The sequence below is a fragment of the Halomicrobium sp. HArcht3-1 genome (assembly GCF_058933345.1).
Genome location: NZ_JBZYDM010000011.1, coordinates 1 through 113015 on the forward strand (window position 1 = coordinate 1; position 113015 = coordinate 113015).

The 113015-nt window shown below is 65.0% G+C and carries 103 protein-coding genes and 2 pseudogenes (1 of these 105 running past the window's edge); 58 read left to right on the forward strand and 47 right to left on the reverse strand.

What is annotated here, in order from left to right:
- A pseudogene (locus AC5FRW_RS16245) lies at positions 1–74 on the reverse strand (IS6 family transposase); the annotation flags it as partial.
- 223 nt (positions 75–297) lie between these two features.
- Here AC5FRW_RS16245 and AC5FRW_RS16250 point away from each other — a divergent pair.
- From AC5FRW_RS16250 to AC5FRW_RS16260, 3 genes are all read left to right on the forward strand, one after another.
- Positions 298–1539 (forward strand): hypothetical protein, encoded by a 1242-nt coding sequence (locus tag AC5FRW_RS16250; RefSeq protein WP_493569512.1) that lies wholly within the window; start codon positions 298–300, stop codon positions 1537–1539.
- Between the two features lie 80 nt (positions 1540–1619).
- Positions 1620–1979, forward strand: a complete 360-nt coding sequence (locus AC5FRW_RS16255) for a helix-turn-helix domain-containing protein (RefSeq protein WP_493569513.1) — start codon at positions 1620–1622, stop codon at positions 1977–1979.
- 1 nt (position 1980) lies between these two features.
- The gene (locus AC5FRW_RS16260; protein ID WP_493569514.1) at positions 1981–2307 is read left to right on the forward strand and encodes a DUF7521 family protein; all 327 of its coding nucleotides are present in this window, start codon (positions 1981–1983) and stop codon (positions 2305–2307) included.
- A gap of 102 nt (positions 2308–2409) precedes the next feature.
- Here AC5FRW_RS16260 and ileS read toward each other — a convergent pair whose 3' ends face one another.
- Positions 2410–5733, reverse strand: a complete 3324-nt coding sequence (ileS, locus tag AC5FRW_RS16265; protein WP_493569515.1) for an isoleucine--tRNA ligase — start codon at positions 5731–5733, stop codon at positions 2410–2412.
- A 106-nt stretch (positions 5734–5839) separates the two neighbouring features.
- On the opposite strand from ileS, the pseudogene AC5FRW_RS16270 reads away from it, so the two are divergent.
- The 3 genes and pseudogenes from AC5FRW_RS16270 to AC5FRW_RS16280 form a co-directional block, all read left to right on the forward strand.
- Positions 5840–6068: pseudogene (locus tag AC5FRW_RS16270) on the forward strand (uracil-DNA glycosylase); the annotation flags it as partial.
- Positions 6069–6188: 120 nt separating this feature from the next.
- The gene (locus tag AC5FRW_RS16275) at positions 6189–8507 is read left to right on the forward strand and encodes a bacterio-opsin activator domain-containing protein (protein ID WP_493569516.1); all 2319 of its coding nucleotides are present in this window, start codon (positions 6189–6191) and stop codon (positions 8505–8507) included.
- 76 nt (positions 8508–8583) lie between these two features.
- Positions 8584–8937: a DUF7344 domain-containing protein gene (locus AC5FRW_RS16280; protein ID WP_493569517.1), complete on the forward strand. Its 354-nt coding sequence runs from the start codon at positions 8584–8586 to the stop codon at positions 8935–8937.
- A 162-nt stretch (positions 8938–9099) separates the two neighbouring features.
- Here the strand turns inward: AC5FRW_RS16280 and AC5FRW_RS16285 are convergent, their stop codons facing one another.
- Complete coding sequence (locus AC5FRW_RS16285) at positions 9100–13002, reverse strand: PAS domain-containing protein (RefSeq protein WP_493569518.1); 3903 nt, start codon at positions 13000–13002, stop codon at positions 9100–9102.
- A 276-nt stretch (positions 13003–13278) separates the two neighbouring features.
- On the opposite strand from AC5FRW_RS16285, the gene AC5FRW_RS16290 reads away from it, so the two are divergent.
- Together AC5FRW_RS16290 and AC5FRW_RS16295 are read left to right on the forward strand one after the other, a co-directional pair.
- Positions 13279–14799 carry a sulfatase gene (locus AC5FRW_RS16290; RefSeq protein ID WP_493569519.1) on the forward strand — a complete coding sequence of 507 codons (1521 nt, stop codon included), beginning with the start codon at positions 13279–13281 and terminating at the stop codon, positions 14797–14799.
- Between the two features lie 2 nt (positions 14800–14801).
- Positions 14802–15833, forward strand: a complete 1032-nt coding sequence (locus AC5FRW_RS16295; protein WP_493569520.1) for a lysylphosphatidylglycerol synthase transmembrane domain-containing protein — start codon at positions 14802–14804, stop codon at positions 15831–15833.
- A 181-nt stretch (positions 15834–16014) separates the two neighbouring features.
- On the opposite strand, the gene AC5FRW_RS16300 is transcribed toward AC5FRW_RS16295, so the two are convergent.
- The gene (locus tag AC5FRW_RS16300) at positions 16015–16899 is read right to left on the reverse strand and encodes a ketopantoate reductase family protein (RefSeq protein WP_493569521.1); all 885 of its coding nucleotides are present in this window, start codon (positions 16897–16899) and stop codon (positions 16015–16017) included.
- Between the two features lie 81 nt (positions 16900–16980).
- On the opposite strand from AC5FRW_RS16300, the gene AC5FRW_RS16305 reads away from it, so the two are divergent.
- Both AC5FRW_RS16305 and AC5FRW_RS16310 read left to right on the forward strand, forming a co-directional pair.
- Positions 16981–17520 (forward strand): hypothetical protein, encoded by a 540-nt coding sequence (locus tag AC5FRW_RS16305; protein WP_493569522.1) that lies wholly within the window; start codon positions 16981–16983, stop codon positions 17518–17520.
- A 140-nt stretch (positions 17521–17660) separates the two neighbouring features.
- Entirely contained in the window at positions 17661–17891 is a 231-nt protein-coding gene (locus tag AC5FRW_RS16310) for a hypothetical protein (protein ID WP_493569523.1), read from the forward strand.
- Positions 17892–18062: 171 nt separating this feature from the next.
- On the opposite strand, the gene AC5FRW_RS16315 is transcribed toward AC5FRW_RS16310, so the two are convergent.
- Entirely contained in the window at positions 18063–18365 is a 303-nt protein-coding gene (locus AC5FRW_RS16315) for a DUF7130 family rubredoxin-like protein (RefSeq protein WP_493569524.1), read from the reverse strand.
- 151 nt (positions 18366–18516) lie between these two features.
- Here AC5FRW_RS16315 and AC5FRW_RS16320 point away from each other — a divergent pair, with 151 nt between their 5' ends.
- A complete protein-coding gene (locus AC5FRW_RS16320; RefSeq protein WP_493569525.1) occupies positions 18517–18753 on the forward strand; it encodes a hypothetical protein in 237 nt (78 codons plus the stop codon).
- Between the two features lie 12 nt (positions 18754–18765).
- Here the strand turns inward: AC5FRW_RS16320 and metX are convergent, their stop codons facing one another.
- The 10 genes from metX to AC5FRW_RS16370 all read right to left on the reverse strand — a co-directional run bounded on the left by metX (position 18766) and on the right by AC5FRW_RS16370 (position 34345).
- A complete protein-coding gene (gene metX, locus AC5FRW_RS16325) occupies positions 18766–19992 on the reverse strand; it encodes a homoserine O-acetyltransferase MetX (protein WP_493569526.1) in 1227 nt (408 codons plus the stop codon).
- 3 nt (positions 19993–19995) lie between these two features.
- Entirely contained in the window at positions 19996–21288 is a 1293-nt protein-coding gene (locus AC5FRW_RS16330; protein ID WP_493569527.1) for an O-acetylhomoserine aminocarboxypropyltransferase/cysteine synthase family protein, read from the reverse strand.
- A 247-nt stretch (positions 21289–21535) separates the two neighbouring features.
- Positions 21536–22273 carry a hypothetical protein gene (locus AC5FRW_RS16335; RefSeq protein WP_493569528.1) on the reverse strand — a complete coding sequence of 246 codons (738 nt, stop codon included), beginning with the start codon at positions 22271–22273 and terminating at the stop codon, positions 21536–21538.
- Positions 22274–22286: 13 nt separating this feature from the next.
- Positions 22287–23774 carry a hypothetical protein gene (locus tag AC5FRW_RS16340; protein WP_493569529.1) on the reverse strand — a complete coding sequence of 496 codons (1488 nt, stop codon included), beginning with the start codon at positions 23772–23774 and terminating at the stop codon, positions 22287–22289.
- A gap of 45 nt (positions 23775–23819) precedes the next feature.
- Positions 23820–24200 carry a hypothetical protein gene (locus AC5FRW_RS16345; RefSeq protein ID WP_493569530.1) on the reverse strand — a complete coding sequence of 127 codons (381 nt, stop codon included), beginning with the start codon at positions 24198–24200 and terminating at the stop codon, positions 23820–23822.
- A 317-nt stretch (positions 24201–24517) separates the two neighbouring features.
- Positions 24518–25045, reverse strand: a complete 528-nt coding sequence (locus AC5FRW_RS16350; protein WP_493569531.1) for a hypothetical protein — start codon at positions 25043–25045, stop codon at positions 24518–24520.
- Entirely contained in the window at positions 25042–25980 is a 939-nt protein-coding gene (locus tag AC5FRW_RS16355) for a hypothetical protein (protein WP_493569532.1), read from the reverse strand. Before AC5FRW_RS16355 ends, AC5FRW_RS16350 begins: the two co-directional genes overlap by 4 nt.
- A gap of 192 nt (positions 25981–26172) precedes the next feature.
- Entirely contained in the window at positions 26173–26820 is a 648-nt protein-coding gene (locus tag AC5FRW_RS16360) for a hypothetical protein (protein ID WP_493569533.1), read from the reverse strand.
- A 44-nt stretch (positions 26821–26864) separates the two neighbouring features.
- A complete protein-coding gene (locus AC5FRW_RS16365) occupies positions 26865–27395 on the reverse strand; it encodes a hypothetical protein (RefSeq protein ID WP_493569534.1) in 531 nt (176 codons plus the stop codon).
- Between the two features lie 17 nt (positions 27396–27412).
- Positions 27413–34345: a hypothetical protein gene (locus tag AC5FRW_RS16370; RefSeq protein ID WP_493569535.1), complete on the reverse strand. Its 6933-nt coding sequence runs from the start codon at positions 34343–34345 to the stop codon at positions 27413–27415.
- Positions 34346–34634: 289 nt separating this feature from the next.
- Here AC5FRW_RS16370 and AC5FRW_RS16375 point away from each other — a divergent pair, with 289 nt between their 5' ends.
- From AC5FRW_RS16375 to AC5FRW_RS16400, 6 genes are all read left to right on the forward strand, one after another.
- Complete coding sequence (locus AC5FRW_RS16375) at positions 34635–37355, forward strand: transglutaminase TgpA family protein (protein ID WP_493569536.1); 2721 nt, start codon at positions 34635–34637, stop codon at positions 37353–37355.
- Complete coding sequence (locus AC5FRW_RS16380) at positions 37355–37981, forward strand: DUF7269 family protein (protein WP_493569537.1); 627 nt, start codon at positions 37355–37357, stop codon at positions 37979–37981. Before AC5FRW_RS16375 ends, AC5FRW_RS16380 begins: the two co-directional genes overlap by 1 nt.
- A gap of 64 nt (positions 37982–38045) precedes the next feature.
- Positions 38046–39410 carry a DUF58 domain-containing protein gene (locus AC5FRW_RS16385; RefSeq protein WP_493569538.1) on the forward strand — a complete coding sequence of 455 codons (1365 nt, stop codon included), beginning with the start codon at positions 38046–38048 and terminating at the stop codon, positions 39408–39410.
- Positions 39407–41029 carry a DUF7519 family protein gene (locus AC5FRW_RS16390; RefSeq protein ID WP_493569539.1) on the forward strand — a complete coding sequence of 541 codons (1623 nt, stop codon included), beginning with the start codon at positions 39407–39409 and terminating at the stop codon, positions 41027–41029. The genes AC5FRW_RS16385 and AC5FRW_RS16390 overlap by 4 nt, the downstream gene beginning before the upstream one ends.
- Before the next feature lie 45 nt (positions 41030–41074).
- A complete protein-coding gene (locus AC5FRW_RS16395; RefSeq protein ID WP_493569540.1) occupies positions 41075–41533 on the forward strand; it encodes a pyridoxamine 5'-phosphate oxidase family protein in 459 nt (152 codons plus the stop codon).
- 91 nt (positions 41534–41624) lie between these two features.
- Positions 41625–41777 (forward strand): hypothetical protein, encoded by a 153-nt coding sequence (locus AC5FRW_RS16400; protein ID WP_493569541.1) that lies wholly within the window; start codon positions 41625–41627, stop codon positions 41775–41777.
- Positions 41778–41820: 43 nt separating this feature from the next.
- On the opposite strand, the gene AC5FRW_RS16405 is transcribed toward AC5FRW_RS16400, so the two are convergent.
- Both AC5FRW_RS16405 and AC5FRW_RS16410 read right to left on the reverse strand, forming a co-directional pair.
- The gene (locus AC5FRW_RS16405; RefSeq protein WP_493569542.1) at positions 41821–42777 is read right to left on the reverse strand and encodes an AAA family ATPase; all 957 of its coding nucleotides are present in this window, start codon (positions 42775–42777) and stop codon (positions 41821–41823) included.
- 178 nt (positions 42778–42955) lie between these two features.
- The gene (locus tag AC5FRW_RS16410; protein WP_493569543.1) at positions 42956–44230 is read right to left on the reverse strand and encodes a DUF4397 domain-containing protein; all 1275 of its coding nucleotides are present in this window, start codon (positions 44228–44230) and stop codon (positions 42956–42958) included.
- 404 nt (positions 44231–44634) lie between these two features.
- Here AC5FRW_RS16410 and AC5FRW_RS16415 point away from each other — a divergent pair, with 404 nt between their 5' ends.
- From AC5FRW_RS16415 to ligA, 6 genes are all read left to right on the forward strand, one after another.
- Entirely contained in the window at positions 44635–45747 is a 1113-nt protein-coding gene (locus AC5FRW_RS16415) for a pyridoxal-phosphate-dependent aminotransferase family protein (protein ID WP_493569544.1), read from the forward strand.
- Between the two features lie 131 nt (positions 45748–45878).
- Positions 45879–47471 carry a methyl-accepting chemotaxis protein gene (locus AC5FRW_RS16420; protein ID WP_493569545.1) on the forward strand — a complete coding sequence of 531 codons (1593 nt, stop codon included), beginning with the start codon at positions 45879–45881 and terminating at the stop codon, positions 47469–47471.
- Positions 47458–48267, forward strand: coding sequence for a G protein-coupled receptor family protein (locus tag AC5FRW_RS16425; RefSeq protein WP_493569546.1), 810 nt, complete (start codon positions 47458–47460; stop codon positions 48265–48267). The genes AC5FRW_RS16420 and AC5FRW_RS16425 overlap by 14 nt, the downstream gene beginning before the upstream one ends.
- Positions 48260–48979 carry a rhodopsin gene (locus AC5FRW_RS16430; RefSeq protein WP_493569547.1) on the forward strand — a complete coding sequence of 240 codons (720 nt, stop codon included), beginning with the start codon at positions 48260–48262 and terminating at the stop codon, positions 48977–48979. The genes AC5FRW_RS16425 and AC5FRW_RS16430 overlap by 8 nt, the downstream gene beginning before the upstream one ends.
- Before the next feature lie 264 nt (positions 48980–49243).
- Positions 49244–50431, forward strand: a complete 1188-nt coding sequence (locus AC5FRW_RS16435) for a hypothetical protein (protein WP_493569548.1) — start codon at positions 49244–49246, stop codon at positions 50429–50431.
- A gap of 106 nt (positions 50432–50537) precedes the next feature.
- Entirely contained in the window at positions 50538–52637 is a 2100-nt protein-coding gene (gene ligA / locus AC5FRW_RS16440) for an NAD-dependent DNA ligase LigA (RefSeq protein ID WP_493569549.1), read from the forward strand.
- A 5-nt stretch (positions 52638–52642) separates the two neighbouring features.
- On the opposite strand, the gene AC5FRW_RS16445 is transcribed toward ligA, so the two are convergent.
- The 3 genes from AC5FRW_RS16445 to AC5FRW_RS16455 form a co-directional block, all read right to left on the reverse strand.
- On the reverse strand, positions 52643–53689 hold the full coding sequence (locus tag AC5FRW_RS16445; protein WP_493569550.1) for an ABC transporter permease subunit: 1047 nt from the start codon (positions 53687–53689) through the stop codon (positions 52643–52645).
- Entirely contained in the window at positions 53686–54624 is a 939-nt protein-coding gene (locus AC5FRW_RS16450; RefSeq protein ID WP_493569551.1) for an ABC transporter ATP-binding protein, read from the reverse strand. The genes AC5FRW_RS16445 and AC5FRW_RS16450 overlap by 4 nt, the downstream gene beginning before the upstream one ends.
- A 61-nt stretch (positions 54625–54685) precedes the next feature.
- Entirely contained in the window at positions 54686–54955 is a 270-nt protein-coding gene (locus tag AC5FRW_RS16455; RefSeq protein WP_493569552.1) for a DUF7967 family protein, read from the reverse strand.
- 196 nt (positions 54956–55151) lie between these two features.
- Between AC5FRW_RS16455 and AC5FRW_RS16460 the strand changes: the two genes are divergently transcribed.
- From AC5FRW_RS16460 to AC5FRW_RS16470, 3 genes are all read left to right on the forward strand, one after another.
- Positions 55152–55724 (forward strand): hypothetical protein, encoded by a 573-nt coding sequence (locus AC5FRW_RS16460; RefSeq protein WP_493569553.1) that lies wholly within the window; start codon positions 55152–55154, stop codon positions 55722–55724.
- A gap of 157 nt (positions 55725–55881) precedes the next feature.
- Positions 55882–56088 carry a cold-shock protein gene (locus AC5FRW_RS16465; RefSeq protein ID WP_493569554.1) on the forward strand — a complete coding sequence of 69 codons (207 nt, stop codon included), beginning with the start codon at positions 55882–55884 and terminating at the stop codon, positions 56086–56088.
- Positions 56089–56418: 330 nt separating this feature from the next.
- Complete coding sequence (locus AC5FRW_RS16470) at positions 56419–58152, forward strand: excinuclease ABC subunit C (protein WP_493569555.1); 1734 nt, start codon at positions 56419–56421, stop codon at positions 58150–58152.
- On the opposite strand, the gene AC5FRW_RS16475 is transcribed toward AC5FRW_RS16470, so the two are convergent.
- Positions 58149–58802 carry a DUF7504 family protein gene (locus AC5FRW_RS16475; protein WP_493569556.1) on the reverse strand — a complete coding sequence of 218 codons (654 nt, stop codon included), beginning with the start codon at positions 58800–58802 and terminating at the stop codon, positions 58149–58151. The two genes, AC5FRW_RS16470 and AC5FRW_RS16475, sit on opposite strands and share 4 nt — an antisense overlap.
- Entirely contained in the window at positions 58799–59695 is an 897-nt protein-coding gene (locus tag AC5FRW_RS16480) for a GAF domain-containing protein (protein ID WP_493569557.1), read from the reverse strand. Before AC5FRW_RS16480 ends, AC5FRW_RS16475 begins: the two co-directional genes overlap by 4 nt.
- Before the next feature lie 166 nt (positions 59696–59861).
- Between AC5FRW_RS16480 and AC5FRW_RS16485 the strand changes: the two genes are divergently transcribed.
- Together AC5FRW_RS16485 and AC5FRW_RS16490 are read left to right on the forward strand one after the other, a co-directional pair.
- Positions 59862–60788 (forward strand): M48 family metallopeptidase, encoded by a 927-nt coding sequence (locus AC5FRW_RS16485; protein WP_493569558.1) that lies wholly within the window; start codon positions 59862–59864, stop codon positions 60786–60788.
- A 100-nt stretch (positions 60789–60888) separates the two neighbouring features.
- Positions 60889–61587, forward strand: a complete 699-nt coding sequence (locus tag AC5FRW_RS16490; protein ID WP_493569559.1) for a metallophosphoesterase family protein — start codon at positions 60889–60891, stop codon at positions 61585–61587.
- A gap of 6 nt (positions 61588–61593) precedes the next feature.
- On the opposite strand, the gene AC5FRW_RS16495 is transcribed toward AC5FRW_RS16490, so the two are convergent.
- The gene (locus AC5FRW_RS16495) at positions 61594–62388 is read right to left on the reverse strand and encodes a hypothetical protein (RefSeq protein WP_493569560.1); all 795 of its coding nucleotides are present in this window, start codon (positions 62386–62388) and stop codon (positions 61594–61596) included.
- Positions 62389–62500: 112 nt separating this feature from the next.
- Positions 62501–63235, reverse strand: a complete 735-nt coding sequence (locus AC5FRW_RS16500; protein ID WP_493569561.1) for an ATP-grasp domain-containing protein — start codon at positions 63233–63235, stop codon at positions 62501–62503.
- Positions 63236–63365: 130 nt separating this feature from the next.
- Between AC5FRW_RS16500 and AC5FRW_RS16505 the strand changes: the two genes are divergently transcribed.
- Entirely contained in the window at positions 63366–64142 is a 777-nt protein-coding gene (locus AC5FRW_RS16505) for a 2-phosphosulfolactate phosphatase (RefSeq protein ID WP_493569562.1), read from the forward strand.
- A gap of 75 nt (positions 64143–64217) precedes the next feature.
- Positions 64218–64982 (forward strand): sugar phosphate isomerase/epimerase family protein, encoded by a 765-nt coding sequence (locus tag AC5FRW_RS16510; protein WP_493569563.1) that lies wholly within the window; start codon positions 64218–64220, stop codon positions 64980–64982.
- Between the two features lie 129 nt (positions 64983–65111).
- Here the strand turns inward: AC5FRW_RS16510 and AC5FRW_RS16515 are convergent, their stop codons facing one another.
- The 5 genes from AC5FRW_RS16515 to uvrB all read right to left on the reverse strand — a co-directional run bounded on the left by AC5FRW_RS16515 (position 65112) and on the right by uvrB (position 73735).
- The gene (locus AC5FRW_RS16515) at positions 65112–65957 is read right to left on the reverse strand and encodes an alpha/beta fold hydrolase (RefSeq protein ID WP_493569564.1); all 846 of its coding nucleotides are present in this window, start codon (positions 65955–65957) and stop codon (positions 65112–65114) included.
- 260 nt (positions 65958–66217) lie between these two features.
- Positions 66218–67087 (reverse strand): universal stress protein, encoded by an 870-nt coding sequence (locus AC5FRW_RS16520; RefSeq protein ID WP_493569565.1) that lies wholly within the window; start codon positions 67085–67087, stop codon positions 66218–66220.
- Between the two features lie 166 nt (positions 67088–67253).
- Positions 67254–68639 (reverse strand): hemolysin family protein, encoded by a 1386-nt coding sequence (locus tag AC5FRW_RS16525; RefSeq protein ID WP_493569566.1) that lies wholly within the window; start codon positions 68637–68639, stop codon positions 67254–67256.
- Positions 68640–68764: 125 nt separating this feature from the next.
- The gene (locus tag AC5FRW_RS16530) at positions 68765–71338 is read right to left on the reverse strand and encodes a heavy metal translocating P-type ATPase (protein WP_493569567.1); all 2574 of its coding nucleotides are present in this window, start codon (positions 71336–71338) and stop codon (positions 68765–68767) included.
- Between the two features lie 339 nt (positions 71339–71677).
- Positions 71678–73735 carry an excinuclease ABC subunit UvrB gene (gene uvrB / locus AC5FRW_RS16535; RefSeq protein ID WP_493569568.1) on the reverse strand — a complete coding sequence of 686 codons (2058 nt, stop codon included), beginning with the start codon at positions 73733–73735 and terminating at the stop codon, positions 71678–71680.
- Between the two features lie 333 nt (positions 73736–74068).
- On the opposite strand from uvrB, the gene AC5FRW_RS16540 reads away from it, so the two are divergent.
- From AC5FRW_RS16540 to AC5FRW_RS16555, 4 genes are all read left to right on the forward strand, one after another.
- Positions 74069–75283 carry an ABC transporter substrate-binding protein gene (locus AC5FRW_RS16540; RefSeq protein WP_493569569.1) on the forward strand — a complete coding sequence of 405 codons (1215 nt, stop codon included), beginning with the start codon at positions 74069–74071 and terminating at the stop codon, positions 75281–75283.
- Positions 75284–75458: 175 nt separating this feature from the next.
- A complete protein-coding gene (locus AC5FRW_RS16545; protein ID WP_493569570.1) occupies positions 75459–75812 on the forward strand; it encodes a hypothetical protein in 354 nt (117 codons plus the stop codon).
- A 343-nt stretch (positions 75813–76155) separates the two neighbouring features.
- The gene (locus AC5FRW_RS16550) at positions 76156–77550 is read left to right on the forward strand and encodes an APC family permease (RefSeq protein WP_493569641.1); all 1395 of its coding nucleotides are present in this window, start codon (positions 76156–76158) and stop codon (positions 77548–77550) included.
- Positions 77547–78200: a potassium channel family protein gene (locus AC5FRW_RS16555; protein ID WP_493569571.1), complete on the forward strand. Its 654-nt coding sequence runs from the start codon at positions 77547–77549 to the stop codon at positions 78198–78200. The genes AC5FRW_RS16550 and AC5FRW_RS16555 overlap by 4 nt, the downstream gene beginning before the upstream one ends.
- A 39-nt stretch (positions 78201–78239) precedes the next feature.
- On the opposite strand, the gene AC5FRW_RS16560 is transcribed toward AC5FRW_RS16555, so the two are convergent.
- Positions 78240–79124, reverse strand: a complete 885-nt coding sequence (locus AC5FRW_RS16560) for a DUF106 domain-containing protein (protein WP_493569572.1) — start codon at positions 79122–79124, stop codon at positions 78240–78242.
- 74 nt (positions 79125–79198) lie between these two features.
- Positions 79199–79792 carry a rubrerythrin family protein gene (locus AC5FRW_RS16565; protein WP_493569573.1) on the reverse strand — a complete coding sequence of 198 codons (594 nt, stop codon included), beginning with the start codon at positions 79790–79792 and terminating at the stop codon, positions 79199–79201.
- A gap of 83 nt (positions 79793–79875) precedes the next feature.
- Between AC5FRW_RS16565 and AC5FRW_RS16570 the strand changes: the two genes are divergently transcribed.
- The 4 genes from AC5FRW_RS16570 (at position 79876) to AC5FRW_RS16585 (ending at position 83833) form a co-directional block, all read left to right on the forward strand.
- Positions 79876–80427 carry an NADPH-dependent FMN reductase gene (locus tag AC5FRW_RS16570; protein ID WP_493569574.1) on the forward strand — a complete coding sequence of 184 codons (552 nt, stop codon included), beginning with the start codon at positions 79876–79878 and terminating at the stop codon, positions 80425–80427.
- A 184-nt stretch (positions 80428–80611) separates the two neighbouring features.
- A complete protein-coding gene (locus AC5FRW_RS16575; RefSeq protein WP_493569575.1) occupies positions 80612–82399 on the forward strand; it encodes a HAMP domain-containing protein in 1788 nt (595 codons plus the stop codon).
- Between the two features lie 118 nt (positions 82400–82517).
- Entirely contained in the window at positions 82518–82994 is a 477-nt protein-coding gene (locus tag AC5FRW_RS16580; RefSeq protein WP_493569576.1) for a hypothetical protein, read from the forward strand.
- 53 nt (positions 82995–83047) lie between these two features.
- Entirely contained in the window at positions 83048–83833 is a 786-nt protein-coding gene (locus tag AC5FRW_RS16585; protein WP_493569577.1) for a hypothetical protein, read from the forward strand.
- A gap of 245 nt (positions 83834–84078) precedes the next feature.
- Here AC5FRW_RS16585 and AC5FRW_RS16590 read toward each other — a convergent pair whose 3' ends face one another.
- Positions 84079–84933: a sulfurtransferase gene (locus tag AC5FRW_RS16590; protein ID WP_493569578.1), complete on the reverse strand. Its 855-nt coding sequence runs from the start codon at positions 84931–84933 to the stop codon at positions 84079–84081.
- A 255-nt stretch (positions 84934–85188) separates the two neighbouring features.
- On the opposite strand from AC5FRW_RS16590, the gene AC5FRW_RS16595 reads away from it, so the two are divergent.
- Both AC5FRW_RS16595 and AC5FRW_RS16600 read left to right on the forward strand, forming a co-directional pair.
- The gene (locus AC5FRW_RS16595; protein ID WP_493569579.1) at positions 85189–86013 is read left to right on the forward strand and encodes a sulfurtransferase; all 825 of its coding nucleotides are present in this window, start codon (positions 85189–85191) and stop codon (positions 86011–86013) included.
- A 75-nt stretch (positions 86014–86088) separates the two neighbouring features.
- The gene (locus AC5FRW_RS16600; RefSeq protein ID WP_493569580.1) at positions 86089–86307 is read left to right on the forward strand and encodes a hypothetical protein; all 219 of its coding nucleotides are present in this window, start codon (positions 86089–86091) and stop codon (positions 86305–86307) included.
- A gap of 3 nt (positions 86308–86310) precedes the next feature.
- Here the strand turns inward: AC5FRW_RS16600 and AC5FRW_RS16605 are convergent, their stop codons facing one another.
- Complete coding sequence (locus tag AC5FRW_RS16605) at positions 86311–87354, reverse strand: AI-2E family transporter (protein WP_493569581.1); 1044 nt, start codon at positions 87352–87354, stop codon at positions 86311–86313.
- A gap of 129 nt (positions 87355–87483) precedes the next feature.
- Here AC5FRW_RS16605 and AC5FRW_RS16610 point away from each other — a divergent pair, with 129 nt between their 5' ends.
- Genes AC5FRW_RS16610 through AC5FRW_RS16630 form a run of 5 tightly spaced genes read left to right on the forward strand, consistent with a single transcriptional unit; the run spans position 87484 to position 90314 of the window.
- Positions 87484–88551 carry a bactofilin family protein gene (locus tag AC5FRW_RS16610; protein WP_493569582.1) on the forward strand — a complete coding sequence of 356 codons (1068 nt, stop codon included), beginning with the start codon at positions 87484–87486 and terminating at the stop codon, positions 88549–88551.
- Positions 88552–88591: 40 nt separating this feature from the next.
- Positions 88592–88792, forward strand: coding sequence for a ubiquitin-like small modifier protein SAMP2 (gene samp2 / locus AC5FRW_RS16615; RefSeq protein WP_493569583.1), 201 nt, complete (start codon positions 88592–88594; stop codon positions 88790–88792).
- A gap of 37 nt (positions 88793–88829) precedes the next feature.
- Positions 88830–89312: a peroxiredoxin family protein gene (locus AC5FRW_RS16620; RefSeq protein WP_493569584.1), complete on the forward strand. Its 483-nt coding sequence runs from the start codon at positions 88830–88832 to the stop codon at positions 89310–89312.
- A complete protein-coding gene (locus AC5FRW_RS16625) occupies positions 89312–89683 on the forward strand; it encodes a GNAT family N-acetyltransferase (RefSeq protein ID WP_493569585.1) in 372 nt (123 codons plus the stop codon). Before AC5FRW_RS16620 ends, AC5FRW_RS16625 begins: the two co-directional genes overlap by 1 nt.
- A 25-nt stretch (positions 89684–89708) precedes the next feature.
- On the forward strand, positions 89709–90314 hold the full coding sequence (locus AC5FRW_RS16630) for an RDD family protein (RefSeq protein ID WP_493569586.1): 606 nt from the start codon (positions 89709–89711) through the stop codon (positions 90312–90314).
- Between the two features lie 29 nt (positions 90315–90343).
- On the opposite strand, the gene AC5FRW_RS16635 is transcribed toward AC5FRW_RS16630, so the two are convergent.
- A complete protein-coding gene (locus AC5FRW_RS16635; protein WP_493569587.1) occupies positions 90344–91750 on the reverse strand; it encodes a phosphoglucomutase/phosphomannomutase family protein in 1407 nt (468 codons plus the stop codon).
- Between the two features lie 130 nt (positions 91751–91880).
- Here AC5FRW_RS16635 and AC5FRW_RS16640 point away from each other — a divergent pair, with 130 nt between their 5' ends.
- Together AC5FRW_RS16640 and AC5FRW_RS16645 are read left to right on the forward strand one after the other, a co-directional pair.
- On the forward strand, positions 91881–92081 hold the full coding sequence (locus tag AC5FRW_RS16640) for a hypothetical protein (RefSeq protein WP_493569588.1): 201 nt from the start codon (positions 91881–91883) through the stop codon (positions 92079–92081).
- A 13-nt stretch (positions 92082–92094) separates the two neighbouring features.
- Positions 92095–93492: a deoxyguanosinetriphosphate triphosphohydrolase family protein gene (locus tag AC5FRW_RS16645; protein ID WP_493569589.1), complete on the forward strand. Its 1398-nt coding sequence runs from the start codon at positions 92095–92097 to the stop codon at positions 93490–93492.
- Positions 93493–93500: 8 nt separating this feature from the next.
- Here the strand turns inward: AC5FRW_RS16645 and AC5FRW_RS16650 are convergent, their stop codons facing one another.
- From AC5FRW_RS16650 to larB, 3 genes are all read right to left on the reverse strand, one after another.
- On the reverse strand, positions 93501–93746 hold the full coding sequence (locus AC5FRW_RS16650) for a GIY-YIG nuclease family protein (RefSeq protein ID WP_493569590.1): 246 nt from the start codon (positions 93744–93746) through the stop codon (positions 93501–93503).
- 66 nt (positions 93747–93812) lie between these two features.
- On the reverse strand, positions 93813–93962 hold the full coding sequence (locus tag AC5FRW_RS16655; protein WP_493569591.1) for a DUF7563 family protein: 150 nt from the start codon (positions 93960–93962) through the stop codon (positions 93813–93815).
- An 83-nt stretch (positions 93963–94045) separates the two neighbouring features.
- Positions 94046–94813 (reverse strand): nickel pincer cofactor biosynthesis protein LarB, encoded by a 768-nt coding sequence (gene larB, locus AC5FRW_RS16660; protein ID WP_493569592.1) that lies wholly within the window; start codon positions 94811–94813, stop codon positions 94046–94048.
- 307 nt (positions 94814–95120) lie between these two features.
- Here larB and AC5FRW_RS16665 point away from each other — a divergent pair, with 307 nt between their 5' ends.
- Positions 95121–95288, forward strand: coding sequence for a DUF1931 domain-containing protein (locus AC5FRW_RS16665; RefSeq protein WP_493569593.1), 168 nt, complete (start codon positions 95121–95123; stop codon positions 95286–95288).
- Positions 95289–95364: 76 nt separating this feature from the next.
- Here the strand turns inward: AC5FRW_RS16665 and rpiA are convergent, their stop codons facing one another.
- Positions 95365–96045, reverse strand: coding sequence for a ribose-5-phosphate isomerase RpiA (gene rpiA / locus AC5FRW_RS16670; protein WP_493569594.1), 681 nt, complete (start codon positions 96043–96045; stop codon positions 95365–95367).
- Positions 96046–96132: 87 nt separating this feature from the next.
- Between rpiA and AC5FRW_RS16675 the strand changes: the two genes are divergently transcribed.
- Both AC5FRW_RS16675 and glmM read left to right on the forward strand, forming a co-directional pair.
- Positions 96133–96576 (forward strand): DCC1-like thiol-disulfide oxidoreductase family protein, encoded by a 444-nt coding sequence (locus AC5FRW_RS16675; RefSeq protein ID WP_493569595.1) that lies wholly within the window; start codon positions 96133–96135, stop codon positions 96574–96576.
- Between the two features lie 87 nt (positions 96577–96663).
- Positions 96664–97986, forward strand: a complete 1323-nt coding sequence (gene glmM, locus AC5FRW_RS16680; RefSeq protein WP_493569596.1) for a phosphoglucosamine mutase — start codon at positions 96664–96666, stop codon at positions 97984–97986.
- 66 nt (positions 97987–98052) lie between these two features.
- Here the strand turns inward: glmM and AC5FRW_RS16685 are convergent, their stop codons facing one another.
- The 4 genes from AC5FRW_RS16685 to AC5FRW_RS16700 form a co-directional block, all read right to left on the reverse strand.
- Positions 98053–98211 (reverse strand): DUF7563 family protein, encoded by a 159-nt coding sequence (locus AC5FRW_RS16685; protein ID WP_493569597.1) that lies wholly within the window; start codon positions 98209–98211, stop codon positions 98053–98055.
- Positions 98212–98297: 86 nt separating this feature from the next.
- A complete protein-coding gene (locus AC5FRW_RS16690) occupies positions 98298–98876 on the reverse strand; it encodes a DUF7090 family protein (protein WP_493569598.1) in 579 nt (192 codons plus the stop codon).
- Positions 98877–99200: 324 nt separating this feature from the next.
- Complete coding sequence (locus tag AC5FRW_RS16695) at positions 99201–99641, reverse strand: DUF2391 family protein (RefSeq protein WP_493569599.1); 441 nt, start codon at positions 99639–99641, stop codon at positions 99201–99203.
- Between the two features lie 60 nt (positions 99642–99701).
- Positions 99702–100118, reverse strand: coding sequence for a DUF7534 family protein (locus AC5FRW_RS16700; RefSeq protein ID WP_493569600.1), 417 nt, complete (start codon positions 100116–100118; stop codon positions 99702–99704).
- 61 nt (positions 100119–100179) lie between these two features.
- Here AC5FRW_RS16700 and AC5FRW_RS16705 point away from each other — a divergent pair, with 61 nt between their 5' ends.
- The 3 genes from AC5FRW_RS16705 (at position 100180) to AC5FRW_RS16715 (ending at position 103347) form a co-directional block, all read left to right on the forward strand.
- Complete coding sequence (locus AC5FRW_RS16705) at positions 100180–100863, forward strand: class I SAM-dependent methyltransferase (RefSeq protein ID WP_493569601.1); 684 nt, start codon at positions 100180–100182, stop codon at positions 100861–100863.
- Positions 100864–100932: 69 nt separating this feature from the next.
- On the forward strand, positions 100933–101901 hold the full coding sequence (locus tag AC5FRW_RS16710; RefSeq protein ID WP_493569602.1) for a replication factor C small subunit: 969 nt from the start codon (positions 100933–100935) through the stop codon (positions 101899–101901).
- A gap of 63 nt (positions 101902–101964) precedes the next feature.
- Positions 101965–103347: an outer membrane protein assembly factor BamB family protein gene (locus AC5FRW_RS16715; protein ID WP_493569603.1), complete on the forward strand. Its 1383-nt coding sequence runs from the start codon at positions 101965–101967 to the stop codon at positions 103345–103347.
- 54 nt (positions 103348–103401) lie between these two features.
- Here the strand turns inward: AC5FRW_RS16715 and AC5FRW_RS16720 are convergent, their stop codons facing one another.
- The 3 genes from AC5FRW_RS16720 to AC5FRW_RS16730 all read right to left on the reverse strand — a co-directional run bounded on the left by AC5FRW_RS16720 (position 103402) and on the right by AC5FRW_RS16730 (position 104670).
- Entirely contained in the window at positions 103402–103809 is a 408-nt protein-coding gene (locus AC5FRW_RS16720; protein WP_493569604.1) for a type II toxin-antitoxin system VapC family toxin, read from the reverse strand.
- Entirely contained in the window at positions 103806–104057 is a 252-nt protein-coding gene (locus tag AC5FRW_RS16725) for an AbrB/MazE/SpoVT family DNA-binding domain-containing protein (RefSeq protein ID WP_493569605.1), read from the reverse strand. Before AC5FRW_RS16725 ends, AC5FRW_RS16720 begins: the two co-directional genes overlap by 4 nt.
- Before the next feature lie 139 nt (positions 104058–104196).
- Entirely contained in the window at positions 104197–104670 is a 474-nt protein-coding gene (locus AC5FRW_RS16730) for a DUF6789 family protein (RefSeq protein WP_493569606.1), read from the reverse strand.
- Between the two features lie 175 nt (positions 104671–104845).
- Between AC5FRW_RS16730 and alaS the strand changes: the two genes are divergently transcribed.
- The 4 genes from alaS (at position 104846) to AC5FRW_RS16750 (ending at position 110228) form a co-directional block, all read left to right on the forward strand.
- Positions 104846–107620 (forward strand): alanine--tRNA ligase, encoded by a 2775-nt coding sequence (gene alaS, locus AC5FRW_RS16735; RefSeq protein ID WP_493569607.1) that lies wholly within the window; start codon positions 104846–104848, stop codon positions 107618–107620.
- A 58-nt stretch (positions 107621–107678) separates the two neighbouring features.
- Positions 107679–108572 (forward strand): DUF4013 domain-containing protein, encoded by an 894-nt coding sequence (locus tag AC5FRW_RS16740; protein ID WP_493569608.1) that lies wholly within the window; start codon positions 107679–107681, stop codon positions 108570–108572.
- A gap of 53 nt (positions 108573–108625) precedes the next feature.
- Complete coding sequence (locus AC5FRW_RS16745) at positions 108626–109405, forward strand: alpha/beta fold hydrolase (protein WP_493569609.1); 780 nt, start codon at positions 108626–108628, stop codon at positions 109403–109405.
- Positions 109406–109511: 106 nt separating this feature from the next.
- A complete protein-coding gene (locus tag AC5FRW_RS16750) occupies positions 109512–110228 on the forward strand; it encodes a type 1 glutamine amidotransferase (protein WP_493569610.1) in 717 nt (238 codons plus the stop codon).
- An 11-nt stretch (positions 110229–110239) separates the two neighbouring features.
- Here AC5FRW_RS16750 and AC5FRW_RS16755 read toward each other — a convergent pair whose 3' ends face one another.
- The gene (locus AC5FRW_RS16755) at positions 110240–110788 is read right to left on the reverse strand and encodes an HPP family protein (RefSeq protein WP_493569611.1); all 549 of its coding nucleotides are present in this window, start codon (positions 110786–110788) and stop codon (positions 110240–110242) included.
- A 72-nt stretch (positions 110789–110860) separates the two neighbouring features.
- Positions 110861–111754 (reverse strand): NAD-dependent epimerase/dehydratase family protein, encoded by an 894-nt coding sequence (locus tag AC5FRW_RS16760; protein WP_493569612.1) that lies wholly within the window; start codon positions 111752–111754, stop codon positions 110861–110863.
- 95 nt (positions 111755–111849) lie between these two features.
- On the opposite strand from AC5FRW_RS16760, the gene AC5FRW_RS16765 reads away from it, so the two are divergent.
- Positions 111850–113015 carry the 5' portion of an acyl-CoA dehydrogenase family protein gene (locus tag AC5FRW_RS16765; protein WP_493569613.1) on the forward strand. Its footprint extends 10 nt past the window's final position, so 1166 of the gene's 1176 nt are visible here — the first part of the coding sequence; the start codon lies at positions 111850–111852; the stop codon falls past the right edge of the window.

A 113015-nucleotide genomic window follows, 5' to 3' on the forward strand; every position in this document is an offset into this window, starting at 1 on the left:
GGTGTCGCTTCTCGTTCAACAAACTCTAAGTCGATCTCGTCTAAATTCCCGATGAGGCGGCCGTTTTCGGGCATGAATCACTTTGAAAACGGACCGCCTCACTCTTCATCCTTATCTGAACACGACCCTCTCTGGCTCACCGACGTGATCGGGACGAGAAACTCGGACCCGACAGTGTACCAATGGATACGCTACGTCTGGACCACGGGCAGTATATAAACCCTTCGCCGATGTTTGCCAGTGCGCGACCGACTGCCCGGTATAAAGATCGCCGACAGTCATCGATTACATGCCACGATGGTTCCACCAGACGACTCCTCCCGGCCGACGCGTCGCTCGTTGCTCAGAGACGGTGCATCGGCCGTAGCGATCGGATTGACGACGACCCTCAGTGGCTGCACTGACAGTCTGCCGCCACTCGGGAGCAAACCCCAGTACGGGCGTGTGGATATTCCCGATGCCGGTCCGCCGGAGTACCGTCGGTGGCTGCCTGCAGACTGGGCCAGCAGGACCGACGGCGACACCGGCTGGATCATCTCGGCTGCCAGACCCGGCCCGTTCGAAAGTTCGGTCCCAGAGGAGTTCGCCGGCCGTCGAATACACCAGCGTATCGAAATCGATCATTTCGGCATCGGCTACGAGAACTACGACAGTCTCACCGAGACCAAACTCGCCACGGTCATCGAGGGGTCCTTTTCGGCCGACGATGTCGAAGCGGCACTCGCCAAGACCGCATACGAGCCGACTGACTCCTACCACGACTACGATCTGTACGCTCGCTCGGACGTGCCACGCAGAGCGGCCGTCCGAGACGGCGTGATCGTCTGGACGAGCGTCAGGAAGCACGACGCGCCAGCGCTGGAAGCCACTATCGACGCCGGAGCGGGCCGCATCCAGCGGTATCACGAGCGCAACGACGCCTTCGAAGCGGTCACCAGTGCGGCGGGCGCGAGCAGACTGCTGTACGTCGGTACCGACCACCCCGGCCTCAATTGGGGGGACGAACTCGGTGCAGACGTGTTTCGGATCGACGGCACCACTGCCTACCAGCATCTGATTCAACGGTACCCGTCCGAGACGAAACGACCGGCCGAACTGATGAAACAGGAACTCGAACGACAGCGTCACGAACTGACGAAGGAGGCCGAAACGGTCGACATCGGCGTCGACGGACAGTTCGCCACGGCGACGGCTCGAATCCCGTTCGGCGAGCACCGAAAAGACGGTCGGCGTGAGCCGCCACAGGCCACCTGGGGCGGTGACTTCGACGCAGCGACACAGCAGGTGACGCTTCGCCACGAGGCCGGCGAGTCGGTCGAGACGGATCTGGTGTGGTACGACATCGAACCGACCGACGGCGTGAACGAGGTCCAGAAGGAACCGCTCTGGCCCGATCAGGACACTGTCGGCCCGGGCGACGAGACGACGGTCGACCTGAGTGACCGGTCCGACGCGGCTGGCATCAACGTGGTGTATGGCCCCGGATCCGAGGTCGATTTCCACATCCTCTTCAACTATTCACTGGAGGGCAACGGATGAGCGTGACCACTCCCCGCTGTCCGTCGAGACCAGCCACGACCGGCCCCCAGACGGTCGAGAACAAATCACTTCCCCTACGCATGACAGATGATGCTGTGAGTGAGGCGTCCGATCTGGCCGCTGTCGTCGCGCTGCTCGACGACGAGCACGTTCGGTCCATCCTCGTCGCGACGAGCGCGGAACCACTGTCGGCCAAAGAGCTGAGCGACCGCTGTGACCTCTCGGTCTCCTCGATCTATCGCCGCGTGGACGAACTGCGCGAGCGTGACCTCCTCGTCGAGCGGACGCGACCGCGCCGCGACGGCCACCACGAGACGGTGTACGTCTCCGTGCTGGATCGGTTCGAACTGACGATCGACGACGGCGAACTGGACTGGGCAGTCGACCGGACCAGCAGCGACCCGGCCGACGAACTCTCGCGCATGTGGGGGAACTTCTGAGATGATCGGGTCCGCTACTATCGGCCTCGCGGCCGGTGTCGCGGCGACCGGCTCTGCTATCGTCGGGCTTTACATCGGCGGCCACGCGTATCGCGGCCTCCGGCGCAACGACGACCCGTCGATGCGGTACCTCTCCTTTGGCATGATCGTCCTGTTCGGCGTGACGTACGTCGTGGCCCTCGTCGGTCAGGCCCTGCTCACGCGCCACATCGTTCCGATCCGCTACCAGAACGTGTTCCGCCTCGTGGTTCGCTTGCTCCAGTTCGGCGGTCTCCTGCTGATTGCCTACTCCCTGCGTATCGCGACGGAATCCAGAACGGCACCCTGACATCCGCCCCCTCCGCTGTCGCTCCCCTCCACGCCGCCCCCTCCGCTGACGTCCCCTCCACGCCACCAGTTCCGCCGGCGTTCCCGTCGGTCGTGGTCTGGCTTAGTCGTCTGCTTCGGCAGTCTCGACGGCCGAAACGGCGATCTCCATTTCGACGCCTTCCACGTCCCAGGTCTTTCGGTGGCCGTCCTCGACATCGTCGAACGCGTCGGCGCGGACTTCCTCGGCAATGAGAGTCTCGTGTTCGCGAACGAGATCGGCGACGCGGTCGTCGCTCACGTCCAGATCGAGCCGAATCCGCGCTTCCAGATCCAGCTCCATCTCCTTGCGCATCTCTTGGACCCGGCGGATGACCTCGCGGGCGTAGCCCTCGCTCTCGATGTCCTCGGTGAGCTGCGTGTCGACGTAGACGACGCCGGTACCGTCCAGCGCTTCGAACTCGGTGCTGGCGACGCCCTCGGGCGTCTCACGACGGAACGAGACCATCTCGTCGGTCAGATCTACGTCCTCGCCGATGGCGTCGGACACCGCCGCTTCGAGTGCGTCGAGCGTCGGATCGGTGACGCGGGCGTCGTTGAGCGCGTTCATCACGCGGCCGGCATCGTCGCCGAAGGCCGGGCCGAGCTTGCTCATGTCGGCCTCGGCGGAGTAGGCGAGTTCGCCCCACCCCTCGCCGCTGCCGACGACCTCGACCTCGCGGGCGTTGAGTCGGTCTTCGACGAGGTCGGTGTGAGCGGTCACGGCGTCGGCGATGGCGTCGCTGTCGGTGTCGATCACGACACGTGTGACGGGCCAGCGAAGCTTGCGCTCGGCCTGCTGGCGAGCGTTCGAGCCGGCCTCCTCGACGGCGCGAGCGACGGTGACCTCGTTTTCGAGTGTGGGATCGCGTCGGTCCGCGTCGGTCTCGGGCCAGTCGCACATGTGGACCGTCGGGTGGCCGCTCTCGCCGGTGAGTGTGCCGTAGATTTCCTCGGCGATGAACGGTGTAAAGGGCGCGAGCAGGGCGACCACTTCTCGGAGGACCTGATACAGCGTTGCATAGGCGGCCTGTTTCGAGGCGCTGTCTTCCTCCTCCCACATGCGTTCCCGGACCAGCTGGACGTAGTACCGGGACACGTCTTCGACGACGAAGTTCAGCACGGCGTCGAGGGCGTCGCCCTGCCGGAACTCCTCCATGGCCTCGGTCGCCTCGACCTCGACGCTCTGGAGTCGCGAGAGCACCCACTCGTCGGCCAGATCGAGGTCGGCGTTCTCGACGGTCGTCTCGTCGGGATCGAACCCGTCCATGCGCATGTACGGCAGCGGGAAGCGAAACACGTTCCAGAGGATGTTGAGGCGCCGTTGCATCTCCTGGGTCTCGTCGTACGAGAAGTTCATGTCGTCCCCGCGGGCGCGAAGCGAGAGCAGGAACGCGCGCATCGGGTCCGCGCCGTACTCGTCGATGACGGAACCGGGATCGACGCGGATGTCCTTCGATTTCGACATCGCGCGGCCGTCGGGCATCAGCGCGTGGCCGTGCATGACGACACGCTTGTACGGACTCTCGCCGACGGCGGCGGTGCCCATGCCCAGTTGCGACCAGAACCACCCGCGGGTCTGGTCGTGGGCCTCGATGATGAGGTCGGCGGGCCACAGTTCCTCGAAGGCCTCGGTCTCGCTGGGGTAGTCGATAGTCCCCCACGTCGCCACCGAGGAGTCGAGCCACACGTCGAACACGTCCGGCACGCGCTCGTAGGTGACGCCGTCGTCGGTGATCGTCAGGTCGTCGACCGTGTCCTTGTGGAGGTCCACGCTGTCGGCGTCGATGTCCTGATCGACGCGTTCGGCCAGTTCCTCGCGGTCGCCGATCACGATGGCGTCGGCCATGTCGCCGGACCACTCGACGGCGTTACCCTCGGCGTCCTCGCTCGGTAGCCAGATCGGGATCGGAATCCCCCAGTAGCGCTGCCGGGAGACGTTCCAGTCGGGGGCGTCCTCGACGAAGTCCCGGAAGCGGTTCTCTCTGGCCCAGTCGGGGTACCACTCCGAGTCGCCGATGTTGTCGAGCAGGTCGTCTTTGATGTCCGTGATCGTGATGAACCACTGGTCGGTGACGATCTGGATGATCCCCGTATCACAGCGCCAGCAGTGGCCGTAGCTGTGAGTGGTCGTCCCCGACGCGAGCAGATTGCCGTTGGCATCGAGATCGGCGATGACCGCCTCGTCGGCGTCCTTGACGAACTGGCCCTCGTACTTCCCGGCGGCATCCCCGTAGACGCCATCGGTGCCGACCGGACAGAAGATTTCGAGACCGAGTTCTCGGCCGCGCTCGAAGTCTTCCTCACCGTGGCCGGGCGCGGAGTGGACCAGCCCGGTCCCCTCGCCCTCGGTGTCGACGTAGTCGCCCTCGTACACCTGTAGTGTGCCCTCGCCGCTCGGGGCTTCGGGCACTTCCTCGCGGAGCGGATGTTCGTAGGTCCAGCCCACGAGGTCCGAACCCTGTAGTTCCTCGACGACCTCGTAGTCGTCGTAGCGCCCCTCGCGCAGGACTTCCTCGACCTTCGGCTTGGCGACGTAGAGGCGTTCGGTCTCGCCGTCGGATTCTGCTTCGACGGCCACGTACTCGCCCTCGCCGTCGACGGCGACGAAGGTGTTTGCTGGGATCGTCCAGGGCGTCGTCGTCCAGACGACGAGTTTGCCGTCTCGGCTCGCGGGTCCGTCGTCCCCGCTCGCTCGTTCCGAGGACTCGCTTCGCTCGTCCTCGCGCAGATCAAATTTCACGTAGATCGACGGATCGGACACGTCTTCGTACTCGACTTCGTTGTTGGCGATGGCGGTCTCACACCGGGGACACTGGGTGATCGAGCGCTGGCCCTGCTCGACGAGGCCTCGGTCGTGGGCGCTGTCGAAGCCCCACCACGCCGCTTCCATGTACTCCGGCGCGACCGTCTTGTAGGGATCGTCCCAGTCCATCCAGACGCCGAAGGACTTGAAGTCCTCCTGCAGGCCCTGGAGGCTGTCCTCGGCGAAGTCCCGGCAGGCGTCGATGAAGTTCTCGACGCCGTAGGCCTCGATGTCCTTCTTGTTCTCGAAGTCCATCTCCTCCTCGACTTTGGTCTCGATGGGCAGGCCGTGCATGTCGTAGCCCGGCCGGTCGGTCACGTCGAAGCCCTGCATTCGCTTGTAGCGGATGTACACGTCCTTCAGGCTCTTGTTCCAGGCGTGACCCATGTGGGCCGACCCGGAGGTGTACGGCGGGCCATCCACGAAGAAGTAGTCCTCACCGTCCTCGCGATGTTGCTTTGCCTTTTCGTAGGCGTCGACCTCGTCCCAGTACTCGAAGATCCGGGCCTCGACGGCGTCGGGGTCGTACTGGTCGTCGACAGCCCCGAACCGTGTTCGGGGACTCGATGAGGTCTCCTCATCGGTGGCGTCGGAACGTTCCATACCCGAGTACATCGCCGCCGGGACTAAAGGACAATCGGTTGTGTGCTGGGGCGTGGCGAAGGATTTGGGCTGGCTGCCATCGAAGCCGCGCCCGTGCGACCCTTTCCCCGTGGCCGTCGTTCCCACTGGAAAGCACGCCACTCGCAGCGGTTTCGCGATCGACGACATCGAACTCGACGGCTTTCTCGACAGCGTGCTCGACCCGAAACGATGCCCTTCACTGGGGGCGGTCGTCGTCCCGTTCTTGCACCCGAGCTATCTGGAGGTGTGGCTGTCGCGACTGGGTCTCCCGCGAGTCGTACATCGAGGCGATTCGGTCGACGATTGGCGAGTAACCGGGAACACGGTGGCGAGAAACGCACTTAGCCACCGGTCGTCTCTCTGTACGTATTCGCTGGGGCGGCCGCGTGACTCGTCACGATGTCGCGGGGCCGACCCCCGCCGACACCCTTCGTATGCCGCCGAACGAACTCGCATCCGCCCGAACTGACGCACCCGATGTCGTCCTGATCGCCGGACCCAGCGGGACGGTCGTCTGGGCGTCGCCGACCGTCGAGACCGTCCTCGGTCACGCGCCCGCCACAATCGTGGACACGGAGACGATCGAGTCGCTGCTGGGATCGGCCGTCGCTTCGGCAGCTCCCGGTGACCGGCCACAGTCGACCGTCGTTTCCCACCCCGACGATACCTGTCTCGATCTCACTGTCACCGTCGACGACCTCTCAGACGACGTGCCGATGCGCGTCTACACCTGTCGTCCCGGCCACGCCGACCGCGACACCACCACGACTGTCACCGCCCGCCTCGCCTCGCTCGAACGCGAGCGCGACCTCACCGAACAGCTACTGCGTGCCAGTCCGGTCGGCGTCTGTGTACTCGATCTCGACGGGCGATTCGTACGGGTCAACGAACGCGCCGAAGCTATTCTGGGCGTCGCGCGTGACCACTTGCTCGACGAATCCTACCGCAACCCCGACTGGCAGGTCCAGCGCCCCGACGGCACGTCGCTTCCCGAATCGGAGTTTCCCTTCGCCATCGCACTGCGGACGGGTGAACCGACCCTCGATCACGAACAGACGCTCCAGCGGCCCGACGGCAGCCGAATCTGGGTGTCGGTCAGTGCGGCCCCTGTCTCGTGTTCCGAGGGAGCGGTCGACCGCGTCGTCGTCACCTTCGCGGACATCACCGAGCAGAAAGCACAGCGGGAACGACTCGAAGCCGACGAGGCGAAGTATCGAGCGGTGTTCGAGGGCACCCTCGACGCCCTGATCCTCACCGACGAGGAAGGATACTACGTGGAGGCAAACCCCGCCGCCTGTGAGCTGTACGGGCTGGCCCACGACGAACTCGTGGGTCGCCACGCCGCCGAGTTCGCGCCCGATTCCTTCGACTTCACGGCGGCGTGGCAGGCCATCGAGGACGGCACGAGCCTTCAGGGTGAGTTCCCGCTGGAGCGTGACGACGGGACCGTCCGCATTGCGGCGTTCAGTGCGACACTGAGCGTCTTCGACGGGCATCACTTCTTCGCCCTGCGCGACGTGACCGAGCGCCACGAGAACGAGCAGACCCTGCGCGCCCAGCGCCGTGACCTCGCACGGTCGAATCACGTCAACACGCTGTTGCGCGAGGTTATCCGTACGGTCGTCGGTGCGGACACACGGGCCGACATCGAGACCGCCGTCACGGAGGCGTTGGTCGACACGGACCGGTACTCGCTGGCGATGACGAGTTCGGTCACGAGCGACGGCGCGGTCGACGTTGGCTCGCTCGCCGGCGTGGGGGACGACGAACGCGAGGCACTCTTGGACCCACTGCAGCGGCTCTTCGCCGACGACGTTCGTGCCGTCGCCGCGTCGGGCGACCCCCTCGTCACCGACCGGCCGACCGGCGACGAGACCGACGACCGGAACACCATCCTGACCGCGTTCGGCGTCACCTCGGTCGGACACTTCCCGCTGGTCTACGAAGATACCCTCTTCGGTGTCCTCACGCTCTGTGGCACCGACGACGACGTGTTCACCCACAGTGAGCCTGCGCTGTTTGCCGACTTCGGTCACCTCCTCGGCAAGGCCGTTACCGCGATTCAGACGGAGAAACTGCTCCACGGCGAGGTCGTGCTCGAACTCGAATTTGCCCTCCCGACGGCGTCGTCGCTCGTCGCACGACTCAGCGACCGCGGTGACTGTGACTGTCGGCTCTCGGGGGTCGTCCCGGCCGGTGACGATGCGCTGTACTACCTCTCCGTTCCCGACGCCGACAGCGACGCGATCCGTTCGCTGGCCGCCGCGATGCCCGGTGTCGCCGCCGCCCGCGTCATCGACCGGTCCGGCGGCTCACTCGTCGAACTCCGTGTCAGCGAGGACCCTGCCGTTCAGGCGCTGATCGCCGGCGGTGGCTGGCTTCGCTCGGGGACGTTCGATCACGGCGAGGGGCGTCTGACCGTCGAAGTACCGGCGGACACGGACGTGCGTTCGTTCGTCGAGGCGGCGGCCGAACGAGTCCCCGGACTCACCTTGCTCGCGAAACACGAACGCGAGCAGTCGCTGCCGGCCACCGGGACGCTCCACCAGCAACTGCAGGCGCTCCTGACGGACCGACAGCGAGCGATCCTCGAAGCAGCCTATCGGGCGGGCTACTTCGAGTGGCCCACGCGGGGCACCACCGGTGACGACCTCGCCGACGCGTTCGATATCTCGCGGTCGACGCTCCACCAGCACCTCCGGGTCGCCGTCTCGAAACTACTCGAACACTATCTGGCCCAGAGTGGGAGGTAAACGTGTCGTCACCGACGCCCCTCACCCGACTGGTCCGGTAACAGTCTCATAGCCGTCGCTTGCATCTGGCAGGACGATGAGCCACGCACCACAGATCGCTCGCGACGAACACATAGACGACGTGCTCCGGGCACTCGCTGACTGGCGACGACGGCTGGTACTGACGACGCTCCCCGAGGAGTCGTCGATGCCGCTCCGCCGACTCGCGACCGGCGTCGCCGCCGCCATCGAAGACACCTCGCCCGGCGCCGTCGACGAGGCGACCCGGTCCGAGACGGCGGCGACGTTGCACCATCATCACCTGCCGGAACTGGCGGCCGCAGATCTGATCGCGTACGACCGGCACACACAGACTGTCGAACGAACGTCGGATTCGGTCCCGACGGAACTGCAACCGCTGTTTGAGCACTTCGTCGCCGACGGCACCTGAGATTGGCGAGCGCGCTCCGCCACGCACACCGTCGTCTCGGATGGTCGCGTGTGCTCGCTCTCGACTGACACCGACGGTTGTAGCGATGTACCGGTGAGCGTCGCAACGGGGTAGACGCTCACCGGTACGCAACGACAACTTTCCGTATGACAGCCCCTCTCGTCACTCGCTTACGGTAAACTCGAACCGTGCGCCACCGTCGGTTCCGCCCGTCACGCGCACGGTCCAGCCGTGGGCCTTCGCGATGTCGGCGACGATCGCGAGTCCGAAGCCGCTGCCGTTCTCGTTGGAGGTGACACCGTGTTCGAACACCGAGTCCCGCTTTTCGGGTGGAATGCCACCGCCGTCGTCTTCGACGTAGAACCCGTCCGCGTCCGGCAGCTGTCCGACGGTGACCGTGGCATCCGTCCGACCGTGTTCGACCGCGTTCCGAAAGAGGTTCTCGAAGAGCTGTATCAAGCGCCCGCTGTCGCCCGCGACCGTCCGGGTCGCCGCTATCGCCAGACTCGCCTCGCTCGTGTCGACGTATCCCCACGCCTCCGTCGCGATGGTCTCGATATCAACCGTTTCACGGTCTGTGACAGTCGTCTCGCCGCGTGCCAGCGTGAGCAGGTCCTCGACGAGGCGCTCGATGCGGTCGTGGGCGTTCTCGATCTTCTCGAAGTGCGCTGGTTCGTGTGTCTGCTGGACGATATCGGTAAATCCTATGGCGATGCCAAGGGGATTCCGGAGGTCGTGGGCGACGACGCTGGCAAACTCGTCGAGCCGTTCGTTCTGTTGCTGGAGTTGTGCTTCGCGACTCGCACGCGCGAACGCCGCCTCGACCGTCGAGCCGAGGATCCGGAACAGGTCCTCGTCCGTCTCGGAGAACCGCTGTTCGGCGGTGGTCCCGACACCGAGCAGCCCGAACTCACCCAGTGGCACGAACAGGCCACTCCCCAGTTCGGTGTTCGACTCGTCGAGTGCCACGTTGTCCCGTAGATCGTCGTAGATGCGAAGCTCCGACGCCTCGAACGCCGCCCAGACGGGGCTTTCACCCGGCTCGACCCGCGACAAGTCGCCAAGCAACGCGTTCGTCGCCTCACTCGTCGCCAGCGGGACGAGCGCGTCGGCGTCGTCGGCAGCCGCCCAGACCCCAGTGAGTTCGAACCCGAGAATGTCGACCGCAGCCTCGATCGCTAGCTCCCCGATCTCGACGCTCGACTGTGCCCCACTGAGTCGCTGGGCCGTCTCCTGTAGTGACCTGAGCTTCGCTTCGAGCTGTTTCTGCTCGGTGATGTCTTCGAGCACGGCGAGGATGCTCGTTACCTCGCCGGTACCGTCGGCGATCGGCGCGACCGACAGGAGCAGATCAAGCTCCTCGCCGCCTTTCGTCGTCCGTCGTATCTCTTTGCCGCGGATCCGCTCGCCTCGCATGGCCCGTTCCCGATATGTCGTGAACTCGGCTCGCTGCTCTTCGGGAACCATCGGATTCGGCTCGCCGAGGACTTCCTCTCGGGACCAGCCGAACATGGCTTCGGCCTCGTCGTTCCAGCGCGTGACGGTGCCGTCGGTGTCGATCTCCATGACCGTGAGTGGCGTGGCCTCGATGAGCGACTCCAGTCGCTGGTTCGTCGTTTCGAGGGCCTGCTCTCGCTCGACCTGTTCGGTCACGTTCCGCGCGATGCCCACGATCCGAACGATCTCGCCGTCGACGATCACGGGCGCGAGGCTCGTCTCCCAGAATCGGGCGTCGTCTGCGATGTCTAACTCTTCGCGATACGAGACCGGCGCACGCTCGTCGGTACAGCGCGTGTAATTCGCTTCGAGTTCGGCCCCTCGCTCGTCGCCGAAGATCGCCCGCGGGGTCTTCCCTCGCACGCCTTCGGTCGTGAGTCCGGTCTGTGTCTCGTAGCCGGCGCTGAGGCGGGCGAACTCGAACGCGGGACTCGCGCCCGTCGTCTCGACATCGAGCAGGAAGATCGCGTCCCCGGACGTCTCCAGCAACGCCTCGTACTCTTCGGCGAGTTCCCGATACTCGCGTTGCTGGGTCTTGCGCTCCGTGATGTCCTGTAGCACGCCCCGGAGCACGGGATCGTCGTGCTGTGTGCTGTCGACGCGCTCTCCCCACGCCCGAACGTCGCGTACGTCACCCGTCTCTCGCACGATTCGGAGATCGAAGTCGTAGCGTTCTCCCTCCTCGATCGCCCGGTCGAGGGCGGCCGAAATCGTCTCTCGATCGTCGGGATGATAGAAATCGATCGCGTCGTCGACCGACGGCTCGTAGTCCTCGTCGACACCGTGAATCCGACGGACGCCGTCGGACCAGTCGAGGTCGTCCGTCGACGGGAAGTACTCCCAGACGCCGATCTCCGCGATGTCCTGCACGCGTTCGAACAGGAACTCCTGGCGTTCGAGTTCCGCTCTGTCCCGACTGCGCGCTATCTCGGCACTCACGAGCTCCGCCAACAGTTCGACGAACGTCTGTTCGAGTGCCCCGAACGGGGCGACCCGTGTCGCCGGACTGGAAAAATTGACCGTTCCGTAGCGGTCGCCGTCGACGACGAGTGGCGCGCCGATGTACGATGCTAGCTCGAACTCACGGTAGGCAGGATGACTCTCCTTCCCGTCGGCGACGGCGTCCGCGAACGAACAGATCGCGTCTTGCTCGACGACCCCCTCGCAGTACGTCGACGCCAGCTCGAACTGGTCGCCGGCCTCGATGTCGTCTCCCGGCGCGTGGACGGCGTCGACGGTGTAGTCGCTGCCCCGAATCCGCGAGACGATACCGATCTCAAGCCCCAGCGTTCGACACCCCACCGCCAGCAGCTCCTGTAGACGGGTCTCTGTCGAGACATCGCTCTTTGCCATGATGGTCTGGAGTTCCCGGAGTGCGTCCCGCTCCCGTTCGAGCTGTCGGTTGGCGTCGCTCTGTTCGGTCACGTCTCGGGCGACGACGAGCGCTTGCGGGTTCGCTCCCCGTTCGAACGGCGTGACGCGAACATCGAACGTCCGCTCGTCGCCCCCGGCCGCGATGTCGAGTTGCAGGTCCGCATCGTACAACCCAGTGAGGCCGCCATCTCCCGCTGCCCCGTCGAGGGTCGATTCGACGACCGTCGAAATCCGCTCCATATCGGCCTCGCTCACGCGGTCACCGACCACCGTTTCCAGTTGTCGCCCCGAGAGATGTGTCGACTGGTCGCCCGCGATCAGTCGCTTTGCCGCCCCGTTCGCGAACTCGACCGTCCCCGTCTCGTCGAGGACGAACACGATGTCGTGGATCGTTTCGAGGATCCGTTCGCTCCGTTCGATCGCCACTTCGCGCTCTCGCCGTGCCGTAACTTCCTGTGAGAAGACGGTCAAGCCGTCGTCATCTGGAAACGCCCGCACTTCGACCCAGTAGTCGAACGGCTCCCCGAGATACTGTTCGAACGACACCGGCTCACCGGTCTCCATCGCGGTCCGGTATCTGTCTTCGAGCTCCGTCCCGACGATCGACGGGAACTCCTCCCAGATCGTTTCTCCGACGAGCGCGTCCGGGTCACGGTCGATGCGATCGCCCATCTTCTCGTTCATGTACTCGATGCGCCACTCGCTGTCGACGGCGTAGATCGCGTCAGTCGCGCGTTCGAGCGTCCGCTGGAACCGGTCGGACAGTCGCTCGGCGGCCGCCTCCTTCCGAGCCGCGTCGACGAGCGTCCGAACCCGGCGTGCGAGCAGTTCGAAGCTGTTCTCACCCGGGCGCATCGGGATGTAATCGGACACGTCCGCCTGCGTCGCTTCACTGGCGATTCGTTCGCTCCCCCGTCCGGTAAACAGGATCGTCGGCAACGCCTCGTCGTCGGTCCGGAGCCGCTCCAGTAGATCGATGCCCGTCCCGTCGGGCAGTGAATAGGAGGTGACGACGCAGTCGATGCCAGCGGTGTCGAGTCGGTCGAGCGCGGCTGCCGCGGTACCAGCGGTCGTGACCTCGATGGCCGGATCGATGGTCCGTAGTTTCGCCCGTGCCAGTTCGGCGAAGTCGGTGTCGTCGTTGACATACAGAAGCTGAATTGCTTCGGCCGTCTCGCCCTCTGTACGATCCATTATCACTGATACGGACTACGGTTTTATTAATCGAATGCGCCAATTCTTGTCGCTGATACCGGGAAACGTCGACCGGTTTTTCACTCCGAGGTGGCACCCACCTGCTCCCATTTTCTATCGTGCATTGTGGTTTATTTCCCGTTCCCAGCCCACCGACCCGATTGACCGCCTATCACCGCTCACCGACCTCAAAAGCGCCCCGATCGGCGATCTATGGCGTTCCGATCACTGGCCGGAAACGCGGTCTTTAAACTGGTGGACGGTCGGGTACACAGTATGACTGCTGCGGACGGGACGAACGTCCTCTTCGTCGTGCTCGATACGGTCCGCAAGGACCACCTCTCGGTCTATGGGTACGACGAGCCGACGACCCCGACGCTCGAACGGTTCGCCGAGGAAGCCGCAGTGTTCGAACACGCCGTCGCACCGGCCCCGTGGACGCTGCCGGTCCACGCCTCGCTCTTTACTGGCCTGTATCCCTCCGAACACGAGGCGACACAGGAAGATCCCTACCTCGACGGGGCGACGACGCTCGCCCAGTCCCTGTCGCGGGCCGGCTACGACACCGCCTGTTACTCCTCGAACGCCTGGATCACGTCCTATACGAACCTCACGGCGGGCTTCGACGATCACGACAACTTCTTCCAGATCATGCCAAGCGAGTTCCTTTCGGGCCCGCTGGCGCGGATCTGGCAGACGATGAACGACAACGACACGCTCCGTGGTCTCGCCGACCGCCTCGTCCAGATGGGCAACAAGGTCCACGAGTACTTCGCCTCAGAGGGCGGCGGCGACACGAAGACGCCCGCCGTCATCGACAAGACGATGGATTTTATCGACGACTCCGAGAACTTCTTCACGTTCATCAATCTGATGGACGCCCACCTCCCCTACCACCCGCCCGATGAGTACGCCGAGCAGTTCGCGCCCGGCGTCGACTCCACCGAGGTGTGCCAGAACTCCAAGGAGTACAACTCCGGCGCTCGCGACATCGACGCCGAGGAGTGGGACGCCATCGAGGGACTGTACGACGCCGAGATTCGCCACATCGACGACCAACTGGATCGCCTCTTCACCCATCTCAAGGAGACCGGCCAGTGGGAGGATACCATGGTCGTGGTGTGTGCCGACCACGGCGAACTCCACGGCGAGCACGATCTGTACGGCCACGAGTTTTGCATCTACGACCCGCTCGTCAACGTCCCGTGCATGGTCAAGCATCCCGACATCGAGGCCGACCACGACGACGAGACGGTCGTCGAACTCGTTGACCTCTACCATTCGGTACTCGATGCCACGGGCGTCTCCGGCGACGGCGTCGCGCTGGACCGGACCCGGTCGTTGCTGTCGGCCGACTACCGCGACTTTGCGGGCGAGATCGGCACCGGCGACGGCGCACACGGTCCCCGCGGCGACGTGGGCTTCGTCGAGTACCACCAGCCGGTCGTCGAACTCCGCCAGCTAGAGGGGAAAGCAAACGCCGCCGGCATCGCACTCGATACCGACTCGCGCTTTTACTCCCGGATGGGTGCGGCCCGCTCGACCGCCGGCAAGTACATCCACTGCACGCGCATCCCCGACGAGGCCTACCGCATCGACACCGACCCCGGTGAGACCGAGGACCTCTCGGGCGGCGACGACGAGGAACTCGATGCGCTCGAAGAGCAACTCAACGACTTCGTCGACCGCGTCGACGCCGACTGGCCCGCGGAGGCAGACGGCACCGACGGCGAGGTGCTGGACTCGATGGATGACGACGCGAAGGATCGACTGAAAGATCTGGGTTACATCGACTGACCGTGACCGACGACGGCCACGCGCTCCTGGAACTGTTCGACCGCCGGACGATCGCTCAGATCGTTCTGGGCTTTGCCATCGCCGGGCTGGTCCTCTTCTTGCTGGTCGATTTCGTCGGCACGAAAGACGTACTCGACCGCCTCGCCGGCACGGAACTGCGCTGGCTGGCGATGGGCTGTCTCTCGACGCTCCTCTGTCTCACCGCGTGGGGGAAAGCGTGGCAGATCGTCCTCGACGTGGCCGGCGTCCGCGAGTCGTTTCGTCGGCTCGTGGTCACCTACTACGCCGCGACCTTCGCCAACTACGTCACCCCGCTGGGACAGGCCGGCGGCGAGCCGTTTATCGCCTACGTCCTCTCGCGGGACACTGACGCCAGCTACGAGGACGCGCTGGCGTCGGTCGTGACGGCGGACCTGCTGAATCTGCTGCCCTTCGTCACGTTCTCCGGCGTCGGGTTCGCCGCGTTGCTGTATCAGGCCCAGCTACCGGACGTACTGGAACCCTTTGCCGCCGCGCTGTTTGGCGTCGCGCTCGGTGTTCCGATCCTCGCCGCCATTGGCTGGCGCTATCGGCTTCGGCTGGGTCGCTTGCTCATCCGTCTCACTGCCCCGATCGTCCGCCGGACGCCACGGTTCTCCGTCGATTCGCTACGCGGGCGACTGCGCGAACTCAACGACGCGTTCCAGCGCATCGCGACGGACCGCTCGGCGCTGGTCCGCGCGGTCGCCTTCTCCTACGTCGGCTGGATCTTCTTCGCGCTGCCGCTGTACTTCTCGGGGCTGGCGGTGAGCGATGCGACGATCCCACTGTTGCTCGTCTTTTTCATCGTCCCAGCGAGCACGCTCGCGGGACTGGTCCCCTCCCCCGGTGGCTCCGGCGCGGTCGAGGCTGCCCTCGTCATCCTCGTCGTCGCACTGACGCCCGTCGCCGACGACGGCGCGACTGCCATCTCGATCCTCTACCGGGTCGCGAGCTACTTCTTCGCGCTCGGGATCGGTGGGCTGGCCGCGGTGTACGTCATCCAGCGGAACTAGCTCGCCCTTCTCCGACCTGCTCGACTATCGATCGTCTTCCCACGCCTGCACCAGCGCCGTCAGCGTCTCAGTACCACCTTTTTGCTGCGGGGGTATCCTCACTTCGTTGCGGGTACCCCACTTGCAAAAACGTGGGCGAAAAAGCCGCTCGCTCCGCTCGCGACCGGTTTGATCGAGACTCTCACTGGCCGTCCCGCTCCCAGGCGCGCACCAGCGCAGACAGTGTTTCGTTGACCGGCACAGCCACGCCCGCCGCGTTCGCCACGACGTAGCCGTTGATCGCGTCGATCTCCGTCCCTCGGCCGCGCTCTACGTCCTGACGCATCGACGAGGTGTTCGCGGCGGTGTCCTCGGCTACGCCAAGCGCTGCCGCGACCGCGTCGTCGTCCGACAGATCGACGCCCTGATCGCGGGCGACGGCCGCCGTTTCCCGTGCAGCGCGCTCGGCCACGGTCCGGGCGGGACCGTCGACGAGCGCACCGTTTGGCACCCGAGCGAGTGCGGTCGTGGCGTTGATCGCGGCGTTGACGGCCAGTTTCTCCCAGAGACGGGCAGGCATGTCGTCGGCGACGGTCATCTCGATCCCGCTGGTCTCGAACGCCTGACCGATGCGGTCGGCGACTGCGGAGTCCCCACCTTCGCGTGCCCCCAGTACCACCTCACCGACGCCGGTACATTCGACGACGCCGGGACTGTCGAGACGCGCGCCGTAGGTACAGGTCCCCGCGAGCACCGGGCACGCCAGCGCGCCGGCCAGTCTCGCCTCGTTGCCCATCCCGTTTTGCACCGAGAGGCAGGCATCGAGATCGCAGTCGGCCAGTGCCTCGGCCGCCTCCTCTGTGTCGCCGGCCTTGACCGCGACGACCACGAGGTCGGCGCTCGCCGGTGGGTCGGTCCGGGCGGTGGGCGTGACCGTCGCCTCGATCTCGCCACGGACTCGGAGGCCAGCGCGCTCGACCGCGCTCACGTGTGGCTCGCGCCCGACGAGTGTCACGTCGTGTGCGCTCGCGAGCAGGCCACCGAGCAGGCTCCCGAGGCTGCCCGCACCGAAGACGACGATTTCCATACGACCTCTGGGCGGTGGGCGGGCAAAAGCCCGACGGCCAGCGATCAGCACGCACTTGTCGGGCGGTCGCCAACGGCGGGTATGACCGACGAACGTGCGGACGTGCTCCGGGACGCCATCGATATCGGGCGACTGAGCGACGCCGTCGTCGACGCGTGGCTGGCGGCCGGCGACGTGCCGGCGGACGACCTGTGGGCGGACGGCGAGCGCGTCCGTCTCAGAGTCCCGGCGACCGATGACGCGGCCCCGCTGGACGTGTTGGCGGCCGTCCTCGATGCCTGTCCACGCCGACCCGACTCGGTCGTGGTCCACGTCGACGCCGGCCGCCGTGACGGCCGAGAGCGCGTCCGCTCGGCACTGGCAGACCTCGCGGCCCATCCCCGTGTGACTGTCGGGACCGACGAGACGACCGGCTCGCTGCCACTGACCGACGACACCTTCGCCGCGCTGGCTGCTCTCTCGCCGTCGATCCGACACCTTCTCGTCCGGGACACTGAGGGCCACCTCGTCCTCGCACGGACCGGGGAACGATTCACCTTCGCGCTCCCCGCAGCGGCACTCGATACGGTGCGGTCGGTGCTGTCCGAGGATCTGGCTGCGCGACTCGAACCGGTCGAGTGACCGGGGTCGCCAGTCGACGGAGTGACACGGCCATGCGCCGGTCGTGTGGCGCTCCGCCCCGCCTTATATATCTTTCTGCCACTTTCTCGGCTGGAACAACTTCGAACGGTATTACGGTGTTCCCGATCGAACACGAGTGTATGCCGATCGACAGCGACCTCTCACACTCGCTCCAGGCGTTGCGTGAGGAGCACGTCCACTTCGGGCTGGCAGTGCTGATGTTCGGACTGCTGATGCTCTGTCTCGGCTACGTCGCCGGCGCGCTCTTGGCCGGGACACCCCTCGATGACCTCCTCTCACTGCTGGTCGCCGGTGTCTGTCTCCCGATCACGATGCTTTTCGTCCTCATCGCGGACGCGCGATCCGCGTGACCGAAACCGCTGTCACGCCGGTCTGTTCGGCGGTGCTCGTTGCGCTCGCTCCGAGTCTTCTAATCCTCACTCGGATTGATTCGCTGCTCGCGCACGAGGCGCTCGCTGAGCAAATCAGTCCTCACTCGGACTGAACTGCTGGGACGGCGATGAACTGCCGTCCCGTGCATTTCAGTCCTCCTGCCAATAGTAAATATCCGTCTTCGGTGCGCCACAGTCGGGGCACTCCTCGGGAATGTCCTCGATCTTGCCCATCGCGCCACACGCCCAGCAGCGCCACATCAGTTCGGCCTCCCCGGCCTCTCCGGCGTGGATGTGCTCGACCGACATCGCTTCGATGCCGTCGTCCAGCGTCACGTAGAAGCCGTGTTCGTCGAAGCCGCGGATCGTACCGAGGGCCTGCCCGTCCTCGTCGTAGACGGTTTCACCGAAGCCGAGACCGAGATCGGTCGCCGCGTCTGGCATGTCTGGCATGGTGTGGGCACGTTCACATTGGTGAGACATAAAGTTCATTGAATCAACTAAAACTTCGGACACCGTCGGGTCCACGTCACAGACAACACGCGGAGGATTTGATTCGGAATTCGATAGATTTTATATTATAATGATATATGGCGGTCGTATAGTGTTCAGAAACGACCTTTCGGAATCCTTCGATCATCTCTGTCGGGACGAAGAGCGACGGGGCGCTGCCCTCGTGTTGTTCTTGATCGCGGCGTTCGCGCTCGGGTACGCCCTCAAGTCCGTCATCACTGGCGAACCGTTCACTGACTATCTCCCGCTCCTGGTCGCGTCCGTCCTCTGCCCGATCACGATCATCTTCAGCCTGCTCTCGCAGGCGGGTGGCGACGAGGAGAGCTGAGGACGGCCCTCCTCACGAGAAGAGGCTCGTGTGGACCGGCGCGTGGTCGGGGCCGTCGTCGTCATCGTCTTCGACGGTGTTCGAGACGGCGTTACCGGCGACGCCCACGTCGAGGAAGTCCGAAAGCGGCGGGCCGACGCGGTCGGGTTCGACGAGGAAGGCGTCGTGGCCGTACTCGGAGTCGACGACGTGGTGGGCGGTCGTGGTGTCGGTCGCGCGGAACGCCTCGGCCAGTTGCTCGGACTGTGCGGTGGTGAAGTGCCAGTCGCCGGTAAAGGACATGACGAGGGCCTCGCCATCGAAGGCAGCGACGGCGTCGGCGTCGGACTCGAACCCCGAGGACAGATCGTAGTTGTCCATCGCCCGCGTCAGGTAGAGGTAGCTGTTGGCGTCGAAGCGCTCGACGAACTTCGTGGCGTTGTGATCCAGATACGACTCCACGTCCCGATACGGGAAAAAGCGCCCCGCGGGGTCGGTCGGGAAGGCCCGCTCGTACTCACGCGTGGCCGCGCGGCGGCCGAACCGCTGTTCCATCGTCTCTTTCGAGAGGTACATCACGTGGCCGAGCTCGCGGGCCAGCGCCAGCCCTTCGTCGGGATCGGGCTGGTCCTCGCCGTAGTAGTCGCCGCCTGCCCAGGCGTCGTCGGTCGTGATCGACCGGCGAGCGATACCATCGAGTGCGAGACACTGCGGATCGAGGCGGGCCGCGGCAGCGACCGAGACGACGCGTTCGACGTGATCCGGGTGGCGCTTGACCCAGTCCAGTGCGTTCATCCCGCCGACGCTGCCCCCGACGACGGCGTGGAGGTGAGGGACGCCGAGTTCGTCCAGCACGGCCCGCTGGGCCTCCGTCCAGTCCCGGATAGTCACCGGCGGGAATTCGGTGCCGTATGGCTCGCCGGTTTCGGGGTTCGTCGAGGACGGTCCCGACGTACCGTAACAGGAGCCGGGGACGTTGACACAGATCACGTAGTACTCCGTCGTGTCGATGGCCTTGCCCGCGCCGACGATGTTGTCCCACCAGGCGAAGGCCTGATCGGTGTCGTCGAAGCGCCCGCGGCCGGCGACGTGGGCGCTGCCGGTCAGGGCGTGACAGACGAGGACGGCGTTGTCGCCGTCGAACTCGCCGTAGGTCTCGTAGGCAACTTCGAGGTCGGGGATCGTCTCACCGCAGGCGAACTCGAACTCGCCCAGCGAGACGGTCTGGTGGTCGATCGAGAGATACCCGTCCTCAGTCATCGGTCACTGTGCCCCCTCGATGGCCCGCTCCAGATCCGCAATGATATCTTCGGTGTCTTCGATACCGACCGAACACCGCACGAGGTCGGGCGTCACACCGCTGGCGCGCTGTTCGTCCTCGCTCAATTGAGCGTGGGTCGTGCTCGCGGGGTGGATCACGAGCGTCTTGGCGTCGCCGATGTTGGCGAGGAACTGCGCCAGCCCGGTCTGCTCACACACTGCTCGGCCAGCATCGTAGCCGCCGTCCAGCCCGAACGTGACCATGCCGCCGTAGCCGTGATCGAGGTACTTGTCGGCCAGACCGTGGGTCTCGTGGCTCTCCAGTCCAGGATAGGTCACCCACGCCACGTCGGGGTGGTCGTCGAGGAACTGGGCGACGGCCATGGCCGATTCGCAGTGCTGTTCCATCCGTAGCTTCAGGGTCTCACACCCCTGTAGCGTCGCCCACGCGTCGAAGGGCTTCTGGCCGTCACCCAGCGAACGGACGGCCCGCTGGCGGGCAGCCCACGCGAAGGCCTGCTCGCCGAAGCGCTCGGCGAAGGTGACACCGTCGAAGCCGGGACTTGGACCACCGAGTTCCGGGAACTTTTCGGGATACTCTGCCCAGGGGAACGACCCGCCGTCGATCAGCACGCCCCCCACCGTCGTCCCGGAGCCGTGGATCCACTTCGTCGTCGACTCCCAGACGATGTCCGCGCCGTGGTCCAGCGGATTGCACAGGTACGGCGTCCCGAACGTGTTGTCGACGAAGACGGGGACACCGCGCTCGTGGGCGACCTCGGCGATTTCCTCCATCGGCGGGACGACCAGTGAGGGGTTGCCGATCGTCTCGAAGTGGACGTACGCCGTCTTCTCGTCGATGGCGTCGGCGTAGGCCTGCGGGTCCAGCGTGTCGACGAACCGGGTCTCGATCCCTCGACGGCTCCCCATGTTGGCGAGATACGAGTGGGTCCCGCCGTAGATCGACGACGCCGTGACGACGTTGTCCCCCGCACTCGCGAGGATCGACGTGCCGGCGTCGAGCGCCGCCATGCCCGACCCCGTGGCGACCGCCGCGGTCCCGTTCTCCAGCGACGCCAGCCGTTCTTCCAGCATCGACACCGTCGGATTGTCGAATCGAGAGTAGACGTTGCCGGTGTCGTCCAGCGCGTACCGATCCGCCGCGGTGTCGGCATCTTCGAACACGTACGATGTCGTCTGGTAGATCGGCGGGGCACGCGCCCCTGTCGCCGGATCTGGCTCCTCCTGCCCGGCGTGGACACAGCGCGTCCCGAACCCCTGGGTGTCGTCAGTCATGTACAACACTCATATTCCTCTAGACTTCTATAACTACGAGTTACGGCAAAAATCGCAGGTGTGTGGATCGGTCGGACCGGGCAAGGAAGTCACTGCGGTCGGTGAACTGCTCGAACTGGTCGGTGACCCGGTTGCGCTGGGTGTCGGTCATCCGACTGAGGCGCTTGGTCAGGCGCGCACCCTGAATGTCGGCGTCGGGGATGCGGTCGGCCAGCCGTCCGGCGCGGGCCAGCGAGAAGAAGCCCAGTTAATGATACCGCTCAGTCTTGCCGAGCGCAATTCCGAGGTGATCTGCCACGTCGAGACAGGCGTCGACGGCTGGCGAGCACTGTTGAGGTGGTTCGCGAACGGCAAGAAACACACCGCCAGAGTCTAATTCCTCAACGTACCATGCAGGGGCAGAGAGAACCCTATCCCGCCCAATCTCCTCCACTGTTTCTGGGCGAAAGACATTGTATTCATATAGTGGCGGCAGCGTTGACGATGCGAGCTCTTCGATCGAATCGTCCTCACCGATTGCGAGACCACCTCGACGGCCGAAGCCCCACTGTGGGTCGAGTACGTTAGCCGCCTGTGCGTGAATCTCGACAAACTCGCGACGGTTTTGTTTGACTATTTCGATGGCTCCCTCATCGCCCGGGTCTTTTAATCCATAGATCCATGTCGTAAACCGAATAAAGGGGGTTGATTCGTATGATGGGAACCCTGTGCCATTTTTATTGAACCCGATGGAGATGGTTTCCCATGCTGTCTCAAGATTTATTTTAACTGTTGGGTGTTCGTTTGTGATCTTTGCCATCTCTCTGTAGCCCTCCCGAATTTCTTTCCTATTGTCGCCTTGATCTCCGTATACGACTTCGATCTCATTGGAGGAAGACGGACTATCTGTGCCAGCAGAGAGATTTCTAAACAGCGCCTCGTATGTTTCAATCGACGGCTCCTGATCAAATATATATGCGGTCTGTATCCAATCATAATCTTCCATATTTATATTTCGATCACCCCGTTAATACCGTGTTTGTGCTCTCGTCAACGACCTCAATGTTAATATCTGCATTGTTCCATTCTGACGACTGTGAAACCCTATTTTCCCACTCTGTTATCTTTGAGCCAACCATGTCTTGGTCGTTCACTCTACTCGCACGGACTTCCAAAGTGTTGCCATCAAATTCCACGTCTGGATGATCTCGCATAGTCCTCAGTTTCTTCATAAACTGGGCATCCACTTCATCCGGGTCATACCCGAATGAGGACTTTGATTCGATTATTTTCCCTGATCTCAGCTGTATGTCAAGCTCACCCCTGATTTGATTTCCATCTCTGAGCTCAAGACTCATCCGGCGAATGTTTTCTGACCCGATTTCGTCGGCACGCCGAACTTCACGGAGTGCGCCGGCAATATTACCTGGGTCTCTGGCACGAACGAAGTCCTCAACAGGGCCGCGATTCAGACCGTCGACACCTTCAAGATTGTTTGCGTATCTTGCAAAACTGTCAATCTCATCCACGTCTGTGAGACCTGCATCATACTTTTCGGCTGCAGCCGCACGGAAATCATCAGCACTGTCAAACTCTACCTCAAGGAACCGACGAAGTTCGCTGCCCTCAAATTCATCGAACAACCGAATCCCCGAGCCGCCGGTTTCCTCAATGACTTCACGAGCAACTGCCGGATCATCTAAATCCTCAATGGTGCCAACGACACGATCAATCTGGTCGTATGAATTGACCTTATCACCGTCGGCGGCCCGGAAGATCGCTTCTCTGAACTCATCACCACAATTTCCACCACCGCTGACGAGCAGAGTAGTGCCGCCATCGACCCTGAACTGACGGTCTGTCCCTGACAGACCACCGGCACCGAATGTCGGCAGCGCGCGACCACAGCCAACGGACATTACATCGTCGAAGGTTTCGCGGTCGACTTTTCCGGCGAAGCGTGCTGCTCCAGTCCCCATCGAGTCCATCAAGTCGGTGAACGCTTCCTTGCGATCACTGTCGAGGTCGTCGTACCGTCGCAGACTCGTCGCGAGTTCGTCACTGTCCACCTCACCGTTATCGAGCGCTTTGGCGAAGCGGCGCTGGACGTCGCCGTCGTCGAGTTTGAGCAGGATGTCGGCGGCGTCAGAGTCGGTGTCACTGAGCGCTTCGAGCGCTTCCTTGCCGGCGTCGTCGCTGGTCTTGAACAGTTTGGCGGCTTTGGCCGATGGCGCATCCACGTCGAGGCGGTCGAAGACATCGCCGTCGAGATCCTCCAGTCGCTCGGTGACGCGGTTGCGCTGGCCGTCGGACATCTTCTGAAGCTGCTTGGTGAGCCGGCCGGTGCGGATGTCGGTGTCGGGGAAGCGATCTGCAATGCGGCCGGCGCGGGCCAGTGACCGCGGTCCGGCACCGAGACCACCGGGGACGCGATCCGGGACGGCCTTGTCGATGGCCTTGAGGACGCGCTGTGCCTTGCGAGATTGGCTGAGGACGGTGCCAGCCACCGAGGACCCGCCACTCAGCGCGGCGGGGAGGGTGATGCTGTGATATCAGTTGCCACTCTGAGATTGGTACACGTCACGCAACTGGTCAATATCCTCTCTCAGACCCTGATATGCCCTTGATTCCTTCGCCAGCGTGGGATTGGTATTGGACACAAACCGTTCAAATTCTGTCGCGTCGTCGATGACAGCTCCAACGATGGCATCTGTCGTTACAGTCGCAATAGGCTCAAACGGTTCCCGAGCGTTCGGGTTCTCAATCCCCTCTCTTGAGTAGCAGAGTGTAAATCTAACCTCGTCGTCATTGGCTGGCTCGGCGACGACATAGACCGGCCCATTCGCTGCGGTAAACCAGCCACGTTCATCATGCAGACAATCGACTAATGCCTGAATTAGCCCCCCAAACCAACTCGTCAGGTACTCTTTCATTCCCTTGTCATCGTTTCCCCCTACAAGGAGTTCCCCTTCGGCTTTGATCTCATCGATCCAACCCAGTGGATCGTCAGCACCTTCTTCTATTTGTTTTCGCAGTTCGTCATCATATCGTATGGATGTCTCGAATGCTATTATTTTAGATGGATTTCAATGTCAGTCGCTTCTTATATTGTCAAGCTAGTCGTTCTCGTCACGGATCCACACCCCAACATCTGGACCCTGTTCAAGGACTACCGTCTGGTCCGACAATCACTTTTACCCGAGCGGTTTGGCGACAGTCTCGCTTTCGTACATAACTATCGGTGCTGATCTCAGTAATCTCCTGCCTGTTGCTTCTGCACCGCTTCGGTTCTCCCTTCAATCTGTTTTATAATCTCACAATCTTTGAGACCAGCGTCGATCTCTACCACTCTCTCGATAAACGTGTTTGCCGCTCTGAGGACTCCGCAGGTCCAGTCTTGCACTGATGTTTTTCCAGAGCGGTCTGCACTCGTCCGTTCTGTTGGGTCACGTGCTCTCTTTTGTGTTATGGATCTGACAATCTCTATCTGGTCACCACTACTCGGTTCGACGGCCATCCACGATGGGCCATATTCGAACTCAACGACATATGTGTCACCAGTAGCAACTGCTTCCACTGACTCTAACAGTTGTAGTACAACGCTACCTGCAAACCCAGTCACGTGATTATGTTCACCACCGTACAGTGAGGTATTGTCGACTGTAATCCCACAGCTAATCCAGCTGTCTGGATCACAGTTTTCTGAGACCGCCTCTCTGTATTCACCGTCGAATTCAAATTCGATCTGAACGTCACAGTTCTCAGTGTTCTCTTTCATGATGTCTCAACAAATCCTCCGTTCCCGTTATTTAGATCCGGGACCCAGCGAAGGACATCCGGGCCGCTGAGCGGATATGCAGTATCGATTCCATTGTCGGGTCTCACGAAGACTCGCATACTGTCAATGCCACTATTCGGATAACCGTTCTCTACTGGTTCAAGATAATATCGCGTTTTCTGACCTTGCTGAGTTGGTTGTCCCTCATCGATAGCGGTGTAAATCATCGACAGCACTTCGTCTTCAGTAACCCTTTCCGGCAATTCCGTACCCTTGACGGTCTCTCCAGTCGGGAAAAGACTGGTTCCATCTTCTGTATTGATGCTATACTGTCCATCTATGTGTCTTGCCGTGATATGCTCAAATCCACTTTCGGTATCTTCGTTCTGTATCCTGATCACTTCACCATCACGTTTGACCACACCACTGACTTCAGTCAAATGATCTTCCTCTGCGACATCAAGAAGTTCTCCTGTGGAAAGGTCGGAATCAACGAGGGAGTTCGGATTTTCTTTCGTCTCAAGCATGCCGAGCAGTCGCTGGTAGTCCGCTCGATCCATCTCACCAGCGTCCAGCAGGTCGTTCGCACGGCGGATGTCGTCGGCGTCCAATCGCCCAGCAGTGTGCTGGCGGACGGTCCGGGTTGCCGTGGGACCGTCGACACGATTCAGCAGTGCCATCCCTTCCGAGCCAGTGTCGTCGACGAAGCGATCGAAGTCGATGTCGTCGTTCGAGGCACTCCGAACGACATCGTCGGGCACGCCAGTGCCGCCGTCAGGGACGACCCCGCTGTCGGGAGTGCTATCGCGGAACAGCAGGTCGAAGGAGTCGTCGCTGAGTGACTGGCTGAACTCGACGCCCTGGTCGCCGTTCCTGCGCAGCATACTGCGGTAGGTCGAGTGACCGACCGCCCCCAGAGAGTTGTAGCGGGCCATCTCTTGGGCGATGTCTGCGGTCCCGACATCGGGGTTCTCGGTGTAAGCACGTGCGAGCCGGCGCTATACTTAAAACCTGCATCGGGGATATTGGGCTGCTTGAGTCCACCTCAACGACTCTAAAGATACACTACAAGGAAAATCTCAGAACAGGCTTTGCGTGGTTGGTCGGCTCTTTTATCCTGACACCTCCTAATTATATTCGATGTCTAATAGATGATTGTCGACCTCGTGATCTGGCTGTCTACCATCCCAAGGCACCTCCGTTTTTACAATTAGAATGTGCCCTGTGGGGAGTTCCTTAACCTTCCACGCTGGCACTTTTAATACATTCTCCCGACCACCAAAAGCCGAAATCAGTGCTGGTGAATATACGCCAAGCCATGGGATTCGGTCCAATGAAATCGGAACCTGTTGTGGCAAGACATCCACAGGCCTAATGTCTGATTCCGTATGAGTGGTGCTGACCGTGGCGACATATTCTGGTTCAAGACTGGTGGTTAGCTGTGATATTAAATCAATCAATATGTGTGCCAGTCTATTTTCGTCGTTTGCCTTGGTGGAGTTAGTCAGATTCTCCATATCTGTCGATATCTCTAGATACGAATTCGGGATTTTACGGCCGTCCGATTTGACTGCCGATAGGGTAATTGTTGCATCTTTGGTCCGAACAATAATACGGACATCACGATCTAGATCATCAATTGAGGTTTCTTCAATATCGTTTACGAGTACCTGTAGATCGTTATCGTGGATTATCCGCGAGATCGCTTCGGCGACTGTCGTTACGGCTGGAGGATCACGCTCAAAGAAGCTGACCGTTACGACGCCATCATTCATACTATCCATCTACCTCCTCATACGATTTGAAATTTGATTCGACTCTAATCGACGATACCAAACCCCAGCAGATCTGTTCTGCTAGCTGTGAAATGTATATTCTCTCCCTCACAGATTTGCGACGGGACATCATGAGTATCAACCACAATTGTTCCCTCCTCTATATCGACGAGTGCTAACCGCTCATCTTCGAATGCACTCTGTTTCAACCGCACCCCAGCATCCAAATCAGTTGTCTCATCATAGAGGAAGATATCTCCAAGAAGTTCTCCCGCCTCTTCTACAATCTTGACAATCTTCCCTTTGAAGGTGTGCCCAACCCAGTCATTCGGTTTTTTATCATTCGGAATTATTCCGCAGCTCTCAAATTCCGTTTCATTGATTCTTATTTCCATCGTCGGCCTCAGCACTGCGTTAAGCCGCTGCCCACTGAGCCACTCGGACGCCGCAGTCCGAAGTGTATTGTCGGTTCCTTCTTTATAGCCGTCGAACACTCCGAAATGATTGTTCTTCGACCTGAGTATTACTGTCCGCTGCCCATTTTTTTCGCTTACAGCATCGATCCGCGTCTTCATTCCTATTTCTATCATTTCTACCTCGCTATTGACTGTGGATACGCTGATTGGACGAATCCATTCGAGCCAACGTACACTGTCAGTGGTCTCTTCCCCTCTTCAACTGTGTAGACGAAGACTGGTTTTCCATCGGATGTAACCAACGTTCTATCCGGGTTCTGTATCGCCTCTTGTACAACTGCTTCGACATCGCTGCTCGTCTCGACTGAGTCATACTGATTAACCATATCGCTCGTGTGCTTATCATCAATATGCCGCCAACCGGTACCGTCATTACCTGGAATGCCTCTCTCCAGCCAAATGACTTGGTCTTCAAGCCCTTCCACATCTTGACCCTTCTTAATGATCCATCGAGTCTCACTCGTGTCTCCATTGTTGTCTACGACTTCGAATATATCTGCGGAAGTAATGTCTTGGTCGATAAGCGGGTCAGTATCCTTCGTCTCAAGCATGCCGAGCAGTCGCTGGTAGTCCGCTTGATCCATGTCACCAGCATCCAGCAGGTCGTTCGCACGGCGGATGTCGTCGGCGTCCAATCGCCCAGCAGTGTGCTGACGGACGGTCCGGGTCGCCGTGGGACCGTCGACACGATTCAGCAGTGCCATCCCTTCCGGGCCAGTATCGTCGACGAACCGATCGAAGTCGATGTCGTCGTTCGAGGCACTCCGAACGACATCGTCGGGCACGCCAGTGCCGCCGTCAGGGACGACCCCGCTGTCGGGAGTGCTATCACGGAACAGCAGGTCGAAGGAGTCATCGCCGAGTGACTGGCTGAACTCGACGCCCTGGTCGCCGTTCCTGCGCAGCATACTGCGGTAGGTCGAGCGACCGACCGCCCCCAGAGAGTTGTAGCGGGCCATCTCTTGGGCGATGTCTCTGGTCCCGACATCGGGGTTCTCGGTGTAGGCCCGTGCGAGGCGGCGCTGCATGGCGGCCTGACCGCGCAGGGAGAAGTACAGCCGCAGTGCGCCAGCCCGCCCCTGGCGGGCGAGACTCGACACCAGAGAGAGTCCGCGAGCGCCGGATTGCCTGACGACGCTCCCGACCGCGTACCCGGGACCACGAATGGGCGTCGTGATCGGATCGAAGCCGTCGGGTTCCTCGGTCGCTCGCTGGATGGTCTGCCAGCTGTCGTCACCGAGCTGACGGAGTCTGGTGGCGACGCGTGGCTGGTCGGGGACTGGCGTCCGCTGGAGGGCTGCCCGGACCGTCTTGGCATCGACAGGGATCGTGTCGGCCGTCTTGAGAGCGAGTTTCGCCGCGACACGGAACGTGGTTCCCTTGACAGCGATACTGGCTCCCTGATAGAGCCGGGTATAGCCCCTGAGATAGCGTGATTTGGCAACGGTACCGAGTCCTTTGGAGAGTAGCGCTTCGGCAGCGACTGTTCCCAGTACGAAGCCGGTGAGCCACGTGGCACCGAAGCGGAAGTAGTAGGGTGACTCGATGTCGAACGGATTGTGTTTGTCTTGGAAGTCCGTGACAAGCCGTGGCACTTGTTCGAGTAGCGCTGGTCTGAGCTGCGTCAATGCCGTGACGCTCTCGACGATCAATCCTGGATTGAGCGCCAGCTCGGCGAGTCCGACGACGGTCTCTCTCGCTCCCCACGCAGCCCCGTCAGCGAGTGCGATGTACTGGATGACGGCGGCTTTGACGGGATCGACCTCGCCGTCAGCGAAGGCAGCGGGTATCATCACTGGACTGATGTTCGGTAAGTCAGCAATGCGCTCGGCAATACGGGGGATCGCAGAGGTGCCGACGTACTGCCGGCTGTTGTTGTTGCCGTGGCTGTCGACGGCATTGATCCGAACTCTCGACAGAGTTATGAACGAAGTCAGACCAGTGACGATCTGGCCGCCTTCGCTACGGTTGTACTCGAACTCGACGACGTGGCGATCGATCTCGTCGCCGTTCAGATACTCTGTTTCCAAGAGTTCGCCGTTCTTTATGAATTCGAGACGGTCGACCCCGCTGGGATCAGTGACCTGTAACGTGACTTCATACTCGGTTCGTTGTAGGCCATTCGTGTCGACCGAATCCACGATGACGTTCGGTGCCCGCTGATCGTAGAGCACTGGGCTTTCTCCTTCGTTCTGCTCCTCATCGTCGTCGATCCCGTCGCCATCAGTGTCTTCCGACCGGGGATCTGTGTTCAGCCCTGCTTCGATAGCATCGCTGAGTCCGTCACCATCAGTGTCCACTTTCATTGGGTCGGAGTCGTACTCTTGGGGCGTCAGATACTCTGCTTCGAGCGCCTCGGCATCTGGCTCTTCGGCGCTCTGAAGCGCATCGAGATACGCCTTCGATGTCTCGTTGTCCTTGGAGACGTACCCTTCCCACCCCTGCCGTTCTTCGAGGTCGGTCAGGCCGTCACCGTCGCCGTCGACCTTGTCGGGTCGCGAGTGGACGGTCTGAATCTCCCATTCGTCGCCGTCCAGCGTGAATTCGACTTCCTCGTCGTCGGTGAGGGTGTCGCCGTCGGTGTCGACGTCGTCGTAGTCGGTGGTGATCGGATTGCCCGAGACGCCTTCGTACCAGGTCTCGTCTTCGAGGTGGTCCCAGAGTCCGTCGCCGTCGGTGTCGGTCTTGAATTCGGGCGAGCGGACTTCCAGCGTGGTGCCGTACACTTCCGACGCGAGCGTGACGGTCTCGCCGTCGAACTCGCTGACGTCGATGGTCGTCTGTCTGAACGCGCCGTCGGTCTCTCGGATGATCGATCGGCGTTCGTCGCCGTTCTCGCCGTAGACCGTGAGGTCGGCGTCGCTGTGGTAACCGTAGCTCTCGGTGCTGTATTCGACGGTCAGGAAGGCCGTCTCGACCCCGTCGGGGACCGTGACCGTGAGCAGGTCGCCCTCGCCTTCGACCGGACAGCCGTTCGGGCGCGCGCCCGGCGTCGTGGCACAGTCGTCCTCGCCGTCTTCGACGTCGTCGTCGTCCGTGTCGGGATCGGTCGCGTCCGTGTCCCGGTTGCTTTCGGTCAGGTCGTCCAGCCCGTCGCTGTCGGTGTCGTCGTCGGTCGGGTCGGTGTCGCCGTTGACCTCGGTCAGGTCGTCGAGTCCGTCGTCGTCCGTGTCGTCGTCGGTCGGGTCGGTCTCGCCGTTGACCTCGGTCTGGTCGTCCAGACCGTCACCGTCGGTGTCCGGGTCCGTGGCGTTCGTCCCAAGGTCCGCTTCGCGAGTGTCGCTGAGCCCGTCGTTGTCGTCGTCGGGGTCACAGGCGTCACCGTCACCGTCGCCGTCAGTGTCGATCTGTTCTGGGTTCGCCTCTGCCCGACAGTTGTCCTCGCTGTTGACGATTCCGTCCCGGTCTTCGTCGGGTACGTCCGGGTTCTGCGGTTCCGGATCGTCGTCGTTCGGGACTTCGTCGCCGTCGATGTCGTCGTCACAGGCGTCGCCGACCCCGTCGTTGTCCAGATCCGCCTGATCCGGGTTCGTCGTCTCGTCGCAGTTGTCCTCGTCGTTTCGGATGTCGTCACCGTCGGCGTTCGGGATCGTCGGATCGGTGTCGGCAGGGTCCTCGTCGTCCGGATACCCGTCATTGTCGTCGTCGAGGTCACACGCGTTTCCGTCTTCGTCGCCGTCGGCGTTCTTCTGATCGGGGTTGTACGTGTTCGGACAGTTGTCATTGATTTTCTGGACGTTGTCGTTATCCCTGTCACTGAAGCGATCACGACTGTCTGACCCGTCGTCGGAATCTCCGCTGTCGTCGTCCGAGTCGCCACTGTCGTTATCGCTGTCGTCGTCCGAGTCGCCACTGTCGTTATCGCTGTCGTCGTCCGAGCCGCCACTGTCGTTATCGCTGTCGTCGTCCGAGCCGCCACTGTCGTTATCGCTGTCGTCGTCCGAACCATCCTCCTCGTCAGAGTCTTTCGGACAACCGTCGTTGGACTCGGGTCCGTCGACTCTTTCACAATCATCGTCCGGGTCTGGAACGCCGTCCCCGTCTTTGTCTCTCGGACAGCCGTTTGACTTCAATCCTCTCTCGTTCTCACAGTCGTCTTCGTTGTCCGGAATGCCGTCCCCGTCCGAGTCTGGACAGCCGTCGTTGGACTTGGATCCCTTCTCGTTCTCACAGTCGTCTTTCTTGTCCGGAACGCCGTCACCGTCGGAGTCTTTTGGCTCTGAATCGTCGTCCCCGCCTGTCGGACACGGCGTTTTGTCCTCCCCGTTTGGCGTCCCATCGCCGTCCCAATCTTCACGTGGACTATCGTATGGATTGCCGCTGTTACACGGGTTCCCCGAAGAAATGCTGTATTCGATCGTGCGACTGCTGATGACTCCAAGGCGCTGTGTCGTGTTCGTCGCGTTGGTTGCTGTCGTGGTCGTGTTACGCTCGGAACTGTTGGTGTCTGAAGATATCGTCCCGACGACGATGGAGTCGCCCTCGATCGCACACCCACTCTCACACGTCGGATCGAGATCCGTGATGTTCTGTTCCGTACTCGGTGCCGTCCGGCCCTCGTGCCAGGCGGTCCGATTGAGTACCGTGACGTACCCCTCCACGCTGGCGTTGGTCGTCGCGGTCCCGGTCGTTTCGTTGACCGTCGTGTTCACTTCGACCCACTCGCGCTCGGTCTTGTTCCGGACGAAAATCGAGAGGTTCTCGCTGTGTGAGTCGTTGACCGTCACCGGCACCGACACCGTCGCGTTCGCCCGCTCGTCGACACCCTCGACTTCCACCGTCGGCCCGGCGCTTGCGGCCGTGCCGTTGTGGAAGGTCGGCTTGGCCTCGACCGAGACGTTCGCCGCGAGGTTCCCCTCGCCCGAGACGTTGATCGAAACGCCAGTATCCTCGTCGCTCGCCCGTGTCTCGAACGTCTCGTTGCCGTCAAGGACCCCATCACCGTCAGTGTCGGCCACCAGCGGGTCGGTCCCGAGTGCGATCTCTTCGCCGTCGTCGAGTCCGTCGCCGTCGGTGTCGGCAAGCGTCGCGTTCGTGCCGTACTCGATGACCTCCGCGCCATCGGAAAGCGAGTCCCCGTCCGTGTCGTTGTTGCCCGGGATCGTTCCCAGTTCGAGTTCGCGCTGGACCGACAGCGAGTCGTTGTCGCGGTCTTCCTGGCCGTCGACGGTCCCGTCGCCGTCGGTGTCGGCGCGCGTCGCGTTCGCCCACATCCGCCGCTGTTCGAACCCGTCGTTCAGCCCGTCCCCGTCCGTGTCGGCCACGAACGGGTCCGTGCCCAGTCGGTATTCGGCGGCCGTCGACAGCGTGTCCAGGTCGAAGTCCTCCATCCCGTCGATGATCCCGTTGTCACTGTCGTCGGTGTCGGTCGGTCCGGCATCGCTGTCGTTGTCGAGCGGGTCCGTCCCCGTGACGTTCCGTTCGTACGCCGAGGGCAGCCCGTCGTTGTCGGGATCGTTGTCCAGATACGCCGGCACCGTGTCGTTGTCCGGGTCGGCCAGCCCCTCGACGCCGTCGGGGGTGCCGTCGCCGTCGGCGTCGGTGTCCAGCCAGTTGACCGTCCCGTCGAAGTCCATGTCGTGGAGCAGTCGCGTACCGTTCTCGACTTCGATGGCTGTCTCGATCCCGTCGCCGTCGTCGTCCCGGTCGCGGTAGTCCCGGAGCAGATCCTGGTCCGTGTCTTTGGTCTGCTCGCGAACGTCGACGACGCCGTCACCGTCGCTGTCGGGGTCCAGCGCGTCGATAGTGCCGTCACCGTCCGAATCGATGGCGCTCCCGCCCAGCGTCTCCCGGCCGTCGGGGATGCCGTCGCCGTCGGTGTCGTTGTTCGAGGCGTTGAGCAGCAACTGTCGCTCGCGGGCGTCGCTGATGCCGTCGCCGTCGGTGTCGTTCCCGAAGACGAACGGCTCGAAGGCGGTCGTCTCGTTGCCGAGGCGGTGTGATTCGTTGCTGCGGGCCAGCGCCGCGCCGTCGTGGACGCCGTCGTCGGCCTGCTCGCCGTCCAGAATCTCGATTGCGCTGTCGGGATCGAGCGGGTCCGATCCGATCTCTCGTTCGAGGTCGGCGGGGAGTCCGTCGCCGTCGAGTTGGAGCAGCGTGGTGCTGTGCTCGCCGGTCTCGACGTCGCGTGCGGTGAGCGTGACGTTGGCGACTCGCTGGGTGCGGTTCAGGACGACGGTGAAGGTGTCGCGAGCCGTCGTTGTCGTTTCGTTTGCATCCAGTGGCACCGTTCGGGTGACGTTGCCGTACTGGACGGTGACGTTGTCAGGTGCAGTGCCCACGTCAGCGTAGGTGCCAGTCAGGTAGTACTGGCCGGGGGAGCCGTCGCGCCAGACGGGGTCGACGGTGGGCGCGAGTTCGACGCGGGGGGCCGCAGCGCGGTCGATGGTGTCCTGTGCCATCCGGGCCTGTCGCCAGGCCGACCCGAAGAACACGTGGGCCTGACGCTGTGTGCTGAGCCGACGCGCCCCCTCCATGTCGGCGGCGCGTTCGAGAAGCCTGACGCCGCGCTCGTAGTGGCGTCGAGCGTTGGTCAGTCTCACTTCGGCCTGCCGTGTCGTGTGGGCAGACAGGGCGTCCGACCGAACCGAGAGTGCGTTGGTCGCGCCGTCGATCCTGGTCTTGACGGTGCGGTTGTTCGCCGTCGAGAGCAGCGTCCCCGCCCGGACGGCCGCCTGATTGTCACGCTGGGCGAGGATCCGAAGGTGGGTAAACGCCTGCTGGTCGTTGCGGAAGATCTGTGCGCTGTGTTGGCGCAGCGGGCGCTCGAAGTCAGCCCGCACGCTCGTGAGCACCAGATCCACCGAGCGATTGACTGCCCGACTCTCTCGTTGGGTGTCGGTCTCGATAGCGGAGAGTTCACCCACTGCGTGGTATTTCAGCTCTTCTGGCGTGGCGTCGTCCGGGATGGGCTGATTGCCGACCGGGATCGAGGTGTTGCCACTCGCACCCAATCCCAGCCCGCTGGCGTTGATCGGCACGACGACGGCAGAAAGCACAATGAGAACGGAAAAGACGACCGCGACGAGCGGACGAGAGTGACGTGTCATTGTCGGAAATGTTCATAGCAAGATGTATTAATATCTTCTTATTTTATAGTGTACTCAACTACTGGGGGGCTGGATAAATCTCCCGGCTGATGCTCTCCTCGGCCGATCAATGGTAGCTATTGCACAGCCTCCGCCCGAAATTATATTGTATTGATACTTGTCGTCCCCTGTTGGGACGCTCCGCCGCCCGGTCGCCGTCGAGTGGTGACCAAGACTTATGACACCGCGCCTCCGACATGCGAGCAACTTGAGTACGTTCTGGACACGTGACTCGTGTTGTCTGTGAGCTATGGGAGCAGACGAGTCGCCTTCCGACGACCTCGACGGCCGGCGCGATTACCCGCGGGTGTTGCTCGTCGTCGTCGCGTTGCTGGCGGTGGTGCTGGCGACGACGGCGCTGCCGGCGCTCGCGCCGGCGGGGACCGGCGCACCGGCTGCGGACCTCGTTCCGATTCCCGAACAACTGCGTTCACAGGGCGGCCAGAGCGGTGGCGGCAGTGACGCGGGCAGTTTCGGTGGACTGGGCGCGCTGAGTCCCGGTGACCAGACGACTGTTGGCGGGTCGCTGGGTGGCGAGTCGGCGCTCCGTTCCACGAGTGACGAGGTCCACTTCCGCGTCGAGAGCACGCGACCGAGCTACTGGCGAACGGGTGCCTACGGCGAGTACACCGGTGCGGGCTGGGAACGGCGCAGCGACACGACGCCGGTCGACGGCGAGATTCCCGTCTCGGGCCAGCGAGGCACGGAGATTGCCTACGAGGTGACCCTCGCGAAGGGCGCGTCGTCGCTCCCGACCGTCTGGCAGCCCGCACGGCTCTCGCGGGGCGGCGTGGCGCTGTCGGCAAACGGGGCGATCCAGTCGGACCGCACCGTCGCAGCGGGGACCAGCTACACCGGCGTCAGCTACCGCCCACCGGATGATCCGGCCCTCCTCCGTCAGGCCGGTCGGGACTATCCCGACGCGATCACGCAGCGGTACACGCAGCTACCGGCCGACCAGCGCGACCGACTCGGCCGCTTCACCGACGAACTGACGGCGAACGCCTCGACGGCCTACGGGGAGGCCCGCGCCATCGAGCGGTGGCTCGAAGCCGACAAGGCGTACTCGCTCAACGCCAGCCACGATCAGGCCAGCGACGTGGGCATCGCGACCCAGTTCGTCTTCGACATGGACAAGGGATACTGCGAGTACTTCGCCACGTCGATGGTCGCGATGTTGCGCACGCAGGACATCCCGGCGCGCTACGTCGTCGGCTACTCGACGGGTGAGGCAGTGGGCGAAGACACCTACGAGGTCCGGGGGATGAACGCCCACGCGTGGGTCGAAGTGTACTTCCCCGAGGTCGGCTGGGTCCGCTTCGATCCGACGCCCGGTGACGAGCGCCGACAGGCCGAGACCGAGGCGCTCGGTGAGGAGACCCCGACGGCGACGCCGACACCCACGCCCACGCCGACGCCCACCACGACAGCGACCTCCGGCCGGAACGAGACGAGCACCGAGACTGCACCCACGACGGACACTGCGACGCCGACGCGAACCGACACCACCGACGGCGGCTACGACGTGGCGCTCAATCGGACGGCTGCGCCCGGTCGAATGGTGACGGTGACCGTGACCGACGGGACGACGCCGGTCCCTGCTCTGACGGTGCTGTTCAACGGCGAGGTCGTCGGTGAGACCGACGCAAACGGCAACGTCACCGCCCGCGTCCCCTACGCCGAGTCGCTGAACGTCACCGTCGAGACCGACGGTCGACAGCGCCGTTTCGACGGCACTGGCGCCAGTTCGAGCGACGAACTGCTGCGTCCCCCGCGGCCGTCGCTGGTCGGCTTCGAGTCTTTCGACACGGAGACCTACGAGCTAAACACGACGGCGCGACTGCTCGTCACCGGCAGCGTCCACACCGGGAGCGAGGTGCGAGTGACGGCGCTGGTCGACGGGGAACCCGTCCGGCAGGCCGCGGTGCTCGTCGACGGGGCCGAGGTCACGACCACCGACCGGCGCGGGCGGGCGACGGTCACGCTTCCTGCCAGTCCCGGCGAGACCACGGTCGCCGTCGAACGCGGTCCGGTGAGCGGCAACCGGACGCTGACGCTGTCGTCGCTGAACGTCTCGGTCGAGCCGACCGCCCCGCTCGTGCTCCCAGGGACCGACGTGGTGGTCAACGCCACTCTCGGGGGCGAACCGGCGGCCGGCGCGACGGTGACACTCGACGGCGAGACCGTCGGGACGGTCGGCGTCGACGGCACGGCCCGGGTGACGTTGCCACTCGGGGACGCGGCGACCGTGGGTGTCGCACGCTACGGCCAGTCCGACGGCCGGACGTTCTCGGGGCTGTACACCAACGCCGGTCTCGTCGGCGGCGCTGGCCTGCTGGCGCTGCTCGCCGTGCTCGCCCTCGCACGCCGCGCGGCCGTCACGCCGCGTCGGATCGCGGGCTGGCTGGTCCTGGCTGGACGAACGGTAGTCGCCACTCTCGTCGCCGTCGGCACGCTGCTCGACCGTGCCATCGCGCGACTGTCGCGCCGGCTTCGCCTGACTGTCGATCACCTCCGTAATCTACTCGCCGGCCGGACCTCGCCGGCCGCACTGTTGGCGGCGTTCCGCGCGTGGTTCGACGCACGGTCGAGCGCCGTCGAGGCGTCGCTGTCGGCGGGCGTGAGCGCCGTCTCGACGGTCGCGGGGTCCGACGACGAGGGACCGGCCGACGCCCACACGACGATCCGCGAGGGGTGGGCGGGCTTTCTCGATCACGTCTCGCTCGCTCGGCCCGGCCGCCGGACGCCCGAAGCTATCGCGGCCCACGCCATCGAGGTCGACGACCTGCCTCCCGACGCGGTGTGGACGCTGATCGAGGCGTTCCGGGCCGTCGAGTACGGCCAGCGCGACCCCGGTGAGCGCGTGCCGGCGGTCGACGAGGCACTCGACGCTATCGAGCGAGCGGTCGCCCGCGCCGAGGACGCAGACGCCCCAGACCGGAGCGACGGTGAACCGGGGGTGGCGGACTGATGCGCCTGCGCGTGGTCGTGTTTGGTCTGCTCGGGGCGCTCGCGACGGCCGTCGCCGCCCTGTTGCTGTTCGCTCCCTCGCTCCTGTTGTCACTGCCGAGCGTCGAGGCGGTCGCCTCGCTCGTCGAGACCGTCAACGTCCGGCAGGTCTTGCTGGCCGGCAGCCTCCTCGTGGGGCTGTACCTGACCATCGCCGCACGGTCGGCGACGCGGTCGGTCAGGGAGGGCCAGTCTGGCGACGCCTTCGACGAGGCGACCACGAACCCGCCCGAGGCGGTGACGACGGCCCGCCAGCGCCGAACTGCCGAGGACCTCGACGACGCCATCGCGACCGCCATCGAGGGCGACGACGACGCCTTCGAGGCGGTCCGCACACGCCTGCGCGAGACGGTGACGGCGGCCTACGCCCGGACGACCGGCTGTTCGGACGAGGTAGCGAGACAGGCCATCGCCAGCGGGGACTGGACCGACGACCGGACCGCAGCGGCCGTCCTCGCCGACGAGACCGGCCCAAGCCACTCGCTGTGGTCCCGACTCTCGCTGTGGCTCGACCCCGAGAGCGAACGCCGACGACGACTGACACACGCGGTTCGTGCCGCGCGGGGTTTGATGGAGGGGTGGCGGTGACCGAGCGCGTCCGCCGTCGTGGGGTCGCGTCAAGCGGAGCCGCCACACTCACGGAGGGGTGGCGGTGACCGAGCGCGTCCGTCGCTGGGGCATCGCCCTCGCTGGGACGGTGACGTTGGTCAGCGTCGGCCTGCTGGCCGCGGAGCCGGCGCTGTTTGCCGGCGCAGCGATCCCGCTCGCCTACGTCCTCTTCGGCGCGCTCGCTCGGGTGCCAGCGGCCGACCTCGCGGCCGAGCGAACCGTCGCCGCCGCGGCCCCGACGCCGGGCGATCCGGTCGCGGTGACCCTGACCGTCGAGAACACCGGCGACAGTTCGCTCACTGACGTGCGCGTCGTCGACGGCGTCCCCTCGGAGTTGCGCGTCGTCGACGGGTCGCCACGCGGGTGTGGCTCCCTGCGCCCCGGCGAGTCGATGACCGTCGAGTACGCCGTTCGCTCGAAGCGCGGGACCTACGCCTTCGACGATCCGGTCGTGCGCATCCGCCCGCTGGCGGCGACGGAAGTCGCGACGACGACCGTCGAACCCGACGGCGACACCGCGCTGACGTGTGCCAACGTCGTCGCGGAGGTGCCACTGGCAGACGCCACCTTGCCCCGTGCCGGCACGCTGCCGACCGACAGCGGCGGGAGCGGACTGGAGTTCCACGCCACGCGGGACTACCAGCCCGGTGATCCCGTCTCCCGGATCGACTGGCGGCGCTTCGCGAAGACGAACGAACTCACGACCGTCGAGTACCGCGAAGAGCAGGCCGTCCGCACCGTCCTCGTGGTCGACGCCCGGCCGATCACGCGGGTCACGCCCGAGGCGGGCTATCCGACCGGGGCGGAACTGTCGGCCTACGCCGCCGAGCGCCTGCTCGACGCACTCGCACAGTCGGGTGTCGTCGCCAGTCTCACCGCCGTCGGTCTCGCCGAGGAGGACGTGGTCGGTGGCCTCTCACCCGACGGACTCGCGTGGGTCGACCCCGACGGCGGCGCGGCGAGTCCACAAGCGAGTCGCCTGTTCGACGGCGTCCAGTCGGCGGCCGCCCGGGACAGTGTCGCTGCCAGCGAGGCCGCGCCCGCCGCCGAGCGTGTCGCTGCCGACGGAAGCGGCGCGAGCGCGTCCGACGACGCACGACAGGACCCGGCCGTCCAGCGGCTGCTCGCACGCCTGCCCCCGACCGCGCAGGTCGTCGTCTTCTCGCCCGTCCTCGACGCGTGGCCGGTCGAACTGGCGACGAGCCTGCGCGCCCGCCACTACCCGACGACGGTCGTCAGCCCCGACGTGACCCGCGGTGACGACCTCGCCCAGTCCGTCGCCACGCTGGAACGACAGCTACGGCTCGAATCGATCGAACTGGTCGGCACGACACTGATCGACTGGAATCTGGTCGACCCCATCGACATCGCCATGCGCGCATCCCTCGCGGAGTTGTTCTCACGATGACCGACGACACGATCACCGACGGACCGATCACCGACCGACCCACCACGACGAGCACGGCACTGGTCGTCTGCACCACGCTACTGACGGCGACGGTGCTGGTCCGTGCGATCGGCGTCTCGTTGCCCGCGATGCTGGGTGGGGTCGGCGCAGTGACACTCGGGATCGCCATCTGGACGGCCGGCTGGGAGCGCTACCGGGCTGTCGGGGTGGCGCTCGCCAGCCTCCTCGCCCTGCCCGTCGGCGTCGGTCTCGTCGCCGCGACCATCGGGACCGTCATCGTCCTCGCCGGAGTCCTGTTCCCGGTGCCGTCGCTGTCACAGCTACCGGCGACGGTTATCGATCTGACCGCGCGGGCGATGGTCGTCGTCGGTGCGGTCGGCGCGATCTTCGGCGGGACCGTCGCGGTCGGCAACGTCCTCGATCGCGAGACGGCAAAGCGAGCGACGACGGCCTCCCTCAAGACCACGCTCCTGCCGCTGGCGCTCGGGTTGGTGCTGGTCGTCGGGAAGATTCTGAACTATCTCGAATCCAACACCGACGTGCTCGGCGTCGGCGCGGTCGTCGGCGACGTGTTGCGCGCGACGACGACGGTGCTCTTTGCGCCGCCGCCGACCCGCCCCAACGTGACTTCCTTCCTGCTGTTCGTCGTGCTGGCGCTGCTGGTCACGCGCCGCGTACTGGCCGCGCTCCCCGTCTCCGAACTCGCGACCGGAACGACCGCAGAGGACGCCATCGAGACCGTCCACCGCAGTCTGTTCTGGCTCGCGACGGTGGCGACGCTCGGAATCCCGGTCGGCATTCTCGCCGACTTCCTCGTCCCGGTCACGCGGCTGCGTCGCTTGCTCTCCCCGCCGCTGTTCGACACGCTCACGGCGCTGACGACTGCCACAGGCCCACGGGAACTGCTGTGGTGGACCATCGTCGTCGGCGTCGCGATCCTCCTCGTCGTCTGGCTGTTGCAGCGACTGGTCCAGACGTCCGCCGACCGGATCGGCGCGACGCTGGCTCCCTTCGCCGCGGGGACGCTCGTCCTCGTCGCCACGACGGTCGTCGCCGAGCCAGTGCTGTCGGCGCTGCTCGACTGGGTCGCCGACACCCTGCCCGGCGCGTTCGGCCCACGGTTCCGGGAGATGTCGGGACTGGTCGTGGAGTTCTACGGCTCGCTCGCCATCGTGATGACTGCCGTCGGCGTGGTGTTGTTGCTCGCGACGCTGGCCCTGACCGTCCTGTGGCTCACGCTGCTGACGAAGTATCTGGCGGACCGCACTGCCGGCGTCGGCATCGCCAGCGTGGCCCTGTTCCAGACCGCCGCCTTCGCGGGCGTCGTCGGCGTCTCGACGACGGTGCTGTTCGGGAGCCTGATCGCCGCCGTCCTCGTCTGGGATGTCGGCGAGTTCGGGACGACACTCGGCCGCGAGATCGGCCGCAGTAGCGGGACCCGCCGGACCGAACTGGTCCACGCCACGGGAATGCTCGCGGTCGGCGGCGTCGGCGCGACCGCCGCGCTGGCACTCGGGACCTACACCACCGGCGTCATCTCCGTCGCCAGTGGGACCGTCGTCCTCGGTCTCGTCGCGGTGCTCGCCGGCCTGCTGGCGCTGCTCGTCGCGTTGCGTTAGTGAGGCAGGCTGCAAGCTTACTTGTCGACGGGACGACGCTACCCCATGGAGATCGTCGAAAACACGCTGGACGTCCCCCTCGACGAGGTACTCGCCCGCCCGCTGTTTTGCTTTCTCGCGACCACGTCACCCGCGGGACAGCCTCGTGTCTCGCCGCTCTGGTTCCTGTGGGAGGACGGCCACGTCTGGATCCTCGGTGATACCGTCGGCAAGTCCTACACGGCGCGAATCGAGGCCTGCCCGGACACTGCCCTCGCGGTCGTCGACGCCGACCCGACGACCGGCCGGGTCCACCACGTCGGGATGCGCGGGCGGGCGGCGCTGGTCCCGCTGGAAGCGGACCGCTCAGAGCGATTGCTCCGAAAGTATCTCGGCGACGACCCCTCCCAGTGGGACCCGCGCTTTCGCGATCTGGACCCCGACCGCTGGTCGTTCGTCCGGTTCACGCCAGCAACGGTGGTGGCGCGCGACCAGTCGTTCGCGCCGAGTCTCGACGCCGAGTGAGGGGTCGAGTAGACTGCCCTGTCGCCCCGCCGTTTTCACATTGTGGGAACGTTCGCCTGCGTCTTAGTACTCGCCGGCCGACACGTTTCACATGGAATTCCACGTGAACAGACTGGGTGCGCTCGGCATCCTCGGCGTCTTCGGTGTCGTGACGAACGAACCGGCGCTGTACGCGCTATTTGCACTGTTCGCACTGTTTCCCGTCGACCGGACGATCACTATCGGCGAGCCAGCACACGACTGACCACGTCGGGTTCGGATGTGTCGTCCCGGTTCCTCACTGACGACTACGTCGGCGACACTGCTGGCACCTCGATCCGTTCGAGTACGTCCGCCACGACTGTGGCGGGATCGGTGTCCCGGACGCTGGCGTCGGCGGTCAGGACGAGGCGGTGAGCGAACACGTCGCCGACGACGGTCTGGATGTCCTGTGGGACGACGTAGTCCCGACCCTCGACTACGGCGCGGGCGCGTGCGGCCTCGAACAGGCGCTGGAGACCCCGCGGTGAGACGCCCACGTCGACGCGGTCGTCCTCGCGGGTCGCCCGGCCGAGCGCGACGACGTAGTCCCTGAGCTTCTCGTCGACGGTGACGCCCTCGGCGACCCGCTGGAGGTCCGGGATGCGCTCGGAATCGACGATGGCGGTGACACTCGGGGCCTTTGCGGTTCGGTCGGCCCGCCGGTCGATCAGCTCCCGTTCGCCCGCGAAGTCGGGGTAGCCCATCGCCGTTTTGACGATAAAGCGGTCGCGCTGGGCTTCGGGCAGGCCGAAGGTCCCCTCCTGCTCGACGGGGTTCTGGGTGGCGATGACGAAGAAGGGATCGGGCAGGTCGTGGGTCTCGCCGTCGACGGTGACCTGTCCCTCCCCCATCGCTTCCAGCAGCGCGGCCTGTGTCTTCGGCGGTGCGCGGTTGATCTCGTCGGCCAGCACGACGTTGGCGAAGATCGGTCCCGGCGCGAACTCGAAGCGCCCGGTCCCCTCGTTGTAGACGTTCGACCCCGTGATGTCGGCGGGCAGGAGGTCCGGGGTGAACTGGATGCGATGGAAGGTGAGGTCGAGCGCGTTGGCGAAACTCCGAGCGGTCAGGGTCTTGCCGGTACCGGGCACGTCTTCGAGCAGCACGTGGCCCTGCGCGAGGATACCGGTCAACACCGTTTCGAGGAAGGCATCGTCGGCGATCACTGCACTCCCGACGGCGTCGAGAATCTCGCCACACGCGCGACCGGCGGTCTCGTGATCCATACACGACCGCTGGGCGAGCGGTCAGTTAAGTCTGACCGAGCGAGCCACCCCGACGGCGGAACCACTCGGTGACTGTCGATGGCTGCCCAGTTCACTTGCTCGGCACGCGCCCCACCAGCGATGGGGACCCGGTGCTATCGACACACGTGGGAATCGAAAGAAAGAGCGTTCGCTCGCGCTACGTCGCCGCTTCGGTCTCGGTTTCCGTTTCCTCGGCGGCGGTCTCGGTCTCCTCGGCAGCGGTTTCCGTTTCCTCGGCGGCGGTCTCGGTCTCCTCTGCGGCGGTTTCGGTTTCCTCGGCAGCAGTTTCGGTCTCAGTTTCCTCGGCGGCGGTTTCGGTTTCCTCGGCAGCAGTTTCGGTCTCTTCGGCGGCAGTCTCGGTCTCCTCGGCAGCGGTCTCGGTTTCCGTCTCCTCGGCGGCGGTCTCAGTCTCCTCAGCAGCAGTTTCGGTTTCGTTCTCTTCAGCGGCGGTCTCGGTTTCAGTCTCCTCGGTGACGTTCTCCCCGGGCGTCTCGGTCTCGTTTGCCGGCGCTGGCGTGCCGGGCGTTCCTGCCGGGAACTGGAGGTTCGTGCTGGCGTCGGCGGTCGTCAGGACGCGGAAGGTCGGCGGGACCTCCGTGCCGTTCTCGGCGGGGACGTTGCCGATCGCCCAGCCCGAGTACGCCGTCCCGCCTTCCAGTGTGGCGTCGACAGTGGCGACGACCGCACCGTCGTTGTCTTCTTGTGCGACTCTGACTTCGACCGTGTATTCACCGGCCGGCACAGTCAGATAGTCGGTCGCCTCAGTGTAGCTGAGGTCCTCCGCGAGGACGGTCTCTGCCGTCGCTCCGGTTTCGGTCTCGGTCTCGTTGTCGGCGACGGCTTCGGTCTCGGTCTCGTTGTCGGCGACGGCTTCGGTCTCGGTCTCGTTGTCGGCGACGGCTTCGGTCTCGGTCTCGTTGTCGGCGACGGCTTCGGTCTCGGTTTCGGTCTCTGTCTCGGCGGCACCGTCACTGACGGCCACGATGTCGACCGCGGGCGCGTTCGGCGAGAGGTGGACGAGTCGGAGCGCCGACTCGTCGTCGCCGGGGGTTCGGGCGTCGTCGAGGTACGACTGCGGGACGATATCGCCACCGTCCTCTGTCGAGACCGTCGCGGCGACTGTCGTTGCCGTTCGCTCTTCGAGGTCGACAGTCTCTTCGAACACGACGGCGTCGCGGACGCCCACGACGGTGACTGTCACGGTGTGGTTCCCGGCGTCGAGTGCAAGGTAGTCACTGACGGCACCGAACGGAACGTTCGACGCGACGCTCTGATTGTCGACGTACACGTCGACGGCCCCGGCCCCGGGTGCCGCGTGAGCGACACGGAGGTACGATGTCGTCTGTGTCGACGATTCGCTGTCGTCGTCGGTGTCGGTCTCCTGACTGAAGCCGACCCCGACGAGGGACGCACTCCCGACGAGTGCGACCACGAGAAACAGTACAAGGGCGGTTCTGGATGAACTCTCTGGCATGCACCGGAGTAAAACGGCCTGTCGCCCTTTGTTATGGAAGAGCAAGTGTCTCACGGCGGCTAGCTCCCGTTTTGTAGCCAGTTTCGACTGATTACGGTAATCGTCCGTTGTCCGCGAGCGGGCACAGTAAGTCCCTCCTGTCGACCCTGCTGTCGTCCCGTGAAGCAAGTGCTTATCGCTGGCTTTCCGGGGTAAGTGTCGTTTTCTCGCGCCTCAGACCCTCTCACGCCACCACCGTCACTGACCTCCTCGCCGATGCGCCCAGTCGACGGGGAGCAGCGGCGCTGTGACAGTGTGCAACCGGTATCACAACTACCATACCCCTTCGCTTCTACCCACTACCATACTGCAAGGTGTCTGCCGTGACGAAAAAAAGCGAATACAAAGACGACTATCCCGACAAGACGCTGTATATCCCCGGCCCGACCGAAGTCCGTGACGACGTGATTCAGGAGATGGCCCAGCCGATGTTCGGCCACCGGATGGACCGGATGACCGACCTCTACACGACCATCGTCGAGGACACGAAGGCGTTCCTCGGCACCGACAACGAGGTCATCATCCTCACCGCTTCCGGCACGGAGTTCTGGGAGGCCTCGACGCTGAATCTGGTCGACGAGAACATCCTCGTCCCGACCTGTGGGAGCTTCAGCGAGCGCCACGCCAACGTCGCCGAGCGTCTCGGTAAAACCGTCGACCGCCTCGAATACGAGTGGGGACAGGCGATCAAGCCCGAGGACATCCGTGCCGAACTCGAATCGAGCGAGACCCACTACGACGTGGTCGCGGCCGTGATGAACGAGTCCTCGACCGGTGTCAGGAACCCCATCGAGGAGATCGGTGACGTGGTTGCGGAGTACCCGGACACCTACTTCGTCGTCGACGCCGTCTCCGCGCTGGGCGGGGACTACGTCGACATCGACCAGCACAACATCGACGTGATCTTCACCTCGACACAGAAGGCCTTCGCCATGCCGCCGGGACTGGCAGTGTGTGTCGTCAGCGACGACGCCTACGACCGCGAGGTAGAGAAGGAGACGTCCTCGTGGTACGGTGGCTTCCGGCGCTGTCTGGACTACTACGACCGGAAGGGCCAGACCCACTCGACGCCGGCCATCCCCGTGATGCTGGCCTACCGCAAGCAGATGAAGCACATGCTCGACGAGTCCCACGAGGCCCGCGATCAGCGCCACCGCGAGATGGCCGAGTACACCCGCGAGTGGGCCCGCGACCACTTCGATCTGTTCCCCGAAGCAGGCTACGAGTCCCAGACGGTCTCTTGCATCGAGAACACGCAGGGCATCGACGTGGCCGCCACCATCGAGGAAGTCTCCGAAAAGTACGACATGGTCTTCTCGAACGGCTACGGCTCCCAGCTGGGCGAGCAGACGTTCCGCATCGGTCACATGGGCGAACACGACGTCGAGTCGATCAAGACGCTGACCGACGCCATCGAAGACGTCGCCGGACTGTAGTTTCCAGCGACCGGCCGCCGTGACCGCTCGCTTTCTCTTTGCCGTCGGTATCTGGCAACTCCCTCTCGATTATCAAACATCGAATTTGGGACCATAGGTATAACCCCGTCATCGATAACGTTTCCAGTCGTATGAGCAATCGACCCGTCACCTGGATCGCTTCGCGGTACAGCCGTCGCATCGGTGCGGCGCTTGCGATCACGCTCGGTGTGACGATCTTTTTGGGCACTGTTTTCGCCATCCACGTTGCCACCACACCCGGCGCAGGTCTCGCAGGTGTCGCAGGCACGCTGTTCATTATCGTGCTCAACCTTGGCCTGCTCGGGATCGTCCTCGGTGGCAACGTGACCATCGAGATGCGTCAGCTAACCGACGCTGCCGCCGCGATCGAAGACGGCGATCTGTCGGCCTCACCCGACGTGGACCGCCCCGACGAGTTCGGTCGTCTCGCCGAGGCCTTCGACCGGATGCGTGATTCGCTCGAAGCGGCCTTCGAGGACTCGGAGCAGGCCCGACAGGAGGCAGAAGCCGCTCAGGCCGACGCCGAGACCGCTCGCGAGGAGGCCGAGGCGTTCAACGACCGCCTCCTCGACGAGGCCGACTCGATCGGCGACGCGATGGCGGCCGCCGCCGACGGTGATTTCACCCGCCGGCTGTCGACCGACACCGACGTCGACGCGATCAAGCGGATCGCCGACGCCTACGAGCAGATGACCGTCGACCTCTCGGGGACGGTCGCGGACATCCGCGAGTTCGCGACCACGGTCGAGCGGGCCAGCGAGGCCGTCGCAGAGGACGCCGCCGAAGTCGAACGGCTCAACGAATCGCTGGTGTCGGACATCCGTGAACTGGCGACCGACGTCGAAACGCAGGCCGAGCGACTCCAGAGCGCCGTCGCCGAGACGAACAATCTCTCGGCGACCATCGAGGAGGTCGCCTCGACGACCGACGAGGTCGCGCGACGCGCCACCGAAGCCGCCGATGTCGGTGAAACCGGGGCCGCCCGTACCGAGACGGCCGTCGAGACGATCCAGCGCGTCGAAGCGGCCGTCGACGAACTGGATCGCCTCGTCACCGCCGTCGACGATCGGATGGACGAGGTCGGCGAGACGACCGAGATCATCGACGAGATCGCCGCACAGACCAACATCCTCGCGCTCAACGCCAACATCGAGGCCTCCCACGCCGGCGACGGTGGGGACGGCTTCGCCGTCGTCGCCAACGAGGTCAAGGGGCTGGCCGAGCAGACCCAGGATGCCATCGACGAGATCGACGCGATCATCGACGGCGCACGCGAGGACGTCGACGACGTGACCGACGAGATGGATCGCACCCGCGAGCGCATCGACGACGGCGTCGAGACGGTCACCGAGGCCGGCGAGACGCTGGGGTCGTTGACCGACACCGTCGACGAGGTCGACGACGCGATGGGCGAGATCGCACGGGCGACCGACGACGGCGCGGCCGCGACCGAAGAAGTGTCGGCGGCGATCGATCAGGTGGCCGAGGCCGCCCAGCGCGTCGCGGACCGGTCACACGAGCTTGCCGACACCGCCGACGAGACGGCGACGACCATGGCCGACGTGCGCTCGCGGGCCGACGAACTGGCCGAGCAGACTGCCGATCTCAAACGGTTGCTCGACTCCTTCGAGACCCGCGACGCTGCGGTCTCGTCCGATCACCACGTGCCCGAACAGGCTGCCATAGATAATGACGATGATTGAGACGACGATGATCAACACCGGCTCGACCGCCATCTACGCCGTCGCGCTGGTGCTCCTGCTCGTCTGGCTCCGCCGGATACCCGTCGACCGGCGCACCCTCTGTTACCCGATCGTGCTGGTCGTCGGGATCAGTGCCGTCGCCCTGGGACTGGTGACGGCCGGTGTCGGTACTGTGACTGTCAACGGGTACGAGATGGTGCTCCCGACCTTCCTTTCGGACCTCCTCTCGTACGCCCTGCTGTACCTCGTTATGGCGCGGATCGGCGGCGTCGAGGGTCGGGCCCTCGCTCTGATCGTCGCCACGCCGGTCGTCCAGCGCATCGCCTTCGAGCTTGGCGTGATATTCGGCGGTCTCTTTGGCATCGCTGCGCTTGGCTTCGTCGTCGTCAGCCACGCTGCGATCGCCGCGTACCTGCTGGGTCCGGTCTGGCGAGGCCTCGAGTCGGTGCCCGAACAGCGCCGTCTCCTCCACTGGAAGGCGCGCAACCTCGTTCTGTTCCTGATCGGCATGCTGATCGTCTACGCCGTCCTCTCCGTCGGCAGCATCTTCGATAGCGTCACGTCTGCGACGATCAGTCGGTACATGGGTCTCCTCATCCGTGTCGGGTTCGCCGGCTTCCTCTTTGCGAACATCGACGCCGTCGGCGCTGCCTCGCTGCGACCGTCCGCACGCGGGACCGTGGAGTCGACTGCCGACCTCGAAGGGTCCACCGACTCCTTCGAGACGCGCGACACCGCGGTCTCGGCTGACCGTGGCGCGTCCGAATCGGCCGCCACCGAGGGCAACGATGATTGATGCGACGATGATCCACGCCGCCTCGACCATCGTCTACGCCGTTGCACTGGTGCTCCTGCTCGTCCGACTCCGCCGGGTACCCGTCGATCGACGCGCCCTGTGCTACCCGGTCGTGTTGGCCGTCGGTGCTGCTGTCGTGGCGTCCGGCCTGGTCACCGCCGGGATCGGGACGATCACCATCGGTGGTAGCGACATCGTCTTCCCGAAATTCCTCAACGATCTCCTCGCGTATGGACTGCTGTTCGCCGTGATGGCGCGTCTCGCCGACCTCGACGGGCGACCCTTCGTGATCGTCGTGGTGACGCCGGTCGCCCAGCTAGTGGCCTTCCAGGTCGGTGTCATCCCGGGCGGGCTGATCGCCCTGCTCTCGATCCTCTTCGTCGTCGGAGCGCAGGTCGCACTGATCGCGTACCTGCTCGGGCCGATCTGGCAGCGAGCACAGACGGTGCCCGAACAGCGTCGCCTCCTCCACTGGAAGGCCCGGAACCTGCTGCTCTTTCTGACCAGTCTGTTGCTGATCTATGCCGTGCTCGCGGTCGCCGGCCTCTTCGATGCGTTCGTCTTGCTCACGATCGACCAGTACATGGGCATCCTCAACCGTCTCGCCTTCGCCGGCTTCCTCTTTGCGAACGTCGACGCTGTCGGAGATGTCTCGCTGCGACCGTCCGCACGCGGGACCGAGGGGTCGACCGGCGCGACGACCGCAGACTGATCCGCTTCGCGATTTTCGCTCTCCTCGTTCGCGCGCAGACCGTCCGCCCCTACTCGCCGACCGCCCAGCGACGCGCTCAGACGGCCGTAATTAGAGCTTACTGGCGGTACTGTGACCTTTTCACACAGTGTTGTCGCTCCTTCGACGACCCCGACGACCGCACGGGAGTGGTACGCAACTGTTGTCCGTTCGGTCCGTGGCCGTTGGCACCCCGCCGGTACCCCGTAAAAATCCCCTTTAATAGAAAGCTCACTCTACCAGAGTATGCCGGAACCTACCGGAGACCGGAGCCGAACCGAGACCGAACCGACGACACGAACCGACCTGCCCGTCAGCCGGCGGCGCTGTATCGAACTCACCGGGCTGATGCTGCTTTCCGGTGCGGGCGTCGGTGCCGCGAGTGCACGCGAGTCGTCTGCCGCTGGCGAGGGCGACGGTCGCATCACCGGTCGTGCGTCAACGCAAGCGAGCGCGAACGAGACGGCTGCCGACGAGACGAGCGGCGCGAGCACTAGCGGACCGGTCATCGGTGGGGGCGAGGGCTACGAGAACACCGTCGCACCCGAACAGGCAGACGTTACCGCCAGTAGTCGGAGCGAACTGGAGAGCGCGCTGTCGAGTGCGTCCAGTGGCGACGTGGTCTACGTCGCCGGTGACGCGACCATCGACATGGCCGGCGCGGAGTGGTCGATCCCCGACGGGATCACGCTGGCGTCGAACCGCGGCATCGACGGCGCACCCGGTGGTCAGCTCGAAACCGACGACCTGCCGTGGCCGATGTTCGTGATCGGCGCGAACGCTCGCGTGACCGGCCTGCGCGTGACCGGCCAGTACGAGGAGTATGCCGACCTTACCGACGGTCCCGTCAGTATCGGCCTGCAGGCTGGTGGCACTGGCGTCGAGATCGACAACTGCGAGGTCTCGGGCTTTTCCCACGCTGCGATCCGGCCCTACACCGACACGCACGTTCACCACAACGATGTCCACCACAACCCCATGGACGGTCTCGGTTACGGGGTCAGCGTCACCCGTGGCGAGCCACTGATCGAGTACAACTACTTCAATTACAACCGCCACAGCGTCGCCGGCGCTGGCGGCTGTGGCTACACGGTCCGATACAATCACTTCGGTCCCGATACGGTCGACCACGTCATCGACCAGCACAAGCCCGGCGGCACGACGATGGAGGTCCACCACAACACCGTCGAGGCTGTCGAGCACGTCCAGAACGACGGCGCGACCGAGGCCGTCGCCATCCGGGGCACGCCCGACGACGTAGCCGACATTCACCACAACTGGTTCTACAACGCCACCGAACCCAAGTCCTCGCCCGACGGCTGGGACGGCAGCGCGATCACGCAGGTCCACACCGGTGCGTGGCAGAACGTCGAGTACGAGGCCAACCACTACGGCTCCGAGGAACCGGCCGAGGACATCGGCGCTCCACGCTAGCGAGCAGCCTCGGAACGGCGAACGTGGAACCCGTGCGCGACGGTCCCGCTGACGCCGTCCTCCACACTCGATACTTCTTTTGCGTGTCGCCGGTATGCTCGATCCAATGAGCACGGAGACGCAGGCGATACCGGACGACAATCCCTACGTCGAGGACCCGTCCACCGACTTCGAGCCGGTCGAGAACGTGACCGATGACGAGGCCAGCGAGCAGGCCGAACAGCTCCGTGAGGCGATCCGATACCACGATTACCGCTACTACGTGCAGGCCGACCCGCTGATCGGTGACCGGACCTACGACGCCCTCTTTACTCGCCTCGAAACCCTCGAAGACGCCTTCGACCTCGACCGTTCGGGGAGTCCCACCCAGCGCGTCGGCGGCGAGCCACTGGACGAACTCCAGTCGGTCGAGCACGTCGCGCCGATGGGATCGATCGACCAGGGCGGCGAAGCCGGCGAGGTCCGTGAGTTCGACCGCCGGGTCAGGGACCGACTCGCCGATACCGACTACGACGGCGAGATCGAGTACTTCTGTGAGCCGAAGTTCGACGGTCTCTCCGTCGAAATCGTCTACGAGGACGGTGAGTACGAGCGCGCCGCCACCCGCGGGGATGGCGAGGTCGGCGAGGACGTGACCGAAAACGTGCGCACCATCGCCAGCGTCCCCCAGCGCCTGCGCGGGGACGCCCCGGACTATCTCGCGGTACGGGGTGAGGTGTACATGCCACGCGACGCCTTCACCGAGTACAACCGCGAGCGCGTCGAAGCCGGCGACGATCCCTTCGCCAACCCACGGAACGCCGCCGCCGGGACGCTCCGACAGCTCGATCCCTCGATTACGGCCCAGCGCCCCCTCTCGATTTTCTTCTTCGGCGTGCTGGACGCGTCGGTCGATTTTGTCTCCCACAGCGACCTCCACGAACGCCTCCCTGAGTGGGGCCTGCGGGTGTGTGACCGGACCGAGGTAGTCGACGATATCGAGGCGGCCATCGACTACCGCGACCGGCAACTGGACGCCCGCGACGGATTGGACTACGAGATCGACGGCGTCGTCCTGAAGGTCGACGATATGGCCGCCTGTGACCTGCTCGGGTCGACCAGTCGCGCACCCCGCTGGGCCTTCGCCTACAAGTTCCCGGCGCGCAAGGAGCAGACCGTCCTGCGTGACGTGGTCGTGCAGGTCGGCCGGACCGGCCGGCTCACGCCCGTCGCGCTGCTCGATCCCGTCGAGGTCGGTGGCGTCACCGTCTCGCGAGCGTCGCTGCACAACCCCGCCCAGATCGAGGACCTCGGCGTCGCCGTGGGCGATACGGTCCGTATCAAACGGGCCGGCGACGTGATCCCCGACGTGGTGGAGGTCGTCGAGAAAGGCGGCGACGGCACCGTCGCGTTCCCCGAGACGTGCCCGGTCTGTGACAGTCCCGTCGAACGCGACGGGCCGATGGCCTTCTGCACCGGTGGACTGGCCTGTCCCGCCCAGCGCGAGCGTGCGGTCCAGCACTACGCCAGCCGCGACGCACTCGACATCGAGGGGCTGGGCGAGAAGGCCGTCCAGCAACTGCTCGAAGCAGGCCTGGTCGAGTCGCCCGCCGATCTCTACGAACTGGACCCCGACGATCTGGCCGAACTGGCGGGGTGGGGCGAGACCAGCGCCCAGAATTTGGTCGCGGAAGTCGGTGGCGCGCGCGAGCCACCGCTCGACGACTTCCTCGTCGGGCTTGGCATCCACGACGTTGGGACCGTCACGGCCCGCAACCTCGCCCGTGAGTTCGGCACCTTCGATGCGATCCAGCGGGCGGGTGCCGAGGGCGACCGCGAGACCTTCGAGGCTGTCGAGGATGTCGGCCCGGTCGTCGCCGCGAGCATCTGTGACTTCTTCCAGGGCGAGCGAAACAGGGCCGTCCTCGACGCGCTACTCGCCCACGTCGACCCACAGCCCTACGAGACGACGGGTGGTAACGAACTCGACGGGCTGACGTTCGTCTTCACTGGCTCGCTCGACGGGTACACCCGCAGCGAGGCACAGGATCTGATCGAGGCCCACGGCGGGTCGGCCACCAGCAGCGTCTCGGGCAACACCGACTATCTCGTGGTCGGATCGAATCCGGGACAGTCGAAACGGGACGACGCCGAGAACGAAGGCGTCGAGGTGATCGACGAAGCCGACTTCGAGGAGCTGCTGGCCGACTACGGTATCGCGGACTAAAAGCCCTACAGGTCGAATCTGTTGAAGGTGTAGTAGCTGATCCCCGCCGCGACGGCGATCCACAGGAGCATCGCGATGAAGACCGCAGCGTCGGAGTAGTACACGGGCAGGGCCTGCTGGCCGCCACAGACGACCTGCTTGCCGAACATACTCTCCTGGACCGACGGCGACCCGTTCAGGACCGACGAGCAGATCGTTTTCATCGATTCGGCGTCCTGACTGAACATGCTGAAGCGAGCCGAGCGAGCGACGTTGTCCCCGTCCGCGAGCATCGCGTTCGTCAGCGTCTTGTACGCCTGACTGGGGTTCAGCAGCTTCATGATCAGGACGGCGTGCCAGCGGGCCGCACCCTGGACGCCGAGTTGATTGGCGAGGATCTGGCCGACCCCGTTCGACAGGGAGTTCCAGCCGAAGGTCAGGTAGAAGTACGCGAAGAAGCTCGCGATGCCCGAGCGCATACTGGTCGAGAAGGCCCCGGAGATGCTCACCGTGATCGCGACGAACACGATGGCGAACCCGAAGGTAAACAGCGCGAAGAGACCGTACAGTTCGGGCTTGAACGTCACCGACGACGCCGCAAAGAAGAGCGCGGCGACGGCGTAGGACAGCAAGAGTGGGACGCCCACCACTGCACAGCGGCCAAGCACCTTCCCGATGATCACGTCACGACGGGAGTGGGGCAAGGACAGCAGGATCTTCAGCGACCCTGACGTGCGCTCTTTCGTGATCGCGGCGTAGCCGACGAAGATGGCGACGACCGGCAACAGGAAGGTGACCATGTTGAGATACACGCCCGAGATGAGCACCTGCATCCCGAGTTGCTGGTCGCCCGCAGTGACGTTGAGATCCAGCCCGAGATAGAGCGCACCGGCGACCGGCAAGATGAAAAAGACGATGAACACGAGCGACAGGAGCCAGAGTCCCTTCGACCGGATCGCGTCGCGGAACTCCTTTTTCGCGACGGTGTACCAGCCGAAAGTGTCGTGCAGGCGATCGTCGGCAGCACCGAGACCAGCAGCGACGCCGTCGAAGGGGTTGTCTTCGGTGCTCATTGTTCCGGGGCCACCTCCGCTTTCTCCTCCGTGTACGACGCGAACAGGTCTTCGAGCGACAGCTCCTGAGCCTCGAAGTCCTCGACCGTGACGCCTGCGTCCTCGATCGCGTTGAGCACCGTCATCTTCGCACCGTCGTCGCAGTCGACGGTCAGACGGTCGCCTTCGGTCGCCGTGTCGACGACGCTGTCGAGGTCGCTGACGGCCGCTCGTGCGGTCTCGACGGCCGCGTCGTCACCATCGACCGTGATGACCAGTTTCGTGTCGCCGGTCGCGGCCGATCTGAGTCCCTCGACGCTGTCCTTGGCGATGAGTTCGCCGTCGTTGAGGATGCCGACGGAGTCACAAACGGCCTCGACCTGTCCGAGGATGTGCGAGGAAAAGAAGACCGTCGCGCCTCGCTCGCTCTCCGCACGGACGATGTCACGGAGCATGCGCGCCCCGTTGGGGTCGAGTCCGCTCGTCGGCTCGTCGAGGATCAGCAGGTCGGGTTCGCCTACGAGTGCCATCGCCAGCACGAGACGCTGGGACATCCCCTTCGAGTAGCCCCCGGCCTTGCGCGCGCCCTCCTCGGGACTCAGGCCGACCCGGTCGAGCAGTTCGTCCGGGTCGTCGTCGGCCCGCTTCGATTCGATCGCGAACTCGAGGTGTTGATAGCCCGTGAGTCGGTCGTACACGTCGTAGCCTTCCGGCAACACCCCCGTCCGTTCGCGGATCTCGGTCGACTCCTCGTAGGCGTCGTGGCCCAGCACGCGCGCCGCCCCCTCGGTCGGCCGGACGAAATCGAGGAGGATGTTGATACACGTCGACTTCCCGGCACCGTTCGGGCCGAGAAAGCCGAAGATCGCACCCTCCTCGACGGTCAGGTCGACTGACTGGAGCGCGGTCACGTCACCGAACCGCTTCGTCACACCGTCGAGTTCGATCGCAGCCATACGCGCCGATTTTACTCCGATGACGTATAACCCTTCGTGGAACCGACTCGACAGCTCGTCGCTAGATCTCGTCGTCCGGGTCGAACTGCGATCGGACGCGCTCGACCTCGGTGGCGTACCGGTCGCGCTCGGCTTCGTCTGCGACCGGTTCCAGATCCGCGACCGCCACCTCGATGGCGGCGGTCGGTGGCTGCTGGCGCAACATCGTCATCGAGCGCTCGCTGGTCTGTGCCCGGTCGCCGTCGGGCGTCGCGTACACGAGCGTGACGAGGTTCTTGTCTCCGTAATCGCGTTCGACGAGCCAGCACTGCACGGTCTCACTCTCGGTCATTGTCGGCTGTTCGAACGCGGGGGGTTATACGGATTACTGTCGATATTTACCGGTGGTCGTCAACCCCGTCCCGGCGATCAACGGTAAGAGACGACAGTAATCCGTAGTAGGCCCTGTGGGTCTGGCTTGCCGTCCGATTCTCGGTTCTGGTACTCCAGCCAGCAGTTTCTTATCGAACGGTTGCCAATCACCGACAATGACGGGCTGGCTCGACCGCGTCGACGACCTGCTCTACGACGGCGAGTCGGTCGTCGAACGGGTCACCGTCGACGACGGTGGCGTCGTCGTCACGACCCACCGCGTGCTCGCCTTTACCCCCGACCGCGAGGGGACGAACTTCAGCTACGTCGACCGCCCGAACGTCACCGGCGTCTCGGCGACGGCAAGCGGCGAGTGGGGCTTTCTCCAGCAGGCGATCAAGGCCATCGTCGTCGGCGTCGTCCTGCTGGCAGCGGGTCAGACGGTGAGTTTCGACTCGCTGGTCGCCGGCGTCACCATCGACTCCAGTGCCGCACAGGTCGGGATGGGGGGCATGCTCGGCATGCTCTCGTCGTTCCTCCAGTTGATGGCGCGACTCGACGAACTGATGACGATGTTCGGCGCGCTGGCGCTGGCCTTCGGCGCGCTCGTCCTCGGCGTCTATCTCTGGACGCGCGAGCACGAACTCGTCGTCGGCGTTGCCGGCGACGACGAGGACCTGCGACTGCCCGCTCCCGAGGACGCCGACGACGTGGCCCGACGGCTGGAAGCAACGATTCTGCCGGAGTAAGGTGTGTGTCTTCGAACCGGTCGCACCGCTGTCGTGCGATTGGGTGTGCATTGACTTTCAATGGCTACTATATCTGATGTGTGACCGTCGTCTCTGGGGTCGTGGTACCTTGACTCTCGGAAGGGTTATCCCATAGCCACGCCTCTGTTTGTTTGTAATGGCAAACGGTAAGGTTGATTTCTTCAACGACACTGGCGGCTACGGTTTCATTTCGACTGACGACGGCGACCTCGACGACGACGAAGACGTGTTCTTCCACATGGAAGACGTCGGCGGCCCGGACCTCGAAGAGGGGACTGAGGTTGAGTTCGACATCGAGTCCTCGCCCAAGGGGCCTCGCGCGACGAACGTCGTCCGACAGTAATCTCGCGACGGACAGCTGTCGTCTACGACGACAGACATCACATCCGATTTTTCAGACGATCGAACGTCAGAGCCGCTGCTCTCTGCACTGATCGCAGAGCATCGGTGACCGAGCGGTCCGAAGGACCCGACGGGTCGCCCGGGACACTCGACCGAACAGAGTGAGGCCGACCTTTTTATCACCGGGAGCGCGCTCTCCCGAGCGCTGCTTCGCTACGCTCAGCAGCACCCTGTTTTCGCGTGAGGGTTCCCACAGTGAGCGAAGCGCTCTCGAACAACGGCAAAAGATGGTGCGTGAGGTTCAAACTCGTGTGGTGCCAACCCCACGCCGATGGATGCGACAGCGGTCCGCGAGGCGGCCGCCGACCTCCCGCGCCAGCCGGGGGTCTATCACTTCGTCGCCGACCGGGTGTTGTACGTCGGCAAAGCCGTCGACCTGCGCGAGCGGGTCCGCTCGTACGCCGACCCACGCTCTGCCCGCATCGCGGCGATGGTCGAGCGGGCCACCGAGATCGATTTCAGCGTCACCGACACGGAGACGCAGGCGCTCTTGCTGGAGGCGAACCTCATCAAGCGCCACCAGCCCCCCTACAACGTCCGGCTGAAAGACGACAAGTCCTACCCGCTCGTGCAGTTGACCGACCACGCCGTCCCCCGGATCGAGGTGACCCGCGACCCCGAGGAGGGCGCGACCGTCTACGGTCCCTTCACCGACAAGGGGCGGGTCGACACCGTCGTCAAGGCGCTGCGCGAGACCTACGGGCTGCGTGGCTGTTCCGACCACAAGTACAGCAATCGGGAACGGCCGTGTCTCGACTACGAGATGGGCATCTGTACCGCGCCCTGCACCGGCGAGATTAGCGAAGCCGACTACGCCGAGGACGTGACGAGCGTCGAGCGCTTCTTCGGCGGCGAGACCGGCGTCCTCGCCGATCCGTTGCGTCGGGAGATGGCGGCCGCCGCCGAGGCCAAGGAGTTCGAACGTGCTGCCAACTGCCGGGACAAACTCGACGCCGTCGAGTCGTTCCACCGGGACGGCGACGACGCGGTCCAGACCACCCGCGACGAGCGGGCTGTCGACGTGCTCGGGGCCGTCCGCGAGGGCCAGTCGGCGACGGTCGCGCGCCTGCACGCCGCCGACGGCCAGCTGATCGACCGCGAGCGCCACCGTCTCGACGCGCCCGACGGCGACGGCGAGGGCGTCGGCGAGGTGCTATCGGCCTTCGTGACCCAGTACTACGCCGAACGGGACGTGCCGGACGCGGTGCTGTGTTCTGAGCGCCCGAGCAGCGACGTGGTCGAGTGGCTGGCTGGCGAGGGCGTCGATGTGCGCGTCCCCGGCGCAGGCCGGGAGGCGACGCTCGTCGATCTGGCGCTGAAGAATGCCCGCCGTGGCGGCCCCGCTCGCGACGACACCGACGCGCTGGCGGATGCGCTCTCACTCGACGCTGCCGGGCGGGTCGAGGGGTTCGACGTGAGCCACGCGCAGGGCCGGGCCGTCGTCGGGTCGAACGTTACCTTCGTCGACGGGGACGCCGAGAAGGCGGACTATCGCCGGAAGAAACTGCCAGAACGCAACGACGACTACGCAAACATGCGCGCCTTGGTCCGCTGGCGGGCCGAACGCGCCGTCGAGGGTCGGGACGACCGCCCGGACCCGGACCTGCTCCTGATCGACGGCGGCGACGGCCAGCTCGGCGCGGCACGGGACGCACTCGTCGAGACTGGCTGGGACGTGCCGGCGGTGGCACTCGCCAAGGACGAGGAGCTACTTATCACACCCACGGGGACCCACGACTGGGCTGACGACGACCCGAAACTCCACCTCTGTCAGCGGGTCCGTGACGAGGCCCACCGCTTTGCCGTCCAGTATCACCAGACCGTCCGCGACGAGGTCGCGACCGCGCTAGACGACGTGCCCGGCGTCGGTCCCGAGACCAGAAAACGACTGCTCAGACGCTTTGGCAGCGTCGACAACGTCAGAACGGCGTCGACCGACGAACTGCGCTCGGTCGAGGGCGTCGGCGAGGCGACCGCGGAGACGATCCGCTCGCGACTGTCCTAGATCGACACGTCGACGGTCCGGTCGTCGCCCAGACCCGTGATTTCGAGTGTCGCCGACCCGGGGCCGTTCGACTCGACGTGGATGCGCCCGGTAAAGGAAGTCTCCATTCCCGTGACGATGCTGTCTGCGTCGCCGCCCACGTCGGCGCTCGTGTCGATGGCCGCGACGCCGATGGCTTCGTTGCGTCGGAGTTCGGTCAGGAAATTCGAGTTCAGGAACCGGTACACCGAGCGCGTATCGCTCGCGGCACCGCACAGCGTCGACGTGAGGAAGATGCCCGAGCGCATCCGGCCATCGGCGACCTCGGGCGCGGAGACCAGCATCGATAGCTCCATTCCGAGCGTCGTCAGGTCGCCGACATCGTCGACGGCCGTGACGTTCTGGCCGGCAGACGATCCCGCACAGGTCAGGATCGACGAGCGATCCTTCGAACCCTGTTTCGCGTCGCCGAGCGCTCGCTGGACCGCGAGACCGCTCTCGTCCGTCGAGACGATCAGTGAGTGTTCGCCTTCGTCGGCGCTGACGAGCCGATAGAACACGGATTCGAGCGCGTTTCGATCCTCGCCCGTCAGGAGCACGCTCGTGCCGTCGTCGAGCGGCCCGATCGGGAGGTCATCGACGTGGAACTCGGCGTCGCTGGCGAGGCTCATTGGCTGTCCTCCTGTCGCTTGGCAGCGCGAAGCGACTGTCTGAGTTCGAGGATCTCCATCGCCGTCTCGGCGAACTGCTCCAGTTCCGCCTGCTGAGCCGCGTCGTACGTCCGGGGTTCGTGATCGATGAGACAGACCTGTCCGATCACCTGTCCCTCCGGCGTCGTCATGTTCGCTCCCGCGTAGGAGACGATACCGAGGTCGTGCAACTGGTCGTTGTTCGCAAAGCGCTTGTCCTCACGGATGTCTTCGACGACCATCACGTCTTCCTGCAGCATACTGTGTGTACAGATCGTCTCTTCGCGGGTCAGCGAGTCCCAGTCCGCACCAGTACAGGCAACGAAGTTCTCCTCGTCTTTCTCCAGCAGACCGATGAATGCCACGGCAGCGTCGAAGTGACTGGTGATCAGATCCGTCAGTCGCTCGAAACTGTCCTCGATCGGCAGGTCGTCGATGTCGTACTCGGACAGTGCGTCGAGTCGGGATCCCTCGTCGTCGGGTGCCAGGAAGCCTACCTGTGCGCTGTGAGCGATCACGTCGTCGACGACGAAGCCGAGTCGGTCGCCAGCATCGGCGAGGTCCTTGTTGAGGTACTCCACGATCACTTCCTCGACGGCGTCCGTGTCGATCTCGGTGGGTCGGGTCTCGGTGTACAGGACACACGGCGTCTGTGGCGCGTTCTCGCGGACCGACCGGACGACGTCCATGCCGGTGCCGTCTTCCAGATCGTACTCCGTGACGACGCAGGCGACCGACTCCGAGTCCAGCCGTTCGGTCGCATCGGCGACCGTCGTACTCTCGATCGGATCGAGGTCGGGTTCCTCGGCCAGCCGTGTCGTCGTCTCGTCGAGTGCATCCCCAGTATCGACGCAGAGAACTGTATTTGATACCATTATCTACAACTGTAGTTGCTGACTGATAACCGTGCGCTGCCGATTATCAACTGTTGTACTCTATGCTAGGTATCACCAACCACCTGCATCAGCACATGCTTTCCCGACCGGCGCAAAAGGGCGATCCTGCGCCAGATGTTTCGTCTCTCCTCGTCTAGTCACCGCCATGGTTCGTCGCCGACGGCTCCTGCTGGCACTCACCGGGGTTGCGGGGCTGTGCTTCTACGCGCTGGTGGCCGTGCTGGGCTATCGCGCGCTGACGGTGCTGTGGGCAGCGCGGCCGAGACCGTCGACGGTCGTGCTCGTCGTCGTGGTGACGGGACTGACACTCGGCTACCTGAGCTATCGCAACGGGACCGCACAGCTCAGACGGCGACTCGGTGCCGTCCCGCTCCCGCCCGAGCACGCACCCGGCGTCTACCGGCACTTCGTCGCCGTCGCCGACCGGATGGCGGTTGACCGGCCCGAACTGTTGATCGCCGGCATGGGGATGCCCAACGCACTGGCGATCGCCGGCGACGGCGGTGCGGTCGTACTCGATCATCGCCTGCTGGGACTGCTCTCGCCGGCGGAACTGGAGGCACTGCTGGCCCACGAACTCGCCCACCTCGAAACGAACGACGCGCTCTTTCAGACCGTCGGCTACAGCCTCGTCCAGACGGTCGTGGGAATGGTGGTGATGCTCGTCGTGCCGGTCGCACTCCTGCTCGGTGGGTTCGCCCGTGCCGTCGCGTTCCTCCGCGGGCGGCCCGAGTCGGCCGGTGAGTCGCTGCTGGGGCGTGCCCAGCGGTTCGCGCTGTTCGCCGTCGCCGGTCTTGGCGTCCTCGTGGCGGTGGTGGCGATGGGGTACTCACGGCGACGTGAGTTCGCCGCCGACGCGCGAGCGGCCGAGGTGACCGATCCGCTCGCGCTCGCCCGGGCGCTCGCAAAGATCGAACGTGCCTCGAAGCCAGCCTTCGGCCTGTTGACGCCGTTGTACGTCCACGGTGACGAGGACGGGCCGCTGGCACGTTTGCTCTCGACACACCCCCCGCTCGACGAGCGGATCGACCGACTCGAAGCGATGGCTGCCGGGTCGCGTGGTCGCTCCTGATCGGCACGCCCGGCGCGGGTACGACTGACTATATAGATCTCGGTGCTACTCCTAGTAAGAGCTTCTTACCGATACGACAAGGTGGCGGTACCGAGACTCGATGCACGCCCGACCGTTCGCCGCCGGTATCGAGGCCCAGCACCGGCGACTCGATGCAGACGCTTACGAGAACATCTACGTCGTCGGCGACGTACACGGCTGTCGCGCGACGACCGCGGCGCTCCTCAACGAGATCGATCCTGCCCCGTCCGAACTCGTCGTGTTCGTTGGCGATCTCGTCCGCCGTGGCCCCGACTCGCCCGGCGTCGTCGACCTGCTCCGTTCGCGGCCGAACTGCCTGTCGATCCGCGGCAACAACGAAGAGAAGGTCATCAGCGGTCGACGGCCGCCGGAGGGACTGAGCCGCGCGGATATCCAGTGGCTGCGGTCCCTGCCGGCCGTCCTCTCGTGGGATGGGCATCTCGTCGTCCACGGCGGTCTCGACCCCGACCGACCGCGCCGCGACCACACGGTCGCCGACGTGCAGAACATGGAGTCGATCGCTCCCGAGGGCGACGGCCGGCCGTTCTGGTGGCACCGCTACGACGGTCCCGACCGCGTGTTCTTCGGGCACAAGGTCCTCGACCGTCCCTACGTCGGCGAGCACGCCGTCGGACTCGACACTGGCTGTGTCTACGGCGGGCGACTGACCGCGTACGACTGCGGCCGCGACCGGACGATCAGTGTCGCCCCGCCGCGAGCGCACAGGCAGCGACCGCCAGAGAAGTTCCTCGATCCATCCGAAACGGCCAGTACGTAGGCGACCCTACAGCAGTTCCGTCTGGGCTGGCTCGGGGAGCATCGCGACGACGGAGGTCACGAGGTCGTGTTCCATCTCGGCGTTGCGAAAGCTCATCGCCGGGTTCACGTCGACGGCCCACGGCTTCCCGTCCGCGTAGACGATGTCCACACCGAGCGCCTGACTGTCGGTCCTGCGCATGAGTTCCCGGAGTTTCGCTGCGAGTGCCGGGTCGGGGCTGGTCAGCCCCAGCGGTCGTTTCCCGCCGCCGAGTTTCGATGTCGTTTCGAGGACCCGAACCCGAATCTCGTCGCCGGTGTCGACGCCGTAGTACTTGTAATCTCGGTCGGTGGTCGCCAACAGCGGCTGGTAGATGTCGCCCTCGCCGTTGACCACCGGGTCAGGGTGGAAGTGCCAGTCGGCGAGTGTCTTGGCGACGTGGTCGCCGCTCGGCTTCTCCGTGCTCGTCGGTGGGACGCGAAAACCCACGTGTTCGAGAGCAGTGTACCCGAGCAGTCTGCAACCGAGCACGAGCGTGCGGTACCCGTTCCACGTCTCGATGTCACGCTTTGCCGCCAGCCTGAACGCCCGGTAGGCGGCCGGATCGACCTTCTTGTTCATCAGGAGGTCGATCCCCGCGAGGTCCGTCTCGGTCAGCGTCCGTCCCGGTCTGAAGAAGTCGACCCCGACGCCCGCACGTTCGAGTCGCCGGGCCACCTCGCCGAACACGTCGTGGTCGGCATTACAGATCAGCCCGACACGTGCGCCCCCGTCGTCGCCGGCGACTGTGCGGTGGCCGCTGCCGTCGGTCGGTCGCTGCATACTGCTTCTCACTGTCCTCCCGTGGATATTGCTATAGTGACACTATCGGGAACCGGGATCGCACAAGGCGACGATACTCCCACTTCCGAGGCCGATCTATGTAGTCCGGGAATCACGACTGGCGACGAGCGACGACGGCGATGGAGTCGACGAGCGCGTCGTCGAGACCGGTGCGTCGAAAGCTCGTCGCCGGATTCACGTCGACCGCACAGGGCCCGTCGTCGACCTCGATGACGTCGACGCCGAGACCGCGAGCGCCGGTGAACGAAAGCAGACGCTCGATGCGGCGTTCCACGGCCGGGTCGACCGGTCCCGGCCCCAGATACGAGCGTTCCCCGAACAGTTTCGACTCGAACCGGGTCACCGCCGTGTGAACCGTCTCGCCGTCGTCGACGGCGTAGTACTTCCGGTCGATCCCGTCGAACGACAGGAGGGGCTGGTAGAAATCGCCCGCCTCGTCGCGCATTGGCTCCGAGTGAACGTCGAAAAAATGCTTTGCCACGTAGTCGCCCGCCGGCGGTTCGGACAGCGTCTCGGGGACGGCGAACCCGGCGGCATCGAGAGCGCCGACCTGTGACAGGCGATTGAAGCAGAGCATCGACGCGACGAAGTCGTTCCACGCCGGAATCCCGGTCCGGTACGCGTAGGCGAGGGCGTCGATCGATTCCCAGCGGACCTTCTTGTTGACGAGACAGTCGAGCCCGTCGAGTCGGTCGCGCTCGATCTCGACGCCCGGTTCGAAAAAGACCACGTCGAACCCCCGCTCCCGAAGTCGGTCGGCGACCGGGCCGAACACCTCGTGGTCGGGCGGACAGATGAGACCGATCCGCTGCTCGTGTGGCGACATCGTCCCGACGAATCACCGCGCCGGCGTAATTATACGTAGCGTACTCGCCAGTAAGACCGGCTTACGATGGGGGCTGCTGGCAATACGCCCGCCCACAGAGTTATTGCCGACCATCGCTCTGTCTCAGGCAATGACTGCTCACCGGTCGGACAACCGACCCGACAACTTCCTCGACGAGCGGTTGATCGAGCGCTGTGAGGAGATACCCGACGACCTCGACCCGGGCCACTACGTCGTGATCGATACGATGCACTTCTCGAATACGGTCATCGAACTCCTCGCGAACGGTGCCGCGTCCATCCACATCACGGACGAACGCGGACAGGAACTGGCCTATCGAGCGTCCAATCCAGCGACCCTCATCGGCGGTGCGAGTACGGACGACTACGATCCCGTCGACGGGTACGACTTCTTCAACTCCCCGGCCTACGTACAGCGCCTCGATGTCGAGGACCGGCCGATCAGTATGACCTCCTCGAACGGCGGGCGCGCCGTCGCGGGCCTGCGCCAGCGTGTGACCGAGGCTATCGACGTGTACGTCGGCTCGACGATGAACGCGGCGGCGCTCGGCCAGTACCTGCGTGGCCGCGACCGCCCGGTCCATCTCGTGAGTGCCGGCTCGAAGGGCGACGTGGCGGTCGAAGACCACATCGGGGCGACGTTGATCAGTCGCCACATCGACGGCGTCCCGCCGGCCGAAACCGAACTGGACCTGTTCCGAAAGCAACTCCGGACCGCCAAAGGCGTCGACTACGTCGACACCCACGAACTCCGACAGCGAGACGTGCTCGACTACGCCATGGCTATCGACAGTCGCTCCGTCCTCCCGAAACTGGTCGGTGACTCCCTCGTCGATATCGCCACGTCCACCGACACGCCCCCGGCAGACGGCCAGACCGCCGATTGAACCGTTCTCGTAGCTATCTGGCCGGTATCCGGCACCACAGCTTCATCGGCATCGCCACCCGAACTCGAACGTACGATGACGGCCCGCTACGGCGCGTCGCTCGACGTGCGCTTCGACGACGACCCCGAAGACTTCGTTCAGTATCTCGACTCGCTCGGCCTCTCACACGTCGAGATCAGGCAGAGCTACCTCGACACGCGACCGGACCAGCCCGATCTGGCGCGACTCCGTGAGATCAGGGACAGCTACGACGTTACCTACACACTGCACGCGGCGTACAACGACTGTAATCCGGCGAACCTCAACGAGGCGCTCCGGCGAGCGATGACCGAGCACGTCGTCGCGACGCTCGACATCGCCCGAGAAATCGGTGCGGGCGCGGTCGTCGTCCACGGCGGTGCGGTCAGTCGCTCCTATCCCGAACGCGTGAAGCGTCATGCTCGCGAGCAGGCCGTCCAAACGATCAGGACGGCAGCCGGTCACGCCGACGACGTCGGTGTGTTCCTCTGCGTCGAGAATCAGCGCTCCAAACCAACGAAGCGATACCACACCTCCTCCCCCGATCGATTCGCGTCGTTCCTCGACGATGTCGGCGTCGACTCGAAGTATCTCGGTGTCACGCTCGACGTGGGCCACGCGAAGGCGACCGGCGTCGATCCGACGGCGTTCGTCGAGCAGTTCGGCGACCGAATCCGCGTCGCCCACCTCCACGACAACGACGGCACCGACGACGATCACGACCCGCTCCCGGACTACGAACCCCTCACCGAGCGGATCGGTGCCCGCTACAACGTCTTCGAGATGAAGTCGAAAGCCGACATCGAGCGCTGTGTCGCCTGAACCCCGCCGAATCGATTCGAGTCGTTCGTTCTACACTGGCCGTCTTTCATATCGCGTAATATGATTTATAACCCGGGGCGGCCTGCTCGGTCCGTTTACGACGACCTCGCAAAAACAGCCCCGAGCGCGTCAGCGATGGGCGATCTCACGAACGTGGGCCACGACGGTCGCTGCAGCCTCGCGGGGCGGCCAGTGCGCGCAGTCATCGAGCACGACCAGCTCACTCGTCGGGATTCGGTCGGCCGCTCGCTGTGCCCACGAAAGCGGGACGACTTCGTCTTCGGCGCCATGCAGCAGGCGGGTGGGGACCTGCAGGTCGGCTAGCTCGTCGAGGAAGACGGTGCGATATCCCGTGCGCGTGACCTCTGCCGCGCGGAAGCGTCGGAACGCCACGCCCGCCGTCGGGCGCTGTACCTCCTCGAAAACCGCGTCGACGGCCGCCGCGGGGAGGGCGTCCAGATCGGCGACGATGCCACGCAGGCTCGCTTTCGTGAGCCATCGACTTCGGCGAAAGAGGGCGATGGCGAGTTTGTTGCACACCTGCACCTGCGCGAGGCCGTAGGACAGCAGGCCGTTCGGGAGTGCCCGTCCCAGTCCGTAGCTATCGATCAAGAGGAGGTCATCGACCGTCTCCGGCCGCCGGAGTGCAAGCCCCAGTCCGATCGCCCCGCCCAGTGAGAGTCCGACGACTGTGGGGTCGTCGAGTCCGAGCGCTTCGACGAACCCCTCGATCACGTCGACGTGGCGACCGACGGGGTACGATCCCGGCGGCAGGTCACTGTCGCCGTAGCCAAGCAGATCGGGTGCAACGACGTGACAGTCCGACGCGAGCGGTTCGATCACGCCACCCCAGGAGACGTGGGCGGCATCGATGATCCCGCCGTGGAGCAGGACGACAGTCGGATCGTCCCGGTCGCCCGCTTCGAGATAGTGGATCCGCGGTCCGTCGACGACGACCGTCTCGTCGGTGGGCATACACCTGCCATCGATTGGATGGCTGAAAAAGCTCGGCCTCACAATTGTATCGGTCGCTCGGCGGAGGGAGACGGTGTCTTGCTGCTGTTCGCTTGTTTCGTGCCTGCTGGCGAATAAACCACTATCTGCAATATACAATTCCGCAGTCGGGCGACGAGCAGCGACCTCTCCCCTCGTCGAAGTCGGAAGCGCACGCTCGTGATCGAAATGTCTGGACCGCCGCTGTGACCCTCAGCGGTGTGATATCCTCTCGATAGAATTCATTTCGGCTTCGCGACGGTCATGACGGGGACCGGTGCGGTGCGGACGACCGCTTCGGCGACGCTGCCCAGCAGGATTCGATCCGTACCTCGTCTCCCGGTCGTCCCCATTCCAACGGCGTGAATGTCGTTCGCTTCGCGACAGTCGAGAATCTCTTCGACGGGCGTTCCGTGTTCGATATGCCGGACGGTGTTCGTCACGCCGGCAGTCTCGGCCGTCGAAACGATGTCCTCGACGGCGTCGGCCGCGGCTTGCTCACTTTCTTTGCTTGACATCGTCGATCGCACATCCGGCCCGAGTGTGGCATCGTCCACGACGGAGAGGACGTGGACGGTCGCATCGAGCGACGCTGCTAGCTCGACGAGATGATCTGCAGCGTACCTCGCGGCGCGACTCCCGTCTGTCGGGACGAGGATGTTCTCGTAGGGGAACGTCACCGTTTCGTCGGGTTGCATCCGAACGGTGAGGACGGGGACCGAGGAGAGTCGGACGACCTTCTCGGAGACGCTGCCGGCGAGGTACCGGGAGAGTCCCTCTCGACCGTGGGTCGGCATGACGATCAGGTCCTGGTCGTATCGCTCGGCGTACTCGGCGATCGTCGGGGCCGGATTGCCCTGAACGACATCGGTGTCGTACGACACGCCGAGCGTGTCCAGTGTCTTTGTGGCCTCCGCGACGATGTCTTCGCCCTGCTGGACGAGTGCATCGACGGTTTCTCCCTCGACGACGGTGACGCTCTCACGCGCCGTATCGGCAACGTAGAGCACCTCTATCGTCGCGTCAGCCCAGTGTGCGATCTCGCTGGCGTGGTGGAGCGCTTTGGCTGCGTCATCGCTATCGTCGAACGGGAGCAGGATGTTCTCGTACATGATTCGATGCGGTGGCGTACGTCTACTGTCTCCCTAATGGTTTCCACCAGTCGGTGCCGTCCTCTCGTCCGAGACCGCGCGAACGGCCACGCGGGCACGCGCCGCCACGCCGTTCGGTCGCGGCCGGGTCTGACAGCGTCCGAACAGCCGTCTCTGGGGCCGGTGACTATTCGAGTTCGTCCTCGGTGGTCGACGATGTCGTGTCGGCCGGATCGACGTCGTCGCGGTCGACACTCACTCGGACCTTCTGGATGCGGGTGTTGTCCACCTGCTCGGCCCACAGCGTCACGTTCTCGTACTCGAACTCCTCGCCGCGCTCGACGAGGCGGCCCGCGCGATTGAACATGAAGCCCGCGATGGTCTCGAACTCTTCTCCCTCCGGCAGGACGATGCCAAGCGCCTCGTTGACCTCGTGGATGTTGACCGAGCCATCCACCAGGACGGTGTTGTCGTCGACGAACTCGAAGGGATGGTCCTCGTCACCGACCAGTATCTCACCGACGATCTCTTCGAGTACGTCCTCCATCGTGATCAGCCCCTCTGTGGCGCCGAACTCGTCGATGACGACGACCATATGCAGGCGATTGTCCCGCATCTCCGAGAGCAGTTCGTCGACGTTCTTCGACTCTGGCACGTGAAGTGTCGGGTTGATCACGTCCGCGACCGTACGGTCCGCGAACTCGTCGTAGTCGGCGTCTTCGAGATCACGGATGTCGAACACACCGATCACGTTGTCGAGCGAGTCCGCGTAGACCGGGAGGCGAGCGTGTCCCGACTGGATACAGCTCTTGATCGCTGCCTCGATGCTCGCGTCGCTGGCGACCGCGGCCATGTCGAGGCGCGGCGTCATCACTTCCTTTGCCGAGGCGTCGGTAAATCGGAGGGCACGCTGGAGCATGTGGCGTTCTTCCTCGTCTAAGACGCCCTCACGCTCGCCGGTCTTGATCATGTTCCGTATCTCGTCGCGGGTGACGTACGTCGACTCGATCGAGGCGCTGCCGCCGGTGATCTTGTTCACGACCGTCGTCAGGTAGTAAAACAGGGTGATGAGCGGCCACAGCACTTTCTCGACGACTTTCAGCCCTCGGGCGACGCGGCGGGCGTGCAGTTCGGTGTTCTCGACGGCGTAGGATTTGGGTGCGCTCTCGCCGAAGATCAACACCATCGACGTGATCCCGAGCGACGAGACCAGCACTGCCGTCCCCGCGTCGAAGTACAGGCCCACGAGCGTCGTCGAGACTGACGACATCGTAATGTTGACCATGTTGTTCCCGACGAGGATCGTCACGAGCAGGCGGTGGGGGTCCTCCTTGAGTGACTTGACCGCCTGCGCACCACGTTTCCCCTCCTCGACCATCGCGTCGATCTGGTGGGCCGGTAGCGAGAACAGTGCGATCTCGGACGACGAAAAGAAGCCAGACCCCACGAGGAGCAACAGAATCAGGCCAACACCGATCGCGGTGACTTCCGCCTGCCCCAGCTCGATACCGACGACCGGGACTGTGTACTGTACGAGGCTGGCTTCAGCCACTGCTGTGAGCACTGATGACATCGTCGATACCGGTGCTTGCCCGAGCAGACAGGTAACCCTTGTGTACCACTGTCAGATTGCCGCCGGAGGCCCGCAGTCCGCTGTCGATCACTATCTGACCGGACGAACGACAACGGCGATCCGTGTCAGTCCTCGCCCGGGCGGACGCGAGAGAGTCGCATCGCGTTGCTGGTGACGCCGACGGTCATCCCGGCGTCGCCAGCCAGCACGGCCAGCCAGATGGGGACCAGTCCGAAGGGGACGGCCACGGCGAGACCTGCTTTGACGGCGAGGCTGGCGACGATGTTCTGCCGGATGACGCCGTTTGCCTTGCCGGCCAGTTCGTAGAGGTAGGGGAGTCTGGCGAGGTCGTCGCTCATCAGTGCGATGTCGGCCGTTTCGAGGGCGGTGTCGGTGCCGGCCGCCCCCATCGCGACGCCGACGGTCGCCGTCGCGAGCGCGGGCGCGTCGTTGATCCCGTCGCCGACCATCGCCACGCCACCCTCGGTGTCGGCGTCCAGTTCCTCGATGGCGGCGACCTTCTCGTCGGGGAGCAGTTCGGCGCGGTACTCGTCGACCCCGACCTGCTGGGCGATAGCGCGGGCGGTCCGCTCGTTGTCGCCGGTCAGCATCACCGTCCGCTCGATACCCAGTTCTTGCAGCCGCTGCACGGTCCGTTTGGCTTCGGGACGGACCTCGTCGGCGACGGCGACGACGCCCTCCAGTTCGTCTTCGGTCCCGACCAGCACGACGGTCTTGCCCTCTGCCTGTAGTTTGGGGACCGTCTCGTCGAGGAGGTCCAGACAGTTGTGCCGATCACAGAGCTGTCGAGCGGTCCGGGTGACGACACCGCCGTCAGTCGTCGCGTGGACGTGCGAGAGGTCGAAACCCAGTTCCTCGAACAGGCCGGGCTTGCCGGCGAAGTGGGGCGTGCCATCGAGGTCCGCCCGGACTCCCTTTCCGGTGAGACTCTCGAAGTCGTCGACCTCGCGGGCGCCGACACCGGCCGCGCCCGCCTCCGCGACGATGGCCTCGCCGATGGGGTGTTCGCTGCGCTGTTCCAGCCCGCGGGCACAGCGGAGCACGTCGTCTTCGGTATTACCGTTGAGGGCAACAACGTCGGTCACGGTGAGTTCTCCTTTGGTCAGCGTCCCGGTCTTGTCGAAGGCGACGGCATCGACCGCGCCCATCGCTTCGAGGTTGTCCCCACCCTTGATCAGGACGCCGTTCTTGGCGGCGCTCGTGATGCCCGAGACCACCGAGACCGGCGTCGAGATGACGAACGCACAGGGACAGGCAAGCACCAGCAGCGTCAGGCCGTAGACGACGGCCGTCGACCACGTCACGCCCATGACGGCGGGACTGGCGACTGTGACGAGGACGGCGAAACCAACGACGACGGGCGTGTAGTAGGCGGCAAAGCGCTCGACGAACTGCTCGCGCTCGGTCTGGTTGGACTGGGCGTCCTCGACCATCTCGACGATCCGCGAGAGGGTGTTGTCACTCGCGGCCGACGTGACTCGCACTTCGAGATACCCCTCTTCGTTGATCGTGCCCGCGAAGACCTCGTCGTCGACGGTCTTGTCGACCGGAACGGACTCGCCGGTGATCGGGGCCTGATTGACGGCGCTGGTCCCATCGACGACGACGCCGTCCATCGGGACCTTCTCACCCGGGCGCACGACGACCACGTCGTCCGGTTCGACCTGCTCGACCGGAACGGTGGTCTCGTCTTCGCCTCGCTTGACCGTCGCCATCTCCGGTGAGAGATCCATCAGTTCTGCGAGCGAGTCCCGTGCGCGATCCATCGAGGCGCTTTCGAGCAACTCGGCGACGCTAAAGAGGACGGCGAGCGTCGCAGCCTCGAAGTACAGCGCCTCGCCGAACGCGAGGCTCGCGGTCAGCGCGCCGAGGATGGCGACCGACATCAGGAAGTCGATGTCGAGGTTCAGCGTGCGCGCCGAATAGTAGCCGTTGCGCAGGATCGACTGGCCCGCGACGGCCACGGCCACCAGAAAGAGCACGCTCGCGACGTGTACCTCGCTGTCGAAGACGGTCGCGACCGTCGGATTCGCACCGGTGAAGAGAAACTCCAGTGCGAGACCGACCGCGAGGAATCCCCCGCCGATCCAGGTCTTGACCGCGCGGGCACTTCGCAGGAGGCTCTCGTCGTCGCCGATATCGCCGTCGTCGCTGTCGGTCTCGCCGACCTCGTAGCCCGCCCCCTCGATGGCGGCGACGACCGCACGCTCGTCCGCACGCGCGTTGTCGTAGCTGACGACGACGGTACCGGTCGTCGGGCGCGTCTCGATATCGGTGATCCCGTCGACGCGAGCCAGCGCGCTCTCGACCTTCCCGGCACACGAGCTACAGTCCATATCGGGGACCGAAAGCGTCAGTGTCGCCGTCTCGCGTTCGACGCTGTAGCCGGCTTTCTCGATCCGGTCGACGATCGCTTCGGCGCTCGTTTCGGTACCGTCGAAGGACACGGTGAGGGTCCCCGTCGTCACCTGCGGATCGATCACGTCGACGCCCGGCAGCCGCTCGACGCTGCGCTCGACCTTGCCGGCACACGAGCCACAGTCCATCTCCGGCACCGAGAACTCGGCGGTGGACAGCGACGAGGCGGCCTCAGTCCCGCTCTCGTCGCCACTATCGCCCGGCGCTCGGTCGTCCGCGTGCCCGCCGTTTCCGTCGGGCACTCCATCTGCTCCAGTCATACTAGATCGGAGACGGCCCGGTCTTATTAATGCCGCTGCTACGAAACGGGGCCTAATTGGTCAGAGTTGCTAACTACTGCCGAACGGATTATTAAAATCCGCAGATATCCGTGCCGATACGGAGCCACGGTTCTCTCTGACCTCGTACCGCGTCGAAACGATCCCGCTCCGCTATCGAGGGCCTGCCTCGTTCTTGCAGTCTCGTTGCCACCACGTCGAACGACCGACTGCTCCTTTGCTATCGCGACTATTGGTTTATCGCTGGCGCTACCGACGCTGCTGTGTAGCATACGCTCTGTGGGAGAAACCGGATCAGTGGCGTCCCAGACGGCGCTTCCGCTAGAATTCGTCTGGACCGGGTGCCGGGACGCCGCCGTCGTCGGTCTCGCCGGCGAGATCGAACTCCTCGCGCAGTTCCCTGATCCGGTCGCGGATGTCGGCGGCCAGTTCGAACTCCAGATTGTCCGCGGCCTCGTTCATGCGCTGTTCGAGGCGTTCGATCTGTCTGGCCGCTTCGTCGGCGTCTGCGGGTCCCTCGCCGGTGACATCCGAGGTGTCCGTCTCCGCGCCGGGCAGCGAGGACTCGCCAACCGGCTTCTGGATGGTCGTCGGCTCGAAGCCGTGTTCTTCGTTGTATTCCTGTTGAATCTCCCTGCGACGGCGCGTCTCGTCGATGGCCGACTCCATGGCATCGCTCGTTTCGTCGGCATAGAGTACGACTTCGCCGTTGACGTTTCTCGCCGCTCGCCCCATCGTCTGGACGAGCGTCGTCTCCGAGCGCAAGAATCCCTCCTGATCGGCGTCCAGAATCGCCACCAGCGACACCTCGGGGATGTCGAGCCCCTCCCGCAGGAGATTGATCCCGACCAGCACCTGAATCTCGCCACGCCGCAGCGAGCGGATCAGTTCGTGGCGTTCGAGCGTGTCGGTCTCGTCGTGCATGTACGCCACGTCGATGCCGCTCTCTTCGAGGTACTCGGTGAGGTCCTCTGCCATCCGTTTGGTCAGCGTCGTCACGAGCACGCGCTCCTCGTCGGGCATCCCCTCGATGCGCTCTAGGAGGTCCTGTACCTGCCCGCTGGCGTCGGCGACTTCGATCGCCGGGTCCACGAGGTGGGTCGGCCGGACGATCTGTTCGACGACCTGCCCGCTCTCCTCGCGCTCGTAGTCGCCCGGCGTCGCCGAGACGTAGAGCGTGCGGTCGGTTTTCTCCTCGAACTCCTCGAAGGTCAGCGGACGATTGTCGAACGCCGTCGGCAGGCGAAAGCCGTTCTCGACGAGGCTCTCCTTGCGCGATTTGTCGCCGGCGAACTGCCCCTTGATCTGGGGCAAGGTCTGGTGGGACTCGTCGACGACGGTGAGGAAGTCGTCGGGGAAGTAGTCCAGCAGCGTGTAGGGTGCCTCCCCGCTCTCGCGGTCCGAGAGGTGGACCGAGTAGTTCTCGATCCCCGAGCAGTAGCCCGTCTCTTTCATCATCTCCAGATCGAAGGTGGTCCGCTCCTCGATTCGCTGGGCGGCGACAGCGTTGCCTTTGCGCTCGAAGTACCGGATACGGTCCGACAGCATCTCTTCGATCTCCTCGATGGCGCGTTCGAGGCGCTGCTCGGGGATCGAGTAGTGCTCCGCGGGGTGCAAGAGGACCGCCGGCTCCTCGCTGACGACCTCGCCCTCCAGCGGGTCCATCTTCACGAGGCGGTCGATCTCGTCGCCCCACATGTCCACGCGGACCGCGTAGCGGCCGTACATCGGGTAGATCTCGACCGTATCGCCCCGCACCCGGAAGGTACCCTGCGTGAAGTCCACGTCGTTGCGCTCGTAGTTGAGGTCCACGAGCCGTTTCAGCAGTTCGTCCCGGTCGATGCGCTGGCCCTGTTCGATCCGTAGCGACATGTCGACGTAATTGCGCGGGTCACCCAGCCCATAGATCGCTGAAACGCTCGCGACGACGATCACATCCTCGCGCGTGAGCAGTGATCGGGTCGCAGAGTGGCGAAGACGGTCGATCTCGTCGTTGATCGAGGCGTCCTTGTCGATGTAGGTGTCGGTCTGCTCGACGTAGGCCTCGGGCTGGTAGTAGTCGTAGTAGGAGACGAAGTACTCGACGGCGTTGTCCGGGAAGAGATTACGAAACTCCTCGTAGAGCTGGGCGGCCAGCGTCTTGTTGTGGGCGATCACCAGCGTGGGCTGTTGGAGCTGCTCGATCACCCACGAGACGGTGTTGGTCTTGCCCGACCCGGTCACACCGAGCAAGGTCTGCTTGTCCATGCCCTGCCGGTAGCCTGCCGACAGTTGTTCGATCGCCTCGGGCTGGTCGCCGGCCGGGTCGAAGGGAGCCTCGACGCGAAAGTCCGTTTCGGCGTCCGGTCGGTCCGGAGAGAGGGGGCCGGAGTCGCTCATTGTCCGAGTGTGGGGCTGGATCGACTTGAGCAGTGTGCCTCGTCGCGGAATCGCCGCAAGTGCTTGGATTCCGGCCCTCGGGACGGTCGAGAGGGATGTTTTCGACCACTGGGCTGAATCCGTAGGAGGCTGGCAATGAATGAGTAACCGCTATATCGAATGTGGCTGTGGTGCTCTCGGCGGTCGATGTCCTCTGGCTCTCGGTCGCCAGCGGATCGAGTGGCCTCGTGTGGAGTGTCGGATCGCTTTCAGAGTCGACCGTGACCGCTCGCTCGAATTTTGGGCGACCTAAAGTCCGGAACGCTTTTATAATTTTAGCCGGGCCTAAAATTCATGGCAGAAGACGCCAGCGAACGCGAGGCACGGACGCGGCGTGAGTACATCAAGTTCGGCGGCACTGTCGTCGCAAGCGGTGCGTTAGCGGGCTGTTCCGGGGTCTTCGAATCGGGCAGCGACGCCGAGCAGACGCAGACAGCGACCGACACGGCGACGGCCACCGTCTCGCAGACGGAGACGACGACCGATTCGTCGTACTCGGTAACGATGGCGCCGATGGGCGAGGTGACCTTCGACTCGGTGCCCGAGCAGTGGGTCCCCTACGGCGGAGATTACGCCGACATGGGCGTCGCGCTGGGTCAGGCCGACGGCATGACCGGCATCGGGCAGACCGGTGAGTACTACACGTCCGTCTACGATGAGTTGCCGGGCGTGAGCGTAGACGTGGACCGCATCGCGACCAACGACCTGGTCGACGCGGAGATGTCCAAGGAACTCTTCTACGAGATGGACACCGACGCCCACGTCATCGACACTGGGATGTTGCGCAACTGGTTCGACTGGCGCGACGAGGACGTCGCGGAGATCAGGGAGAACGTCGGTCCGTTTCTCGGAAACATGATCTTCCGGCGCTCCGACGGCTGGCACAACTACCGGTACTACACCCTGTACGAAGCTTTCGAGAAGGTCGCAGAGCTATTTCAGGAACGCGAACGGTACGAGGCGTTCGAGACGTACCACGACGAGTTCATCGCGGAGATTCAGTCACGGATGCCGCCGTCGAGTGAACGGCCCAGCGTGATGTTGACCTACGAGGGAACGGACGAACCGGAGACGTTCTCCCCGTACCGTCTGATCGACAAGGGAACGAGCAAGAAGCAGTGGAACGACCTTGGCGTGGCCGACGCACTCGCGGGGACTGGAGTCGAGAACCTCAGCACCGAGAACAGGGGCGAACTCGACTACGAGAACCTCCTCGAAGTCGATCCAGACGTGCTCCTGATCCGCGGACACGAGCAGAAGTCCCCCGAGGAGTTCCGCGACACCGTCCTCGCGTACATGCGTGACCACCCGGTCGGGAGCGAACTGACGGCCGTTCAGAACGGCCGCGTCTACCGCGGTGGCTATCTTCGGCAGGGGCCGATCCATAACTTCTTCCTGACCGAACGGGGGGCGAAACAACTGTACCCCGAGGAGTTCGGTGACGTGACCAGCGACGTGGAACTGTTCGACCGCCAGCGACTCGCCGACATCGTCAACGGCGACGTTTAGCGAGTGTGCCGACCGGAAAGAGGCGTTCCGGGACGGGACCGTTCGCTACCGGGTGCATCGTTGCTCCGGATCGGTGAGCTGTCTGGCTCCCTTCTCTGGTCAGTGTGACTGATTTCCTCCTGGCCGATTCGAGCGACCACCAGCCCTATCTTCGAGACAGTCCAATGACAGAACGATGCAAGTCATCTGCACCGACGGAACGACGTTCGCCTGCGAGAGCTACGACCTCACCCAGTACGGCGTGGTACTGTACGGCCAGGAACACGACCCCAACGACGAACGCTACAGCGAGGACCCGGAACAGTTCGGTTACGTCCCACACGACCGACTCTACTACATCCTGCCCGATGGAGTCCTGCCGAGCACTGCGGCGCATGGTCCGGGCGTCGAGCAAGGCGTCCCTCCCGGTCGACAGGCCACTACCGGGGGTCGCCAGCATCTCGACGGACGAGGACAGCAGCCACCGTCGCCACCGCAGCAGGCACCCCCGAACAGTGGTCTCGGTCGACCGCCCGGCGACGGCCAGTGAGTCGTCAGTGCCGGTCGCTCGCCGGTGTGGTCGGACTCGTTGGCCGGTGATCTGTCCGACGGTCTCGACCGAACAGGCCGTTCGACGGCATTCGGCCTGTCGACGAGGCATCCGTCGTCGGTGAGAGTTCCACAGCGGTTTGCATCCCCGGTCCATCGCCGGCCCGAATGCCTGCTGTCGCTGGAACGATCCCGGCTCGAAACACCCGTGATCGTACTGTTGTTTTTTGTGTTGCCGACCGGCAATTGGGACCGATGGATTGTCGGATTGGTCGACGGTGGTGTTCGCCGTGAGTCAGGGCGAGCGATCACCCGAGGCGAACCTCGGTTTGCTCGATGCGACGATGATCGGCATGGGCGCGATGATCGGGGCGGGCATCTTCGTCCTCACGGGACTGGCCGCCGAGATCGCGGGTCCAGCGGCGATCGTCGTCTTCGGACTCAACGGCATCGTCACGGCCTTTACCGGGCTGTCGTACGCCGAACTGGCTGCATCGATCCCCAAGAGCGGCGGCGGGTACGCCTTCGTCCGTGAGGTGTTCGACGACCTCTCGTCGTTCCTGATGGGGTGGATGCTCTGGTTCGCGTACATGATCGCGGGCGGACTGTACGCACTCGGGTTCGCGCCGAACTTCCTCGAACTCCTGCACGTCTACGGCGTCGTCGCGCCGCCGGACGAGGTTGGTGCCATCGCCGTGCCACTGGCCGGCGTCGACATTCCGCCGGCCGTCGGCCTCGCGTTCGTCGCCGTGCTGGGGCTGGTCTCGCTCAACGCCGTTTCCACGGCGGCCAGCGGGAGCGTCGAGACGATCTTTACGATCACCAAGGTGACGATCCTGCTGGTGTTCGTCGGCTTTGGACTCACGAGTCCGATGTTCTCGACCGCGCAGTTCCAGCCACTCTTTAGCAACGGGCCGACTGCGGTCCTGCCCGCCATGGGGCTGACGTTCATCGCCTTCGAGGGGTACGACCTCATCACGACCGTCACCGAGGAGGTCGAGAACCCCCGCGAAAACATTCCGAAGGCGATCTTCGTCAGCCTCGCCGCGACGGTCGTCGTCTACCTCGCGGTCGTCCTCGTTGCCATCGGGACGCTCGGAGCCAGTGGGCTGGCTGCGGCCGGTGAAGCCGGGATCGCCCGTGCAGCGACTGCATTCATGCCCAAGAACCTCCCGATCATCCAGAACGGTGGTGCCATCATCGTCTTCGGCGCGGTGTTCTCGACGCTGACCGCGCTCAATGCCGTCGTCATCGCGTCCTCGCGGGTCGCGTTCTCGATGGGCAGAGAAGAACAGTTGCTCCCGTCGTTCGGCCGGATCCACCACCGGTACGGGACGCCGTTCGTTGCGATCCTCGCGAGCGCCGTCGTCATGCTGTGTTCGGTGGCCCTGCCGACCCAGAGCGCCGGCAACATGTCGAGTCTGTTCTTCCTGCTGTCCTTCATCGTCGTCAACGGCGCGGTGATCCGACTGCGCCGCGAGCGCCCGAACATGACTCGTCCGTACGAGATGCCGTACTACCCCGTCCCGCCGCTGCTCGGGATCGCACTGAATCTGGTCCTGACCGGCGTCCTCGTCGAGTACCTGCTGCGGACGGACCCGCTCGCACTGGTGTTGAGCATCGCGTGGATACTGCTCGGTGTCCTCGCATATCTCGGCCTGCGACGGCGTGACACAGACGTGGCGTCCGAGCCAGCGCCGACGGAATCATCACCCTCCTCGGAGAACGTTGATACATGACTGCAACGCTCAACGTCGTCATCGCCGGCGGTGGTCGTGTTGGCTTGCAAGCAGCCGCGATGCTGGACGATCGTGGCCACGACGTGACGGTCGTCGAACGCGACGGGGATCGCTGTGACCGTGTCGCCGACGAGTACGTCGCGACGGTGATCCACGGTGACGCCTCGAACCCCGACATCCTCGAACAGACGGGGATCGACCGGTGTGACGTGGTCGCCGGACTCACTGGCGAGGCCGGTCTGAATCTCGCCATCTGCATGGAAGCCAAACAGATGACCGACACCGTCCGCACCGTCGCGCGGATCGACAGCGCGGACAAGGAGTCGTACACGCGCTTCGTCGACGCGGTCCTCTTTCCCGAGCGCAGCGGAGCACGCGTCGCGGTCAACGAGATCGTTGGCAGCGACGTGCAGGCGCTGGCCGATCTCACCGGTGAACTCGACATTCTTCAGATTCGGGTGGCAGAGAGCGCTCCCGCTGCCGGCAAGACACTCTCCGAGGTGCGCTTCCCATCGGGCACCCTCGTCGTCTCGGACGCGGCCGGCGACCGGATCGCCCGTCCTGATACGACGCTGACGGCCGGCGAAACCTACATCCTCGCGGTCGAACCGGACGTGGCCGACGAAGTGATGAACCTCATGCGCGGGTAGGCGTTGCCGGGACTGGAGAAACAGGCGTCCGATCGCGTGCTATGCGGGCGTGCCGACCCGTTCGATCGCCTTGTTGATCGTCAGCCCCGAGACCATCGAGGTCCCGATGTACCACACCGTCCAGACCTGCAACGGGCCGATCAGTTTGGCCGTCCAGACGATCCGTCCGAGGACGGGGAAGACGGCTGCTGTCGGCGTCACCGCCGCGGCGGGCGCGACCACCAGCCACGAGAGCCACAGGAAGACGGGTGCGGAGATCAGCACCGTCCAGGCCATCGGCTTGAGCATGTGCTTGAACATCGACAGCTGTTCGGTCATCAGTTCCTGCTGTTCGGCCTGCAGGCGCTCGACCGCGTCGTCGTCGCCCCGTTCGCGGGCGTCGTCGAGGCGGTCACGTACGTCGTTCATCCGCGTCTTCAGGTCGTCCATCGCTGCTTTCGTCTGGAGCCGTCGCCGAATCGTCGTCGAGACCAGTGCCGTCAGGACGGCAAGCAAGGTGAGTGTCGCGGCGAAGGGAAGCGTCGCGGCGACCGGTCCCAGCACCGTATCGACGCTCTGGCCGATCAGGTCACGGGCACCGGGGAGCTGATAGCTCGCCATCAGTGCGAGCGCGCCGACGCCGGCGAGCTTATCGAATCGGGACCAGCCGTCGGTATCGGCCAGTGGGTCGGCTTTGGGTTCCGTGTCGAGATCGATCCCGGCGAGCGTCTCACGCGCCGCGGTCGGGTCGTCGACGACGAAGCGGTCGCCCGCGGGGACGAGCAGGTCGTGATCGAGCAGTCGACCCCACTGGACGGGGTCCAGTCGGTCGCTCACGTCCGCCCAGACGACGGTGCCGTCGCCCGATTCGGCCGCTTCGAGGACGACCGACAGCGCCGCTGCGAGGGCGTCGTCCTCGTGGAGGGTGTCCAGAGACGTGTCCATACGCATGTGTTACGGTCGCGACACATGAATCTGTCTGCTCAGCGCCACGTATCGCCAGAGAGAGCAGCGCCCGCTCAGCAGACGTTCTTGGGGTTGACGCCCAGTCCTTCCAGCGTCGCGACGTAGTCGTCCTCGTAGGCGGCCTGGACGACGGCGGTCGCCGCGTCCTCGGCGGTGTCCCAGTCGCCCTCGTCGGCCAGCGCGTCGAGGGCCTGCTCACGCAGTGTCTCGATGTCGCTGCCCATCTCGCGGAAGGTCTGGGAGGTCTGGGGGTCGGCCTGCCCGACGAAGTAGCCCGTCAGCTGTTCGAAGGTCTTCTTCGCGACGAGCGTCCAGCCGACGAAGCCGCCGAGTCGCGCGACACGGCCGTCCTGCTGGGCCAGCGTTTCGAGGGCGGCCGAGCGCTCGCCGGGGTCGTGGTCGTCGAGCTTTCCGGTGATCGTCTCGTACTGGTCGCCGGCAGTGTCGGCGGCGGCTTGGAACACGTCGCTGTCCCAGTCGCCGACGGTCTCGGCGACGTGGTGGACGGTGGTCGCGGCGCTCGACAGCACGACATTCTCCTCCATCTCGCCCTCGGTGATCGCGTACAGGGCCTTCGAGGAGCCAAGGCGTGAGAGGGGAGTCTTGTTCTCGGAGCGAACCGTCTCGACGAAATCGTCTGCGTTCATACGCGTGGGTACGCAGGCCAGGGCTTGTAACTGCCGGGATGCGAACGAGAGGATTATTCCCCACGCTCCCCTCACTGGCGGCAATGACCGACGCTCCGCTCGTCGTCGCCATCGCCGGGAGCCTGCGCGAGACGAGCACGACGCGATTCGCACTCGAACACGCCCTCGACGCGGCCGAGACGACTGGCGCGACGACGGAACTGATCGACTTGCGACAGTGGGACCTACCGCTGTTCGACCCGGACGACCGGGATCGGGGGGACGCTGGGGCGCTCAAGCGACTCGTGGCGGACGCCGACGCGGTCGTGCTCGGGACGCCGGTGTACCACGGCATGATCTCCTCGGCGCTGAAGAACGCCTTCGACTATCTCGGGCGCGACGAGTTCGACGACACGACCGTCGGCCTGCTGGCGACCGCCGGTGGTGGCTCCTACGCACAGACGTTAGAACACCTGCGAACCGGTGTTCGGACGGTCCACGGCTGGAGCCTGCCCCACGAGGTCGGCATCAGGAACGCGAGTGAGGCGTTCGACGACGACGGCGAAATCGTCGATCCCGCCATCGAACAGCGAGTCCGGCGGCTCGGTCGCCTCGCCGCGACCAACGCGGGCGTCGAACCACGTGCCAGCGAGTGAGTGGCAAGAGCGCCCTCGACGACCCCCGCTGATTCAGTGACGGAATTCTTATATTATTTCCGTTATCGCAGCTTTTTTCGAACGGAACCACCGGACAGCAACCGAGTGCTCGGGATGGACATAGTTGTCTATATACCGTATATATGAACGGGATTTATTTGACCGTGGTCGGGCGCTCAACGTAATGAGTTCACAGGATGGTTCGGGGTCGGTCGGCTGGTCGTTCTTGCCGAATGCGCTCCGCCAGCGATTCGTGTGGAAGTTCCTGACGACGGTCGCCATCGTGGTCGTCGTCACGGCGGGTATCGGCGTCGTCTCGCTGAACACCGCGACGGCGACCCTGACCGGACAGGTCGACGAGCGGACGACGACCACCGCGGAGTTACAGGCCGACGCGCTGGATCGGTGGCTCGACGGCCACCGCGAGACCGCCACCCAGATCGGGCTGCGACCGGACGTACAGGCCGGCAACGCCACGTCGGTGCAGGCGTACTTCGACGCCCACCGGTTCGACCCGGACGTGATCAGCGTCAACTACGTCGCCGACGACGGGACCGTGCTGGCGAGTACGAACGCCTCGCGGGTCAACACCTCTGTCACGGGGACACCGGTCGGCGGGGCGCTCGCGGCGGGCGTGCCGGTCGGGCCGGCGCAGGTCGTCGAGGACTCCTATACTCGGCGGGGATCGACCGTCGCCGGCATCGTCGGCAACTCCGTCGGGAGCGAGGGCGTGATCCTGATCGAGGCGGCACTGGGTGACCCGGTCGCCGGCTTCGACCCGAAGGGCCGCGCGGGCTACACGACGCTGCACGACACCGACGAGATGTTCTTCGCGACCGTCGAGTCGCCCTCGTCCGTCCCCGAATCCGTTCGACGAGCGACCGCCACTGGCTCGGCGAACCTCGAATCCTCGGCCGGCGAAGTCGTCGGTCACGCACCGATCGCCGGCACGGACTGGGTGATCGTCCGCCATCTGCCGGCGTCGGCCGCCTTCGCCGTCCGCGAGGAGATTCGCACCGGTATTCTCGCCGTCATGGGTGCGCCGCTGCTCTTGCTCGGTGGGCTGGTGCTCGTCAGTGGCTGGCGGACTGGCAACGCCCTCGAACGGCTCTCGGCCAAGGCCGAACGGATCGAGGGCGGCGACCTCGACGTGGAACTCGAACAGACGCGGGCCGACGAGATCGGACAGCTTACGGCCGCGTTCGACAGCATGCGCCACTCGCTGAAAAAGGAGATCCACGAGGCCCGCGCCGCGCGCAAGGAGGCGGAAGTCTCCCGGGCCGAAGCCATGGAGATGAACGAGTACCTCGAAGCGACCGCCGACGAGTACTCCGAGGTCCTCACGGAGTGTGCCGCAGGAGATCTGACCGTGCGGATGGACGCCGATGGCGAGCACGAGGCGATGGATCGCATCGCGACGGACTTCAACGAGACCGTCGCGGAACTGGAGAAGACGACCGGACAGCTCAAGACCTTCGCCGAGGACGTTGCCGACTCGGCCGAACACGTCGAGCAGAGTACGTCGACGCTCCGGCAGGCCTCCGAGCAGGTCGCCGAAGCCGCCCAGCAGGTGTCACTCGACGCCTACGAACAGCAAGAACAGCTGGCCGACATCTCCGCGGAGATGGACGCCGTCGCGACGACGCTGGAGCGGTACGCCGACGAACACGAGCACCTCGACTTGGCGAAGCCACTTGATCGCATTCGGGCGGTGGCGACGACGCTGTCGGACGTGGCCGAGATCAGCGAGGAAACGACGCAGGCCGCAGAGACGGTCGCCGGCGCTGCCGAGGAACAGACCGCCGAACTCAACGAGGTGTCCCAGCAGGCAGACACCCTCAAGCAGTACGCTCGGCCGCTCGGTGACGTGCTCAGTCGCTTCAAGACCGAATCCGAACGGGAGTTCTTCTTCCCGTCGGGACCGGGCAACGTCGGCGAGGAGGCCGCGGGTGACTCCGGGCCACAGAACTGATCCTGTCGGCTGTCAGTTCGTGCGCCATCCCGACACGGCCGATTCTCTCGTTCGAGCGTCCGATGTCGGGTGCTGAACGGTCCCATACGTATATGCCGACTGGCACTAACTGTCAGGTATGTTCGACCAGCACGTGGGTGACGACCGCCCGTCCCGGTACCACATCCTCTGGTACGCCGGGCGGTCGGAGTCGAACCTTCGAATCGATCCGGGGCTACTGCGCGGGTGGTGTCGCCAGTGGGACTATCACTTCGAGCACCGTCGCCGGGTCGATCACGACCGGGCCGACGAGCCACGCGCGCAAGCACGCGTCTCGTTTGCCTTCGAAGAAACGACAGAGCAGACGCTGACACACGGCGACCGCGAGTACACCTTCACGACCGATCGGACGCCCGCGACCTTCTTCGAACTCGACGACTGTGGCGACGCACGCCTGAAGACCTGGGCCAGCGAGCGCACGCTCGACCTGCGGGAACTCCGCATCGACGGGCGCGACCTCGTGTTCGATGCCGTCTCGGAACCGGGTCCCGGTCGCGTCCACGGCACGTGGCTGGCGACCACTGTCGAACGAAGCAAGTACTGGCTGACTGGGTAGCCCGACCGGGATTCGACCGAACAATCAAGAGCGTGTACTCACATGGGTGTGCCATGACGGAGTTCGCCCGGCTGGCCGGTTCGCCCGACCGACTCGCGGCGCTGGTCGCCGAGACGACGCTCTCTCCCGATCTCGCCGATCCCTACTACGGGCGGATGTTGTTCGCGCTCCGGGGTGACGGTATGACAGCCCCCGCTCGATCGGACTCGCCGTCGGTGTACACGAGCTACACGCCCGACTACTTCGAGCACTATGCGGTCGAACGAGCGGGCTACGTCGTTCTCGGTACTGTCCCGACGCTGCGCTGGCTGGACTGGCTCGACGACGAATCCGTCGAGGTCGTCTTCGGCGGTGACTCCGGCGGGCAACTGATCCAGTGGGTCGAGATCCGTGGCGCGGATCACCGCGTGCGGGCCGATCCGCTCCCGACGGACGTGGCCGTCGACTCGGTCGATCTGGGGATGCCTGCGTCGTTCGACGACGACGGGCGGTTCGCGCCCGACGGAGAGCCAGCAACGACGACCGTCGAGACCGACGCCGCGACACTCGAACGGCTCGTCACGGCCGCCGACATCGTCGACGGTGACGGCGTGCCGGTGGTCGTCGCGGACGGGCAGTTCCGGCTGGCAGTTTCGGGGGCGGTGATGAACGGCGTGGGGACGCTGTCGGGGACCGTCGAGGGTCCCGACTGTCGGAACTGGTATGGGCCGGAACTGGGAACGCTCACGCGGACGCTCGACGGACCGGTTCGCCTCGAAATCGTCCCCGACGGACCGATGGCCGTGATTCAGGAGACCGATGCGGCGACGCGCCGGTACGTGCTCGACGAGCGTGTGTAGCGACTGTCGGCACTCGTCGTCGTGGCACGAAAGAAAGAACGGAAACTGACCTCAGTTGCCTTTCTCTGCGAGAAAGTGAACTGTTGTCTCGCGACGAGACGCTCGACTGCCTAGTTCCCTTTCTCCACGGGTCGCTTCGCTCCCCGTTCCGATTCGAGGCCGACGCCTGCGCTTCGCTTAGTTGTCGGCCTCGCCCTTCTCTGCGAGAAAGGGAACTACTGTCTCGCGACGAGACGCTCGACTGCCTAGTTCCCTTTCTCGATGGGCGCGCCGACGAGGTTGCCCCACTCGGTCCAGGAGCCGTCGTAGTTGACGGCGTCGTCGTAGCCAAGCAGTTCGTGGAGTGCGAACCAGGCGACCGACGAGCGCTCGCCGATGCGGCAGTAGGCGACGGTCGTCTCGTCGCCGTCGATGCCTTCCTCGGCGTACAGTTCCTGCAGTTCGTCGAAGTCCTTGAAGGTGCCGTCGTCGTTGGTCACTGCGGCCCACGAGATGTTACTGGCACCGGGGACGTGGCCGCCGCGCTGGGCGGTCTCCTGCAGGCCCGGCGGTGCGAGGACCTCGCCGGAGAACTCCTCGGGCGAGCGAACGTCGACGAGGGGCAGGCCCTTGTCGATGGCGTTCTCGACGTCGTCGCGGTACGCGCGGATGGACTCGCGCGGGCCGGAGGCCTCGTACTCCGTGGCCGAGAAGTCGGGGACCTCGTCGGTCGTCGAGTAGTCGTTGTCGAGCCAGTACTCGCGGCCGCCGTCGAGCAGGCGCACGTCGTCGTGGCCGTAGTATTTGAACTGCCAGTAAGTGTAGGCGGCGAACCAGTTGGAGTTGTCACCGTAGAGGACGACTGTGTCGTCCTCGCTGATACCGTGGGAACCCAGCAGGTCCTCGAAGTCCTCTTTCGAGAGGATGTCGCGGGTGGTCTGGTCCTGCAGTTGGGTCTCCCAGTTGAAACCGATCGCACCGGGTGCGTGGGCCTCGTCGTAGGCCTCCGTGTCGACGTCGACCTCCACGAGTCGGTGGTCGGAGTCGTCGCTCTGGAACGCGTCGAGATTGTCCTCGACCCAGTCGGCGGTGACGAGAACGTCGTTGGCGTAATCGCTCATGTGCAACCATCGCTACACACGCCCACCACTTATGCCACGTCGTTACGGCATCATCCGCCCCTCCTCCCCCCTGTCGGCAGTTTCTGCCCATACACCGTACGTGTTGACACGCCAACTGTTCGCACGATCGGTGCGTCATCTCCCGACCTGCGGTGGGACAGCACCGACGGCCGCCCGCGATGCGGATTATATTGCCGCTATCTTCGAGTACGCGAGACGGACGATTCAAGCCGACGCGGCCAGAATCGCCCGGTAATGACTGATATCGTTCCCCAGTCGTGGCTCGCCGACCGACTCGACGAGGTTCGGGTCGTCGACGTGCGCGACGGCTGGGAGTACGACGGCATCGGCCACGTCCCCGGCGCGGTCAACGTCCCGTTCGATTCGTTCCGGGCCGAGGAAAGCGGCGCGGCCGACGAGGGGATGCTCCCCGGCGAGGACACCTTCGAACGCCTGCTCTCGGAGGCGGGCATCGACGAAGACGACGACATCGTGGCCTACGACGACACCCACGGTGTCTTCGCCGCCCGATTCCTCGTCACCGCCGAACTGTACGGCCACGACCCGCCGAAGCTTCACTTGCTCGACGGCGACTTCTCGGCGTGGCAACTGGCTCACGAGACGACGAGCGAGGCCCCCGAACCGACCCCGACGGAGTACGTCGTCGACCCACCCGCCGAGACGCCACTGGTCGACGCCGACGCCGTCGCCACGGCGGTCGATGGCGACGCCGTGATCGTCGACACCCGCGAACAGTGGGAGTACGGGGAGGGTCACATCCCCGGTGCGGTCCGACTCGACTGGCAGGAACTCGTCGACGACGAGACTCGCGGCCTGCTCCCGGACGACGAGGCCCGCGAACTGCTCGAATCACGGGGGATCACGCCCGATCGGCGGATCGTCCTGTACTGTAACACGGCTCGACGGATCAGCCACACCTACGTCGTCCTCCGTCATCTGGGCTACGACGATCTGGCGTTCTACGAAGGAAGTCTGACCGAGTGGGTGCAGCAGGGCCGGCCACTGGAGACAGACGAGACCGACGAATACTCGTCGGTCTCGAATCGGAACGGGGAGTGATGGCGACCCGTGGAGACAGGCGAGAGCGACGAATACTCGTCGGTCTCGAATCGGAACGGGGAGTGATGGCGACCCGTGGAGACGGGCGAGAGCGACGCGGAGGCATCGGTCTCGAATCGGAACGGGGAGCGTCAGCGACCCGTGGAGACGGGCGAGAGCGACGCGGAGGCATCGGTCTCGAATCGGAACGGGGAGCGTCAGCGACCCGTGGAGACGGGCGAGAGCGACGCGGAGGCATCGGTCTCGAATCGGAACGGGGAGCGCCAGCGACCCGTGGAGACAGGCGGGGAGTAAGCCCTACGTCTCCCCGCCGCCATCCACATCGGCCGCGGCGTCCGCGCCGTAATTCAGTTCTCGCTGGATCGTCGTCCGGTCGCTCGTCAGGAGTTCGACGGCTTCGACGAACAGCGCAACGACCAGCGGGCCGGCGATGAAGCCGACGATCCCGATAGTGAGGACGCCGCCGGTAAAGCCGATGAAGTAGAGGCTCGCCGGGATGTCGGCGGTGTAGGGGGCCAGTTGCGGGCGGATGATCGCGTCCGGGAGGAAGCCGACGAACACCAGTCCGATCACCAGCAGCGTGATCGCACTCGTGATGTCACCGGCGACCGCGTCCGTCGCGGCCACGAGGGCGATCAGGACGCTCGGGCCGACGACGGGGATGAACTGGAGGATGCCCGCGACCGCCGCCAGCCCGAACGCGCCGGGATAGCCCAGTCCGGCGAAGACGACGTAGGCGATGAGGAAGGTCCCGAGCGCCGTCGCCCCCTGCAGGACGTAGATCGCGTACAGCGTGTCCCGGACTCGCTCGTGGATCGTTCGGACGAGGTCGTGGTACGCCGTCGGGACGGTCTGGAAGACGACTTCCGGCGCGGCGGTGGGCCGCAACAGCAGGGCGTAGACCAGCAGCGTAAACAGGAACACTTTCAGCGCGAGGATCGGCCCGGCACTCGCCACGCTGAGGGCGAACTCGGTGATGACCTCTCTGGCGTTGCTGGCGAGGATACCTACTTCGAACGCGACGGCCGTCCCGAGCACCTCGAACTCGAAGCTCGTCGGGAGCGAGCGGAGATACGAGAGGAGTGTGTCACGGCGGCGATACAGCGACCAGAGCGGCGGGACGAAAAGCGCCGCGACGGCGAGAAAGGCGACGCTCGTGGCGACGGCGGCGGCGACACGCCGATGCAGGCCACGCCGGACCAGCATTCGTCGGAGCGGATAGAGTACGTAGGCGACGGTGATGGCGAAGAACACAGTCATCACGACGCTCCAGAGCAATGCCGCGGTCAACAGTCCCGTCGCGACGACCAACCCGATGAGCACCCCCTGGCGCGTTCGCATGGCACAGTACAGTTCCGCCGGTGACAAAAACGTTCCCGGTCTACGACGGCGCTGTCCACCGCAGGTCCCAGTTTCCGGCCCAGAAGCTCGGAATCTCCTTTTATACTGTCTGGGTGTGAACCGTCGTGTATGAGACGCACAGTCCCTGCACTGCTCGCAGTACTGCTGCTCGTGGTAGCGCTCCCCGGCATCGCCGTGGCAGAGACCCGGACCGGCGGCACCGTCACCGTCGGTCCCGACGAGACTATCGACGGTGATCTCGAAACCTACGGGGGAACGGTCGTGATCGAAGGCACCGTCACCGGCGACGTGGAAGCGTTCGCCGGATCGGTCGTGATCGACGGCACGGTCCAGGGTAACGTCGAGACGTTCGCCGGCACCGTCGAGATCAGGGGGACGGTCGACGGCGACGTGGAGAGCGCCGGCGGCACCGTCACCATCACCGACGACGCACAGATCGGCGGGAGCCTCAGCGCCGGCGCTGGCACCGTCACGATCGACGGGGAAGTCGCCGAGGACGTCGAGGTCGGTGCCGAGCAGATCGTCCTCGGTCCGACCGCCGAGATCGGCGGTGACCTGACCTACGACGGCCAGCTAGAGCGTGCCGACGGCGCGGTCGTCGACGGCACGGTGTCCCGAACGAGCAACGTCTCTCCCGGCCCGTCCGGTCCCGGGGTCGCCGTCCCGTCGGGCACGTTCACCGTCTACGGCGTCCTCGTGAACCTCGTGGCCGGCGCGGTGCTGCTCGTCGCGTTCCCCCGCTTCTCCTCGACCGTCGCCGACGGGATCACCGACGATCCCCTGCGCTCGGGCGTGTTCGGGCTGCTGGCGCTGATCGCTATCCCGGTCGTCTGTGTACTCCTGTTTCTGACGATCGTTGGCATCCCGCTGTCGCTCGCTGGTCTCGTCGCCTACGCCTTCTTCGTGTGGGCCGGCGCGCTGTACGGTCGCTTCGCGGCGGGTCGCTGGGTCCTCGCCCAGACCGGCCGTGACAGTCGCTGGCTCGCGCTCGTACTCGGTGTCCTCGGGGTTGCGCTGTTGAAACTGCTCCCCATCCTCGGCGAACTGGTCGAGGCCGCCGTCGTTCTGCTGGGTCTGGGCGCGCTCGTCCTCGCGCTCACCGACCGGTACGGCTCGGGCGGCGACGAACCACGCGACACGAGCGAACCGGCCACCGGCGACGCCGAACCGGCCTGACGGTCGACACGCTCAAGCCCGCTGGGCTGTACGCTCCTGTATGCGCGTGACAGTCGAGGTCGCTGGCGGCGACACCCACGAGGTCGACATCGACGAAGGTGGGACCTACGGGGACCTGCTGGCCCCGACCGACCTCAATCCCCACACCGTCTCGCTACTGGTCGACGGCACGCCGGTGCCCGAAGACCGGCCAGTCGAGACCGACCACGTCCGCGTCGTTCGCCTGATCAAGGGCGGGTGACCAGGTCGTTTTTGCACAGGGCGTCCCTCTATCGACTATGAGCGAGCAGCCACTGGACTTTTCGTTGCCCAACGTCGGTCCCGGCCCGGACCCCCTCTCGCTGTCGGCACTCGCCGCCGACAACGACTTCGTCGTCCTCCTGTTCCAGCGCGACGAGTACTGTACGAACTGTCGCAAGCAGGTCCGGGCGGTGGCCGACCGCTACGACGACTTTCGCGAGCGGGGTGCCGAGGTGGTCTCGATCCTCCCGGAGCCACGCGAGGCCGCCGCGAACTGGCAGCAGCGCTACGACCTGCCCTATCCGCTGTGTGCCGACCCCGACGCCAGCGTCGGCGACGCCTACGATCAGCCCGTTCGCTTTGGCTTTCTGGGTAAGTGGAGCGACTTCCTCGGGCGGATGCCCGTCGTCGTGCTGGTCGACGTGCGCGAGACACCGGTCGTCGTCTGGTCGTACCGTGGCTCCTCGACGTTCGACCGGCCCGACATCGACACGATCCTCGCGAAGATCGACGCCCAGTGATGGAGGTTCGCGAAGCCACATCCGCCGACCGGGTCGCCGTCGCGAACGTCCTCGACGGCGCGATGCTCGACACCGATCCCGACCGCCTCCGGGCGAGTCTCGACCGGGGCGAGACACTCGTCGCCACCGCCGACGACCGAATTCTGGGCGCGCTCGTGCTCGACGGTGACCGGATCGAAAGCGTCGCCGTCCGCCGCCGTCGCCGCGGGCAGGGTATCGGGACGGCACTGGTCGAGGCCGCGGGACGCGAGCGGGACTGTCTCGTCGCCGAGTTCGACGAGCGCGTTACTCCGTTCTACGAGTCGCTGGGCTTCGAGATCGAACCGGTCACGGGCGAGGACGGGCGATATCGGGCCACCAGAGATTTTTAGGCCCAGTGGCGTCTCGGTGGCGACGATGTCCCCGAACACCTCCCAGTCGGCCGTGTCAGCGCGCGAAGACCGTGTCCTCGCCTTCGTGCTCGATTTCCTTCTGTTGAGTCTCGTGACCGCGTTCATCTGGCTCACCTTCTCGATCGTGAGCGCCTTCGTCGGGGCCGGCACCGCGTTCGGTGCGTCCGCACTGAGCGGGTCCGCGTCGGCCGCCGGGAGTGCGCCAGCGATGGGATCCGCGGGAGCGCTGATCGGCTCGATGCTCGTGTCGTGGCTGATCGCGCTGGTCCAGTGGGTCGCAATCGCAGTCGTCCTCACCGCCTACTTCACGCTGTTCGTCGAGCGCGACGGTCAGACCCTCGGGATGCGTGCGACCGACGTGATCGTCCGGGCCGAGGACGGCACCGCCTGTACGCGTTCGCAGGCACTGCGACGCACGGCCGTCTTGCTCGCGCCGCTCCCGCTGATGGCGCTGTCGAGTGTCTTCATCCCGCTCGTCGGCTTCCCGCTGGCGCTGTTGGTGATGGTCGGCTGGCTGGCCGTCGAGGCGGGCTTTATCTTCACCGACGACAGCGCCCAGCGACTCGGCGACCGCTTTGCGGACACGGTCGTCGTCGAAGCTACGGCGTAACACTGCGTCGCCCCGCTCGCGCCCCGATCCTACACGAGCGGTGCGACCACGTCACGCCCCGCAGCGAGGAGTTCGTCGACGCGGGCCTGACTGCCGGCCTCGGCGTACACTCGGAGCTTCGGTTCCGTCCCCGAGGGCCGGACGAGCAGCCACGTTCCGTCTGCCAGTGTCATCTTGAACCCGTCGACGGTCGACACCGAGTCGACGGCCTGCCCGGCCACGCTGTCGGGCAGGTCGGTTTCGAGGTCGGCCAGCACGCCGGCCTTGCGGTCGTCCGGGCAGTCGACGCTGACCCGGCCCTGATGGATCTCGCCGTGCTCGGCGAGCAGCGCGTCGACGCGGTCGTCCAGTGACCGCTCGTGGTCGGCCGCGGCAGCAAGCAGCGCCACTAGCACGCCGTCCTTGTTTCGAAGGTGGGCCGTCAATCCGAAGCCACCGGACTCCTCCCCGCCCATCAGCGCGTCGTGGTCGGCCATCGACTCGGCGACGTACTTGAAGCCGACGGCGGTCTCGTGGACGGACTGGCCGTGGGACTGGGCGACGCGGTCGACGATGGAACTGGTCGAGACCGTCCTGACTACGTCCCCGTCGTTCGAGTCGAGCAGGTCGTCGTAGACGGCCGCAAAGAAGAGGTTCGGATCGAGGAAGCCCCGCTCGGGCGTGACGACGCTGACCCGGTCGGCGTCACCGTCGTTGACGATCCCGAGGTCGGCGTCGCCGGACTGGACGCGCTCGATCAGTGCTTCGACCCGCTCGGCGACGGGTTCGGGTGCGCCGCCACCGAAGTCGGGGTCGGTCCCACAGCGCAGGCGAACGAGGTCGGCACCGGCGCGTTCGAGCAGCCTGTCGGTCACGTCGCGGCCGCTGCCGTGCATCGCGTCGTAGGCGACGGTGAGCCCAGACAGATCGACCGCCTCGTCGCAGACATCGCCGACGAAGTCGACGGCGTGATCGAGGTACTCCGCGACCAGCGCCGCCTCTTCGACGCTGCCCCACTCGTCCTCGGGACGGGTGTCGGGTTCGGCCAGCGCCGCCTCGACGGCGTCGGTCGCGTCCGCCAGCGCGGGCGCGCCACCCGCGGGGACGAACTTCACGCCGTTGTACTCGGGGGGGTTGTGCGAGGCCGTCACCATCAGCGCGCCAGCGAGGTCCCGTTCGCGGACCGTCCACGCGACGACCGGCGTCGGGGTGTCTCGCTCGGGCAAGAGCACGTCGAAGCCGTTGGCACAGAGCACGCGGGCCAACTCTTCGGCGAACCCGCGGGAGTGGTCGCGCGCGTCGTAGCCGACGGCGACGGTCTCGCCGTCGTGGCCGGTGTCCCGGAGGTGCGTCGCGACGCCCTGTCCGATCATGCGGACGCGTTCGTCGGTGAATTCGTCCAGTGTCGCCCGCCAGCCGTCGGTGCCGAAAGCGATGGCAGCCTGCTCGTCGGTCATGGCTGAGACTGCGCCCCCGGCCCGCAAAAAGGTGCGTGACTCCATTGATCCGTATTAAGATTGGGGTACTCACCAGAAATGAGAACATAGCTAAAAGCTTATATCCAGAGATACAACATTGTGACACGTCATGGCAGCCACGACTGACCTCGAACAGAGCGTCCGTGACGAGCTTTCCGGCGACGGCGATCCCGTCGACCAGGACGTGCTCGTCGACAGACTCGCGAACCGGGGCATGGAACGTGGCGAAGTGCTCAAAGTGCTCCGCCACCTGATGGAAGAAGACGAGGTCTCGTACACACTCGAGTGGGATCTGCGACTGGAAGAGTAGTTTTCTATTTCGAATGAGCAATCAAGAACTACGGGAGAGACGCATTTATTCTGGCGAGTCCTCCGGTGATAATCGGACCCCGTTCCAGCGTGATCGAGATCGAATCATCTACACCCCCGCTTTTCGCCGGCTGTCGGGTGTGACTCAGGTCGTCCACTCGACGACCGAACGTGGGTATCACAATCGATTGACACATTCGCTGAAAGTCAGCCAGGTCGGTCGTCGACTTGCGGAGTACCTCGATACGAAGACGCCATCGACGACACTCTCGGAGGCAGGCGGACTCGACCCCGATGTCGTCGAGGCGGCGTGTCTCGCGCACGATCTCGGTCATCCGCCGTTCGGCCACGCCGCTGAAGACGCGCTCCAATCCGGTCTCGACGAGAAAAGCGAGTTCTCCAGCTTCGAGGGGAATCCCCAGTCGTTTCGCATTGTCAACAACGTCGCGATCCACCGGACAGAGTACGGGGACGGACACCGTGGACTCGACCTTACGCTCGCAACACTCAACGCCCTGCTGAAGTATCCCTGGAAGCGTGGCACCACCGGGAAACGGAACCGGAAGTGGGGCTACTACCAGACGGAGGCGACAGAGTTCGAGACCGTACGGGAGCTTCGAACGCCTGGCTCGTCTTCGGATGGCATGAGCCTCGAAGCGCGAATCATGGACTGGGCGGACGACGTGACGTACGCGATCCACGATGTCGTCGATTTCTACCAGGCTGGACTCATCCCGCTCGAAGAGCTTCTGACAAGCACTCACGAACGGGAACAGTTCGTGGACGCGTTCGAGTCGGATGACGACACTGGAAATATCGACGATTCGTGGGACGCGACCGGGTTTCTCGAAGACAGCATCAGAAAGATCGGCGAAGTCGCGGGAAACACCGAGGGGAACGCTCTTGATTCGACGTTCGACGGTTCGAGCGACGACCGCGCGACGACCGGCTTTCTCACCTCAGAGTTGGTCGAGCGCTACCTCGGACTCGGGAGCGACACGAGGGTCGAAATCGATCCAGCCATCGAGGGCGGACTCGACATCGATCCGGAACTCGAATACGAGGTGCGACTGCTGAAGTACCTCACCGAATACTACGTGTTCGACGATCCGGCGCTCGTTGCACAGCAACACGGGCACCGAGAGATGATCCGGCGCTTGTTCGACATTCTGTTCGAAGCGACGGACGCCGACTCAGAGTATGGCAGCATCGTCCCGCGCCCGTTCGATGAACGAGTGGCACAGATCCACGACGGCGAACACGGATACGACGGCATCGACGACGGGACGCTCCGAGCCCGTACCGTCGCGGACATCGTCGCCAGTATGACCGAGCAGCAAGCGATCGATCTGTTCAACCGTGTGACGGGCCAGTCCCCGGGACTCGTGACCGACCAGATCGTCGATCTGTAACGTCGCTCTCACTCTTCGATCAATCGCTCTTTCCGGCGGCGCGAGAACTGCTTGATCTCGTATTCGCGGGACATGGCTGCCGATCTGGACTCGTAGGCTTCGACGTGGACCAGTTCGACCGGCGTCCGGCCACGGGTGTACTTCGCGCCCTCACCGGCGTCGTGTTCGTCGACGCGCCGCTCCACGTCGGTCGTGTAGCCCGTATAGAGCGTGTCGTCGTCACACCGCAGGACGTAGACGTAGTGGTCACTCATCGATTCGACCGTCAGAACAGGGCTTCGTGTGGTACTGGTACCACGATACAGGCGGCCCAGCGGGCCTCACACCTTGTGGGCGCGCTGCTTCGCGACCTCGGCGATTCCAGCGTTCGCCGAACAACTCGGGCACGCGTGGACGTTGCCGCCCTCGTCCGCGAACACCCGAGCGAATCGATCCGACACGTGCGCGCCGCAGTGATCGCACTCTGGCATGATAACTGCCGGTTTCTCGGCGTCCGGCACTTCTACGTACGAGACGGAGTTGCATAGCCTCACATGCCAACACTGTTAGGCCCTCATTCGCGCCTCGCGGCGTCGATCTGTCTGGCGATCAGCCCAGCCTGTGTTCCGGCGGTAAATCCGGCGTCGATGTTGACCACTGTAAGGGCGGTACAGGACTGGAGCATGCCGGAAACGGCCGCTTCACCCCCGCCGGAATGACCGTAGCCAGTCGACACTGGCAGGCCGATCAGAGGCACGTCGACGAGGCCGGCGACGACCGTCGGCAGCGCGCCCTCGCGCCCGGCGGCGACGATGAGCACGTCCTGTTCACGGAGGGTCGGTAACTGATCGACGACGCGCACGAGGCTGGCGACGCCGACGTCGTCGACGCGCTCGACGGTCGCCCCCATCTCGCGGGCGATCATCGCCGCCTCGCCGGCCGGGATGGCGTCCGAAGTCCCCGCCGTGACGACGCCGACGCTGGCGTCCAGTTCGGGGCGTTCGTAGTCGGGGGCGTGGGCGAGGACCCAGTTCGAGCGCTCGGACCACGTGACGGTCGCCTCGGGGGCGTCGTCGGCGAGTCGGTCGCTGATCGCCGCTGCGTGGGCGTCGTCGACACGGGTCGCGATCGCGCGGCCGGTCGTCTCCAGTGCGGTCGCCGCGAGTGCGGCGACCTCCTCGGGTGTCTTGCCGTCGGCGAGCACTGCCTCGGGCACGCCAGAACGCTGCTCGCGCGTGGCGTCGAACCGACCGGCCTCGCCGGTCGCGTAGCCCGATAGCTCGCTCTCGGCCTCGGCGGGGGTGATCTCGCCCGCTGCGACCGCTTCGAGTAGTTCGCGCATACCCCCCCTCGGACGTGCGGATACTCGACTCTTTCCACACGAGTGCCCGCGCCGCGCACCGGGGCCGTTCGAACGGCGAAGCCGTGAGCGTCGCGGTGGGCTCGATGAGAGCGCGCGCGAGCACGCCAGACCGTCGCGAACGGCCACAGACGTGACCGAATGGCCCATTTTGCCGGATCGATCCGGGCACAACTGAAGGGTTTATATGGGGTTTCGAGTGTGAGAGTGGCTCAGACCCCCGTGAATACCGGCGAGAGGCTCCGGCTTCAGGAAAGTATTTAACATGGCACCCGGAACACGGGTTTGTATGGCAGACCTAATCGTCAAAGCCGCCGTGAAGGAAGCGCTCGATGATATGAACGTTGCCTCTGACTTCTACACCGCCCTCGACGACGAGGTCGAGGAGCTGCTCGAGGACGCCGCACGACGCGCCGAGGCAAACGACCGAAAGACCGTCCAGCCGCGCGACCTGTAAGGCTGACGAGCTTCCACGATTTTTTGACACCCGTCCGAGTAGCGATAGCGCTGTCGCGTGTTGACGAGTCGAGCAGTCACAGTTCAGTCACAGTGACGCCGTCGGCCGTGCCCAGATGGATCTCGTCGGCGACGCCGACGAACAGGCCGTGCTCGACGACGCCCGGCACGGCGGCGAGATCGGCCGCAAGCGCCGCCGGGTCGTCGATATCGCCGAAATCACAGTCGAGCACGAGGTTGCCGTTGTCGGTGACGACCGGCCCGTCCTTGCGCTCGGCTCGCCGGAGGTCGGGGTCGCCGCCGAGTTCCGCCACGGCGTCGGCGACGGTCGTCCGGGCGGCCGGCAGCACTTCGACCGGCACGGGGTAGTCGAGCCGGTCGGCTTCCTTCGTCGGGTCGACGACGGCGAGGAAGCGATCCGCGGCCGTGTCGACGATCTTCTCGCGGGCGTGGGCTGCGCCCCCGCCCTTCACGAGGTCGCCGCCGGCGAACTGGTCCGCGCCGTCGATCGCCAGATCGACCGACACCGAATCGAGGTCGGCCAGCGGAATCCCCGCGTCGCGGGCCAGCTCTCGGGACTGGAACGAGGTCGGGACGCCGGTCACGTCCAGCCCCGCATCGACGGCGTCGCCGATGGCCCTGATCGCGTGGGCCGCAGTCGAACCGGTGCCCAGTCCGACGACCATCCCGTCCTCGACCGCTTCGGCGGCCGACTCGCCGGCCGCGCGCTTCGCCGCGTCGGAGCCTCCCTGTTTCATGTGGAGAGCATCTGGGGTGGCGGACAAAACGTTTGTTCTCCCGGCGTCGAACCGACGGTATTTGTGGCTGGCACACCTAGTATCGGTATGTCCCAGTTCGACAGCGTCCTCATCTACGACGGGGAGTGTCCGTACTGTTCGGTCGCCGCGACGGCGCTCGAACGCGTCGACGACCTCGGTGCGATTTCGTGGTACGACGGGGCCGCACAGTCGTTTCTCGAAGCGCAGTTCGACGCGACTCCGTTCGCGATGGTGCTCGTCGACGCCGAGAACGGGACGGTGTACGCGGGCCGGGCGGCCGCCGAGGAACTGACGCGGCGTGCCGGGATGCCCGGACTCGTCGGGTCGCTCGTGCGCGACAACTACGAGACGATTGCCCACGTTGTCGGTCTCGCCAGCGGTCGCGGTCGCGACCCGGCCGACGTACACGAGCGGTACGACCTGACCGATGCCGGGAACGAAGCCTTCCAGTCGCTGGCGGCGAGTGCGGTCGACCGCGACATCCGTGACGGATCGGCGTCGGCGGCGTGACCCTGCCGTTGCCCGGCGTGTGACACGTCCTCGACGACCGTCGGTAGACGACGCATACTTTTTGCCGTCCTCGTGTGACTGACCGGTATGTTCGGCACGAGCGGGATCAGAGGACCAGTCGGCGAAGACGTGACGGCGGCGCTCGCACTCGACGTGGGTCGCGCGGTCGGGGTCGACACCGGGCGAGTCGTCGTGGGCCGTGACCCGCGCGAATCGGGCGAGCTACTGGTCGACGCCATTGCTTCGGGGCTACGCGAGTCCGGCACCGATGTCGTCGACCTCGGTCTCGCAGCGACGCCGACGGTCGCCCGCTCGGTCGCGTGGCACGACGCGGACGCCGGCGTCGCGATCACGGCCTCGCACAATCCCGCGCCCGACAACGGGATCAAGCTCTGGCAGCCGTCCGGGCAGGCCTTCGACGAAGCCCAGCGTGAGCGGATCGCCCAGCGCGTCCGGGACGGCGTCGCCGACCTCGAAGCGTGGGACGGGATCGGATCGCGGACGGCGGCCGACGCCCGCGAGCGCCACGCCGAGACCATCGCCGACGCTGTCGAGTGGTCGGCCGACACACTCGACGATCCGCCGGCGGTCGCCGTCGACATCGGCAACGGCGCGGGTGGCGTGACCATCGACGCCCTCCAGCGGCTGGGCTGTGCGGTCGAGACGCTGAACGCTCAGCCCGACGGCGCTTTCCCGGGGCGACCGAGCGAGCCGACCGCAGAGAACTGCCGGTCGCTGTCGGCGCTGGTCGCCCAGACCGACGCTCGACTCGGCATCGCCCACGACGGCGACGCCGACCGCCTCCGGGCGGCGACGGCCGACGGCACGTTCGTCTCCGGGGACGAACTGCTCGCGGTGTTCGCTCGCGACGCGGCGTCGGCCGGCGAGGCAGTCGCAGTCCCGGTCGACACCAGCCTCGCGGTCGCCGACTACCTCGCCGAAGCGGACGTGGACGTGACCTACACGCCCGTCGGCGACGTGTACGTGGCCGAGCGAGCCAGCGAGCCGGGGATCGCCTTCGGCGGCGAGCCCAGTGGTGCGTGGATCTGGCCATCGGAGACGCTGTGCCCTGACGGCCCGCTCGCGGCCTGTACACTGGTGGCGCTGGACGCCGAGCGACCGCTGGCCGACCGCGTCGCCGAGATACCGGACTACCCCATCCAGCGCGACAGTATCGAAGTCGAGGACAAACACGCCGTCATGGAGCGACTGACCGACCGGATCACCGCGGAGTACGACGAGGTCCAGACGCTGGACGGCGTCCGTGTCGACCTCGGTGACGCGTGGTTCCTCGTGCGTGCGAGTGGGACCCAGCCGCTCGTGCGGATCACGGCCGAGGCCCGCGACAGCGAGCGAGCGGCCGATGCCTTCGAGATCGCTCGCGAGGCAGTCGCCACTGCGCGAACGTGACGATCAGCAGAAAGCAAAGCGGTCGCGAACGTGACCCGTTTCCTGCGAGGCACAACGGACCTGGCGTTACGAGCGTCGCGTCGACCGGGCTTCTCGCACGCTCGCCCCGTCGCGAATCTTGTCTTCGCACTGCGGACAGACCCGCGGTGCGTCGACCCCGTTAGGTGTGAAGACCCGTGCGTAGTCGGCCGTGACGAAGTTACCGCAGTTCTGGCATTCCGGCATACACTCCACACAGACGGAATCTGCCCTCTTAATGGTTCGTGCTCTCCCGCTCACGGTGCCGGCGAACAGCCGGCAGCGGGCCGCTCTCAGAACTCGCCGGTGATCTGGCCGTCTTCGTCGAGCGTGATCACGCCGTCGAACAGGTCCCGGAAGCGCTCGACGGTCGCCTCGTCGTGGACACCCCGTGCGAGGTGGAACATCCCGACGGCGTCGTGTTCGTCGAGCAGTTCCAGCAAGCTCTCGACGGCCTCGACGGCTCGATCCTCGTCGGCGTAGTAGATCAGTTCCGTGACCGAGTCGAAACTGACCCGGCGCTTGCCGTCGTGGTCGGCGAGGAACTGCTCGGTCTGGTCGACGATGGCCTCCCAGTCGTCGGGCGCTGAGACGTACCGGACGTTGTCGGACTTCCGGCGGGTGTAGCCCCGTTCGACCGACAGCGTATCGAGGATCGTCGCCCGATCCTCGTCGACCTCGTAATACTCCAGCTTTTGCTCGACCTCGCGAGCCGTCGTCCGCGTCGACACGACCAGCAGGTAGTCGGTGTCGGTACTGAGGAAGTCGGTGTCCAGTCGATCCGTCTCGCCGGTACTCGGATGCAACAAGAGGATGCCCGTTCCGCCCGGAATCGTCTCGGGCGTGTTCTCGATGGCGAGGGAATACTCCATGTGGTCGTTCAGTGGGTGGCGTGCGCTTTATACTATCGGTCCACCCCCGGACGGGATGTGTGAGCACGCCGGACTTTGGTCGTCACACGATCTCGGCGTAGCAAGTGAGCCGAGATCGGTCACTACACGACCCCGGCGTCAGCAAGTGAGCCGGGATCGGTCACTACACGACCCCGGCGTCAGCAAGTGAGCCGGGATCGGTCACTACACGACCCCGGCGTCAGCAAGTGAGCCGGGATCGGTCACTACACGACCCCGGCGTCAGCAAGTGAGTCGGGCGCGGCTAGAACACGATCCCGGCGTTAGCACGTGAGCCGGGATCGGCTAGAACACACTGTCGGCGGTCGCAGCACCAACGACACTGAAGATCGACCCGACAGCGATCGCTTTCAGCGTCGTCTCGGCGACCGCCATCGGCGTGGGATCGGTCAGGATCTCCCCTTCGACGAGGAAGGTCTCGGGGGCGGTAAAGGCCAGCGCGAGGATCGCAACCGAGCCAAAGGAGACTGCCATCAGCGAGACGAATCGGATCGGGATCCCCGCCACCTCCGCCTCGGCGTCGGGATCGCGGTCGTCGTCGGCCTTGTACAGCGCGCCGTAGCCGATGGCGAAGACGATACCGACGACGGCGACGGCGTGCGCATTGCTCATGTTGGCCGCCAGCACCCACACCTCCTCGGTGACGACGAACGGGCCGGCCAGCAGGAAGCCGCCCACTAGCTGCTGGGCCGTGTCGGCGATTTTGTAGCTCGGCGGCCGTGCCATGACGTGGTCTGTGGTGGGGCCGGTCAAAACGCTGGTGTTCGACGGTGACGGTCGCCGTCGCTACGACGCCGCTCGGAACCGGTCCCACCCGCCACGGTAGTACAGCAGGTACGTGACTGGCACGAACGCAAGCGCCAGTGCGGGGAACGCAAGCGCCTGCGTGAACGGGTCCGGCGGCGTCACGAGCGGACCGACGACGAGGCTACCGAGGACGGCGAGCAACGCCGTCTCGACGGCACGAATCCGGTCAGTGCGCGCCCGCTCGCGCTCCCAGCCGCGACGGATGACCAGATAGACGATGATGCCGAAGGGGACGAACAGCACTCCCAGTACCCACAGCGCCGGGCGGGAGACGCCGTGGGCGAGTGCGTCGCGGTGGGTCCAGTAGGCAAGCAGCCCGGCAGTCGCGACGAAGAAGGCAAGCGGTACCACGAACAGGGCTTGCGTCGTAAACTGGAGGGCGAACGTCTCGGTCACGACTCGCTTCTCACCCCCGAAAACGATAGGCGTTTTCCCGCTCGCCCGCCAGTCCCTGTCTATGAGCGTCAGCGACGCTTTCGACGAGTGGGCCCGCTCGGGCAAGGATCAGGGCATGGAACAGCGCCACTGGCACACCGCAAAGCACGCACTGGCCCGGATGCCGGTCGAAACCGGCGACACCGTCCTCGATCTGGGCTGTGGCTCGGGCTACGCCGGGCGCGCACTGCGCGAGACGAAGGATGCAGGGCGATCCTACGGCATCGACGCCGCCGCTGAGATGGTACACAACGCCGCATCCTACACCGACGACGACCGCGTCGCCTTCGCCGTCGGGGACTTCGAACACCTCCCCTTCGACTCGAACAGCATCGACCACTGCTGGTCGATGGAGGCCTTCTACTACGCCCAGAATCCCCACGCGGTGCTCGACGAACTGCACCGTGTCCTCCGGCCCGGCGGCACGTTCTACTGTGCCGTGAATCGCTGGGAGGAACACGTCCACTCCCACGAATGGGAGGAACTGGTCGGGGTGCCAATGTTGCTCTGGAGCGAAGCGGAGTATCGTGAGGCCTTGCGCGATGCCGGCTTCACTGTCGCCAGTCAGGACCGGATTCCCGACACGGAAGTCGAGATTCCGCCTGCCGAGGCGTTCCCGACCGACGACTGGGAGACCCGCGAGGCGATGGTCGAACGCTACCGTGAGTTCGGGACGCTGCTGACCGTGGGCATCGTCCCAGAGTAGAGCGGCGACGTGCGTCACGGACCTCCGATTTTCAAACCAGTTAAGGCCGGTCCTCTCTTCCCGTCGTGTATGAGTGAGTCAGAGCGTGCGGGTCGGGAGGAAGTCTGGATCGAGAAGTACCGCCCGCAGACGCTCGGAGAGGTCGTGGGCCACGAGACCATCGTCGAACGCCTGCAGAGCTACGTCTCGCGCAACGATCTGAGCCACATGCTCTTCGCGGGACCGGCCGGCACGGGCAAGACGACGAGTGCGACAGCCATCGCTCGCGAACTGTACGGCGAGGACTGGCAGGAGCACTTCCTCGAACTGAACGCCTCGGACGAGCGCGGGATCGACGTGGTCAGAGACCGGATCAAGAGCTTCGCACGGACTTCGTTCGGCGGCGTCGACTATCGAATTATATTTCTCGATGAGGCAGACGCGCTCACCAGCGACGCCCAGTCAGCACTCCGCCGGACGATGGAGCAGTTCTCGAACAACGTCCGCTTCATCATGTCGTGTAACTACTCCAGCCAGATCATCGACCCCATCCAGTCTCGGTGTGCCGTCTTTCGCTTCTCGCCGCTGGGTGACGAGGCCGTCGAGGAGGAGATCCGCCACATCGCCGACGAGGAGGGCATCGAACTCACCGACGACGGCGTCGACGCGCTGGTCTACGCTGCCGGCGGGGACATGCGCAAGGCGATCAACGGCCTGCAGGCGGCGTCGGTCTCGGGCGACGTGGTCGATGAAGAAGCGGTGTTCGCGATCACCTCGACGGCTCGCCCCGAAGTGATTCAGGGGATGGTGCAGGACGCACTCGACGGCGATTTCAAAGCCGCCCGCTCGCAACTGGACGATCTCATTACCGACGAGGGGATCGCTGGCGGCGACATCATCGATCAACTCCACCGCTCGATCTGGGAGTTCGACGTGCCCGACCAGGACGCCGTACGGATTCTGGATCGCGTCGGCGAAGCGGACTACCGCATCACCGAGGGCGCGAACGAACGCATCCAGTTAGAGGCGATGCTGGCGTCGCTGAGCCTAGACGAGTAGTCGCCGGTACTCTATCCCCCAGTGACAGGGTTTTTTTATCTCGATCAGATCGACCAAAACGTAATGCCCTCCAGCACTCGCCGACGCTTCTTGCAGACGGCCGCTGTCGCTCCGTTGCTCTCGTTGCGACAGGGCACAGACGGCACACCGACCAGTCCAGACTACGGCATCGCGTGGGCCGAGTGCGGTGGACCGACTGCGCGGTATCAGGACGCCGTTCGCGGGCCAGATGGTCGATGCTTTGTCCTGCTCGACACACCGAGGGCCGAATCCGCCCCGGCCGTCGTCTCGTTTGGGTCGGACGGAAGTAGTGAACTGGTGTGGTCGTGGCCCGACGGTCGGTCGCTCACCCCGCAGTTGAATGCGATGCAGGGTCTCGAAGACGGCCTCGTTCTCGCCGGGAGCGTCTCCGAATCCAACCAGGACCGAACAGTGCTTGCCAAACTCGATTCGAAACGATCGCTAGAGTGGGTGCAGACGTACGAGACCCACTCCAGCGACCATACTCTTGCGAGCATCTCCACCGAGTTGCTCGTCCTCGTTTGTGATCTCAAACACCCACAGGGTGGGCAAACCTCAGTGTTCGGTATCGAACCGCAGACCGGTACGATAGCGTGGACACAGCGGGACTTCGTCTCCGGCTCGACGCGCGCTGCCCACCGATATCGAGATTCCTGCGTCTGTACTGGGGACATCTACGGTGGTGACAGGACAAACTGGATCGCCCGATTTTCACAGTCCGGTGCTGTTCGATGGCAGCGAGCGCTTTCGGGGCCAGCGCTCTTCGACGCGCGTCGGGTCGCAGTGGACCCGGAGGATCGTCTGCTGATCGCCGGGAGGCGAGACACACCGAGGGGGTTCAAACCCCGTCTGTACGCGCTTGACAGTGAGGGCGAAGAACGGTGGCGTGTCGACGTGGAGAACACCCCGGTGGACACGGACATCGGCGGTATCGCACCGCTTCCTGATAACGGGGTGGTTGCACTGCTCGATCCCGATACAGTTGGTCCTCCAGAGTACGATAACCCCGAGGACACCACGCTCTTGATCGTCACGATCAGCGGGGAGGGCGAACTCTCCGAACCGACGACGCTCGAACCGTGGCGTCATCCGTTCGACGCCCACGATATGTTCGCGACCGACGACGGATTCGTCGCGACGGGCGGTGTGGCCGTGGACGGTGAACCCCGTCCTGCAGCGATCGGTCTGAGTCGGGACGCCGAACGGACGACCCCGACACGGACGCCGACCGCCACTGCGACACGGACCGAGACCCAGACTGCGACGCCCTTCACGTCGACGACCGGCGATGGCATCGGCTCGTCGGCAGCCAACGATAGCTCCGCCACGACGAGCGGGAACGCGCCCGGTTTCGGATCGGTGTCGGCCCTCGTCGCCACACTCGGGCTCGCTGGCTGGCTCTCGCGGCGCACGGACGAGGAGTGACTGCAGCAGGTGTCGCGGACGGTGCCGTCACTCTACCCGTGTGAGACCACAGTCTCAGTGAACGACCGTCTCGACCTCTTGGACCGCTTCGAAATCCGAATCGCCGGTGTGCAGTGCCGAACAGTCGAGTACCGCCGCAGTCGCGAGGTGGATCGCGTCGGCGTAGGAGAGTTCGTTCTCGCGCCGTTCGTAGTATTTCGACCGGAGTCGTGACGCATAGAGGCTAATCTCGGTCGAGACCGGCACGACGTGGATCTCTTCGAAGTCCTCGATCGCGCTGGTGACGAGGTCTGCCGTCGTTCGGTCGACTTCGCGGGCGAGGATGTAGTCGATCTCTGTCAGTGCGATGGTCGACACGGCTCCTCCTTCGGCCCGCGCGTCGTCGATCACCGCCTGCGCCGTCTCGCGCTGGTCGCCGTCGAGCCCGTACTCCAGCCAGACCCACGAGTCGAGATAAATCACTGGAACCGATCCCACTGCTCGCGCTCGCGCTCGATCAGTTCCCGCACGTCGATCTCATAGGGGGTAGCTCGCTCGCGAGCCTCGTCTAGCCGCTCCATCGGATCGGCCGGGACGCCGACGAGACGGACGCCTCCCTCGTCGTCGAACCGGAACAGCACCTTCTCGCCCTCGCGGAGGTCTAATTGCTCTCTGACCGCTTTGGGGATCGTGATCTGCCCCTTGCTCGTGACCGTCGCCTCGAATGACATCGTGGGATTCTCCTTACCGGATGTTACTTCTCATTACAGATAATCGTTCGGCAGTCGTCACCGCACTCGGTTTTGATGGTTGGCCCTCACAGTGCTCGCGAGAAATCACGGCAGGAGTGGGAGACTGCTGACGCTCGATTCACACCCGATCTTTCACCGCGACGGCCACGACCCCGAGCACCAGTCCGTAGACGGCGTGCCACAGCAGCGACGGCGGTGCGAAGTTCGGGAACGGTGGGGAGGCCGGCGAGCCGACGACCGAGAGCCAGATCGGCATCAGGAGTGCGGCCAGCCCGATCCACGTGAGCACGCCCCACGCGACGCCGAGGCCGACGAGGCGGTTCGTCTTTCTGATCGAGAGCGCCTGTGCAACGGCGGCGAAGACGGCACCCAGCACCGCACCGTGGCCGAGGTGGACGGTCATGCCGAGCGCAGGGTTCGGTGGCGGTGCCAGCCCGTACAGGGAGGGAATCGCGACGGCGAGCGTCGCGTCGTTCATCACCAGTACCAGACCGCCCATCACCAGCGAGCCGGCCAGTCCACCGAGGACGCCGGCTTTCAGGCCTGCCGTGTCCGTCGGACTGTGTGACTCGCGTACGGTTTCTGTCGACATGCACTCGGCGAATCGAAGCCGCTGGTAAAGGCCGTATGGCGCTCGTGAGCGCCCGACTCACGACTGGGCAACGTTTAACAGGAACGGACGGAACCGACAGACGACGCCCTAAGGGGCCGTTTTCCGGCAAGGGCTTCGGAACTGTTTTACCCGCTGCTCGGCCAACAGTATCCCAATGAGCGACCTCGCCGACGAATATCGACTCGACTACTTCGAGGAGGAGGGGTTCCACCGCCTGGAGTGTGACTCCTGTGGCGATATGTTTTGGACGCGCGACGAGACGCGCGATACCTGCGGTGAACCGCCCTGCGCGGAGTACGGCTTCATCGACGACCCCGGATTCGACGAACAGCTCTCGCTCGAAGAGATGCGCGAGACGTTCCTCTCTTTCTTCGAGGACCGCGACCACGGCCGCGTCGACCCGTACCCGGTCGCGGCGAACCGCTGGCGCGACGACGTGTTGCTGACCCAGGCTTCTATCTACGACTTCCAGCCCCACGTCACGACCGGCGAGTCGCCGCCACCGGCCAATCCGCTCGTGGTCTCCCAGCCCTGCATTCGGATGCAGGACATCGACAACGTCGGGAAGACGGGCCGCCACACCATGGCCTTCGAGATGGGCGGCCACCACGCCTTCAACGCCGAGGAAGGCTCTGGGTACGCCTACGAGGGCGAGGTCTACTGGAAAGAAGACTGTGTCAAGTACTGCGTCGAACTGTTCGAGGAACTCGGCGCGGACGCGGGCGAACTCACCTTGATCGAGGACGTGTGGGTCGGCGGGGGTAACGCCGGGCCGGCGTTCGAAGTCATCTATCAGGGCCTCGAACTGGCGACGCTCGTCTTCATGCAGTTCGAGCAGGACCCCGAGGGTGACGTGGAGATGAAAGACGGCAACACGTACTCGGAGATGGACCGTCGGGTCATCGACACCGGGTACGGCATCGAGCGCTGGACCTGGATGAGTCAGGGCACGCCGACCGTCTACGAGGCTATCTACCCCGAGATGATCGAGTTCCTGCGGGAGAACGCCAGCCTCGACTACTCCCAAGAGGACGATCAGATCGTCCACCGTGCCGCGAAGCTCGCCGGTCACATGGACATCGACGAGGCCGAAGACATCGAGGCGGCTCGGGACAACATGGCCGATCAGCTGGGCGTCTCGACGAGTCGCCTCGTCGAGTTGATGGAACCGCTCGAATCGATCTACGCCATCGCCGACCACTGCCGGACGCTTGCCTACATGCTCGGCGACGGCATCGTTCCCTCGAACGTCGGGACGGGCTATCTCGCTCGGATGGTGCTTCGACGGACCAAGCGACTGGTCGACACCGTCGGCGTCGACGCGCCCCTGGACGAACTCGTCGACATGCAGGCCGACCGACTCGGCTACACGAACCGTGACACGATCCGCGACATCGTCCGCACCGAGGTCGAGAAATATCGTGAGACATTGGATCGGGGCGGCCGGAAAGTCCGCCAGCTCGCAGACGAATACGCGAAGAAAGACGAGCCGATCCCGGTGCGTGAACTGATCGAACTGTACGACTCACACGGCATCCAGCCGGATATGGTCGAGGAGATCGCCGCAGAGAAAGGGGTCGACGTGGCCGTACCCGACGACTTCTACGGGCTCGTCGCCGAACGCCACGGCGGCGGGCAGGCCTTCGAAGAAGAGGACGAGGTCCCCTACGAGGATCGCCTCGCCGAGCTACCGGGTACCGACCGACTGTACTACGAGGACCAGCAGCGAATGGAGTTCGAGGCGGTCGTGCTGGAAGTGTTCGACCGCGACGATGGCGACTACGACATCGTCCTCGATCAGACGATGTTCTACCCCGAGGGTGGTGGCCAGCCCCCGGACCACGGCACCATCTCGACCGACGACGTGACTGCCGACGTGACGGACGTGCAGATCCACGACGGCGTCATCCTCCACACCGCCGACGCGGACCCCGGCACCGGCGAGTTCGTCCGCGGGCAGGTCGACGCCCGCCGCCGTCGGAGCCTGATGCGCCACCACACGGCGACCCACCTCGTCATCCACAGCGCACGGCAGGTGCTTGGCGAGCACGTCCGGCAGGCCGGCGCACAGAAGGGGACCGATTCCTCCCGGATCGACATCAGCCACTACGAGTCGATCACGCGCGAGCAGGTCAAGGCCATCGAACACCGCGCCAACGAGATCGTGATGGACAACGTCGCCGTCACACAGGAGTGGCCCGAGCGCCACGAGGCAGAGGCCGAACACGGCTTCGACCTGTATCAGGGTGGCATCCCGACCGGCGAGCAGATCCGTCTGATCCACGTCGCCGAGGACGTACAGGCCTGTGGTGGCACCCACGTCGCCCGAACGGGCGACATCGGGACGATCAAACTGCTCAACACCGAGCGCGTCCAGGACGGCGTGATCCGGCTGACCTTCGCGGCTGGCGACGCCGCAATCGACGCCACCCACACGGTCGAGGATGCCCTCTTCGAGACGGCCGACCTCTACGACGTAGCCTACAGCGACGTGCCCGAGACCGCCGAGCGCTTCTTCGACGAGTGGAAGGCCCGCGGCAAGGAGATCGAGGAACTGAAAGAACAGCTGGCCGAGGCCCGCGCCAGCGGCGGCGGCGACGCTGACGAGGTCGAAGTCGGCGAGCGGACGGCGGTCGTCCAGCGCATCGACGCCGACATGGACGAACTCCGGGCACAGGCCAACGCCATCGTCGAGCAGGGATCGGTCGCGGTGCTGGGATCGGGCGCGAGCGGCGCGCAGTTCGTCGTGGCCGTCCCCGACGGCGTCGAGATCAACGCCGGCGAGGTCGTCGGCGAACTCGCATCGCGGGTCGGCGGCGGCGGCGGTGGCCCGCCCGATTTCGCACAGGGGGGCGGTCCCGACGCCGAGGCACTCGACGACGCTCTCGACGACGCACCTGAAATCCTCCGACAGGTCGCCAACGTCTGAGTACCGGCCACCTTCACACCACCAACCTACTTTTAATCGCCTCCTGTACGAGCGAGTGATGCCCTATTGCCTGTCCTGTGGGTCCAAGACGGACTTCGAGACGGCGGACTGTCCTGACTGCGGACGGGCGATCGAGCGCCGGATCGAGCCGCCGGGTGAGGTGGTCGAGGTCGGGGACGGCCCAGAGTCGACTCGCGACCGGGAATCCGGCGAGATGGACACTGACGCCGACGAGACTGCCGACACTGACGCCGACGAGACTGCCGAGCCACCGAAAACCGATCCTGCCGGTCCCTCACCGTTCGACGATCAGTGGGCGATACCCTTCGCCGCGACCTACTCGGTCCGGGGCGACTACCGACCGCTCGTCATCGGGGCGATCGTGGCGCTGCTGGGACTCGTCTTGCCGTTTCTCTTGTTGATTATCGTCGGCTACGGCTACCGACTGCTGCGGGCGACGGCCCGGGGGCAGGTCGAACGACCCGCGTTCGAGGCGTATGGAGAACTGTTTACCGACGGGCTGAAGTGGTCGCTCGTCACGGCCATCTACGGGTCCGTCGCGCTCCTCGGCGCGGTCGCGGCGATCCTCGCCGGTGCCGTCGACGCGCCACTCGGGCAGGCACTGTGGATCGGCACCGCTTTCGTCGCCATCTACCCGTTGCCGGCGTCGCTGACCGTGTACGGTGCAACCGACGATCTACGGGCGGCGTTCGCGCGTAGTCACGCCGGCCGCTTTGCCACCTCGTGGCTCTACCTGAAGGCGTGGCTGGGCTGGCTGGTCGTCGTCGTCCTCTCGGTGCTGCTTGCCGTGGTGTCGGCGTTGACGCTCGTCGGCCCGCTCGCCGTGCAGGCCTGGGCGATCTACGCACTGGCGACGGTGTGGGGCTACTACTACCGCGACGCCGTCGCTCGCGAGATCGTCCCGCCGGCCCCGGACGAACCGGTGGCCTGAGGCCAACGCGACGACCCGAAACAGGGAACAGCGTGCCGCTCCTTTGCTTGCCTATGCCGAAGACGACGACCGACGGCGTGACCCTCCACTACGAGACCGACGGCAGCGGCGAGGCTGTGGCGTTCGTCAACGACGTGGGGGCCGGCGCGTGGCTGTGGGGCTGGCAGTACGGCGTCGTCGCCGGCCCCTACGAAGGCCTCGTCTGGGACCTGCGCGGGACGGGGCAATCGGACGCCTCGCCGGGACCGTACAGCGTCGAAACGCTGGCCGACGACCTCGAAGCTGTGCTCGCCGACGCCGGCGTCGCCAGCGTCCACCTCGTCGGCGCGGGACTGGGCGGGATGGTCGCACTGGCCTACGCCCACCGCTACAATCGAGCGGAGTCGCTGGTCCTGTTCGGGACCGGGGCAAGCGGCGACGCGGTCACCGACCGACTCGACGATCTGTGGGCACCGCTCGACGACGCCGACGCGCTGGCCGACTCCCTGCAGACCGCCTTCGCCTCCGACCTGACCGACCACCGGACGATCCGCGAGGAGATGGTCCAGTGGCGACAGGCCGACGACGCCGACCGCACGGGCTGGCAGGCACAGGCCGCCGCAATGCGCGCGTTCGAGGCCCCGCCGCTGTACGAGATCACGCTCCCGACGCTGGTCATGCACGGCGTCGACGACGTGATCGTGCCCGCGAGTGCGGGCGAGACGCTCGCGGCTGATCTCCCGCGAGGGGAATATCAGGCCGTCGAGGGCGGCCACTGGGCCTTCATCGAGGAGAGCGCCGCCGTCTCGGACGCACTGATGGGCTGGCTCGACGAGCAGACCGCCGCGGAGTGAGCGCGAGCGAGACGGGTCGAGTCGACTGGGCGGTCGTGTCCGCGAGCGCGGCAACGTTCGCCGCGGATCTGTCCATTTTTGAGGCTCCAGCGACTGTCTAGAGACGATGAGTCTCAGGATCGCCCTGTTGAACGCGGCCCACGACGGGGAGCTAAACCGCCGGAACTTCCGGCGGGAACTGGACGCGGACCTCGTCGAGTACGACGTGACCGAACGCGAACTGCCCGACACCTTCGCGTTCGACGGCTGTGTCGTCACCGGTTCGCGTGCCTCCGTCTACTGGGACGAGCCGTGGATCGCAGACCTGTCCTCGTGGGTCCGCGATGCGGTCGAGCGCGACGTGGCGTTCCTGGGTGTCTGTTTTGGCCACCAGCTACTGGCCCACGCACTGGGGGGCCGTGTCGAGGCGATGGACGACTACGAGATCGGCTATCGCACTGTCGCCCACGACGGCAGTTCGGCACTCCTCGACGGCGTCGACCGTGAGTTTACCGTGTTTACGACCCACTCGGATCGCGTGGTCGAACTCCCACCGGGGGCCGAGCAGTTCGCCGAGAACGACTATGGCGTCCACGGGTTTCGGACGGACGATGTCTTTTCGGTGCAGTTCCACCCCGAGTACGACCCCGAGACCGCCCGCGAGGTCACGCAGGGCAAAGACGATCACCTCCCCGAGGACCGCATTCAGGAGGTGCTTTCCGGCATCACGGCAGAGAACTACGACGCCGCCTGCGAGGCCAAGCGACTGTTCGACAACTTCACGGAGTACGTCCGGCAGCGACGTGTCGAGGGTGACGGCGGCGTCACTGCCTCGGACGACTGACCGGAGCGGTGTCACTGCCTCGGACGACTGATCGAAGTCCCAGCCGGCGATGACTGACCGGCCGGCGTCAGACCGATCTTCCGCAGGAACTGCTGCTGCCCGACCAGTGTGACGACGGCGAGCACGATCACGAGCGCCGCTTGTGGCGTCGAGAGGATACCGAGCGCGACGATCAGCGTCGTCGCGCAGGCCGGCGCGTGGCCGGTGTCGGTCGCCGTCATCGCGGCGGTGGTCAGAGCGACCGCGAGGACGCCGCTGACGGCGAGTCGCAGCATCGCGATCGACCCCGGATCGGTGAGCGCACCGAGCGCGACGCCGCCGCCCACGAGCCGGTAGGCGACGAAGCCAGCGACGACACCGATCAGGTGGCCGCCCAGCACGCGACGTGGGGCGCTCTCGGCCGCGTCCGGGTTCGTCGCGAAGAGATATGCCGTCGGGCCGAGACTTGGAAAGAGCAACGGCAGGCCGGTGAGCCAGACGGCTCCGCCAAGCGTCGACAGCAGCGCGGCTGCACGACCCGCCTGCCGGAGCCACGACCGCCGTCGCCACGGAACGACCACGATGACGGGACCTGCCGATCTGGACGGGAAAAGATGGCGTTTTTCGACGGGTCGAACCGTCGGAGCGGACGGTCAGGCCAGGTCGCGCCAGCTTTGCCGTGGCGTCCAGTCGAACAGTGTCTCGGCCTTGAACGTGTCGACGAGTGGGGCGTACTCGTCCGCCCCGAGCGTGTCACGCAGGTCGGCGTCGGGATACAGCTCCGAGACGAGATCACGCGTCGGCACGTCGGCGCAGGTGTCGGGAGCCGACACCCAGACGCGTTCGTGGCCCTCGAAGTCGGCCGCGACCGTCCGGCGGACCAGATCGACGGCATCCGGCATCATCGCGTAGGTAAACAGCGTGTTACGCTGGGCGTGGAAGTTCTCGGCTGTGCGGAGACCGTCGAGCGTCTGGTCGCGCTCGACGAACGCCTCGCGAGCCATCGCCTCGTCGACGACCCACGGGAACCGTAGCGAGGTGATCGTCCGTGGGCAGGTCGGTCGCCGTGCGAACGCGTCGGCGGCGATTTCGAGCGTCTGCTTCCCGAGTCCGTAGGGGTTCGACGGCGTGAGCCGGTGGTCCTCGTCGACGGGGAGGTAGTCGACGGTGATCGGTTCCGGTTCGAAGCCACCGCCGATGGCGCTGAAACTCGACGCCAGCGTCACCGTGTCGATCCCGAGTTCGCCCGCCGCTTCGAGGACGTGATAGCTGGACATGACGTTGCTCTCGTAGGTCCTGAAACCGGGCGTCCGGTCCGGTGTCGGGAGCATGCCCAGATGGACGACGGCGTCGGCGTCGCTCGCGGCGAGCGACCCGTACACCTCGCCGGCGTCGAGCAGGTCCGTCGTGCGGTAGCTGTCGCTGTGTTCTTCGTCGCGCTTGCCCCGCGAGAGATTCACGGTTCGATATCCGGCCTCGCAGAGATGTTCGAGCAGACTCCGCCCGATGCGTCCGTTTCCACCGGTGACGGCGACGGTGTCGGTCATGCTCTGCGTGTCGCGGTCCCGACTGATAACGGTCCCGGCACCCTGGTCATGGTAGCACGGGCCACACTTTTGCCATTCGCCACCCTACGGCAGCCATGCTCGACTATCTCGACCTCGAAGCCGACCTCGACCCCGAGGAGCGTCTGATCCGCGATACGGCGCGGGAGTTCGTCACAGAGCGGGTCAAGCCCGACGTGGGCGCGTGGTTCGAGGACGGCCACTTCCCCGATCATCTCGTCGGCGAGATGGGTGCTCTGGACTTCTACGCGCCGACCCTGAACTGGGGCGACCTGCCGGGTGTCGGGCCGCGAGCCTACGGCCTGCTGTTGCAGGAACTGGAAGCGGGTGACTCGGGGGTGCGCTCGATGGCGAGCGTGCAGGGCGCGCTGGTGATGTACCCGATCCACGAGTTCGGCACCGAGGCCCAGCGAGAGCGGTGGCTCCCCGACCTCGCCGCGGGCGACGCTGTGGGCTGTTTCGGCCTGACGGAACCGGAGCACGGCTCCGATCCGGCGAGCATGGAGACGACGGCGGTCCCGGACGGCGACGGCTACCGGCTCTCGGGGACGAAGACGTGGATCACGAACGCGCCCATCGCCGACGTTGCCGTGGTGTGGGCCAAGATCGACGAGGGAGACGGTGGGACCGAGGACGGTCCTGTCCGGGGCTTCCTCGTCGACCTCGACGCCGACGGCGTGGAGACGAACGAGATCGAGGACAAACTCTCGATGCGGGCCTCGTCGACCGGCGAGATTCACCTCCGCGATGCGTGGGTGCCCGAGGACGCCATCCTGCCCGGCGTCGAGGGGATGAAGGGACCGCTCTCCTGTCTCACCGAAGCGCGATACGGCATCGCGTGGGGTGCGGTCGGGGCGGCACGGGACTGCTTCGAGACCGCCCGCGAGTACGCCACCGACCGCGAGCAGTTCGGCGGGCCGATCGCACGCTTCCAGTTACAGCAGGAGAAACTCGCAGAGATGGCGACCCAGATTTCGACCGCCCAACTGCTTTCGTACCGCCTCGCCGACCTCAAAGCGCGGGGGGACCTGCGACCCCAGCAGGTGTCGATGGCGAAGCGACACAACGTCAGGATGGCCCGCGATGTGGCCCACACTGCCCGGGAGATGCTCGGAGCCAACGGGATCACCACGGACTACTCGCCGATGCGCCACGCCGCCAACATGGAGACGGTCTACACCTACGAGGGCACCCACGACATCCACACGCTGATTCTCGGGGCCGATCTGACGGGGATCGACGC

Bases quoted from the DNA above. Each gene is read 5' to 3' on its own strand.
- AC5FRW_RS16250 (WP_493569512.1), top strand. From the start codon at position 298: ATGGTTCCACCAGACGACTCCTCCCGGCCGACGCGTCGCTCGTTGCTC.
- AC5FRW_RS16255 (WP_493569513.1), top strand. From the start codon at position 1,620: ATGACAGATGATGCTGTGAGTGAGGCGTCCGATCTGGCCGCTGTCGTC.
- AC5FRW_RS16260 (WP_493569514.1), top strand. From the start codon at position 1,981: ATGATCGGGTCCGCTACTATCGGCCTCGCGGCCGGTGTCGCGGCGACC.
- ileS (WP_493569515.1), bottom strand. From the start codon at position 5,733: ATGGAACGTTCCGACGCCACCGATGAGGAGACCTCATCGAGTCCCCGA.
- AC5FRW_RS16275 (WP_493569516.1), top strand. From the start codon at position 6,189: ATGCCGCCGAACGAACTCGCATCCGCCCGAACTGACGCACCCGATGTC.
- AC5FRW_RS16280 (WP_493569517.1), top strand. From the start codon at position 8,584: ATGAGCCACGCACCACAGATCGCTCGCGACGAACACATAGACGACGTG.
- AC5FRW_RS16285 (WP_493569518.1), bottom strand. From the start codon at position 13,002: ATGGATCGTACAGAGGGCGAGACGGCCGAAGCAATTCAGCTTCTGTAT.
- AC5FRW_RS16290 (WP_493569519.1), top strand. From the start codon at position 13,279: ATGACTGCTGCGGACGGGACGAACGTCCTCTTCGTCGTGCTCGATACG.
- AC5FRW_RS16300 (WP_493569521.1), bottom strand. From the start codon at position 16,899: ATGGAAATCGTCGTCTTCGGTGCGGGCAGCCTCGGGAGCCTGCTCGGT.
- AC5FRW_RS16305 (WP_493569522.1), top strand. From the start codon at position 16,981: ATGACCGACGAACGTGCGGACGTGCTCCGGGACGCCATCGATATCGGG.
- AC5FRW_RS16310 (WP_493569523.1), top strand. From the start codon at position 17,661: ATGCCGATCGACAGCGACCTCTCACACTCGCTCCAGGCGTTGCGTGAG.
- AC5FRW_RS16315 (WP_493569524.1), bottom strand. From the start codon at position 18,365: ATGCCAGACATGCCAGACGCGGCGACCGATCTCGGTCTCGGCTTCGGT.
- metX (WP_493569526.1), bottom strand. From the start codon at position 19,992: ATGACTGAGGACGGGTATCTCTCGATCGACCACCAGACCGTCTCGCTG.
- AC5FRW_RS16330 (WP_493569527.1), bottom strand. From the start codon at position 21,288: ATGACTGACGACACCCAGGGGTTCGGGACGCGCTGTGTCCACGCCGGG.
- AC5FRW_RS16335 (WP_493569528.1), bottom strand. From the start codon at position 22,273: ATGGAAGATTATGATTGGATACAGACCGCATATATATTTGATCAGGAG.
- AC5FRW_RS16345 (WP_493569530.1), bottom strand. From the start codon at position 24,200: ATGAAAGAGTACCTGACGAGTTGGTTTGGGGGGCTAATTCAGGCATTA.
- AC5FRW_RS16350 (WP_493569531.1), bottom strand. From the start codon at position 25,045: ATGAAAGAGAACACTGAGAACTGTGACGTTCAGATCGAATTTGAATTC.
- AC5FRW_RS16355 (WP_493569532.1), bottom strand. From the start codon at position 25,980: ATGGCCCGCTACAACTCTCTGGGGGCGGTCGGTCACTCGACCTACCGC.
- AC5FRW_RS16360 (WP_493569533.1), bottom strand. From the start codon at position 26,820: ATGAATGATGGCGTCGTAACGGTCAGCTTCTTTGAGCGTGATCCTCCA.
- AC5FRW_RS16365 (WP_493569534.1), bottom strand. From the start codon at position 27,395: ATGAAGACGCGGATCGATGCTGTAAGCGAAAAAAATGGGCAGCGGACA.
- AC5FRW_RS16370 (WP_493569535.1), bottom strand. From the start codon at position 34,345: ATGACACGTCACTCTCGTCCGCTCGTCGCGGTCGTCTTTTCCGTTCTC.
- AC5FRW_RS16375 (WP_493569536.1), top strand. From the start codon at position 34,635: ATGGGAGCAGACGAGTCGCCTTCCGACGACCTCGACGGCCGGCGCGAT.
- AC5FRW_RS16380 (WP_493569537.1), top strand. From the start codon at position 37,355: ATGCGCCTGCGCGTGGTCGTGTTTGGTCTGCTCGGGGCGCTCGCGACG.
- AC5FRW_RS16390 (WP_493569539.1), top strand. From the start codon at position 39,407: ATGACCGACGACACGATCACCGACGGACCGATCACCGACCGACCCACC.
- AC5FRW_RS16395 (WP_493569540.1), top strand. From the start codon at position 41,075: ATGGAGATCGTCGAAAACACGCTGGACGTCCCCCTCGACGAGGTACTC.
- AC5FRW_RS16400 (WP_493569541.1), top strand. From the start codon at position 41,625: ATGGAATTCCACGTGAACAGACTGGGTGCGCTCGGCATCCTCGGCGTC.
- AC5FRW_RS16405 (WP_493569542.1), bottom strand. From the start codon at position 42,777: ATGGATCACGAGACCGCCGGTCGCGCGTGTGGCGAGATTCTCGACGCC.
- AC5FRW_RS16420 (WP_493569545.1), top strand. From the start codon at position 45,879: ATGAGCAATCGACCCGTCACCTGGATCGCTTCGCGGTACAGCCGTCGC.
- AC5FRW_RS16425 (WP_493569546.1), top strand. From the start codon at position 47,458: ATGACGATGATTGAGACGACGATGATCAACACCGGCTCGACCGCCATC.
- AC5FRW_RS16430 (WP_493569547.1), top strand. From the start codon at position 48,260: ATGATTGATGCGACGATGATCCACGCCGCCTCGACCATCGTCTACGCC.
- AC5FRW_RS16435 (WP_493569548.1), top strand. From the start codon at position 49,244: ATGCCGGAACCTACCGGAGACCGGAGCCGAACCGAGACCGAACCGACG.
- ligA (WP_493569549.1), top strand. From the start codon at position 50,538: ATGAGCACGGAGACGCAGGCGATACCGGACGACAATCCCTACGTCGAG.
- AC5FRW_RS16445 (WP_493569550.1), bottom strand. From the start codon at position 53,689: ATGAGCACCGAAGACAACCCCTTCGACGGCGTCGCTGCTGGTCTCGGT.
- AC5FRW_RS16450 (WP_493569551.1), bottom strand. From the start codon at position 54,624: ATGGCTGCGATCGAACTCGACGGTGTGACGAAGCGGTTCGGTGACGTG.
- AC5FRW_RS16455 (WP_493569552.1), bottom strand. From the start codon at position 54,955: ATGACCGAGAGTGAGACCGTGCAGTGCTGGCTCGTCGAACGCGATTAC.
- AC5FRW_RS16460 (WP_493569553.1), top strand. From the start codon at position 55,152: ATGACGGGCTGGCTCGACCGCGTCGACGACCTGCTCTACGACGGCGAG.
- AC5FRW_RS16465 (WP_493569554.1), top strand. From the start codon at position 55,882: ATGGCAAACGGTAAGGTTGATTTCTTCAACGACACTGGCGGCTACGGT.
- AC5FRW_RS16470 (WP_493569555.1), top strand. From the start codon at position 56,419: ATGGATGCGACAGCGGTCCGCGAGGCGGCCGCCGACCTCCCGCGCCAG.
- AC5FRW_RS16475 (WP_493569556.1), bottom strand. From the start codon at position 58,802: ATGAGCCTCGCCAGCGACGCCGAGTTCCACGTCGATGACCTCCCGATC.
- AC5FRW_RS16480 (WP_493569557.1), bottom strand. From the start codon at position 59,695: ATGGTATCAAATACAGTTCTCTGCGTCGATACTGGGGATGCACTCGAC.
- AC5FRW_RS16485 (WP_493569558.1), top strand. From the start codon at position 59,862: ATGGTTCGTCGCCGACGGCTCCTGCTGGCACTCACCGGGGTTGCGGGG.
- AC5FRW_RS16490 (WP_493569559.1), top strand. From the start codon at position 60,889: ATGCACGCCCGACCGTTCGCCGCCGGTATCGAGGCCCAGCACCGGCGA.
- AC5FRW_RS16495 (WP_493569560.1), bottom strand. From the start codon at position 62,388: ATGCAGCGACCGACCGACGGCAGCGGCCACCGCACAGTCGCCGGCGAC.
- AC5FRW_RS16500 (WP_493569561.1), bottom strand. From the start codon at position 63,235: ATGTCGCCACACGAGCAGCGGATCGGTCTCATCTGTCCGCCCGACCAC.
- AC5FRW_RS16505 (WP_493569562.1), top strand. From the start codon at position 63,366: ATGACTGCTCACCGGTCGGACAACCGACCCGACAACTTCCTCGACGAG.
- AC5FRW_RS16510 (WP_493569563.1), top strand. From the start codon at position 64,218: ATGACGGCCCGCTACGGCGCGTCGCTCGACGTGCGCTTCGACGACGAC.
- AC5FRW_RS16515 (WP_493569564.1), bottom strand. From the start codon at position 65,957: ATGCCCACCGACGAGACGGTCGTCGTCGACGGACCGCGGATCCACTAT.
- AC5FRW_RS16520 (WP_493569565.1), bottom strand. From the start codon at position 67,087: ATGTACGAGAACATCCTGCTCCCGTTCGACGATAGCGATGACGCAGCC.
- AC5FRW_RS16525 (WP_493569566.1), bottom strand. From the start codon at position 68,639: ATGTCATCAGTGCTCACAGCAGTGGCTGAAGCCAGCCTCGTACAGTAC.
- AC5FRW_RS16530 (WP_493569567.1), bottom strand. From the start codon at position 71,338: ATGACTGGAGCAGATGGAGTGCCCGACGGAAACGGCGGGCACGCGGAC.
- uvrB (WP_493569568.1), bottom strand. From the start codon at position 73,735: ATGAGCGACTCCGGCCCCCTCTCTCCGGACCGACCGGACGCCGAAACG.
- AC5FRW_RS16540 (WP_493569569.1), top strand. From the start codon at position 74,069: ATGGCAGAAGACGCCAGCGAACGCGAGGCACGGACGCGGCGTGAGTAC.
- AC5FRW_RS16545 (WP_493569570.1), top strand. From the start codon at position 75,459: ATGCAAGTCATCTGCACCGACGGAACGACGTTCGCCTGCGAGAGCTAC.
- AC5FRW_RS16550 (WP_493569641.1), top strand. From the start codon at position 76,156: ATGATCGGCATGGGCGCGATGATCGGGGCGGGCATCTTCGTCCTCACG.
- AC5FRW_RS16555 (WP_493569571.1), top strand. From the start codon at position 77,547: ATGACTGCAACGCTCAACGTCGTCATCGCCGGCGGTGGTCGTGTTGGC.
- AC5FRW_RS16560 (WP_493569572.1), bottom strand. From the start codon at position 79,124: ATGGACACGTCTCTGGACACCCTCCACGAGGACGACGCCCTCGCAGCG.
- AC5FRW_RS16565 (WP_493569573.1), bottom strand. From the start codon at position 79,792: ATGAACGCAGACGATTTCGTCGAGACGGTTCGCTCCGAGAACAAGACT.
- AC5FRW_RS16570 (WP_493569574.1), top strand. From the start codon at position 79,876: ATGACCGACGCTCCGCTCGTCGTCGCCATCGCCGGGAGCCTGCGCGAG.
- AC5FRW_RS16575 (WP_493569575.1), top strand. From the start codon at position 80,612: ATGAGTTCACAGGATGGTTCGGGGTCGGTCGGCTGGTCGTTCTTGCCG.
- AC5FRW_RS16580 (WP_493569576.1), top strand. From the start codon at position 82,518: ATGTTCGACCAGCACGTGGGTGACGACCGCCCGTCCCGGTACCACATC.
- AC5FRW_RS16585 (WP_493569577.1), top strand. From the start codon at position 83,048: ATGACGGAGTTCGCCCGGCTGGCCGGTTCGCCCGACCGACTCGCGGCG.
- AC5FRW_RS16590 (WP_493569578.1), bottom strand. From the start codon at position 84,933: ATGAGCGATTACGCCAACGACGTTCTCGTCACCGCCGACTGGGTCGAG.
- AC5FRW_RS16595 (WP_493569579.1), top strand. From the start codon at position 85,189: ATGACTGATATCGTTCCCCAGTCGTGGCTCGCCGACCGACTCGACGAG.
- AC5FRW_RS16605 (WP_493569581.1), bottom strand. From the start codon at position 87,354: ATGCGAACGCGCCAGGGGGTGCTCATCGGGTTGGTCGTCGCGACGGGA.
- AC5FRW_RS16610 (WP_493569582.1), top strand. From the start codon at position 87,484: ATGAGACGCACAGTCCCTGCACTGCTCGCAGTACTGCTGCTCGTGGTA.
- samp2 (WP_493569583.1), top strand. From the start codon at position 88,592: ATGCGCGTGACAGTCGAGGTCGCTGGCGGCGACACCCACGAGGTCGAC.
- AC5FRW_RS16620 (WP_493569584.1), top strand. From the start codon at position 88,830: ATGAGCGAGCAGCCACTGGACTTTTCGTTGCCCAACGTCGGTCCCGGC.
- AC5FRW_RS16625 (WP_493569585.1), top strand. From the start codon at position 89,312: ATGGAGGTTCGCGAAGCCACATCCGCCGACCGGGTCGCCGTCGCGAAC.
- AC5FRW_RS16630 (WP_493569586.1), top strand. From the start codon at position 89,709: ATGTCCCCGAACACCTCCCAGTCGGCCGTGTCAGCGCGCGAAGACCGT.
- AC5FRW_RS16635 (WP_493569587.1), bottom strand. From the start codon at position 91,750: ATGACCGACGAGCAGGCTGCCATCGCTTTCGGCACCGACGGCTGGCGG.
- AC5FRW_RS16640 (WP_493569588.1), top strand. From the start codon at position 91,881: ATGGCAGCCACGACTGACCTCGAACAGAGCGTCCGTGACGAGCTTTCC.
- AC5FRW_RS16645 (WP_493569589.1), top strand. From the start codon at position 92,095: ATGAGCAATCAAGAACTACGGGAGAGACGCATTTATTCTGGCGAGTCC.
- AC5FRW_RS16650 (WP_493569590.1), bottom strand. From the start codon at position 93,746: ATGAGTGACCACTACGTCTACGTCCTGCGGTGTGACGACGACACGCTC.
- AC5FRW_RS16655 (WP_493569591.1), bottom strand. From the start codon at position 93,962: ATGCCAGAGTGCGATCACTGCGGCGCGCACGTGTCGGATCGATTCGCT.
- larB (WP_493569592.1), bottom strand. From the start codon at position 94,813: ATGCGCGAACTACTCGAAGCGGTCGCAGCGGGCGAGATCACCCCCGCC.
- AC5FRW_RS16665 (WP_493569593.1), top strand. From the start codon at position 95,121: ATGGCAGACCTAATCGTCAAAGCCGCCGTGAAGGAAGCGCTCGATGAT.
- rpiA (WP_493569594.1), bottom strand. From the start codon at position 96,045: ATGAAACAGGGAGGCTCCGACGCGGCGAAGCGCGCGGCCGGCGAGTCG.
- AC5FRW_RS16675 (WP_493569595.1), top strand. From the start codon at position 96,133: ATGTCCCAGTTCGACAGCGTCCTCATCTACGACGGGGAGTGTCCGTAC.
- glmM (WP_493569596.1), top strand. From the start codon at position 96,664: ATGTTCGGCACGAGCGGGATCAGAGGACCAGTCGGCGAAGACGTGACG.
- AC5FRW_RS16685 (WP_493569597.1), bottom strand. From the start codon at position 98,211: ATGCCGGAATGCCAGAACTGCGGTAACTTCGTCACGGCCGACTACGCA.
- AC5FRW_RS16690 (WP_493569598.1), bottom strand. From the start codon at position 98,876: ATGGAGTATTCCCTCGCCATCGAGAACACGCCCGAGACGATTCCGGGC.
- AC5FRW_RS16695 (WP_493569599.1), bottom strand. From the start codon at position 99,641: ATGGCACGGCCGCCGAGCTACAAAATCGCCGACACGGCCCAGCAGCTA.
- AC5FRW_RS16705 (WP_493569601.1), top strand. From the start codon at position 100,180: ATGAGCGTCAGCGACGCTTTCGACGAGTGGGCCCGCTCGGGCAAGGAT.
- AC5FRW_RS16710 (WP_493569602.1), top strand. From the start codon at position 100,933: ATGAGTGAGTCAGAGCGTGCGGGTCGGGAGGAAGTCTGGATCGAGAAG.
- AC5FRW_RS16715 (WP_493569603.1), top strand. From the start codon at position 101,965: ATGCCCTCCAGCACTCGCCGACGCTTCTTGCAGACGGCCGCTGTCGCT.
- AC5FRW_RS16725 (WP_493569605.1), bottom strand. From the start codon at position 104,057: ATGTCATTCGAGGCGACGGTCACGAGCAAGGGGCAGATCACGATCCCC.
- AC5FRW_RS16730 (WP_493569606.1), bottom strand. From the start codon at position 104,670: ATGTCGACAGAAACCGTACGCGAGTCACACAGTCCGACGGACACGGCA.
- alaS (WP_493569607.1), top strand. From the start codon at position 104,846: ATGAGCGACCTCGCCGACGAATATCGACTCGACTACTTCGAGGAGGAG.
- AC5FRW_RS16740 (WP_493569608.1), top strand. From the start codon at position 107,679: ATGCCCTATTGCCTGTCCTGTGGGTCCAAGACGGACTTCGAGACGGCG.
- AC5FRW_RS16745 (WP_493569609.1), top strand. From the start codon at position 108,626: ATGCCGAAGACGACGACCGACGGCGTGACCCTCCACTACGAGACCGAC.
- AC5FRW_RS16750 (WP_493569610.1), top strand. From the start codon at position 109,512: ATGAGTCTCAGGATCGCCCTGTTGAACGCGGCCCACGACGGGGAGCTA.
- AC5FRW_RS16760 (WP_493569612.1), bottom strand. From the start codon at position 111,754: ATGACCGACACCGTCGCCGTCACCGGTGGAAACGGACGCATCGGGCGG.